The following is a 114,795-nucleotide window of genomic DNA, read 5'->3' on the forward strand; positions in this document are numbered from 1 at the left end:
TACATCCAAAGGCTCATCTCGCCCAGCGAGATGAGCCTTTTCCCGTCCCGTCCCACCCCACCCCACCCCACCGCCCTCTCTGCTGCACCCACCTCCGCCCCGGTTGATCATGAAGTTATTGCCCTCGCCCTCGGCGTGTCGTGGCAATAACTTCATGATCAACGAGGGCGGGTTTGGTTGGAGGGGGCAGGGGGTGGGGGTTAGAGGCCGGACAGGCGTTGGCCGGCTCTCACCACTGCCATGGCGTGGCGTTCGCCGGGGCGGCGGCCCAGGCGCTCGATCGGGCCGGAGATGCTGACCGAGGCGATGACCCGGCCGGTGCGGTCGCGGATCGGGGCGGAGACGCTCGCCACGCCGGCCTCCCGCTCGGCGACGCTCTGCGCCCAGCCGCGACGGCGTACCTCGGCAAGGGTGCGGCCGGTGAACTTGCTGCGCGGCAGCAGCGGCATGACCGCCTCCGGCGGCTCCCAGGCGAGCAGGATCTGGGCCGCTGAGCCTGCCGTCATCGGCAGCACCGAGCCAACCGGAACCGTGTCCCGTAGACCGCTGGCGCGTTCCGCCGCCGCCACGCAGATCCGCTCGTCGGCACGGCGCAGGTAGAGCTGCGCGCTCTCACCGGTGGCGTCGCGCAGCGCGGCCAGCAGCGGCTCTGCGGCGGTCAGCAGAACGTCCGGTGCGGCGTTCGCCAGCTCGCCCAGGCGGGGGCCGGGCCGCCATCTGCCCTGGGTGTCACGCACCAGCATTCGGTGGATCTCCAGGGCCTGGGCCAGGCGATGTGCTGTGGCCCGGGGCAGCTTGGTGCGTTCGACGAGTTCGGCCAGGCTGGCGCCGTCCACGCAGGCGGCCAGGATGACCACCGCCTTGTCGAGAACGCCGACACCGCTCATACTGTGTCCCACAAGCCGAAACTTACCTCCCAGAATTTAGGATGTCCAGATGGTGGGAGTCACTCCTGAGCCGAGGACCCTGGCCGAGAAGGTCTGGGACGCGCACGTCGTACGGTCCGCCGCTGGTGAGCCGGACCTGCTCTTCATCGACCTGCACCTGCTGCACGAGGTGACCAGCCCGCAGGCCTTCGACGGGCTGCGGCTCGCCGGGCGCCGGGTGCGTCGTACCGACCTGACCCTCGCGACCGAGGACCACAACACCCCGACCGGGTACGACGACCCGGCGTTCCGCCTCCGCCGTGGTGACCTGCTCACCATCGCGGACCCCACGTCGCGTACGCAGATCGAGACGTTGCGCCGCAACTGCGCCGAGTTCGGAGTACGGCTGCACCCGCTCGGCGACGACAACCAGGGCATCGTGCACGTGATCGGCCCGCAGCTCGGTGTCACCCAGCCGGGCATGACGATCGTCTGTGGCGATTCGCACACCGCCACCCACGGCGCCTTCGGAGCGCTCGCCTTCGGCATCGGCACCAGCGAGGTGGAGCACGTGCTGGCCACCCAGACGCTGCCGCAGAGCCGGCCGAAGACGATGGCCGTGAACGTCACCGGCCGGCTCGCGCCAGGCGTGACCGCCAAGGACCTGGTGCTCGCGCTGATCACGCAGGTCGGCACCGGTGGAGGTCGCGGGCACATCGTCGAGTACCGCGGCGAGGCGATTCGCGCCCTCTCCATGGAGGGGCGGATGACCATCGCCAACATGTCCATCGAGTGGGGCGCCAAGGCCGGCATGATCGCGCCGGACGAGACCACCTTCGCGTACCTCAAGGGTCGACCGAACGCGCCGCAGGGCGCGGACTGGGACGCGGCGGTGGCGTGGTGGCGGACGCTGCCCACCGACGAGGGCGCGAGCTTCGACGCCGAGGTGACCCTGGATGCCAGCCAGATCACCCCGTTCGTCACCTGGGGCACCAACCCGGGGCAGGGCGCGCCGCTGAGCGCGCCGGTGCCGGACCCGGAGGAGTTCGTCACCGACTCGGAGCGTGCCGCCGCACGCCGCGCCCTGGAGTACATGGACCTGCGTCCTGGCACCCCGCTTCGGGAGTTGCTGATCGACGTGGTGTTCGTGGGGTCCTGCACCAACGGTCGCCTGGAGGACCTGCGGGCCGCCGCCGACGTGCTGCGTGGCCACCGGGTCGCCGACGGCGTCCGGATGCTCGTGGTGCCCGGCTCCGCCGCGGTGCGCGAGGCCGCCGAGGCCGAGGGCCTGGACAAGGTCTTCGCCGACGCCGGGGCGGAGTGGCGGTTCGCCGGCTGCTCCATGTGTCTGGGGATGAACCCCGACACGCTGAAGCCGGGCGAGCGCTCCGCCTCCACCTCGAACCGCAACTTCGAGGGCCGTCAGGGCCGAGGCGGGCGCACCCACCTGGTCTCCCCGCCGGTGGCCGCCGCCACCGCCGTGGTCGGCCGGCTGGCCGCCCCCGCCGACCTGTAGAAGGGACCGACGAGATGGACAAGTTCACCACCCACACCGGCACCGCCGTGCCACTGCGCCGGTCCAACGTGGACACGGATCAGATCATCCCCGCCGTGTACCTCAAGCGGGTGACCCGGACGGGCTTCGCCGACGGGCTGTTCAGCGCCTGGCGGGAAGATCCGGCATTCGTGCTCAACGATGAAAACTATTCCGGAGCGTCGATCCTCATCGCCGGTCCGGAGTTCGGCACGGGGTCCTCCCGGGAACACGCCGTCTGGGCGCTACGGGACTGGGGCTTCCGTGCCGTGGTGGCCCCGCGCTTCGGTGACATCTTCCGCGGCAACGCCCTCAAGGAAGGTCTGTTGCCGGTCGAGTTGGAATTGAAAGCCGTCGAAGAGTTGTGGGACCTGGTCGAAGCGGATCCCACCACTCCGGTGACGGTCGACCTGACCGCACGCCAGATCCGGGCGGGGGACGCCAGCTGGTCGTTCCCGCTTGACGACTTCAGCCGTTGGCGCCTCCTGGAGGGCCTCGACGACATTGGACTCACCCTCCGCCACGCCGCCGACATCGACTCCTACGAGGCGCGCCGACTGCCCTTCCTGCCCTCCGTGGCATAGCCGTTAGGCCGCCCGCGCAGCGGATTTCACCCCCATCGGTCCATCCGGTGGGGGTGAATCCGTTACGACACAAGGGCTTTTTTCTACCGAATGTTTGTGTCCCGGCAGCACAGGGCATACCGTGCGCGCAGAATGGCTCGCGACGAGTCAGTTGCACAATCGGGAGGAAGTCGTGAACAAGGCCGAGCTCATCGAGGCGCTCGCCGTTCGCCTGGGGGACCGGAAGATGGCGACGGCCGCGCTCGACGCGGTCCTCACCGAGGTCCAGGCGGCGGTCACCAAGGGCGAGAAGGTGGCGATCACCGGATTCGGAGCATTCGAAAAGCGTGTGCGTGGCGCGCGAACAGCGCGCAACCCGCGTACCGGCGAGGCGGTGAAGGTCAAGAAGACGTCAGTCCCGACCTTCCGCCCCGGCGCCGGGTTCAAGGAAATGGTGGCCAGCGGCAAGGTGCCGAAGGCCGCGGCGGCGACGAAGAAGACCGCCACCAGCACCGCCACGGCCAAGGCGGCGGGCACGAAGGCGACCGGCACCAAGGCGGCTACCGCCAAGGCGGCGGGCACCAAGGCGACCACGGCGAAGGCGGCCAGCAAGAAGACCGCCCCGGCCAAGGCGAGCAAGACCGCCACGGCGACCAAGACGGTCGCCAGCAAGAAGACCGCCCCGGCCAAGGCGAGCAAGACCACCACGGCGACCAAGACGGCCGCCAGCAAGAAGACCACAGCGGCGAAGAAGACCACCGCCGCGACCCGGTCGACCGCGGCGAAGAAGACCACCGCGGCGGCGAGCAAGAGCACGGCGGCCAAGAAGGCGCCGGCGAAGAAGGCTCCGGCCAAGAAGGCGGCCAGCAAGCGCTGACCGACAGGTACCGCGAGGGCGTCCACCAGTGGGTGGGCGCCCTTTCGGTGTACCAGGACGACTTTTTCGGCGTACGGGGACCGTTGACCGGGTTGGCCCGCTCGCGCAGAATCGCCGTGCCGGCCATCCCTGGGCCGGCCCGTCGACGGGAAATGGGGCGCTGGTGCGCTACCGACAGCTCACCACCGGCACGCTCGCGCTGGGCGTGCTCCTCCTCATCGACGTGCTGCGGGTCTGGCTGCCCGGCATCATCACCATCTTCGGTCAGGCGGCGTCCACCCCGGCCGAGCTGATGGGGGCGTTCGCCCTCGGCTGGTTCGTGCTCGCGATGGGCGCACCCACCGTGGTCCGCCGGGTCGGAGCCCGCCCGGTCACTGTCGTCGCCGCCGTCGCGCTAGCCGTCGCCCGGCTCGCGCTCACCGCCGCTCCCGGCGGGCGTACGCAGCTCTGGTTGGCCACCGCCGGTCTGCTCGCCGGGTTGGTCTGGCTGGTCGGCGTCGCGGCCGACACCGACCGCCCGGTCCCGGGGCTGGCGTTGGGGTTCGCTGTCAACGCGGCCCTGCACGCGGTGCTGGACACCGTCGACCTGGTCTGGCGGGGTGACTGGGTGGCCTGGCTGCTCAGCGCCGTCGCGGTGGCCGTGTTCCTGGTCGGCACGGCGCAACCCGGCCGCGGCGGTGCGGGAAACGGCCCCGCTGAGGCCCCTGCCGGCCCCGCTGACGCCCCTGCCGGCCCTGGTGGTGGTCGGGCCTGGCTGCTGGCCGGGCCGGCGCTGCTGCTGGCCGGGATGGTGGCGCTCTCCCCGGCGCTGGCCCGAACCGGAATGTCGTACCTGGTCGCTGGAGACGGGGTGGCTCGTTCGCCACTGTTCGGCCTGGCGCCGGTGCCGGTGGCGGTCGCCGGGTTTCTCTGCGCCGCGTTGACAGGGCCGCCGCGTGGGTGGGGCCGGGCATACGGCCCGGTGGCGCTGCTCGGCGGAGCGGTGCTGTTCGCCCTCGACCGGGGCGACCTGCTCCTGCCGGCCATCCTCCTCGCCGCGGTCGGCCTCGGTGCCTGCCTCGCGCTGACCGACGACACCGGCCAGCCCGCCGCCGACACCGCGAGCGCCGGCACCAGCGCCGCCCGGCGGGGGTACGCGGTGGCCGCCGGGATGCTCGTCTTCGCACTGGGTGCGGTCGGTTACTACTCGGCCTACGACCTCGGCTACCCGAACGCGGCGGTGCCGGTGGTGGTGGCTGTGCTGATCGCCGCCGTGGCGTTCACCGCCCGCCCCGTCGTCGACCGGCTTCCCGGGCCGTTTCCGCCGCTCCGGGCCGCCGCCGTGGTCACCGCGCTGGCCCTGCTGGCACCGGTGCTCGCCGACGAGGTGCCGGTGGCCAGCAACCGGGACGGCCCACCGGAACGGTTGACAGTGGTGGCGTACAACATCCGGATGGGGTTCGGGCTGGACGGCCGGTTCGACCTGGCCGGTCTCGCCGAGGTGGTCGAGCGGCAACGGCCCGACGTGGTGCTGCTCAGCGAGGTGGACCGGGCGTGGCTGCTCAACGGCGGGCACGACACCCTGGACCTGCTGGCCGACCGGCTCGGTATGCCGTACGTCTTCGGGCCGGCCGCCGACCCGGTCTGGGGCGACGCGGTGCTCAGCCGTTGGCCGGTGGACGATCCGCGGACCCTGCCGCTGGCCGCCGTCGGCGCGCCCACCGGCGCGCAGGCCCTCGCCGTCACGCTCGATCTCAGCGACGGTGTCCGTACCGCCGTTGTCAGCACCCACCTGCAACCGCCGCCCGGCAAGGGCCCGGTGGTCCAGGCCCGCGCGGTCGCCGACTTCGCCACCCGGTACGCGGCCGGTCGGCCGTTGGTGGTGGCCGGTGACCTGAACACCGAACCGGGCGACGAGGCGTTCGTGGAGTTCACCAAGGCCGGCCTGGTCGACGCGTTGGCCGCTGCCCGACCACTGGCGACCAGCCCGGCGGACGACCCGCGCCAGCAGATCGACCACATCTTCGTCTCGCCCGGCCTGACCCCCGGCGATCCGGTCGCGCCGCGCAGCACCGCCAGCGACCACCTGCCGGTCGCGGTGACAGTGACCCTGCCGCCCCGCTGACGAAGGCCGGCCCTACAGGCGATCGGCGGCCAACAGCCGGTCGGCAGCGAAGGAGAGCAGCCAACCGCCGCCCTTCGGCGTGGTGAAGTCCTCATCGGTGCGGCCGGTCAGCCGCTCCAGGGCGCCCGGCAGGACCTTGCCCTGACTGCACACCGCCGACTGCCCACCGGTGCCGGCCAACTCCAACAGCCGGGCGGCGGTGTGCAGGATCTGCTCGTCGCCCTGCTGGCCGGGTTGCGGCTCGTCCAGGTCGCCACAGACCTCGATCGGCAGATCGAGCAACGCGGCGACCGGATCGAGTGTCTGCACGCACCGTCGCGGCGACGCCGACACCAGCCGGGCCGGCCGGATCAGGGCGATCAGCCCGGCCAGCGTGCTCGCCTGGGCCCACCCCTCGGCGTCCAGGGGTCGCCCGACGTCCGGGCCGGACCAGGTGGCCCGCTTACCGGCGTGCGCGTGCCGGACCAGCGCGACAGTCGCCGTCACCGACGGCAGCGCGGCGAACGCCGCCAACACCTCGGCGTCGTGCGGGTAGCTGACCAACCGGATCGCGTCGTCCACCGCGAGCCAGCGGATGTCGTCCACCTCGGTGTCGGGTTGGAAACCGCCGCTGGCCACCGCGAGCATCGACCAGTAGTCGACGAGCTTGGGTTGCCCCTCGCTGCGGTAGCGGACCGACGGCAGCCGCACCTGCGGCACGCCCCGCACGTCGGCCTCCTCGGCCACCTCACGCACGGCCGCGGCCAGCGCGTGCTCGCCCGGCTCCAGCTTGCCCTTCGGCAGCGTCCAGTCGCCGTAACGGGGACGGTGCACCACGCAGACGCGTACGCCGTCGTCGGTCGGCCGCCAGGCCACCCCGCCCGCTGCCCGGATGCCCGTCACGGCAGCCAACTGGTGCGCCGTCGCCGGGTGGCCCGGTGCCAGGCAGCCGGGAGGAGACCCCGCGTCCGGCGTACCGACTGGCGTTCCCGCTCGGCCAGCCGCCCGGCGGTGACAGCCAGCTCGTGGTCGCCCGGTCGCTCGGCGGCGATCTCCAACCAGGTGTCCGCCGCCACCGCCGCGTCCTGATGCTCGCCGAGCACGTCCTGCACCTGGGCGAGTGCGCGGGACAGCCGCCGTGCGCCCTTGCCGACAGTCGGGGCCACCGCGTTGACCGCGTACCGGGTCTGCTTGCCCTCCTTGCGGACGGCGTGCCAGCGGTCGTCCGGCGACTGCGCGTCGAGCCCGCCGACGCCGTCCGGCCCGGTCAACCGCCGCCAGGGGCGGGCCACCAGCGCGGGTAGCGCCTGCGCGGCGGGCGCTGCCGCCCCTCGGGTGAAACGGGGCGCGCGGGCGGCCAGCACCAGGGAGTCCACCAGGGCCAGGTAGCGCGCGGAGCGCAGCATCTCGTCGATGGCGGTGAGCGCCTGCCGCTGTCGTTCGGCGAGCACCTCGTCGAGCCGGTCCACAGCGCCCCGGTCGAGCGGGCTCAGCGGATCGGCGTCGGCGGTACGGCGCAGCCGCGCGCGCAGCACCTCGGCGTCGCGGGCCGCGCCGAGCACGTCGGCCAGCCAGCGCAGCTCGGCGCGCAGCGGGCGGGACCAGGTCTTTCGCAGCAACGGTTTGAAGGTGCGCAGGTCACTGCGCAGGCGTCGGCAGGCCACCCGCATCTGATGCACCGCGGTGTCGCCACCGGCTGCCGGGGCGCGCAGCCGGACCAGCGGGTCGTGCGCCAACAGCCGGCGGATCTCCTTGCGGAGCGACTCGGTCACCACGTCACCGGCGTTCGGCTCGGCGGTCAGCCCGGCCGGCGCGACCAGATCCGGATCGGCCTGCGCCGTCGCGCCCAGCGCCCGTACGTGCTTCGGCGTGAACGACCCGCCCTGCGCGCCGGCCTCCCGCAGCACCGCGCCGACCCGGTCGAGCAGCTCCCGGTCGCCGGCCTTCAGCTCCACCTCCACCTCGCGGAAGGTGTCGGTGGTGGTGCCGGAGTCGTCGAGCACCGTCACCCGGTCGTCCACCACCTCGGCGAGGACGGTGCCGGCCCGGTCACACACCTCGTACGCGTGCCGCACCGTGCGGACCACAGTCACCGGGGCCAGCGGCGCACCCCGGTGCAGGACGGTGACCAACTCCACCAGCTCCGGCGGCGGCTGTCCCTTCGCCCCGGGGCGGGAGATCTCGTGCCGGACGCCCGGGGTCCCGGTCGGCAGTTTCACCGTCCAGGGCAGCTCGTCACCCTTGCGGTGGCGCAGCGAGGCACCGGCCCGGGCCAGCCGCAGGTCGACGGTGTCGAGGTAGCGGGCGACAAGCGTCACCGGTGGCAGTGCCCGCACCCGGCCGCCGGCCGGGGCCGCGCCGGCCAGGTCCGGCAGCACGTAGGCGTCGTCCACCTCGTACTTCTGCTCCTCCTCGACCATCAGCTCAGCCTATGCGCTGCGCGGTCAGCTGGCCGTGCCACCGACGCGGCGCAGCAGCAGTTCCTGCAGATGGGCCCGGGCCGCGTTGTCATCGCCGGTACGCCGGGTCCAGGTCCCGTCGCCGGCCAGCTCGAACGCGTCCACTTCGGGGCTCATCGCGGCGGTGAGCACCTGGTCCAGCTCGGCGCGGGCGATCGGGTCGCTCACCTTCACCAGCGCTTCCACCCGCCGGTCCAGGTTGCGGTGCATGAGGTCGGCCGAGCCCATCCAGAACTCGGCCTCACCGTTGTTGCCGAACCGGAAGACCCGGGAGTGTTCCAGGAACCGGCCGAGGATCGAGCGGACCCGGATGTTCTCCGACAGCCCCGGCACCCCCGGGCGCAGCGTGCACATGCCCCGGATGAGCAGGTCGACGTGGACGCCGGCCTGGGAGGCGCGGTACAGCGCGTCGGTCACCCCCTCGTCGACCAGGGAGTTGACCTTGAACTGGACCAGGCCGGGCATCCCCAGGCGGACGTGCGATATCTCCCGCTCGATCCGCTCGATGAGGCCGCTGCGGATGCCCTGCGGGGCCACCAGCAACCGCCGGTACGCGGTCTGCCGGCTGTACCCGGTGAGCACGTTGAACAGGTCGGTGAGGTCGGCACCGATCTCCGGGTCGGCGGTGAGCATGCCGAAGTCCTCGTACAGTCGGGCCGTCTTGGGGTGGTAGTTGCCGGTGCCGATGTGGCAGTAGCGACGGATCTGGTTGCCCTCCTGCCGGACCACCAGCGCGGTCTTGCAGTGCGTCTTCAAGCCGACCAGGCCGTAGACGACGTGGCAGCCGGCGCGTTCCAGCGTGCGGGCCCAGCCGATGTTCGCCACCTCGTCGAAGCGGGCCTTCACCTCCACCAGCACCACCACCTGCTTGCCGGCGGCGGCCGCGTCGACGAGCGCGTCGACGATCGGCGAGTCGCCGCTGGTCCGGTAGAGGGTCTGCTTGATGGCCAGCACGTTCGGGTCGGCGGCGGCCTGCTCGATGAAGCGCTGCACGCTGGTGGCGAACGAGTGGTACGGGTGGTGCACCAGGATGTCACCGTCGCGCAGGGTGGAGAAGACGCTGCGCGGCACCTCGCCCTCGGCGAGCCGGGGATGGGTTGCCGGCACGAACGGCGGGTCCTTCAGGTCCGGCCGGTCCGCCTCGCCGTAGACCTGCCACAGCGCGGACAGGTCCAGCAGGCCGGGCACCCGGAGCACGTCCTGGTCGTCCATGTCCAGCTCGCGGACGAGCAGCTCCAACATGTGGTCGGAGATGGACGCGGCGACCTCCAGCCGGACCGGGGGACCGAACCGCCGTCGGGCCAGCTCCCGTTCCAGGGCCTGGAGCAGGTCCTCGTCGCGGTCCTCGTCGACCTCCACCTCGGCGTTGCGGGTGACCCGGAACAGGTGGCACTCGACCACCTGCATGCCGCTGAACAGCTGCCCCAGGTGCACCGAGATGAGGTCCTCCACCGGCAGCATCCGGACGCCCGGCTGGTCCCGGTCCACCCGGACGAAACGGGGGACGTTGTTGGGCACCTTCACCCGGGCGAACAGCTCCGAACCGCCGTCGGGGTCACGGACCGCCACCGCCAGGTTCAGCGACCGCCCCGAGATGTACGGGAACGGGTGCGCCGGGTCCACCGCGAGCGGGGTCAGCACCGGAAAGATGTGCTCCCGGAAGTAGGTGCGCAGCCGCTCCCGCTCGCCGTCGCCCAGCTCGCCCCAGCGCAGGATGCGGATGCCCTCGTCGGCCAGCTTGGGCAGCACGTCGTCGACGAAGCAGGCGGCGTGCCGGGCGCCCAGCGCGGCGGTCCGCTCGGCGATCAGCTCCAACTGCGTACGCAGGGGCAGCCGGTCTCCGCCGCGCACCGGCAGGCCGGCGGAGAGCCGCCGCTTCAGACCGGCGATGCGCACCATGTAGAACTCGTCGAGATTGCTGGCGAAGATGGCCAGGAACTTGGCCCGCTCCAGCAGCGGGGTGCGCTGGTCCTCGGCCAGGGTGAGCACCCGGGCGTTGAAGTCGAGCCAGGACAGCTCCCGGTTGAGGAACCGGTCCTCGGGCAGCGGCGGGGGCGCTGCGGCCTCGTCGTCGTCCTCAGGCGCGGCACGGGTCGGCAGGTCGTCGGGCAGGACCTGGTGGACGCCACCGGCGGCGGGGCCGTCCGCTTCGACCTTCGGGGCGGGGTCGATGACCTCGTCCAGCCCGGAGGAGGCGGCTCCGGGATCGTCGGCGAGCGTGTCGGCGCGGGCGGCACCGGCACGTTCGGCGCGGGACGGGCGGAAGCGCCCATCGGTGCCGCGCGTACGGGAGCCGTTGCGGAGGTCGGTGGCGGGCGGGCGGGCCGGTTGCTCGCGAGGGGTGCTCACCCGCTCATAATCACCCGATTACGGTAAACGCAAAATGAACTTGGGCTCGCCGGCTCAGATCATCGTCGGCAATGTCACCCGGACAACCTCGCCGTCGGGATCCGTGTCGATGCGGACCCGCTGCCCGAGCCGGAGAAGCCGCAGCCCGGAGGCGTCGAAGGCCCGGGCGGGAAAACGCATCTCGGTGCCGTCGTCGAGCAGCAGGACACCGCTGCGCGTCGCCGCGTCGTAGCTGGCCACCGTGCCCTGCATGCTGGCACCGTACACCGGGCGGTTCGGCCTGTGGCGCGGGCTCGGCCCACCGGGCGGCTCAGCCTGCGGCGCGGGCCGGGCGACCGGCGGCCACCAGCGCGGCGGTGCGCGGCCCCAGCCCGAGCCGGGCGGCGGCGGCCAGGTCCGCGGCGGTGTCCACGTCCCGGCGCAGGCTGGGCCAGTCGCCGTCGAGCGGCAGCGCCCCGCTCGCCGCGTGCGCTACCGCCGAGCCCACCCCGAAACGCGGATCCAGCGGCACACCCGGCCCCGCGGTGAGCAGCACCGTGCCACCGCCGGGCGCGTCCGGCAGGAACCGGCGTACCCCGGGTCGACCGTTCTGCGCCGCGAGCAGCGCGCCGGCCAACTCGGCCGGGCGCAGCGCCGGCACATCCGCGGTGATCCCGGCCACCCACCCGGCGGCGGCAGTGGCCGCCCCGTGCCGGAACGCGGCGTTCAGGCCGGCGTCCGGTTCGTCCGGCAGCACCCCCGCGCCGGCGGCCCGCGCCGCCGCCGCCACCCGGGCGTCGTCGGTCACCACCAGAGCCTCGGCGACCGCCGGGCAGGCCAGCACCGCGCGGAGCGTGTCGGCCGCCAGGGCCAGCGCCAACTCCTCATGCGGTACGCCGGGCAGCGCGCCCCGCAGCCGGCTCTTGGCCACGGCCAGCCGCTTCACCGGCACCACCACGGCCCACCTCGGCTGAGTCACGTCCGCAATCCTGCCAGCCGTACGGCGGGCCCCTCGCTGGCCGTACCGGGGGCGAGCAGGCATGATTTCCGCTGCGGGCGTCGCGGGCGGGATTTCGCGGCGGTTGGGGCGCGACGAGGAGGCACAGTGGCACGGCGGAGCCTGGGGTTCTGGCAACGGTTCGCCGTGTGGCTGGTGAAGCCGGTGATGACCGTCTGGACCCGGCGTACCTGGCGTGGTCAGGAACATCTCCACGGCGACGGCGGCGTGATCATCGTGGCGAACCACATCTCCCACGCCGACCCGTTGGTGTCCGCGCACTTCATCTACGACTCCGGGCGCTGGCCGCAGTACCTGGGCAAGGCCAGCGTGTTCCGGGTGCCGGTGGTCGGCTGGATCCTGCACCGGTGCCGGCAGATCCCGGTCGAGCGGGGCAGCGTGGACGCCGTCCGCTCGCTGGACGCACTGGTCGCCGCGCTCGACGAGGGCGGCGCGGTCGTGATCTACCCTGAGGGCACCACCACGCGACAGCCGGAGCTCTGGCCGATGAAGGCCAAGACCGGTGCGGCCCGCCTGGCCCTGGCCACCGGCGCCCCTGTCGTACCGGTGGTGATGTGGGGGCCGGAACGGATCTTCGACCCGCGGACGACCCGTGTCAGCCTGCGCCCCCGGATCCCGGTGACCGTTGCCGCCGGGGAGCCGATCGACCTGAGCCGGTGGGCGGACGCACAGCCGACCCGGGACACCCTCGAAGAGATGACGGACACCATCATGTTGCGGCTGCGGGACATGCTCGCCGAGATCCGTGGCGGTACCCCGCCGCCACTGTGGGAGCGACCGGCCCGACCGTCCGTCGGCCGCGAGCAGCGGGACGATGTGGCATGAGCGGTCACGTTGCGGTGCTCGGTGCCGGTTCCTGGGGCACTGCATTCGCCAAGATTCTTGCGGACGCGGGGCGGGACGTGACGGTGTGGGCCCGCCGGGCGCCCGTCGCCGAGAGCATCCGGACCGAGCGCCGTAATCCGGAGTACCTGCCCGACCTGCTGCTCCCGGCCCGTGTCACGGCCACCGCCGACGCCGCCGAGGCGATCACCGGGGCCGAGGTGGTGGTGTTGGCAGTGCCGTCGCAGACCCTGCGCGGCAACCTCGCCGAATGGGCCGGGCACCTGCACCCGGATTCCACCCTGGTGTCGCTGATGAAGGGCATCGAGCTGGGCACCACCAAGCGGATGAGCGAGGTCATCGTGGAGACCGCCGGGGTCGCCGCGGACCGGGTGGTCGTCGTGTCCGGCCCGAACCTGGCCCCGGAGATCGCCGCCGAGCAGCCCGCCGCGACAGTGGTCGCCGGGACGAACAGCGCCCGCGCCACGCTCGTCCAGTCGTCGATCCGGACGCCGTACCTGCGCCCCTACACGAACGACGACGTGATCGGCTGTGAGCTGGGCGGGGCGGTCAAGAACGTGATCGCCCTGTCGTACGGCATCGCCACCGCGATGGGCTTCGGCGACAACACCCGGGCCATGCTGATGACCCGTGGGCTGGCCGAGACGGCCCGACTGGGCGTGGCGCTCGGCGCGGACCCGATCACCTTCGCCGGCCTCGCCGGCATGGGCGACCTGGTCGCGTCCTGCTCGTCCCCGCTGGCCCGCAACCGCACCTTCGGCGAGCATCTGGGCCGGGGTGAGACGCTGGAGCAGGCCCAGACCGCCACCCGGCAGACCGCCGAGGGCGTGAAGAGTTGCCTGGCGATCCGCGACCTGGCCCGGGCGCACGGCGTGGAGATGCCGATCACCGAGCAGGTCGAGCGGATCTGCCACGAGGGGATGGACCCGCGGCTCGCCGTGGAGACCCTGATGAGCCGCACCGCCAAACCCGAGTCGTACGAGTGAGGAACCCGATGAGCGAGTGGGGGGACGGCACCCGCTGCGTACGCGCTGGCCTGCCCGAGCCGGCGCCGGGGGACCCGTTCCTCCCCGGGCCGGTCTTCGCCGCGCCGTACCACCTCGACCCGTTCGAGGGTCAGGGCACGTCACCGAACGGCTACGGCCGCCCCGACAACCCGACCCGCCGGCTGTTGGAGGTGGCGGTGGGCGAGCTGGAGGGCGGTGACTGCCGGGTCTTCGCGACCGGTCAGGCGGCCATCACCGGCCTGCTGCTCACCCTGCTTCGACCGGGGGACACGGTGGTGCTTCCCACCGACGGATACTTCCCGGTCCGGGCGTTCGCCACCGGCGTGCTGGAGGCGATCGGCGTCCGGGTGCTGTTCGCGCCGACCGTCGGGCCGTACCCGTCGTTCGAGGGTGTCCGGCTGGTGCTGGTGGAGACGCCCGCCAACCCGGGCCTCGACGTGGTCGACGTGGCGGCCCTGGCCGAGCGGGCGCACGCCGCCGGCGCGCTGCTCGCTGTGGACAACACCACCGCCACCCCGCTCGGACAGCGCCCGCTGGATCTCGGTGCCGACCTGGTGGTCGCCTCTGGGACGAAGGCGCTCACCGGCCACTCCGACCTGCTGCTGGGCTATCTGGCCGGCCGGTCCACCGAGCTGATCGACGCGGTGACGACCTGGCGTACCACCACGGGGGCGGTTCCGGGCGCGTTCGACGCCTGGCTGGCCCACCGGTCACTGGCCACTCTCGACCTGCGGTTGGCGCGGCAGAGCGCGAACGCCGCCGCGGTCGTCGACCTGCTCGCCAACCGGTCGGACGTGACCGGCCTGCGGTGGCCGGGGCGGCCGGACGACAGGGCGTACCCGGTGGCCTCGGCGCAGATGCGCCGGATACCGGGGGTCCTCTCGTTCGACCTGGGCGACGCCGACCGGGTGGGTCGATTCGTCGAGGCCGCCCGGCTGGTGGCGGCGGCGACCTCCTTCGGTGGCCTGCACACCACGGCGGACCGGCGGGCCCAGTGGGGCGACGACACCGCTCCCGGCTTCGTCCGGCTCTCCTGTGGCGCGGAGGACACCGCGGACCTGGTGGCGGACATCGCCGCCGCGCTCGATGTGGCCGGACCGGTTTGACGTCTCCTTCCCCCGCCGAGCGGGCCGCTCTCGTGAGTCGGTTGCGGGCCGCCGGTTGCGTCTACGCCGAGGACGAGGCCGAGTTGCTGCTGGCCGCCGCGCCCAGCCCGGCGGCGTTGGCCGACCTGACCGACCGTCGGGTGGCGGGCGAACCGTTGGAGTACCTGCTCGGCTGGGCGGAGTTCTGTGGCCTGCGGATAGCCGTCGACGAGGGCGTCTTCGTGCCCCGGGCCCGGACCGCGCTGCTGGTCGAGATGGCTGCCGAGTTGACCGGCGCGGCGCCGGCCGTGGTCGACCTGTGCTGCGGCTCCGGGGCCACCACCGTCGCGCTGGCGCACCGGCTCGCGCCGCGCTGGCTGGCCGCCGCCGACATCGACCCGGCGGCCGTGGCGTGTGCGCGTCGCAACGTCGCCGGGTTGGACGTCGAGGTGTACGAGGGTGACCTCTTCGCGCCGCTGCCCGAGCGGTGGCGGGGTCGGCTGGACCTGGTGGTCGCCAACGCCCCGTACGTGCCGACCGACGCGGTCGCGCTGATGCCGCCGGAGGCGCGGCTGCACGAGGCCCCGGTGGCGCTCGACGGCGGCCCGGACGGGCTCTCCGTGTTGCGCCGGGTGGGTGTCGACGCGGCCGGTTGGCTCGCCCCCGGCGGCCACCTGGTGGTGGAAGCCGGCACCACCCAGATCGAAGCCCTCTGCGACGCGTTCGGCGAAGCCGGCCTGATCCCCACCGTCCACCACGACGAGGACCTGGACGCCACCGCCCTGACCGCCCAACGCCCCGCCTGACCCGCACCCCCCCCGTTCCCCCCGTACCCCCCAGAACCCCTGACCCGACCCCCTGGCCCGCGTCGATCATGGAGTTGTGGTGCCTGGTCGGCTCCACTACGCGTTATTTGTCCCCCACCACAACTCCTTGATCGACCCGGGCGGGCTGTCCGGTTTCCGGTCGGGGTGGGGCTGGCGGGGCCGCCCGGGCATGGCGGGGGAGAGGGGTTGGCACTAGCCTCGGCTCACACTCATGACGGCGGGAGGCGGTTTCGGTGGGCAGCACAGGGGTGCCGGTGGTCGTCGGGCTGGACAACGGCGGCACCAGCAACAACGCCACAGTGCTGACGGTGGACGGCCGTTTCCTGGTGGACGGGCTGTTGGAGATCCCCAGCGAGGTGCGGGCCGGGCCGGAGGCGGCGATCGAGGCGTTGGCCCAGGCGTTGGACGGCGCCCTGGCGCAGACCGGCGTGCCGCGTGACCTGGTCCAGGCGGTCGGGCTGGACACTCCCGGCCCGGCCAGCGCCGACGGCGTCATCTCGTCGCGGGGCTCCACCAACTTCTCGCAGCCGGCCTGGCGAGGCTTCGACGTGCGAGGGGCGCTGGAGCGACGGCTCGGGCTGCCGGTGATCTATCACAACGACGGCAATGCGGCAGCGCTCTACGCCCACCACGTCTACTTCGGCGCCGACGCGATGAGCCGCTCGTCAGTGTCCGCGATCGTCGGCACCGGCCTGGGTGGCGGTGTGGTCGAGAGCGGTCGGGTGATCGCCGGTGCGGCCGGCATGGCGGGGGAGCTGGGGCACGTGCACATCCCGCTGAGCGGGTTGCTCGGCCCGGGTCAGCCGGAGCCCACCTGCGCCTGCGGTTTCACCGGAGATGTCGAGAGCATCGCCTCGCTGACCGGCATCGAACGCAACCTGCTGCCGTACTGGCTGACCCGGTACCCCGACCACCCGCTCGCCGCCGAGCCGGTGGCCCGGGCGGCAAAGCTGGTCCGGGGGTACGGCGAGCGCGAGGACGCCCTCGCACGGGACCTCTTCACCCAGCAGGCGATGGCGCTGGGGCGGCTGTTCACCGTCGCCGCGAACTTCAGCGACCCGCACGCGTACTTCGTCGGCGGCGGAGTGGTGGAGGCGGCACCGGAGTTCCGCGACTGGTTCCTGGCGACGGTCCGCGAGCACACGGTGCTCCGCGAGGAGCAGGCGGCGGTGGCCACCTTCGCCCTGGTGCCGGATCGGGACATGGCCGGTGCCCGAGGCGTCGCGATCGCCGCGCTGGAGGCGCTACGCGCCACCCCGGAGCCTCGCCCGCTGGTTGCCTGAGCCGGCGCGGGCCTCGGCCCGCACCGGCTCGGCACCGCTGGTCAGCGCTGCGGTGCCGCCTGGACGATGGCGGCCCAGGCGGCACCGCTGGTCAGCGCTGCGGTGCCGCCTGGACGATGGCGGCCCAGGCGGCACCGCTGGTCAGCGCTGCGGTGGTGCCTGGGCGAAGGCGGCCCAGGCGGCCGTTGGGAACAGCAGGGCCGGGCCGGCCGGGTCCTTGGAGTCGCGCACGGCAATGAGCCGCGGGATCGCGGCCACCTCCACGCAGGCACCTTCGTCGCCGCTGCGGCTGCTCTTGCGCCAGCGCGCCGCGGCCAAGGCCGCTGTGATCATCGGGGTCATCGGTCCTACCGTCCCTTCAGGACTGACAGGAGCATCTCGCGGCTGTCCGCCGGGCTGAGCGCCACGCTTCGGAGATGCTCCATGATCTTGGTGCAGGTACGCGTCTCGCCGGCGCGGTCGAGGATCATCTGACCCGCGACGGTCTCCACCGACGCGATGATCGGGTCCTCCGGGTCGGCGAACTCGAGGATGTGCAGGGAACCCCGGGTGCCCCGGTGGTAGCCGGCGGAGAGCGGGATCACCTGGACGCTGATGTTCGGCAACTCGGCCATCTTGACCAGGTGCCGTAATTGCCCGTTCATCACCGACTGGTCACCGACCGGCCGTAGCAGCGCGCCCTCGTCGATGATCGCGTCGAGGATGGGCGGCTGGTCGGCGGTGAGCCGCTGTTGTCGGTCGAGCCGGATCTTGACCCGCTGCTCCACCAGGTCGTCGCCGAGGGTGTGCGGCCCGCCGCGCATGACGCCACGGATGTAGTCAGCGGTCTGCAACAGGCCGGGCACCACCGAGGGTTCGAAGTTGGCGATGGCGGTCGCCTCGGCCTCCAGTGCGATGAAGTCGATGGTGCGCGGATCCAGCAGGTAGGAGTACGACACCCACCAGCCGGGCTTGCGGGCGTCCTTGGCGAGCTGCACCGCCGCGGCCACCTCCTCGGCACTGACCCCGTACGACGTGAGCAGGGCGCGCACGGTGGCGGGGCTGATCAGGGTCTGGGCGTTCTCGTAGCGGGAGAGGGTGCTGCGGGTGCTGTTGATCTCGTCCGCCGCGGTCTCCAGCGTCAGCCCGGCGGCTTCCCGGTGGTGGCGCAGGGCGATGCCGAGCCGGCGGGCGCGGGCGGTCTTGGGGGCCATGCATCGATGGTCGCATACATTTGCGGGAACGTCTGCATGAGAGAACGTCTATGGGAGTTGCATTCACGCCTATACACGTGTCAATCTGTTATGGCGTCCTCACCGCCGGTTGTCGTGGCGACGGTGGTGGTGAGCGACCGGAGGGGATGGGGCGCGCGGCGATCGGGTTTCTCCCCCGTACCCGATCGTCGCGTGCCGCCCCTCCACCCCCGGCCCGCCGGAAGGAGACGACGTGCGAACCCGCCCGGAGCCCCCCGCCGTACCCTCGGGCGGAGTGCGATGACCCGCTTCCTCGTGGTGCTCACCGACGTGCGCCCCGTCGAGGGCGTCAACCGCAACGAGCGGGTCGCGCCGGAACGGCGCCGGCAGGTCGTCGGGGCCAGCAGCCGGGAGGCCGCCGACCGCATCGCCGGAGCGTTCATGGCGCTGGGCATGGTGCGGGCCGGCCGGCAGCGGGTGAAGGTGATCGCGGTCGGCCGCCGGCACTCCCGGGACTGAACAAGCCCCGGGTCGGCGGTCCGTGACACTGCCACCGTCCGATTACGCACCGTATATCCTCTCCTGACTGTTTGCCGTGTCGTCCCGTGGCTCGCCGGGTATCGCCTCGCCTCGCGGCCACGCACAGTAAGGTCAACCGGGTGAGCGCCACCGGCGAGCACGACCAGCCGCAGTCGCGTACGAAGAGGTGACCGGAGTGACCACCCCAGGCAAGACCCGCGTGGCGATCGTCTTCGGCGGACGCAGCCCGGAGCACGGCATCTCCTGCGTCAGCGCCGGCAGCGTGTTCGGCGCACTCGACCCGGATGAGTTCGAGGTGGTGCCGGTGGGCATCACCCGGGCCGGCCAGTGGGTGCTGACCAACGGAGACCCCGCCCAGCTCGCGATCAACGCCCGTCAGCTGCCGGAGATCACCGCCGACTCGGGCGACGACATCGTGCTGCGCGCCGACCCCACCGGTAACGGACTGATGGTGCTCGACCCGACCGAGGGCCCCCGGGCGCTGGCCGACGTGGACGTGGTCTTCCCGGTCCTGCACGGCACCTACGGCGAGGACGGCACGATCCAGGGCATGCTGGAGATGGCCGGCATCCCCTACGTCGGGGCGAACGTGTTCGCCTCCGCGGCCGCCATGGACAAGGAGTTCACCAAGAAGCTCTGTGCCGTAGAGGGCATCCCGGTCGGCACGTACGCCGTGCTGCGCAACGGCATGACGCTCAGCGAGCAGGACAAGGAGCGCCTCGGCCTGCCGGTCTTCGTCAAGCCGTCCCGGGCCGGTTCGTCGTTCGGCGTCAGCAAGGTCACCGACTGGGCCGAGCTTGATGCGGCGGTCGCCGCCGCCCGGCAGTTCGACCCGAAGGTCATCATCGAGGCGGCGATCGTCGGCCGCGAGATCGAGTGCGGTGTGCTGGAGGGCGAGGCCGGTGGCACGCCCGAGGCGTCCGTGCTGGCCGAGGTGCGGGTCGTCGCCGACCACGACTTCTACGACTTCGAGGCGAAGTACCTCGACGACTCCTGCGAGTACGACATTCCGGCCAACCTGCCGGAGAAGGTGACCCGCCAGGTGCAGGAGTACGCGGTCCGCGCGTTCACCGCGCTGGACTGCGCCGGTCTCGCCCGGGCCGACTTCTTCGTCACTCCCGAGCTGGACGTCTACCTCAACGAGATCAACACGATGCCCGGCTTCACCCCGACGTCGATGTTCCCGCGGATGTGGGCGGCCTCCGGCCTGGAGTACCCGAAGCTGGTCAACAGGCTGATCCGTACCGCCCAGCGGCGCGGCGTCGGCCTGCACTGAGCCGTCCGAACCCCGCCCGCGCCGGCTGACCGGCGCGGGCGGAGTCGGTTCGGGTTCAGCGCTGGCAGCCGGACGGGATCGCGCCGCCGGAGGGCACGCTCGCCACGATCGTGCTGGAAATCGTCGGCAACCACTGCAACGGCTGCTCGTACGAGCGCGGGACGCGCACCGTGATCAGCGTCTCCCGGTCGACGGTGGAGAGGACCGCGGCGTCGGCCTGATCGGCCAGGTGCCAACAGACCCCGTTTACCGTCCAGACCTCGTCGGTGCTGGGAAAGGTCGGCTCGGTGCCGCCGCAGGCCACGGTGAGCGCGGGGTCGCCGTAGGCGGCGTTCTGCTCCGGGCCGGCGGTGACCGGCCGCTGGGCCAGGTCGCGGATGCTCGCCGGAAGCTGCGAGAGCAGGGCCCGGCAGACAGTGGCCGGGCGGGCGGCCAGCGCCGGGGCGGCCATCTCCACCGGGGTGGTGGACTGCACCCGGGCGGTGGTCGCGGAGGGCGTCGGCGCTGCGGCCGGCGCGTCCGGGCTGAGCTTGCTGAAGGCCAGCACGGCCACCAGCAGCGTGATCGGCAGCGCGATCACCGTGGCCAGCAGGGCCGCGCCACGCATGGTCCGATCACGGCCGGCCGGCGCGGCGGCGGCGGGATCGGTCGACTCGCGGTTACCGTCAGCCGGCTCGGACGTCCCGTCGGCCGCGTCGCGTGCCCCGCCGTCGTCCAGAGCCGAGGAGGAGGTCGTCATCTCGTCCACTTACAGCCGCACCACCGAACACGTGAGGGTGCGGGTGATGCCGGGCACCATCTGCACCTTGCTGACGATGAGTTTGCCGAGCTCGTCGACCGTGTTCGCCTCGGTGAGGACGACCACGTCGTACGGCCCGGTGACGGCGTCGACGCGTACCACGCCGGGGATGTCCGCGATGAGACCCGCCACGTCACGTGCGCGGCCGACCTCGGTCTGGATGAGGATGTACGCCTGTACCACGACTCGACCTCCGTCCGTCGCCGCCCGGGAGCGGCCCGAAGGGTGAAAGTACCTTACGGACCAGGTCTGATCCCTATCGGTGGTCAAGGAGCAGCGGTGAGCGAGCACGGCGGGGCCGGGCAGCACGGGCGGAACGCCCGCGGTGGCGTCGGGGTGTCCGGGATCGGGGAGTTCGGGTTGATCGGGCGAATCACCGCCCGGCTGTCGTACGGGCCGACGACCCTGCTCGGCCCGGGCGACGACGCGGCGGTGGTGGCCGCGCCGGACGGCCGGGTGGCGGCCTCCACCGACGTGCTGGTCGACGGGCGGCACTTCCGGCGGGACTGGTCTTCGGCCCGCGACGTCGGGCACCGGGCGGCAGCCGCCAACCTGGCGGACATCGCGGCGATGGGTGCCACGCCGACCGCCCTGCTGGTCGCTCTCTGCATGCCGGCGGACCTGGACACCGCCTGGGCGGAGGAGTTGGCCGACGGGCTATCCGCGGAGGCCGCGACGGTCGGCGCGAGCGTCGTCGGCGGGGACATGTCGGCCAGTCCCACCCTGACCGTCGCGGTCACCGCGCTGGGCGACCTGGCGGGCCGTCCGCCCGTGCTGCGCTCGGGCGCCCGACCGGGGGACGTGCTCGCTCTGGCCGGGCGCACCGGGTACGCGGCAGCCGGGCTGACAGTGCTGACCCGGGGCTTCCGTACGCCCCGGCTGTTGGTGGAGGCGTACCGGCGGCCGCAGGTGCCCTACCAGGCCGGCCCGCAAGCCGCCCAGCTCGGCGCCACCTCCATGATCGACGTGTCGGACGGGCTCCTCGCCGACCTCGGGCACGTCTCGGCGGCCAGCGGGGTGGCGATCGACGTGCGCCGCGACGGGTTCGAGGTGCCCCGGCAGATGGCCGACGCGGCGCAGGCGCTCGGCGTCGACCCGTACACCTGGATCCTCGCCGGTGGCGACGATCACGCGCTGGCCGCGACCTTCCCCCCGGCGGTGGCGTTGCCGCCGGGCTGGCGGCCGATCGGTCTGGTCACCGACGGTGCCGGCGTGACGGTCGACGGCGTCGCCTACGACGGCCCGGCTGGCTGGGACCACTTCCGGTGAGGCCCGCGCGCGGCCGTACCCTGGATACCGTGAGTGAGATCGAGATCCGGGCGGTGCGGTTCGACGCACCGGTGGCGCAGCACCTGATCCATGCCGCACTTGCCGACCTCGGTGCCCGTTACGGCGGCACCGGCGACGACACCCCGGTGGACGCGGCCGAGTTCGAGCCGCCCGACGGCGCGTTCCTGGTGGCCTACCTGGCCGGTGAGCCGGTCGGCTGCGGTGGCTGGCGCAGCCACGGCGCGGACAGTGCGGAGCTGAAGCGGATGTACACGGCTCCGGCGGCACGGGGGCAGGGGGTGGCCCGCGCGGTGCTGGCGGCCGTCGAGCGCTCCGCCCGCGAGCACTGTCGCAAGCGGGTGGTCCTGGAGTGCGGCGACAAGCAGCCCGAGGCGATCGCCATGTACGGCTCCGCCGGGTACGAACGGATCCCGAACTTCGGCTTCTACAAGGACGCGGAGGGCTGCGTCTCCTTCGGCCGTACCCTCTGACCCGCTCGCCGGGCCCGGACTGGGCGGTCTGCCGGGCCTCGGCGGGGCGGTGTGCGCGTCGTCCGCCCGGGAACACGACAGAGCCGGCGGACCCTCGGGGTCCGCCGGCTGAGCCGAACGAAAGGTGGGTGCTACCGCGTCAGGCGCGGGTGACCTTGCCGGCCTTGATGCACGAGGTGCAGACCTTCAACTTCTTGGTGTTGCCGCCACCGGCCGGGGTACGCACCGACTGGATGTTCGGGTTCCAGCGGCGGTTGGTCCGCCGGTGCGAGTGGGACACGTTGTGGCCGAAGCCCGGTCCCTTGCCACAGACGTCGCACACGCTAGCCACGGGATACTCCTGGGATTGATACGTTCATGAGGTCGCCGGCAGGTGCTGCCCGGGCAACCTGGTCAGGTTACCCGATGACTCGCCGACCCGGCCAACCGGCCCGGTCCGGCGCTCGCCCGTGCCCCGGCTCACGCCTGGTCGTGGGCCCGTCCGCCCTGCGGTGGGCCGGCCCGGCGGCAAGGGTACCGGAGGCGCTCGTCCCCGCTGCGGCCAGCGCCGCACGGGCCCCGCGAGAGACTGCGGCCCGCGCCGCCCGGGCCCCGGGAGGACACGCCGGACGAGTCCGACGGGTGTCGGTGCGCGCCAGTAGGCTTCTGCCCGTGCTGGACACCCTCGACGCCGCCGCGGTCCGCCGCTGGTGCGCGAGCGGGCTGGCCGCACTGAAGCGCCACCAGGGCGAGATCGACCAGCTCAACGTCTATCCGGTGCCCGACGGCGACACCGGCACCAACCTGGTGCTCACCCTCACCTCGGCGCAGCAGGCCCTCGCCATGGATCTGGACACTCTCCCGCACAGCGGGCCGACAGCGCACGGGCACGCGCTGCGGCTGATGGCCCAGGGCGCGCTGCTCGGCGCGCGGGGAAACTCCGGGGTGATCCTCTCGCAGATCCTGCGTGGTCTCGCCGACCACGTCGCCGGGGTGCCGGCGGTGCGTGGCCGGGAGTTCGCCGCCGCGCTGCGCTCCGGCACCACCGCCGCGTACACGGCGGTCTCCCGGCCGGTCGAGGGCACCCTGCTCACCGTGATCTCGGCCGCCGCCGTCGCGGCCGAAGGCGCGGACAGCGACGACCTGCCGGCGGTGGCCGGCGTCGCGGCCCGGGCGGCGGCCGAGGCGCTCGCCCGCACCCCGGAGCAGTTGCCGGCGTTGGCCCGCGCTGGTGTGGTCGACGCCGGTGGCCGGGGGCTCTGCGTGCTGCTCGACGCCCTGGTCGAGGTGCTGACCGGGGAGAGCGCCGCCCGGCCCGCACCGGCACCGCGCTCCGCCCGCCCGGCGGCCACCGTCGCCCGCGAGACCGGTTCGGACGAGTACGCGTACGAGGTGCAGTTCCTGCTCGACGCCAGCGCCGAGGCGGTCGACGGGTTGTGGCGGGCCCTCGACGCCCTGGGAGACTCGCTGGTCGTCGTCGGCGACGGGCGTGAGCCGGAAGGCACCTGGAACGTGCACGTGCACGTCAACGACGTGGGCGCGGCGGTGGAGGCGGGTGTCGCCGCCGGCCGCCCGTACCGCATCTCGGTCACCCGTTTCGCCGACCAGCCGGAGTCGCCCTCGGGCCCGGTGGTGGCCGGCCGGGCCGCGGTGGTGGTGGCCACCGGTGGCGGCATCGCCGACCTGTTCGCCGCGGAGGGCGCGACCGTCGTGCCGGGCAACCCGTCCACCGGTGAGTTGCTGGACGCCGTCCGCAGCACCGGCGCGGCCCGCGTCGTGGTGCTGCCCAACGACGCCAACACCGAGGCGGTGGCGAGCGCCGCCGCCCGTGAGGCCCATCGACACGGCATCAAGGTGAGCGTGGTGCCGACCCGCTCGCCGGTGCAGGCACTGGCGGCGCTCGCGGTCCGCGACGGTGACCGCCGTTTCGAGGACGACGTGATCGCAATGGCCGAGGCGGCTGGGGCCTGCCGGTACGCCGAGGTCTGCCATGCCAGCCGGGAGGCGCTGACCGTCGCCGGCCCGTGCCGCCCCGGTGACGTGCTGGCGCTGGTGGAGGGGGAGGTGCACCTGATCGGCACCGACCTCACCGACACCTGCGCGGCGGTGGTCGACCGGATGCTCGGTGGTGGCGGCGAGATGGTCACCCTGCTGGCCGGGGTGGACGCTCCGGCCGGGCTCACCGACGCCGTCCGCGCGCACGTCGCGCGACGCTGGCCGTTCGTCGAGGTGCACGCGTACCCGGGCGGCCAGCCGTTTTATCCGCTCCTGGTAGGGATCGAATGAGCAAACCAGCCACCGTGGACACTCCGCTGAAGAAGCTGGTCGGGGACAAGACAGCAAAGGCGCTGGCCTCGCACCTCGACCTGCACACCGCTGGTGACCTGGTCTACCACTTCCCCCGTCGCTACGACGAGCGCGGTGAACACACCGACATCCGCTCACTGGACGTCGGTGAGCAGGTCACCGTCATGGCCCAGGTGCAGCGCACCACTGTGCGCCCGATGCGTCAGCGACGGGGCAACCTGCTGGAGGTGACCGTCGGCGACGGCTCCGGCGGGGTGCTGACCTTGACCTTCTTCGGCAACCAGGCGTGGCGGGAGCGCGAGCTGCGCCCGGGCCGGTGGGGTCTGTTCGCCGGCAAGGTCACCGAGTTCCGCAGCAAACGGCAGCTCAACGGCCCGGAGTACGTCCTGCTCGGTGAGGGTGGCGACGGCGAGGCGGCGCTCAGCGACGACATCGAGGAGTTCGCCGGGGCGCTGATCCCGGTCTACCCGGCCGCCGCGGCCGTACCGACCTGGGTGATCGCGCGCTGCGTGCGCGTCGTACTGGACACGTTCACCCCGCCGGACGATCCACTGCCGAGCGCCGTGCGGGCCAGCCGCAAGCTGGTCGGGCTGGGCGTCGCGCTGACCGAGATCCACCGGCCGTCCAGCAAGGAGGCGCTGCACCAGGCGCGGCGGCGCCTCAAGTGGGACGAGGCTTTCGCCGTCCAGGTGACCCTGGTGCAGCGCAAGCACCGGGCTGCCGACTGGCCGGCCCGGCCCCGCCCGGCGCGCCCGGACGGGCTGTTGGAGGCCTTCGACGCCCGACTCCCGTACGAGCTGACGGCCGGTCAGCGGGAGGTCGGTGTGGAGATCGCTGCTGACCTGGCCACTCCGCACCCCATGCACCGCCTGTTGCAGGGCGAGGTGGGCTCGGGCAAGACGGTGGTGGCGCTACGGGCGATGCTCCAGGTTGTCGACGCGGGTGGGCAGGCCGCGCTGCTGGCGCCCACCGAGGTGCTGGCCGCCCAGCACCACCGCGGCATGCTCGACCTGCTCGGGCCGCTCGGGCGGGCCGGTGAGCTGGGCTCCGCCGAGCACGCCACCCGGGTCGAGCTGGTCACCGGCTCGCTCGGCGCGGCGGCCCGCCGCCGGGCGCTCGGCGAGGTGGCCAGCGGTGCCGCCGGCATCGTGCTCGGCACCCACGCCCTGCTCTACGAGGGGGTCGACTTCGCCGACCTCGGCCTGGTGGTGGTCGACGAGCAGCACCGCTTCGGCGTGGAGCAACGCGATGCCCTGCGTGCCAAGGCCGACCAGCCGCCGCACGTGCTGGTGATGACGGCCACCCCGATCCCGCGCACTGTGGCGATGACCGTCTACGGCGACCTTGAGGTCTCCACGCTCTCCCAGTTGCCCCGGGGGCGGTCGCCGATCGCCTCGCACGTGGTGCCGGCCGCCGAGAAGCCCGCCTACCTGGATCGGGCCTGGCGTCGGCTGCGCGAGGAGGTGGCCGCCGGCCACCAGGCGTACGTGGTGTGCCCGCGGATCGGTGACGGGCCGACCAGCGACGAGGAGCCGCCAGCCGAGGACGACAACGGCCGTCGGCCGCCGCTGGCGGTGACCGAGGTGGCCCCGCTGCTGGCCGAGGGGCCGTTGCTCGGCCTGCGGATCGGGGTCCTGCACGGTCGCCTGCCGGCCGACGAGAAGGACGCGGTGATGCGTTCCTTCGCGGCCGGTGACCTGGACGTGCTGGTGGCGACGACAGTGATCGAGGTCGGCGTGGACGTGCCGAACGCGACAGTGATGATCGTGCTGGACGCCGACCGGTTCGGTGTGTCCCAACTGCACCAGTTGCGGGGCCGGGTCGGCCGGGGTGCCGCCGCCGGGCTGTGCCTGCTGGTCAGCGAGGCGGCCGAGGGTTCGTCGGCGCGGGAACGGTTGGACGCTGTGGCGTCCACGAGCGACGGTTTCAAGCTCGCCGAACTGGACCTGGAGCAACGCCGCGAGGGCGACGTGCTGGGTGCCACCCAGTCCGGGCACCGCTCGCACCTGCGGTTGCTGTCCCTGCGGCGCGACGCCGACCTGATCCGCGACGCCCGCGCCGAGGCGATCACCCTGATCGAGGACGACCCGGAGCTGGCCCGCAGCCCGGCACTGGCCGCGTCGGTGGCCGCACTGGTGGACGAGGACCGCGCGGAGTACCTGGAGAAGGGCTGACCACGCGCCGGGCTGCGCCGGCTGATGATCGACTCGGCTTTCATGAAACCGGGGTATCCCGCCGACGGGGATACCCCAGGTTCAGTGATGTCGAGTCGATCACGCAGGCCACTACATGGCTGAGGGCGCGCCGACCGGGTGGTCGACGCGCCCTCAACTGTCAGAGCGGGTTGTCTCAGGCGGTGAAGCGAACCCGACGACGACGGGCCACCACGAACAGGGCGGCACCGGCGGCCAGCAGCACCACGGCGCCGGCGATGATTCCGCCAGTGGCGGCACCGGTCAGCGGCAGAGCCGGCTCGTCCTTACCGCCACCCTGACCCGGGGTGCAGTCGGCCGGCTTCTCCCAGGCGATCGGCTCGGTGTCGTCGAGGCCCTCGGCCGCCGGAGTGACGACGAGACCCTCGGTCGCGTCGAAGGAGACGGAACCGGTCTCGCCCGGCTTGACGACCAGCGTCTTCACCTCGCCCTTGTTCGGGGTCAGGGTGAGCGTGACGGTCTCACCGTCGGCGGGGTTCTCGATCGTGAAGGTCAGCTTGTCGCAGGTCGACTCGACCGAGCCCACCGGCTCCGCCGGAGCCGGGGTGGCAGTCGGGGTCGGGCTCTGGGTCGGAGGCTGGCTCGGCGACGGCGAGGTGGCAGTGGGGGTCGGGCTGGGGGTCGCCGACGGAGTGGCGGTCGGCGTCGGGCTGCTGGGCGACGGCGTGGCCTCTGCCGCGCAGGTGCCCTTCGGCTCGGCGGCCACGGTCCGCGACTCGCTCACGATCCGGTCGGCGCGCACCCAACGGGCCTCGACGGTCAGCTCGATCGTCGGCCGCTTCTGGTCGAAGCGGTGGGCCTGGGTGCCGGTGAGGAAACCCTCGCCCTTCGCCGGCAGAGTGGCGTCCTGCGCCAGGCCGCCGGTGAAGTCGGCCGGAACGGTCGACTTCAGCGTGGTGATCTTCGCGCTGATGTTCTCGCTGTTGCCGACCGTCCAGGTCACCTTGATCTGGCCGTCGGAGGTCAGGCAGTAGGTGCCGGAGGGCTCGGGGTGGTGGGCGCTCGCGGGGCTCGCGATGACGCCGACGCCGGCGAGGCCGATCAGCGCACCCGCGGCGATGGCCGCGACGCGCCGGAACGGAGACTTGGGAGGGTTCACGCCTGCTCCTGGTGAGGGGGGTACGGATCGCGTGGCGGAAGGCCGGGAGGCATCGTGACCGGGCAGTCACTGCTCACCGGGGCGTCGCGCGACGCGGTGGTGTTCCCGCGGCGAAAGCGGGGACAGGGGGAGACTGTACTGATGGGTGGTTAATGAGGGGAGTTCAGATCATTGCCATCCGGCAATGTAGTTGATTCGTGATCTTTGATATACCGAAGGTGTCGGTCCGATCACTGGGGACGGCCCGCGCCGCCCGGGCTCCACGATGGACGCCGTGCCGTCGGGGCTGCTCAGGTGCCCCCTGTCGTCGCTGGCCGGCCCGCTCCTCGGATCCGCGCCGTGCTGACCGGGTCCGCGCCGCATCGCGTAGCGTCGCGGGCATGAGCAGGAGGAAACGGTGACCCGGATCGTGGCTGGGACGCTCGGTGGTCGGCGTATCGCCGCGCCACCCGGCGCCGGCACCCGACCCACCTCGGACCGGGTTCGGGAGGCGCTGTTCAGTGCCGTCCAGGCCGCTGTCGATCTCGAAGGCGCCCGCTTCGCGGACCTGTACGCCGGCTCCGGCGCGGTCGGGCTGGAGGCGCTCTCCCGAGGTGCCCGGCACGTGTTGCTGGTCGAGTCCGACCCGCGGGCGGCCCGGGTGATCCGGGAGAACGTGACGGCCCTCCGTGCGGGTCCGGCGGCCCGTCTGGTCACCGGCAAGGTGGCGACGGTGCTGGCCGCCGGGCCGGACGACGGGCCGTACGACGTGGTCTTCGCCGATCCGCCGTACGCAGTGCCGGACGAGGAGATCACCGCGCTGTTGGCCGCGCTGGTCGACGGCGGTTGGCTGGCGCCCGACGCGTTGGTGGTGGTGGAGCGGTCCCGCCGCACCAGGGAGTTCGACTGGGTGGAGGGGATCACCGCCGAGCGCAGTCGCCGTTACGGCGAGACCACCCTTTGGTACGGTCGCCGATCATGAGACGTGCGGTGTGCCCCGGTTCGTTCGATCCGGTCACCAACGGACACCTCGACATCATCGGGCGGGCCAGTCGGCTCTTCGACGAGGTGATCGTCGGTGTGCTGGTGAATCAGTCGAAGAGTGGCCTGTTCACCGTCGAGGAGCGCATCGAGATGCTCCGCGAGGTGACCTCGTCGTACGGCAACGTGCGGGTCGAGTCGTTCCGAGGGCTGCTGGTGGACTTCTGCCGGGCGCAGCAGGCCAGTGTGCTGATCAAGGGCCTGCGGGCGGTCAGCGACTTCGACTACGAGTTGCAGATGGCCCAGATGAACATCGGTCTGGCCGGCGTCGAGACGCTTTTCATGCCGACCAACCCGCTCTACTCGTTCCTCTCGTCGAGCCTGGTGAAGGACGTGGCCAAGTGGGGTGGCGACATCTCCGCCCACGTCCCCGACCCGGTCCGCGAAGCCCTCCAGGCCCGCCTGGGCCCCCGCCACTGAACGGACCCTGACTCCCCTCCACCTTCGCGATCTTGCACTTGCGGTGCCCGCATCGCCTGTTTCGGCATGGTTTGACGTGACCGAAAGTGCAAGATCGGCGCGGTGGGAGCTGCGGGTGACTATGTCGCGACTCGCCGGGTTGGGGTGAGTGGGGCGGCGGTGGGGCCGGCACGACATGATTGGTGGCGCGGGGAACGGCCGTAGCCCGCATCATGGAGGTCGGCCGACGAACGACAGGAGTGAGGTAGCCGGTGGACCCGCTCGATCGCATCGAAGAACTGATCGCCATCCTGGAGCAGGCCCGCTCCGTCCCGATGTCGCGCAACAACTGCATGGTCGACCGGGGTGAGATGATCGCTGCCCTCGATGAGATGCGTGCCGATCTCCCCGCCGACCTGCGTCGCGCCGCCGCGCTCCTGGAGGAGCGGGACAAGATCATGGACGCCGGCAAGCGCGAGGCGGACCGGATCATCAGCGAGGGTGAGGCAGAACACGCCCGCCTGGTCTCGGTGAACGAGATCACCGTGTCGGCCGAGCACGAGGGCGCCCGGATCATCGGTGAGGCCCGCGCCGAGGCGCAACGCCTGCGTGAGGAGGTCGACGACTACGTCGACACCGCGCTGGCCAACTTCGAGCAGTTCCTCACCCGGGCGCTGGCCTCGATAGAGCGCGGCCGGGACAAGATGCACGCGCTGCGGGAGATCGGCACCTTCGCTGGGGATGAGGCGGAACGCCCGCTACCCTTCTGAGCGGCACCTCACCAGCCGACTTCTCAGGCGGGCGTCGCCCCCGGTTCGACGGTCGGGCGGTCGTCCAGGTAACCTTTTTTGTCGGCCTCTCACCGGCCGGAGTCTAACTATGCCCAAGCACTCGCCATCGACACTCAACCCCAGGGCGCCGCTGGTCCTCGACACGAGGGACCTGCCGCGTCGCCCTGGCGCGTTGCGTGAGGTCCAGCGGGTCGTGCCGGCACCGGCGGACCTCGGTGTGGAGTTGATCGGCGTGCCGGAGGGCGCGGACCTCGACCTCGATCTGAGGTTGCAGTCGGTGTCCGAGGGCGTGCTCGTCTCCGGGACCATCACCGGTCCCGTCCGGGGCGAGTGCGGCCGTTGCCTGCGCGAGATCAACGACTCGATGGGCGTGACGATCCAGGAGCTGTACGCGTACGAGGACAGCACCACGGACGCCACGACCGACGAGGACGAGGTGGGCCGGATGCAGGGCGATCTGATCGACCTGGAGCCGGCGCTGCGGGACGCGTTGGTGCTCACGCTGCCGACCAACCCGCTCTGCCGGGAGGACTGCCCAGGACTGTGCCCTGAATGCGGGGCGCACTGGGACGATCTGCCGGCCGACCACAGTCACCAGCAGATCGACCCGCGTTGGGCGGGCCTGTCGCAACTGACCGTTACAGAGGAGTAAGAACCGTGGCCGTCCCGAAGCGCAAGATGTCGCGCAGCAACACCCGGTCCCGCCGGGCGAACTGGAAGGCGACAGTGGTTGCGACCGTCGCGTGCCCGCAGTGCAAGTCCCCGAAGCTGCCGCACGCCGCCTGCTCCGTCTGCGGCACCTACAACGGCCGCCAGGTTCTCGAGGTCTGACCTGGACGCCGAGTGACGCCCCCGACCCCAGGTCGGGCGGCGCGCGCATCCTGGCATTCGCCCGGTGCCCCGGCTCCCTCCGACGCCGGCCGGCGCAGTCCGGCCGGCGTTCCGGTGGAGCCGGGCGCCGCGCGGATCGCCGTTGACCTCCTCGGCGGGGACGACGCTCCCGCCGTCGTGGTTGACGGCGCTCTGCGGGCCATGCGCGCCGACCCCGACCTGCATCTGCTTCTCGTCGGTCCGACCGAGGTCGCCGACGAGCTGATTGCTGCCCTCGATCCCGTGCAACGCGCCCGGATCACGGTGCGGCCCGTCCGCGATGTCGTCGGCATGGCCGACCATCCCAGCGCCGCCCGCTCCGAGAGCACCGTCCGGGCCGCGGTCACCGCCGTCCGGGACGGGACCGCCGACGCCCTGGTCTCCGCCGGCGCCACCGGCGCCACCGTCACCGCGGCCGTACTCGGCCTCGGCCGTTCGCCGGAGATCCGCCAACCCGCGCTGGCCGCGACCCTGCCCGCCGTGGCGGGGCCGGTCGTGTTGCTCGACGTCGGTGGCTCCCTGGAACCCCGCCCGGCCACCCTCGCCCGCCACGCCGTGCTCGGCGCCGCCTACGCGGCGGTGGCCCACTCGATCGCCGCGCCCCGGGTCGGACTGCTCTCGGTCGGCACCGAGGCCGGCAAGGGCGACCGGGTCCGCCGCGCCACCGACCCCCTGCTCGCCGTCGAACCGCTGCCCGGCGGGGCGCGCTACGTCGGCCTGGTCGAGGGGTACGACGTGGCCCTCGGCGCGCGCGCCGATGTGGTCGTCACCGACGGCTTCACCGGTAACGTGCTGCTCAAGGCCATTGAGGGCGCGTACGCGATGGCCGGCGGCCCACCTGCCCAGGGCGGCGCGCCCCGCGCGGCGGCCCTGCTGGGCGTCGCGGGGACGGTGGTCGTCTGTCACGGGTCCGCCCGCGCCGACGACGTCGCCTCCGGCATAGCTCTCGCCGCCCACCTGTGGCGGCGGCGCGCCACCGATCTGGTCACCGCGTTGCTCGACCGCGACGCCGCGACCGGTCGCACCGACCGCTCCACCGACACCGAGGTACGCACATGAGCAACGACAAGCGGCGGCGGGCGTCCGTCGGTCACCTGGAAGCCGCCTTCGGAGTGAGCCTGGAACCCGAGCTGCTCCAGCGCGCGTTGACCCACCGGTCGTACGCGTACGAGAACGGCGGGTTGCCGACCAACGAGCGGCTGGAGTTCCTGGGCGACTCGGTGCTCGGCGTGGTGATCACCACGGCGCTGTTCCACAACCACCCGGACCTGCCCGAGGGACAGCTGGCCAAGCTGCGGGCCAGCGTGGTCAACATGCGGGCGCTCGCCGACGTGGCCCGCGGTCTGGGCCCGGACGGCCTCGGCGCGTACCTGCTGCTCGGCAAGGGTGAGGAGACGACCGGTGGCCGGGACAAGGCGAGCATCCTCGCCGACACGCTGGAGGCGCTGCTCGGCGCGATCTACCTCCAGTACGGCCTGGACACCACGGGGATCGTCATCCACCGGCTCTTCGACCCGCTGATGGCCGAGTCGGCCGGTCGTGGGGCCGCACTGGACTGGAAGACCAGTCTCCAGGAGCTGACGGCCGCGCTCGGTCTCGGCGTACCGGAGTACCGGATCGAGGGCACCGGCCCGGACCACCTCAAGACGTTCACCGCCTGGGTGGTGGTTGCCGGCAACCGGTACGGCGGCGCGGAGGGGCGCAGCAAGAAGGAGGCCGAGCAGCGGGCCGCCGAGGCCGCCTGGCGGACGCTCGCCGAGCAGAACGGCCAGAACGGCGACGGCAGCCAGGGTGGTCAGAACGCCGACGGCGGCCAGCGTGGTCCGGTCGCCGACGATCGTCAGGACCAGCCGGCCTACCGGGACGACTCGGCCGACCGCGGCGAGCCGTTCGGGCCGCTGGAGAGCGCCGAGCGGGCGGCGGAAGCCGAGCAGGCCGACCACCTGGCGCAGGCGCTGCCGGCCGGGGGCGCCGACGGCCACGAGACGGGCCGCCCGCGTGCCTGAGCTGCCCGAGGTGGAGACCGTCCGGCAGGGGGTGGCCCAGTGGGTCGTCGGCCGCCGGATCGCCTCGGTCGAGGTTCGTCATCCGCGTGCGGTCCGCCGGCACGCTCCCGGCGACGTGCACTTCGCCGACGTGCTCGCCGGCCGGACGGTGCTCGACGCCCGCCGTCGCGGCAAGTACCTGTGGCTGCCACTGGACAGCGGTGACGCGATCGTCGGGCACCTCGGCATGTCGGGTCAGCTGCTGCTCCAGCCACCCGGCACGACGGACGAGACCCACCTTCGGGTCCGGTTCCGGTTCAGTGACGACGGCCCGGAGCTGCGCTTCGTCGACCAGCGCACGTTCGGCGGGCTCTCGGTGAGCGAGGGCGGCGCCGAGTTGCCCGACGAGATCGCGCACATCGCCCGCGACCCGATGGACCCGGAGTTCTCCGACGAGGCGTTCGTCGCGGCGCTGCGCCGCCGGCACACCGAGGTGAAGCGCGCGCTGCTCGACCAGACCCTGATCTCCGGGGTGGGCAACATCTACGCCGACGAGGCGCTCTGGCGCGCCAAGCTGCACGGCGGCCGACCGACCGACGCGTTGACCGGCCCGGCCGCGCAGCGTCTGCTCGGCCACGTCCGCGACGTGCTGGCCGAGGCGATCAGCGAGGGCGGCACCAGCTTCGACGCCCTCTACGTGAACGTCAACGGCGAGAGTGGCTACTTCGACCGGGCGCTCAACGCCTACGGCCGTGAGGGCGAGCCGTGCCGTCGGTGTGGCGCGCCGATCCGCCGCGAGGCGTTCATGAACCGGTCCTCGTACAGTTGCCCGCACTGTCAGCCACGGCCCCGGGGTGCCCTTCGGGGATGACCCGGAGCCGGCTCGGGGCGATGCCGGCGGGTCGCGGCCCGTCGCTCGGGGCAGGCCCCCGGTGTACGTCCGAATCGCGGGCCGATGTCCCGCGAACGCACCCCCGCGCCCGGTCCGCTGGTTCCAGGGTGAGCCCAGGTCGATCCCCGATGTGACCGCCTCGTCACGCACCTAGCGTCAGCACCGTTGACAGGGGGTTGAGGTGACAGGGGGACCCGAGATGGGCAGAAGACCGGTGACGGTGCGGCTGGCGCGGTGGAGCGCCGAGCACCCGTGGCGGGCGATCGCACTGTGGGCCGTGTTCGTGGCGGTGTGCTTCGTCGGCGGCAACGCCGCCGGACTCAACGAGGCCACCAGCGGTGACCAGGCGATCGGCGAGGCAGGGCGGGCCGGCCTGATCGTCGACGCCGCTAACTTCGACGACCCGGCCGTGGACAACGTCCTCATCACCTCCCGGGGTGGCGCGTTGGACCCGGCGGCGGCGAAGTCGGCGGCCGACGACGCGGCGGCCCGGCTGCGTACGGTCACCGGGGTTGCCGGGGTGGGCCAGCCGGTCACCGCGCGGGACGGCTCGGCGCTGCTGCTGCCGATCACCATGTCGGGTGACCCGGAGACGGCCTCGGAGCGGGTGCAGCCGTTGCGGGACGCCACCGCCTCCGTGCAGGCCGCGCACCCCGGGCTTCGCGTCGAGCAGGTCGGCGGACCGTCGATCGGTCAGGCCCTCGACGACACCCTGGGCAAGGACTTCAAGCGCGCCGAGCTGCTCAGCCTGCCGGTCACCCTGGCGATCCTGATCATCGCCTTCGGCGCGCTGATCGCGGCGAGCGTGCCGGTGCTGCTGGCCCTCTCCTCGGTCGCCGCCGCGATGGGTCTGTCCACTCTCGCCTCGCACCTGGTGCCGGCCACCGACACCACGGCACCGGTGATCCTGCTGATCGGCATGGCGGTCGGCGTCGACTACTCGCTGTTCTACATCCGTCGAGAGCGGGAGGAACGCGCCAAGGGTCGGTCCGGTCTGGACGCGGTGGAGATCGCCGCGGAGACCTCCGGGCACGCCGTCGTGGTCTCCGGCTTCGCGGTGATCATCTCGATGGCCGGGCTGCTGCTCGCCGGCGACGTGGTCTTCTCGTCCCTCGCCGTCGGCTCGATCCTCGTGGTGGCCGTCGCGGTGACCGGTTCACTGACGGTCCTGCCCGCCCTGCTGGCCCGGCTCGGCCGTTGGGTGGACCGGCCCCGGGTGCCGCTGCTCTGGCGACTGACCGCGCCGCGTACCGGCCGGCACGGCGAGCCCCGCGCGCCCCGGCTGTGGCCGGCGGTGCTCAGGCCCGCGCTGCGCGCGCCGGTGGCGACGCTCATCATCTCGGTCGGGCTGCTCCTCGCGCTGGCCGCGCCGGCGCTCGGCATGAAGCTGAAGTTCCCCGGCATGGAGGACCTGCCCCGCACGACTCCGGCAATGCAGGCGTACGACCGGCTCACCACCGCCTTCCCGAGCGCCGGCACCAATCACGTGGTGGCCGTCCGGGCGCCCGCCGACCAGGCCGATCGGGTACGCGCCGCCCTCACCGGCCTGTCCACCCGGGCGGCTGCCGATCCGCTGTTCGCCCCGGCCGAGGCGGACGGCCCGAAGATCGAGGTGTCGGCCGACCGGCGGGTCTCGGTGCTGGACGTCCCCACCCCGTACGCCAGTCGGGACGACCGTTCGGTGCAGTCGTTGGAGAAGCTGCGCGGGGACCTGGTCCCGGCCGAACTGCGGGGCATCCCCGGCATCGAGTACGCGGTGGGCGGGAGCGTCGCCGACAGCGAGGACTACGCCCAGCACGTCCGGGACAAGTTGCCGCTGGTGATGGGCTTCGTGCTGGTGCTGACCTTCCTGGTCATGACGTTCACCTTCCGGTCGGTGGTGATCGCGGCAAGCTCGATCGTGCTGAACCTGCTGTCCGCCGGTGCCGCGTACGGCCTGCTGGTGCTGATCTTCCAGGGCGAGTGGGCGCAGGGACTGCTCGGCTTCACCTCGATGGGCGCGATCGTGTCCTGGCTGCCGCTGTTCCTGTTCGTGGTGCTCTTCGGCCTCTCGATGGACTACCACGTCTTCGTGGTCAGTCGGATCCGCGAGGGCGTCCGGTCCGGCCTGCCCAACCGCGACGCCGTGTCGTACGGGATCACGTCGTCGGCCGGGGTGGTGACCAGTGCGGCGATCGTGATGGTCGGGGTCTTCTCGATCTTCGCGACGCTGAGCACGATCGACATGAAGCAGCTCGGCATCGGTCTGGCGGCGGCCATCCTGCTGGACGCCACCATCATCCGGGGCGTGGTGCTGCCTGCGTTGATGACCATGCTCGGCGACGCCAACTGGTGGGCCCCGCAATTCCTGCGCCCCCGCCCGTCACCCGCCCCCACCGACCCGCCGTCCTCCGCCCCAGAGCTGGTCCCAGTGCCCTAACCACCCGCCCCCGCGCCCCCTGCCCCGTCGCGCGCCGCCCCCGCCCTCCAGCCCGTCGATCTTGCAGTTTCTGTCGCGGCGAAGCGGGGCCATCCCGGCAAACCGGCAACCGAAAGTGCAAGATCGCGGGGCTGGGGGCGGGCCGGGGTGCGGGTGGGCCGGGGGGTTAGGGGAGGGGGCAGGGTTCGCGGGATGCGTCGAGGGTGCGGTCCTTTCGGATGGACGCGAAGCCGTAGCCGACGGTGGTGACACAGAAGTCGTCGGTCGAGCCGGTGTACTCGACGTGGAAGACCGGCTTGCCGGCGTCGCTGAACGGCAGCAGTTTGGCGCACTGGGCCAGCCGGACACACTCCTCGTTGACGGCGAAGTCGAAGTCCGGGGCCAGCGCGGCGAGCTGGGGCACGTCGTTGACCAGCCCCGGGGAGAGACTCAGCGAGCGGGCCAGCTCGGCCAGCCGGCGGTTGAACAGCAGTTGGTCGTCGAAGTCGAGCGCAAAGCCGGAGCGCGCCGCGTACCCGTCGGCGTCGAAGAGCGCCACCGCGCCGAAGCCCTTGCCCCGGCAGAGCCGGAACCGGTCGGTCAGCACCGGTCGGAGTGCGTCCCAGCTCCGGACGTCCAGCCACCGGCTCTCGGGTCGACGCCCGGCCGCACCCCGGACCACCTCGGGAAACCGGCTGGCGTCCGGGTCGTCGGAGCGGACCGAGCCCACGTTGACCTGGCAGATCAGCCGGCGGTCCCGGGAGCGCAGGTCGGCGGTCTGCGCGGCGGTGGTGGCCACCGGGTCGAGGAGGAAGACGTGGGCGTCCACCGCCGGGTCGAGCGGGCCGCTGAGCTGCCACTGCCACTGCCAGTGCCGGGCCTGCGCCGCTGGCCACGCGGTGGGCGCCCCGGGCGGGGTCAGCGCGGGCCGGCACCCGTACGCCGGCAAGACCAGCATCAGCGCGACGCTGGCGGACAGGACACGGCGCACTGGGCGTACGGCGACGCGTCGCCGCGGCCGGATCCGCATCGGCAGCTCCCGGGTCCCGGGCGGCCGGTCGCCGCCCGCACCGGTACGCGGCCCCCACGCTCCGGCCCGACGTACCTCACCGGGTCAACGAGCGCGGGGGCGGGAACGACGCGCGGTCAGCGCGGTGCCGCGAAGACCTGCGTCCAGTACGGCCCGTTGCTGTTGGCGATGCCGACGCCGATCTCGGTGAACGCGCAGTTCAGGATGTTGGCCTTGTGACCAGAGCTGTTCATCCACGCGTCCATCACCGCGGCCGGGGTCTGCTGGTTCCAGGCCACGTTCTCGCCGTACGTGCGCCAGGTGTAGCCGACCCGGTCCAGCCGGGTGCCGGCGTTGCTGCCGTCGCTGCCGGTGTGCGACATGTTCTTGTTGTCGGCCTGGTCCTGGCTGTGCCGCTGGGCGGCCGTCATCAGCTTGGTGTTGATGCTCAGCGCCTTGCAGCCGGCCTTGGCCCGCTCGGCGTTGACCAGGTCCACCACCTCGCGGGCCTGGGCGCTGACGGTGCCGCTGGAGCCGCTGGTGCCGGTGGAGCTGCCGGTGTTGCTCGGCGCGGTGCTGCGCTGGACGCTCCGGCGCGAAGCGGCGGTGCTCCGCGACGACGCTGGTGTGGGCTTGACGACCTTGGTCGGCGACGGGCTCGGAGAAGCCGGGCTGGGGATGGTCGACGGAGAGGGTGCGGCGAGGGTGTCCAGCGCCGGCTCTTCGGTGGGCGCGGCCGACGTCGCGAAGGAGTCGTCGACGGCCGTCGGCTGAGCGGCCCCGTCGTCACCGCCGGGCAGGGTGAGCGCGCCGACGCCGAAGCTCACCACGAGGGTGGCGGCCGCGGCGGCCCCTCCGATCATCAGTGGCCGGCGCCAGCGGCGTGGGGAGCGGTGCCGTCCCTCGCCGGGCCGGCTGGTCTCGGCGGTGCCGTGCCAGCCGTCGGTGGTCTCCGGGTCGGTGTCGGTGTGCCAGCCGCCGGGCACCTCGGCGCGTCGTCCGCCGGTGGTGTCCTGGGCCGGGCGGCTGTCGCCCCAACCGTGGGTCTCGCCGTCCGGCTGGTGGGCCCCCCAGGCGGCGGTGCGGGCGTCGGCCTCCTCGGCGGGGATCGCCGGGTCCGGTAGCCGGCCGTCGGTGGGCTGCTCCCGGTGCCACTCGTCGCCCGGCTGGCCGGGTTCGTCGCCAAAGAGATAGGCCGAGCGGGGCTCCGGGCGGTCGTGCAGCCAGGCCGGCTCGTCGGTCGGCCCTCCGGCGCGCCGGGGGGCGCCGTTGGGGTCCATCGGATCGGTCCAGCCGTACACGCCTATGCCTCCACGGGTCGGTTGCGGGCCGGGCTGACGCTACGGCGCGCCTACGAGCTGCGGCAACGTGGCTAAGAAAGAGTTAAGGGGAAGTGGGACACGAGGGTGCTGACTTCCGCGGATCCGGGCGTACAGTAAAGGTGTCCGGACAGAGAGTGTCCGTGCCTTGCGGCAGCCCCCCGGCAAGTGGACAGGTCGACGTGGAGATGATCTACGGCCTGCGAGAACTTGACGAAGGAGGGGTTTGCGGCTCAATATATAGGTGTCGCCAGTCGCGCCCGGTCATGCCCAGATACAGCCTGGAATGACAGCCGCGTACAAATGGGCGCGCGTTTGGCCGGCCTTTCCGGCAGCGCATATCAAGGAGTCAGCATGGCGAAGGCCCTCTACGGCCACGTAGGTGCAGCGCCCGACCGGCGTCTGCTCGACGAGGTCACCCGACTGCGTTCCAGGGTTCAGGCGCTGGAGTTCGAGATCACGCGTCTGCGTGCCGACAATGATCGGCTCGCGGCGGCTGCGGCGGAGGCGGACGATCTTCTCCGTCTGGCCGAGCCGGCGTTGACCTGATCTTCACGTCGCAAAAACTGAATCGCACCACCGCAAAAATGCGCGCCGACACCTCAGTGCCGGCGCGCAACACTGTCCGGCACCTTTTCGGCGCCGACGATTCATGATCTTGCAGCCGATCGTGCGGGAAGCGCGCCGCACAGTTACCGAAAAGCAAGTCGGCGGATAAGCCGATCATGAAAGGCGCTTGTCTTTCTCGCTGTCGACCGAACAACAGCGCGCCCACTGCCGACGCGACGCGGGGCGGGTCGCGTGCCGGCCCGCTCCCACCGCCGGGTTAGTCTGCGGGTTCACCCAGGTCCCCACAGCCGGCGACGGTACGGCGGCCACCGGACGAGGATCGAGTAGGTGTATCTCAAGAGCCTGACGGTGAAGGGGTTCAAGTCCTTCGCCTCCGCCACGACGTTGAAGCTGGAGCCCGGGATCACCTGTGTGGTGGGCCCGAACGGCTCGGGCAAGTCCAACGTCGTCGACGCCATCGCCTGGGTCCTCGGCGAGCAGGGCGCCAAGGCCCTCCGTGGCGGCAAGATGGAGGACGTCATCTTCGCCGGCACCTCCGGCCGGGCTCCGCTGGGTCGCGCCGAGGTCACCCTCACCATCGACAACACCGACGGCGCGCTGCCGATCGAGTACACCGAGGTCTCCATCACCCGCCGGATGTTCCGTTCCGGCGAGAGCGAGTACGAGATCAACGGCAACTCCTGCCGGTTGCTCGACATCCAGGAGCTGCTGTCCGACTCCGGCATCGGCCGGGAGATGCATATCATCGTCGGGCAGGGCCGCCTCGACGGCATGCTGCACGCCAAGCCGGAGGACCGCCGCGCGTTCATCGAGGAGGCGGCCGGCGTCCTCAAGCACCGCAAGCGCAAGGAAAAGGCGCTTCGCAAGCTCGACGCGATGCAGGTGAATCTCAATCGCCTGACCGATCTCACGGCGGAGCTTCGTCGTCAGCTCAAGCCACTGGGCCGGCAGGCCGAGGTGGCCCGGCGCGCCGCCGCCATCCAGGCCAACCTGCGCGACGCCCGGTTGCGGCTGCTCGCCGACGACCTGGCCACCCTGCGGACCACCCTGGACCGGGAGATCGCCGACGAGACCGCGCTGCGCGAGCGGCGCGAGCAGATCGAGGGTGAGCACACCGAGGTGCAGGGTCGGCTCGGCGAGTTGGAGGCCGCCCTCGCGGAGGACGCGCCGCTGCTCGCCGCCGCCCAGGACACCTGGTACAAGCTCTCCGCCCTCCAGGAACGCTTCCGCTCGATCGAGCAGTTGGCCCGGGAGCGACTGCGGCACCTCAGCGCCACCGGCGACGACGAGCGGCCCGGCCGCGACCCGGACCAGCTGGAAGCCGAGGCGGAACGCGTCCGCGAGCAGGAGGAGGAGCTGCGCGGCGCGCTCACTGACGACCAGATCCGACTGGCCGAGGCGGTCGAGCACCGCCAGGAGTTGGAGCGGCAGCTGGCCGCCGCCGAGCGCGAGCTGGTCGCCGCGGCCAAGGCCATCGCCGACCGGCGCGAGGGGATGGCCCGGCTCACCGGCCAGGTCAACTCCGCCCGGGCCCGGACCACCAGCGCCGGCGAGGAGATCGAACGCCTCGCGATCGCGCACGCCGACGCGCTGGGCCGCGCCGAGCAGGCGCAGGCCGACCTGGACGCGGTCGCCGCCCAGTCCACCGAGGCCGACCGGGACAACGCGGACCTGGACGCCCGGCACGCCGAGGCGGTCGCCGTGCAGGAACGGGCCCAGGCCACCGTCCGATCGCTGTCCGACGCCGAGCGGGCCGCGGAGAAGGACGCCGCCTCCTGGAAGGCCCGCGAGGAGGCGCTCGCCCTGGGGCTGCGGCGCAAGGACGGCGCCGGGGCGCTGCTCGCCCGCGCCGGAGACGTGCCCGGCCTGCTCGGCAGCCTCGCCGGGTTGCTCACCGTCGCGCCTGGTCACGAGGCCGCGCTGGCCGCCGCGCTCGGCGGCCTCGCCGACGCCGTCGCCGTCAGTGGGGTGGACGAGGCCGTCGAGGCGATGCGGCTGTTGAAGATTTCCGACGCCGGCCGGGCCGGACTGCTGGTCGGCAGCCCGGCGGGGCCCGGCATGACCGGCTCCGCCGACGCGCTGCGTCCGAAGTTGCCGGACGACGCCCGGTGGGCGCCCGACCTGGTGGAGTGCAGCGCCGAGCTGCGTCCGGCGGTGCACCGGGCCCTGCGGGACGTGGCGCTCGTCGACGATCTCGCCGCCGCCGCCGAGCTGGTCGCCAGCAACCCCGAGCTGCGGGCGGTCACCCCGGACGGTGACGTGGTCGGGGCGTACGCGGCGGCGGGCGGGTCGGCCAAGGCTCCCAGCTACATCGAGGTGCAGGCCGCAGTCGAGGAGGCCCGCGCGAACCGGGTCACCGCCGAACGCGCCGGCCTGGAGCTGCGTGATCAGTTGGTCGAGGCGCGCGCCGAGGTGGCGACCGCCAAGGAGGCTGTGCAGCACGCCGCCGCCGAGAAGCGGGAGGCGGAGAGCCACCGCAACGCCGCCGCTCGCCGGCTGGCCGAGCTGGGCGCGGCGGCCCGCTCCGCAAAGGCCGAGACCGACCGGCTCGGCGACTCCCGCTCCCGCGCCGAGGCCGCCCGGCAACGGGACCTCACCGCGCTCGCCGAGCTGGAGGAGCGGCTACGGCTGGCCGAGGAGACCCCGGTCGACGCCGAGCCCTCCACCGAGGAACGGGATCAACTGGCGGCCATGGTGCCGCAGGCCCGGCAGAACGAGATGGAGGTCCGGCTCGCCGTGCGTACCGCCGAGGAGCGGGTCTCCTCGATCGCCGGCCGGGCCGACTCGCTCGCGCGGCAGGCCACCGCGGAACGGGCTGCCCGGGAACGCGCGGCGGCCCGGCGGGCCGCCCGCGCCCGGGGTGCGGGCATCGCCCGGTCCGTCGCCGGTGGCGCCCGGGAGGCGCTGACCCGACTGACCACCTCCATCGCGACGGCGGAGGAGCACCGCGACGCGGTCGCCCTGGAGCGCGCCGCGCGGGAGGCAGAGCTTCAGGAGGTACGCGGTGCCGCCAAGCGGCTCGGCGCGGAGTTGGAGCGACTGACCAGCCAGGTTCACCGCGACGAGGTGGCCCGGGCGGAGCAGCGGCTGCGTATCGAGCAGTTGGAGGCGAAGGCCGCCGAGGATTTCGGGCTGGACGTGGAGACGCTGGTTGCCGAGTACGGTCCGACTCAGCCCGTTCCGCCGACCGCGGTGGACGTCGCGACGGCCGAACGTGACGGTCTGCCGGTGCCCGAGCCGGTGCGCTACGAGCGGCCGGTGCAGGAGAAGCGGGCCGCGAAGGCGGAACGGGAACTCGCCCTGCTCGGCAAGGTCAACCCACTCGCGCTGGAGGAGTTCGCCGCGCTGGAGGAGCGCTTCAAGTTCCTCTCCGAGCAGTTGGAGGACCTCAAGGCCACCCGTCGGGACCTGCTCACCGTGGTGAAGGACGTGGACGAGCGGATCCTGGAGGTCTTCGCCAGCGCCTTCGAGGACACCGCCCGGGAGTTCGAGCAGGTGTTCACAGTGCTCTTCCCCGGTGGCGAGGGACGGCTGATCCTCACCGAACCCGACGATCTGCTCACCACCGGCGTCGAGGTGGAGGCCCGCCCGCCGGGCAAGAAGATCAAGCGTCTGTCGCTGCTCTCCGGTGGCGAGCGGTCGCTGACCGCGGTGGCCATGTTGGTGGCGATCTTCCGCGCCCGGCCCAGCCCGTTCTACATCATGGACGAGGTGGAGGCGGCCCTGGACGACGTCAACCTGGGCCGGTTGATCACGTTGATGGCACAGTTGCGCGAGAAGAGTCAGCTGATCGTCATCACGCACCAGAAGCGGACGATGGAGATCGCCGACGCGCTCTACGGCGTGACCATGCGCAGTGGGGTCACCCAGGTGATCAGCCAACGGCTCAATCGGGCCGACGAGGACGACCAGCGGCACGGCCGCGGCGAGGAGAACGGGTAGTGGCTCGGGAACGCGCGACGGCGCTCCTGCTGGACTTCGACGGCGTACTGCGCCGGTGGGACCCGGCGGTGGCCGCCGTTGTCGAGCGGGAGTACGGCCTCTCCGAGGGGGTGCTCGGTGAGATCGCCATGCAGTGGGGGCGGCTCCAGCCGGTGCTCACCGGCCAGGTCAACCACGCTGAATGGATGGACAGCGTGGCGGACGCCCTGGCCGAATCGGTGGGCAGCCCGGAACGCGCCCGCGCCGCTGTGGAGCAGTGGCAGAGCTACCGCGGAGAGGTCGACCAGGAGGTGCTGGCGTTCGTTCGGGAGGTCCGTGCGGCGGGCGTCCGGGTCGGGCTGGGCACCAACGCCACCGACCTGCTCGACTCCGACCTGGCCGCGCTCGGCCTGGTCGGCGAGCTGGACGTGGTGGTCAACTCCTCGGTGATCGGCGTACACAAGCCCGCCCCGGAATACTTCAAGGCCGCCTGCGTGGCCCTGGCCACCCCGCCGGCCCGGGTTCTCTGCGTCGACGACGAGGACTGGGCCGTGCGGGGTGCCCGGTCCGCCGGGTTGTCGGCGCACCGCTGGGGCGGCCACGCGGACCTGCGCTACCTGCGGGCGGCCCTGGACTACTGAGCCGCGCCGCCTGTCAGTCGCCGGTGACGCCGTCGATGCGTTCCCGGATCAGGTCGGCGTGGCCGTTGTGCCGCGCATACTCCTCGATCATGTGCACGTACACCCAGCGCAGGCTGAAGGTGCGGTTCCCGTCGCTGCGGGTCAGCCTGAACGTGTCGTCCAGGGACCGCCCCTCGGTCGCCTCGCGGGCCGCTTCGACCTCGGCCCGGAAGGCGGCGAAGGCGGCCTCCGCGTCGGCGTTGGCCGCAGCATGGAAGTCGGCGTCGTTGTCGGTGGTGTAGTCAAAGAGGTCGGGCAGGTCCTGGCCGGCGAAGCGTTGGCGGAACCATGAGCGCTCCACATCGGTCATGTGCAGGACCAACCCGAGAAGGCTCAGGCCGGACGGCTCGACGCTTGCCGTGCGCAACTGCTCGGCGGTCAGGCCGGCACACTTGTGCAGCAAGGTGTCGCGGTGGTAATCGAGCCAGCCTTCCAGCATGGTGCGCTCATCAGCGACCAACGGCTCGTGGCTGCGGTCGATCTGTGGTGCTCTCCAAGTCGTCATCGGGTCATCCTGCGGCTCGGGTAAGACAGTCGCGAGCGGTTTTCAGGGCACCACGACGACCGGCCAGCGGCCGGCGCGGACCAGGCGGGTGGCGACCGAGCCGACCAGGCGGTGCCCGGCCTGCTCGGAGGCACCCACCACCACCATGTCGGCCTGGAACTCGTCCGCCGCCGCGCGCAGCTCGGCGTACGCGTCGCCGCGCCGGCACAGGAAGGTCACCGGAATGCCCCACTGCTCGGCCCCGCGCCGGCACTCCCGGCGCAGCTCGTCGGCCAGCTCGTCGTGCGTGCGTTGGACCGCGCCGGCGTCCATGCCGGGAACCAGGGCGGTCAGCCCGCTCGGTGAGCTGACGAAGACCACCACCAGCGCGGCGCTCTGCCGACGGGCCAGGCCGGCGGCGTAGGCACCGGCCCGCTCGGAGGTGCGGGTGCCGTCGACACCCGCCATGATCACCCGAGGGCCGTCCGTGCCGCGCTCGAAGGGCAGCGGTCGGGTCCGGGGGCCGTACTCCTCGCGGTCCGGTGCTCCCACGCCCATGGCTCTACCTCACCTCTGCTCGCCGGTACGGATCACGGGTGCGCCAGCGCCGGCGGTGACTGTCGATTCCCGCTCGACCTGCTCGGAAACCGGGTTGCCGTTGTGCTGGCGCAGCGGCACCTCCTTGATGAAGACCACAGCGATCAGCGCGATCAACGCGAACGGGGCGGCGGCGAGGAAGATGTCACCGGCACCGTGGCCGTACGCGCTCTCGACGACAGCCCGCAGCGGGCCGGGCAGGGTGTGCACGTCGGGCAGGGCACCGCCGCTGCCCGAGCTGGAGGCGGGGATGCCGAGCTGCGCCAGCCCGTCGGCGGTGTAGTCCTTGACCTTGTGGGCGAGCACCGCGCCGAGGGCGGAGACGCCGATCGCGCCACCCAGGCTGCGGAAGAACGCCACCACCGAGCTGGCCGCGCCGAGCTCGTGCGGGCCGACGGTGTTCTGCACGGCGAGGACCAGGTTCTGCATGGTCATCCCCAGGCCGACACCGATCAGCAGCATGTAGACGCTGAGCAGGGTGAAGCTGGTGTCGGCGCGCAGGGTGCCCATCAGCGCGAAGCCGATGGTGAGCAGCGCCGACCCGATCACGAGGTACCGCTTCCAGCGGCCGGTCTTGCTGATGACCCGCCCGATGACCGTGGAGGCGACCAGCAGGCCGAGGATCATCGGCAGGGTCATCAGGCCGGACATGGTCGGGCTCTGCCCACGGCTGATCTGGAAGTACTGGCCCAGGAAGATCGACGCGCCGAACATGCCCACACCGACCGCGATGCTGGCGATCACGGCGAGGGTGATGGTGCGGTTGCGGAACAGCCGCGGTGGGATCATCGGCTCGGCGGCCCGGGTCTCGACCCGGATCGCCAGCGCGCCGAGGATCAGGGCACCGACGACCATCGCGGCGGTCTGCCAGGACGCCCAGGCGAACTGGTCGCCGGCGAGCGAGACCCAGATCAGCAGCAGCGAGACGGCGGCGGTGATCAGGGTGGCGCCCCACCAGTCGATCTGCGCCTTCCGCTTGACCACGGGCAGGTGCAGGGTCTTCTGGAGCACGATCAGCGCGATGATGGCGAACGGCACGCCGACGTAGAAGCACCAGCGCCAGCCGAGCCAGGAGGTGTCCACGATCACGCCGCCGATCAACGGGCCGCCGATGGTGCCGACGGCCATCACCGCGCCGAGGTAGCCGCTGTAGCGGCCCCGCTCGCGGGGCGCGATCATCGTGGCCATGATCACCTGGGCCAGTGCGGTGAGGCCGCCGGCGCCGACGCCCTGGAGCACCCGGCAGGCGATCAGCTCACCGGTGCCCTGGGCGAGGCCGGCCAGCACCGAGCCCAGCACGTAGATCCCCAGCGCGAGCTGGACGAGTGTCTTCTTGTTGGTCAGATCGGCCATTTTGCCCCAGATTGGGGTGGTCGCGGTGGTCGCGAGCAGGGCCGAGGTCACCACCCAGGTGTACGCGGACTGGCCGCCGTGCAGTTCGGTGATGATCCGCGGCAGCGCGTTCGAGATGACCGTGGAGGAGAGGATCGCGACGAACAGACCCAGCAGCAGGCCGGAGAGTGCTTCCAGGATCTGCCGGTGGGTCATGTCGACGGCGGCCGCCCGCGTGGGGACTGTGGCCTGGCTCATCGTGTGTTGCCTCCGAGCGGAGTCGAGGTGGAACGGCGACGGACTGGTACGCGTGGGCCGCCTGAGAATTGCCTGAGGCAACCGTATGCCTTGGTTGCCTGAAGCAACAACTTGTCGGACCGGCTCGCTATTCCCCGTCGCGATGCCTACTGCCAGGAGTCGTTGAACCGGCCGAGCAGCCGGGCGAACTCCTCGACGTCCCGCTCCGGCCAACCGTCCAGGGCGCGCAGAAACTCGCCCAGTCGCGCCGAACGGGCAACGTCGAACCGGCGCTGCCCCTCCTCGGTCATGCTGATCTGCGCGGCCCGCCGATCACTCGGATCGGGGTCGCGGTGGATCAGGCCGAGGACCTCCAACGCGTTGATCTGCCGGCTCAGCGTGCCCTTGCCCACGCCCAGCCGCGCCGCCAACTCGGTCAACCGAATCGACCCGCTACGCCGCAACCACAGCAACAACCCGTAGGTGTTCGGCTCCAGATTCGGGTGCACCTCCCGGGCAATCTCCCAGGAGACCGCCCGCCCACGGCGCAACAGAGCGGTCAACTCGTGCTCGACCGCCCGGATCGGCTCCGGCAGGTGCTCGTCCACGGCGTAGAGACTACGGCGCGGCCGGCTCGCCGTCGCCGGAGAGTCGACGCCGCATCACCGGGCGTAGGTGCCCGTCCTTCGTGGTGCCCTCGATGACCACGTCCGCCCCGCGCCCCTGATGGGTCAGAGTGGCGACCGCGTTACCGAAGTACGGGCCGGCCAGCTTGCGCCAGCGCACCCCCGGCCGGCGTACGCCCGCCGAACGGGCCAGCGCCCGGGTGGCCCCGGCCGGACCCGGCGACCAGCCCAGTTTCATCAGCGGGCGAATGCCCGCCGGCACCTGGTTGTGGATCGGCGAACAGGTGAGCTGGTGCACCGGAGTGACCACCGCCGGGTCCGCGAACCGGGCCCGCGCCACGTACGAGTGGTGCACGTCACCGGAGAGCACGCTGATCGACGCCGGTGGGGCGTACGCCGGGCCGGCCCCGATCCGCGCGCCGGACTGCCGCGGCGTGCCGGTGCCGATCCTTGCGAACGTCTCCGCGAGCGCCTCGAAGGACCGCCGGAACGCCGCCCAGTGCTCCAGGTCCAGCGCACGCCGCAGTTTCTCCGCCCCGCGCGCCACCCACGGTCGGCGTGAGTCCGCCAGTTTCTCGTTCCACGCCTCGATGTGGTGGATGCCCTGCGGCAGCAGCCAGGGCAGCGAGGCGCCCACCACCAGGTGGTCGTAGACCCCGTGCGCCTGGTCGAGGAACCAGGCCCACTCGCCGGGCGGCAGCATCGCCCGGCTGTTGGGCTCGAGCACCCGGCTGCACCTGTTGTCCAGCATGACCAGCCGGGTCCGGCCCAGATCCAGCGCGAAGCTCCACTGATACTGCACCGCGCGCCAGCGCTCGGTGTCGTGCGCCAGGTCGGACTCCTGGTCGACCCGGTGGCCGAACTCACGCAGCACGCTGGTGGCGTCCTCGGCGGCGGCGACCTTCGCGAAGACCGGATCGGCGACGATCTCGTCTGGGGAGAGATTGCCCAGATGCTGGTAGACCCAGTACGAGGCGAGCCCACTGCCGATCCGCTCCGCCCACCACGGCTGCTCGCGTACGTCGGCCCGCCACGCCGCCGAGGTGTTCCAGTCGTCGATGATCTCGTGATCGTCGAAGATCATCACGCTGGGCACCGTGGAGAGCAGCCAGCGGATCTCCGGATCACGCCAGGACTCCAGATAGAGCTTGGTGTACTCGTCGAAGCTCACCACCTGGTCGGCCGGCGCGCCCTTCGGCCGCCGCCGCCGTCGACGCAGCAGCCGGCGCACAGTGGGCGAGGTGACGTCGGCGTAGACCTGGTCACCGAGCAGCACCAGCAGGTCGGGCAACGGGTTCGACTCCGGGTCCGCCATCAACCGCCGGGCGTACGCGTCCAGCGCGTCAGGTGGCAGCTTGCGGGTGGTGGCGTGCTGGGTGGTCTCCCGGCACGAGCCGAAGATCAAATTGACCGGCTGGTCCCGGTCGTCGGCAGCCCGGGTGCGGATCACGCTCGGCGGGAACCCGCTGCTCGGCACCGGCCAGACGAGCTCGTCGTCGACGAGCACCTCGTAGGTGGTCTCGCTGTCCGCGGTGAGCCCCTCCACGACCACGAGGGCGTAGTGGTGGTCGTACGCCGAGAAGGTGGGCGCGGTGCCGGTGGCGCCGTCGGCGGTACGGACGGTGACCACGGCGGGCCCGGCGGTCTCTACCCAGATGGTGGCCCGGGTGTCCACGACTCGCCGCAGGAGTGGGCCGATGAGGAGGTGTGCGGCGGACATGGCGCGAGCCTACCGCCGGATTCCGGACACCGGCTGCGGGCCGTGGCTGAGATGCTTGGCACCGCCCAGGGCGGTGGCTGAGATGCTGGGCATCGCCCAGGGGGGCGGTGGCTGAGACTCCGTGCACGGCTCGGGGTGCGGTGGCTGGGACGCCGCCGCCGGCATCTGACAGGATTCCGGCATGGCCGAATATCTCGTCCTCGCTCTGGTCCTGCTCGGTGTGCTGATCGCCGGCACAGTCGGGCTGGTCGTGCCGCGCCTGCGGCGACGACCCGAGCCCCCGCTGCCACGCACGGAGGTCGACACCAGGGCTGAGGAGGATCTCGCCGGCCCGCCGGTCGAGGCACCGGAGTCCGATCTGTCCACCGGCGTCCTGGTCGAGCCGCCGCCGGTGCTCGAACCGCAGGTCGAGGTGCCCGAGCCGACCGCCGGGCGGCTGGTCCGTCTCCGCTCGCGGCTGTCCCGCTCACAGAACGTGTTCGGCAAGAGCCTGCTCGGCCTGCTCGCCCGTGACCACCTCGACGAGGACGTCTGGGAGGAGATCGAGGACAGCCTGATCACCGCCGACGTCGGCGTCGACGCCACCCGCGACATCGTCGACCGGCTTCGCGAGCGCACCCGGGTGCTCGGCACCCGCTCGGCCTCCGAGTTGCGGGCACTGCTCGCCGCCGAGCTGGTCAACGCGCTCGACCCGAGCCTGGACCGCTCGCTGCGGACCGCCCCCAAGGACGGCGTGCCGGCGGTGGTCCTCGTCGTCGGCGTCAACGGCGCCGGCAAGACCACAACCTGCGGCAAGATCGCCCGGGTGCTGGTGGCCGACGGTCGCAGCGTGCTGCTCGGCGCTGCGGACACCTTCCGGGCCGCCGCGGCCGACCAACTGGAGACCTGGGGCTCGCGCGTCGGAGCGGAGACCGTGCGGGGGCCCGAGGCAGCCGACCCGGCCAGCGTCGCGTTCGACGCCGTCAAGCGCGGCATCGACACCGGCGTGGACACCGTGCTCATCGACACCGCCGGCCGTCTGCAAAACAAGATCGGCCTGATGGACGAGCTGGGCAAGGTCAAGCGCGTGGTGGAGAAGCAGGGCCCGATCGACGAGACACTGCTCATCCTGGACGCCACCACCGGGCAGAACGGCCTGGAGCAGGCCCGGGTCTTCACCGAGGTGGTCAACGTGACCGGCGTGGTGCTGACCAAGCTCGACGGCACCGCCAAGGGCGGCATCGTGATCGCCGTGCAACGCAAGCTCGGCATCCCCGTGAAGCTGGTCGGCCTGGGCGAAGGCAAGGACGACCTGGCCCCGTTCGACCCGGCGCAGTTCGTCGACGCGTTGCTGGGGACCGAGGCCACCGGCCGGGACGCGTAGTCTCGGGTGACCACTGACGATCGCGCGTACGCGGGCTGGCGTGACCCCGGCCATCCTTCGCAGCGCCTCGGGAGACCGTACGTGACTTCGCAGGAGATCCCGCTGCACGGCGGCAACGTGAGCACCGTTGTCCGTGTGGGTGACACGGTCCGGCGCAACGCCGGGCCGTGGACCCCGTCCGTGCACGCGCTGCTGCGCCACCTGGAGTACGTGGGGTTCACCGGAGCCCCCCGGGCCCTCGGGATGGACGAGCGCAACCGTGAGGTGCTGTCGTACCTGGAGGGGGAGTGCGGAGAATATCCGCTCGCCCCGCACTGGGTGACCGACGAGGCCCTGGTCACCGTCGCCACCATGCTGCGCATGTTCCACGACGCGCAGTACGGCTTCACTCCTCCGCAGGCGGCGGTCTGGCGCTCGTTCGGGCCCCCACCGCCGGACACCGAGGTGATCTGCCACCACGACGCCGCGCCGCACAACGTGATCTGGCGTCCGGACGGCACCCTCGGGCTGATCGACTTCGACCTCGCCTCGCCCGGAGCGCGGATCTACGACGTGGCGTACGCGGCCTGGACCTGGGTGCCGATCTTCGCGGACCGCGACTCGATCACGCTGGGCTGGACGAACCCGGACCGCCCTCGCCGCCTCCGGCTCTTCGCCGACGCGTACGGGCTGATCCCCCGGGACCGGCACCGGCTGATCCGGACCATCCGTAAACGGATCGTGGACCACGTCGAGGGGATCCGCCGGATGGCCGCCGCCGGTGAGCCGGCGTTCGTCCGGATCGTGCACAAGGGCCACCTGCGTCGACCGATGCGTGATCTGCGACTGCTCGACTACGAGCGGCACACCCTGGAGAACGCCCTCCGCTGAGCGCCGGTCCGGCGATGCTCGGCCGGGCGCGTCGCGCGCACCGGTCGATGCCGTTGACCGGTCAGCCATCGACGATCGCCGTCCGGTCGATCCACAATCGTCCATGCTGACGACTGTGCGGAGTTCGTGACACGTCCGAAACAACCCGTCACGAAACGGAAACCCGCACGGGACCCAAAGTGAAACAGGCGGCCGCGAAGCTTCCGCGCAACCGGCCTACGGGCGACGCTGCCCCGGAAAGCCGCGAAGGAGGACTTCACCTTTAGGAGGCCAGCGTGCCTGAAGCACCGACGATCGACGGCGCCAATACCACGTGGCTGCTGGTTTCGACCGCGCTCGTGCTGCTCATGACCCCCGGACTGGCGCTGTTCTACGGCGGCCTCAACCGGGCCAAGGGCGTACTCAACATGATGATGATGAGCTTCTCGGCTATCGGGCTCATCTCTATTCTGTGGTGGTTCTACGGATTCAGCGTCGCCTTCGGGACCGACGTGAACGGCTTCTGGGGCGACCCGGGCGCGTACCTCGGCACCAAGACCTTCCTCGCCGAAACCGACCTGTGGGGCGCCACGGCGGAGAACCCCAGCGGCATCGGGGTTCCGCTCTACGTGTTCATGGCCTTCCAGATGGTCTTCGCGGTGATCACCGTCGCGCTGATCAGTGGTGCCATCGCCGACCGGGCCAAGTTCGCCGGCTGGCTGCTGTTCGCCTTCGGCTGGGCCACCCTGGTCTACTTCCCGGTCGCCCACTGGGTGTGGGGCGGCGGCATCATCGGCGCTGACATCCACGCGTTGGACTTCGCCGGTGGCACCGCGGTGCACATCAACGCCGGTGCGGCGGCCCTGGCTGTTGCCCTGGTCCTCGGCAAGCGGCTCGGTTGGCCGCGGGAGGGCATGAAGCCGCACAACATCCCGCTGGTCGCGCTCGGTGCGGGTCTGCTGTGGTTCGGCTGGTTCGGGTTCAACGCCGGCTCCGAGCTGACCGTCGACTCGGTCGCCGGCCTCGCCTTCATCAACACCCAGCTCGCCACGGCGGCTGCGGTGCTCGGCTGGATCGCAGTCGAGTGGATCAAGGACCGGAAGCCGACCATGGTCGGTGCCTCGTCCGGCGCCGTCGCCGGCCTGGTCGCCATCACCCCGGCCTGCGGGTTCATCGCCCCCTGGGCGGCCGTCCTGCTCGGCGTCGTCGCCGGCGCGGTGTGCGCGCTCGCCATCAGCCTCAAGTACAAGCTCGGCTACGACGACTCGCTCGACGTGGTCGGCGTGCACTTCGTCGGTGGTTGGATCGGTTCGCTCTGGCTCGGTCTCTTCGCCACCAACTCGGTGAACGCGGCGATCAGCGACGTGGTGGGTGCCTCCGACGGCCTCTTCTACGGCGGCGGCGCGACCCAACTCGGGCGGCAGGCCCTCGCCGGCCTGATCGTCACCGTCTGGTCGTTCGGCATCGCCTGGGTGCTGGCCTTCGTCATCGAGAAGACGATCGGCTTCCGGGTCAAGGGTGAGGACGAGGTCGAGGGCATCGACATCGCCGAGCACGCCGAGAGCAGCTACGACCTGTCCCCAGCCGGTGGCGGCACGGGTGGCGCATTCGCGATGGCCGGCATCGGCACGCCCGGTGGCGGCACGACGAGTGGTGCCAAGCCGGAGGCGGAGCCCGCCGAGCCGGTCAGCGAAAAGGTCGCCGGTTAACGTTCCTGGGATGGAGGGGTTGGACATGAAGCTGGTGACCGCAGTCATCAAGCCGTACCAACTGGACGCGGTGAAGGAGGCCCTGCACGCCCTCGGGGTGGCCGGGCTGACCGTCAGCGAGGTTCAGGGCTACGGACGGCAGAAGGGGCACACCGAGGTCTACCGGGGTGCCGAGTACACGGTCGAGTTCCTGCCCAAGATCCGGGTCGAGGTGCTCACCGACGAGATCGACGTCGACAAGGTGGTGGACGCCATCGTCGGAGCGGCCCGCACGGGCAAGATCGGTGACGGCAAGGTCTGGGTCACCGGTGTCGAAGAGGTCGTCCGGGTACGTACCGGCGAACGCGGCCTCGACGCACTCTGACGCGGCCACAACTGACATGACCTCGTTGATCAAGAAGAACGCGTCAGGACCCGCCGATGACGGCGACGCGAACCTCTTGATCAACGAGGTCGTCGGCGTTCCCGGGGGGATCGGGGAAGCGGCCCGGCGGGGGCGGGCCGCGGCCTACGACTCGTTCCTGCGGGGGTTGCTGCCGCCGCGGGACGGGGTGGCACTGCTGGCCGTCGGGGGCCTGGGTCGGCGGCAGTGTGCTCCGTACAGCGACCTCGACCTGGTGCTGGTGCACGCCGGGGTGCCCGGCACGGACGAGTTGGCCGCCTCGGTCTGGTACCCGATCTGGGACGCGGGCCTGCGGCTCGACCATTCCGTACGCACCGTCGCCGAGGCGCTCTCGGTGGCCCAGGACGACGTCAAGGTGGCCCTCGGGCTGCTCGACGCCCGGTTGATCGTGGGGGACCAGGCGCTGGCCGACGCGCTGATCCGCACCGCCGCCGATCACTGGCGGCGTACCGCCGTCCGGCACCTTGCCGGCCTGCGCGAGGTCACCGAGGCCCGTTGGCAGGCCCACGGTGAGCTGGCGTTCCTGCTGGAGGGCGACCTCAAGGAGGCCGCCGGTGGTCTGCGCGACGTGGGGCTGCTGCGGGCGATCTCCGCCGCCGGCATCACCGACGCGCTGCGTCCTGCCGTACGCGCCGCTCACCTGCACCTGTTGGACACCCGCGACGCGCTGCACCAGCAGGTCGGCCGACGGGTCGACCGGCTGGTCGCCCAGGAGCGCGACGGAGTGGCCAACCTGCTCGGCCTGCGACAACTCCAGCCCGGCGCGTCCGACGCCGAGGGGCGGCCGGGAGCCGTGGTGCACGACGGCGATGTGCTGCTGCGTCGGGTCGCCGGTGACGCCCGCACGGTCAGCCACGCCCTGGACGACGCCTTCCGGGCCGCTGACCGGCTGCGCTCCGGCCGTTCCCGCGGCGGCAACGGCCGCCCGGCCCGCCGCCCGGTCGCCCGCGACGTGGTCGAACACGACGGCGAGCTGGTGCTCGCCCGCACGGCGATCGGGGCACGCCCCGACCCGAGCCTCTCGCTGCGGGTGGCCGCCGCGTCGGCCACGACCCGAATCCCCATCGCGCGGGCCACGTGCGAGTGGCTGGCGGCGTACTGTCCGCCCCTGCCGGCCCCCTGGCCGGCCGAGGCCCGGGCCGCGCTGATCACCCTGCTGGGCGCCGGTCCCGGCCTGGTGCCGGCCTGGGAGACCTGCGACCGGTACGGGCTGGTCGACGGCTGGCTGCCCGAGTGGACCCGGCTGCGCAGCCTGCCCCAGCACAACCCGGTGCACCGCTTCACCCTCGACCGGCACCTCGTGCAGACCGCGCACGAGGCCAGCCGGCACGCCCGCGAGGTGGAGCGCCCGGACCTGCTGCTCCTCGGCGCTCTCCTGCACGACATCGGCAAGGGACTCCCCGGTGACCACAGCACCGTCGGCGTGCCGGTTGCCCAGGCGGTTGCCACCAGGGTCGGTCTGCCCACCGCCGAGGTCGAGCTGATCGGCAAGCTGGTCCGGCTGCACCTGCTGCTGCCCGACGTGGCCACCCGCCGGGACCTGAGCGACCCGGTCACCATCGCCTCGGTGGCCGAGGCGGTCGGCGACACCGGCACCCTCGACGTGCTGCACGCGTTGGTCCGCGCCGACGCGGCGGCGACCGGGCCGGCGGCCTGGTCCGACTGGAAGGGCCGACTCGTCGCCGAGTTGGTCACCCGGGTCCGCACCGCGCTGGACACCGGCGTACTCCCCGAGCCACCCGCCCCGGACCCGGAGTTGCTGGCCGGGCCCCTGCCGGTCGTCCACCTGACCGGCGACCGGGTGTCGGTCGCGGCGGCCGACCGACGGGGTCTGCTCGCCACTGTGGCCGGCTGCCTGGCCCTGCACCGGCTGGAGGTGATCTCCGCGGACGCCTCCGCCGTCGACGGCCGGGCCCTGGTCGAGTGCCGGGTGCAGCCCCGCTACGGCCTTCCGCCGGACCCGGTCCCGCTCCGCGCCGACCTGCGCCGTGCGGTAGCCGGCGACGTGTCGGTCACCCAACGGCTGCGAAGTCGTGCGCTCGCCAGCCGTGGCGGCGGCGCGGCTCCACGAGTGGTCTGGCACCGCGAGGCGGCCACTGACGCCGTACTGCTGGAACTGCGCGCGGCCGACGCCGCCGGGCTGCTCTACCGAGTCACCTGCGCTCTCGACGAGGCCGGCGCCCTGGTACGCGCGGCCCGCATCTCCACCCTCGGCGCCGACGTGGTCGACGCCTTCTACCTGGTGGGCGGTTGGCCGGACGACGCCACCCGGGCCCGCCTGGAAGCCGCCGTCCTAGCCGCCGTCTAACCGCCCCACCCCGCCCTGCCCCGCCCTGCCCTCCCGCCCGGCCTTCCCACCCCGCCCCGCCCCGCACTCCCGCGTCGATCTTGCACTTTGTGTCCTCGCATACCACGCAAAAGCGGCGTAGTGACGACACAAAGTGCAAGATCGCGGAGGGCGGAGGGCGGAGGGCGGAGGGCGGAGGGCGGAGGGCGGAGGGCGGAGGGCGGAGGGCGGAGGGCGGAGGGCGCGGGTGGGGGTACGTCGGGGGGCGTAGGGGCGGTGCCGCTCGTGGACGCACGTCGAGCGGTGTCTGCGCGGGCAGAATGACGGCCATGCGGCGAGGCGGGCAGTGGCGGTGGCCGGAGGTGGCGGCGGATGCCGTGCTCGCCCTGGTGCTGCTCGGGTTCGGATTGCTCGCCACCGGCCTGGCCGGGGACAACCAGCCGGGGTCGAGGCCGGTGGACGCCGTGAGTCGGGTGCTGATCGCCGTCGCGGCGCTCGCCCTGCTGGTGCGGCGGCGTGCTCCGGTCGCCGCCCTCGCTGTGGTCACAGTGGCCACCTCGACGTACCTGCTGATCGGCTACCCGTACGGGCCGATCCTGGTCACGTTCCTCGTTGCGGTCTACACCGTGGCCGTGTGGCTGCCGGTGCGACCGGCGGCGCTCGCCACCGGCGGCGCGTTCGCTCTGTTGTTGGCGCACGTCTTCTTCGGGCGGGGGCCCGCGCCGGGTTGGACGGGAGTGCTGCCCGCGTCCGCCTGGGTGGTCGTACCGTTCGCGGTGGGGGTGGTGGTGCGGGTGAGCCGTGAGGCGACCGCGCGTACCCGTGCCGAAGAGGCCCGCAGCCGAGTTGAGCAGGCGCGACGGCAGGCCGACGAGGAGCGGCTGCGCATCGCGCAGGAGGTGCACGACGTGGTGGGGCACGGGCTGGCCGCGATCAGCATGCAGGCGGAGATCGCCCTGCACCTGCTGCCGAAGCGGCCGGAGCAGGCGGAGGTGGCCCTGACCGCGATCAGCCGGACCAGCCGCGAGGCGCTGGACGAGCTGCGGGTCACCCTGGGTGCGGTGCGGCGGGGCGCCGAGCGCGAGCCGGTACCCGGCCTGGCCCGGCTTCCAGCGCTGCGCGACCGGCTGGCCGGGGCGGGGCTCGCCGTCGAGGTACGCGTGGTCGGGGAGCCCAGGGAGGTGCCGGCCGCGGTCGACCTGGCCGCGTACCGGGTGGTGCAGGAGGCGTTGACAAACGTGTTGCGTCACGCGGGGGTGGCGAGCGCGGAGGTGACAGTGGACTACCGGGTCGACGAGGTGACAGTCGAGGTCACCGACCGGGGGGTAGGTGCCGCCCGCGCCGGGACGACTCCGGCCGACGGCGAGGGCGGCCACGGTCTGGCCGGGATGCGCGAGCGGGTCGCGGCGCTGGGCGGGCGGTTGACCACGGGGCCGCGCGCCGGGGGCGGGTTCCGGGTGTACGCCGGGCTGCCCGTGGAGCCGACCACGTGATCCGGGTGCTGATCGCCGACGACCAGGATCTGGTCCGGCTCGGGCTGCGTGCGCTGGTGGAGAGCGAGGACGACCTGGCGCTGGCCGGCGAGGCGTCCGACGGGCTGCGGGCGGTCGAGTTGGCTCGTCGGGAACGGCCGGACGTGGTGCTGATGGACATCCGGATGCCCGGCATCGACGGCATCGAGGCGACCCGCCGTATCGTCGCCGACCCCGACCTGACCGGCACGCGGGTGGTGGTGCTCACCACCTTCGAGCTGGACGAGTACGTCTTCGACGCGCTGCGGCACGGTGCGAGCGGGTTCCTCACCAAGGACACCAGACCGACTGAGCTGCTGCGCGCGATCCGGCTCGTCGCCGAGGGGGAGGCGCTGCTGTCGCCGTCGGTGACCCGTCGGGTGGTGCGGGAGTTCGCCACCCGGCCGTCCCGGGTGCTTCGTCCGCACCCGCGACTGGAGGCGCTGACCGATCGGGAGCGTCAGGTCGTCGGCCTGGTCGGTGAGGGCCTGAACAACGAGGAGATCGCCGCACGGTTGGTGGTCAGCCCGGCGACCGCGCGGACCCACGTCAGCCGGGCGATGGGCAAGCTGGGAGCCCGGGATCGGGCCCAGCTCGTCGTGTTCGCGTACCAGTCGGGGTTGGTGTCGGGGTGAGGCCCGGGCCGGGCGACAGCGGCCCTACGGCCGGGCGGTTACCCTAGCGGTGGCCGGACTCCGCAGTGCCGGCCGCGTTGTGCCCGCCGGAACACTGACAAACGGGATGTTCGCGTGTTTGACACCTTGAGTGACCGCCTGTCCGGGATCTTCACCAAGCTCCGCGGCAAGGGGCGGCTCACCGACGCCGACATCGACGCCACCGCGCGCGAGATCCGCCTCGCGCTGCTGGAGGCGGACGTCGCGCTGCCGGTGGTCAAGGGCTTCATCGCGGCCGTCAAGGAGCGGGCCCGCAGCTCCGAGGTCTCCCAGGCGCTGAACCCGGCCCAGCAGATCATCAAGATCGTTAATGAAGAGCTGATCACCGTGCTCGGCGGCGAGGGCCGGCGGCTCCAGTTCGCCAAGCAGCCGCCGACCGTGATCATGCTGGCCGGCCTCCAGGGTTCCGGTAAGACGACCCTCGCCGGCAAGCTGGCCCGCTGGCTGAAGGGGCAGGGGCACCAGCCGCTGCTCGTCGCCGCCGACCTCCAGCGCCCCAACGCCGTCGGGCAGCTCCAGGTGCTCGGTGGCCGGGCCGGTGTCGAGGTGTACGCCCCGGAGCCCGGCAACGGCACCGGTGACCCGGTGCAGGTGGCCCGCGCGTCGATCGAGCACGCGAAGCGCGCCGCCCGCGACATCGTCATCGTCGACACCGCCGGCCGCCTCGGCATCGACGCCGAGATGATGCAGCAGGCCGCCGACATCCGCGACGCCGTCTCGCCGGACGAGGTCATCTTCGTCATCGACGCGATGGTCGGTCAGGACGCAGTCCGCACCGCCGAGGCGTTCCGCGACGGCGTCGGCATCACCGGTGTGGTGCTCTCCAAGCTCGACGGCGACGCCCGTGGTGGTGCCGCGCTGTCGGTCCGCGAGGTCACCGGGCAGCCGATCCTGTTTGCCTCCACCGGTGAGAAGTTGGAGGACTTCGACGTCTTCCACCCCGACCGGATGGCCAGCCGGATCCTCGGCATGGGCGACGTCCTCACTCTGATCGAGCAGGCCGAGCAGGCCTTCGACTCCGATCAGAAGGAGAAGATGACCGCCAAGCTGATGGGCGGTGAGCAGTTCACCCTTGACGACTTCCTCGACCAGCTCATCGCGGTGCGGCGGATGGGCCCGATCGCCAACGTGCTGGCCATGATGCCGGGCATGGGGCAGATGAAGGACCAGCTCGCCGATCTGGACGACAGTCACTTCGACCGGGTCACCGCGATCATCAGGTCGATGACCCCGGGCGAGCGGACCAACCCGAAGATCATCAACGGTTCCCGCCGGGCGCGCATCGCCAACGGGTCGGGCGTCACCGTGATGGACGTCAACCAGCTGCTCAACCGCTTCGCCGACGCGCAGAAGATGATGAAGCAGATGGGCGGCATGATGGGCCTGCCCGGCGGTGGCCGCCGCAAGGCGACCAAGTCGCCGAAGAACAAGCGCAAGGGCACCAAGGGCGGCGGTCGTCCGCGTACCGGCGCCGGCGCCGGAATGCCCGCCGGTTTCCCGGGCGGCATGCCGCAGCTCCCGCCGGGGATGGACCCGAACGACCTCGCTGGCGGCCAGGGCCTGCCGCCCGGCTTCAAGCTTCCGAAGATCGACTTCAACAAGCTCGGCAAGGGCGGCGACAAGGGCCCGCGCTGACGTGTGTCGGTAACGGCGGGCGACTGATCCGACGTGGTGGTCATCCGCCGCAGGCACGCCGGCCGGTCGCCCGTCCCGGTGGAGGACTCCCTGCCCGCCCTGACCGCTCGGAAGAACGACCTGCTCGCCCCCGGCGGGGAGTGATCGGGTAGGACTGTGCGCATGGCTCTTCATGTGCGCGGCGTGCTGCTCCCCGACGACGAGGTCCGGGATCTCTGGCTGGTCGGCGACCGGGTGACCTTCAGCCCCGTACCCGATGCCCAGACCGTCGTCGACGGCGGCTTCGTGTTGCCGGGGCTGGTCGACGCGCACTGCCACATCGGCATCGCCCGAGGTGGCGCCCCGATCACCTCGCTCGACCAGGCCCGCGCGTTGGCCCACGTCGACCGGGACGCCGGGGTGCTGGCGATCCGGGACGCCGGCTCGCCGTACCCGTACCCCGAACTCGACGACGAGCCGGACCTGCCGCGACTGGCCCGCGCGGGCCAGCATGTCGCCCCGCCGAAGCGCTACCTGCGCGACATCGGCGTGGAGGTCGACGCGACCGAGGTGGCCGCCACTGTCGCCGCGCAGGCACGGGCCGGCAACGGCTGGGTCAAGCTGGTCGGCGACTGGATCGACCGTGGCGTCGGTGACCTGGCGCCGGCCTGGGACGCGGACACCCTCACCGCCGCCGTGCGGGCGGCGCACGACGCCGGGGTACGCGCCGCGGTGCACACCTTCTCCGAGTCGGCCGTCGAGATCATGGTGCGGGCCGGGGTGGACTCGGTGGAGCACGGCACCGGGCTCAGCCTCGACCTGATCGACGAGATGGCCCGCCAGGGCACCGCCCTGGTCCCCACGATGATCAACATTGCCACCTTCGGGGGCATCGCCGAGCAGGCGCGGAGCAAGTTTCCCGGGTACGCCGACCACATGCTCGCGTTGCGCGACGGCTTCCCCGAGGTGGTGCGTGCCGCGTACGAGGCGGGCGTACCCATCTACGTGGGCACCGACGCCGGTGGCGGCATCGATCACGGGCTCGCCGCCGAGGAGATGCTGCTGCTGCACGAACGGGCCGGCATGGCACCCGTCGACGTCCTCGCCGCCGCCTCCTGGGGCGCCCGCGCGTGGCTCGGCTTCGCCGGCCTGGTCGAAGGCGGCCTCGCCGACCTGACCGTCTACCCCGAAGACCCCCGCAGTGACCTGCGCGTCGTCCGCGCCCCGTCGCGCACCATCCTTCGCGGCCGCGTCATCCGCTGACCCCTCCGCGAGCGCCACACCGCCCGGGTCGAGCCGAGCCGGCCGAGCCGGCCGGGCCGAGCCGGCCGTGTCGCAAGATCGCGCTCGAACCAGGATGTAGTGGCCTCCGCGTTGGAGGATGCCACTACATCCATGATCGAGCGCGATCTTGGCGTTGGTAGCGAGATCAGGCGGGCCCCGAGGAGGAAGATCCCCGCAACATCGGGGATGTTGCTGCCTCTTGCTCACCTGAGGCCGCAACATCCGGGAAGTTGCGCGGGCGCGGGCGCGGGGCGCGAGGGCGGGGCGGGGGTGGGGTCAGGGGAGTGGGCGGGCGGCGGCGCTGAAGAGGCGTACGGCGAGGTCGGCGAGGGCCGTGGCGGTCTGCTCGATCGGTTCGCGGGGAAGCACGATGTGGCTGACCACCAGGCGGACGATGCTGTCGGCGGCGAAGGTCAGCGCGGCCTGGTCCGCTCCGGGCAGGTGGTCGCCGGCCCAGTCGATCAGGGCGCCGGACGCCTCGGTGAGCACCACTTCGGCCCGGGTGGTGAGGTAGGGCAGCAGTTCGTCCGAGCCGCCCCGGGCGCTGGTCACGATCGCCTTGATCAGCGGGTTTTCCGCTGCCGTGGTGAGGGTGTTTGCGATGGCCGCGTACGCGCCGGCCCGCACGTCGGTGTCGTGGGCGAGCAGAGCGGCCCGGACGGCGCCGACGAACCGGTCCACCTCGGCGCGGGCGAGCGCCTCGGCCAGCCCTGCCTTGCTGCCGAACTCGTTGTAGACGGTCTGTCGGCTCACCCCTGCGGTGTTCGCGACGGCACCCATCCGGACTCCGTCCCATCCGGTCGCGACGGTCAGCGCGCGGGCGGCGTCGACGATGCCGGTCCGTACCGGGGTGGGGTCCCTCTGCTCAATCATGGTGGTCGAAGTGTAGGCCGGCGTGTCGGCCGGACCGGTCGACGATCGAGCCGGGTCAGCTGCCGGTGTCGGGCCACCCGGCGCACCCGGTTCGCGGCCTGGCGTGCCGGGTCGGGGGCCTCGGGCCCGGGGGTGGGAGCCGCTCCCCGGGCGTGCGGATGGGGGAAGGACATGGCGGCGGGGGCCGACGATGCCGCGCCCGAGCGCACCGCCCTGACGAGCGGCGCATAGGATGTGCGGTCATGGCACGCGTGCTCACTCCCCGTGCGGAGGATTTTCCCCGCTGGTACCAGGACCTGATCGCCAAGGCGAAGCTGGCCGACAACGGCCCGGTTCGCGGCACCATGGTCATCCGACCGGCCGGCTACGCCATCTGGGAGCGTATGCAGGCTGAGATGGACGCTCGGATCAAGGCGGCGGGTGCGGAGAACGCGTACTTCCCGTTGTTCATCCCCGAGAGCTACCTCAAGCGTGAGGCGGAGCACGTCGAGGGCTTCTCGCCGGAGCTGGCGGTCGTCACCCACGGTGGTGGCAAGCCGCTGGCCGAGCCGGTGGTGGTGCGTCCGACCAGCGAGACGGTCATCGGCGAGTTCATGGCCAAGTGGATCGACTCGTACCGGGACCTGCCGCTGCTGCTCAACCAGTGGGCGAACGTGGTCCGGTGGGAGCTCCGTCCGCGGATCTTCCTGCGTACCAGCGAGTTCCTCTGGCAGGAGGGGCACACCGCGCACGCCACCCGTGAGGACGCCCGGGCGTACGCGCGGCGGATCCTGCACGAGGCGTACGAGGACCTGATGGTCAACGTGATCGGCATTCCGGTGGTGGTCGGTCTGAAGACGAAGCGTGAGCGCTTCGCCGGGGCGACGGCCACGTACACCTGCGAAGGCATGATGGGCGACGGCAAGGCGTTGCAGCTGGGCACCAGCCACGAGCTGGGCCAGAACTTCGCCAAGGCGTTCGACATCAGCTACTCCTCCAAGGAGGGCGGCCGGGAGCACGCCTGGACCACCTCCTGGGGCACGTCCACCCGGATGCTCGGTGGCCTGATCATGGCGCACGGCGACGACAACGGCTTGCGCGTGCCGCCGAGGCTCGCGCCGATCCAGGCGTACGTCATGATCGTCAAGGATGGCGACGGCGTCGGCGAGGCGGCGGCCAAGCTGCGCGACGGCCTGCGCGACGCCGGTGTCCGGGTCGCGCTCGACGACCGAACCGACACCCCGTTCGGCCGCCGGGCCGTCGACGCCGAGCTGCGTGGCTATCCGGTACGCGTCGAAGTGGGCCCCCGTGACCTGGCCGTGGGCAACGCGACGGTGGTACGTCGGACCGACGGTTCGAAGACCCCGACGCCGGTGGCGGACGTGGTCACCGCGGTGCTGGCCGCCCTGGAGACCGACCAGCAGGTGCTGCACGACCAGGCCCTCGCGCACCGCGAGTCGCGCACCGTCGAGGTGTCGACGCTGGCCGAGGCGATCGAGGCGGCGGCCACCGGCTGGGCCAAGGTGCCGTGGTCGGCGGTCGGCGTGGCCGGTGAGGCCGAGGCGAACGGTCAGGGCGTCACTGTGCGCTGCCTGCTGCGCGCCGACGGTTCGGTACCGGACTCGGAGGACGAGCCGGATCTGGTCGCCATCCTCGCCCGCGCCTACTGAGGTGCGGCCGGGCGACCCCGTCGACCGGTTCGAGCCGGGTCGGCTGATCATGCATCGGAACGTGCGGCACGGCCGGATCGGGTGGGTCCGGCCGGCCCGCGTGGTCAGCGACGATGATCGAGGGTTGCTGGTCTGGATCGCCCGGGACTCGCCGGTGGCCCACGAGGTGACCGAGGCCGGGCTCAACATGCGGGCCATGCCTTTCGCCCAGTGGATCTCGTCGACCTACCGGTTGGCGCACGGGCGTTGGAACGGCCCGCCGCTGTTGAAGTTCCTGCCCACGGGGGCGGCGCACTCCGTCTGGTGGTTCTCCGACGCACAGGGCCGGTTCGCCCACTGGTACGTCAACCTGGAGGAGCCCGGTGTCCGCTGGGACGACGGCCCAGTGGCCGGCGTCGACGTGGTGGACCAGGACCTGGACGTGGTGGTGTGGCCGGACCACAGCTGGGAGTGGAAAGGACGAGGGTGAGTTCGTCGAGCGGCTCGCCTTCGGCGCCGACTACTGGGTGACCGACGAGAAGGCGGTCCGCGCCGAGGGGGAGCGGGTGATCGCGCTCGCCGAGGTTGGCGAGTTCCCGTTCGACGGCACCTGGTGTGATTTCGCACCCCCGCCGGATTGGGGCATACCGGACAAACTGCCACCGGGATGGGATCGTCCGCCGGTGCGTTGAGCGGTGTCGAGGGCACCGGCAACGCGGTGTACGGGTCCGATGCGGAAGATCGGCATCGGATCTGGCAGAATAGGTCGCTGGTATCCGGCGCGCGTCCGGCGCCCTCTAACCCGGGCACGTCGCCAGTCCACCGAGTAGTCTCCGGCCCAACCCCACGGGTCCGGTCGGCGCTCACCCATGCACACCGCCCGCCTGGGCCGGTGAGATCGCAACAGGAGCGAAACAACTGTGGCCGTAAAGATCCGGCTCCTGCGGATGGGCAAGATCCGCAACCCGCAGTACCGCATCGTCATCGCCGACTCGCGCACCAAGCGTGACGGTCGGGCGATCGAGTTCGTCGGGGTTTACCAGCCCAAGGAAGACCCCTCGATCATCGAGGTCAAGTCGGAGCGGGTCCAGTACTGGCTGTCCGTCGGCGCTCAGCCGAGCGAGGCGGTGCAGCGTCTGCTGGAGCTGACCGGTGACTGGCAGAAGTACAAGGGCCTGCCGGCCCCGCCGCCGCTCCTGGTCGCCCCCGAGCGGGCCGACCGCAAGGCGGCGTACGAGGCTGAGGCGAAGGCCGCTGCCGGGCTCGCCCCGGAGACCCCGGCCAAGCCGGCCAAGAAGGCCGCCAAGGCTGCCGAGGCTCCGAAGACCGAGGCTCCGGCTGCCGAGGCGCCGAAGACCGAGGCTGAGGCTCCGGCCGCCGAGGCTCCGAAGGCCGAGGCGCCGGCCGCTGCCGACGCCGGTGAGCAGGCCTGACATGCCACTGCGTCCGGCGTTGGAGCACCTGGTCAAGGGCATCGTCGACCACCCGGACGACGTCCGGGTGCGGTTGGTCGATTCCCGTCGGGGTAAGCGGCTCGAAGTCCGCGTGCACCCCGAGGACCTCGGCACTGTGATCGGGCGGTCCGGCCGGACCGCCAAGGCGCTGCGCCAGGTGATCGGCTCCATCGGCGGGCGCGGGGTTCGCGTCGACATCGTCGACTCGTACTGATGCAGCTCGTCGTCGGCAGGATCGGCAAGCCGCACGGTGTCCGCGGTGAGGTCACCGTGGAGGTGCGGACCGACGAGCCCGAGGCACGGTTCGCCCCCGGCACAGTGCTGCGCACTGAGCCGGGGGCGACGCCCCCGCCAGCCAGCGATGAGCCCGGGGTGCCGTTCCGGGTTCCCGCGGAGCTGACCATCGAGGAAGCCCGCTTCCACCAGGGCCGTGTGCTGATCGCGTTCGAGGGCATCCCGGACCGCAACACCGCCGAGGCGCTGCGGGGGACGCTGCTCGTGGTGGACAGCGCCGACGTGACCCCACCGGACGACCCGGAGGAGTTCCACGACCACCAGTTGGTCGGGTTGGCCGTGGTGACCCCGGCCGGCGAACGCCTCGGCGAGGTCGCCCGCATCGACCACGCGCCCTCGTCCGACCTGCTGGTGCTGCGGCGCCCCGAGGGGCGTACCGCGTTGATCCCGTTCGTCCGGGCGATCGTTCCGGAGGTCGACCTGGCCGGCGGACGCGTGATCGTCGACCCGCCAGCCGGACTGCTCGACCTTTAGGACCAGCCCGCATGCGCGTCGACGTCGTGTCGATCTTTCCGGAGTACTTCGCCCCGCTGGACCTGTCGCTGATCGGACGGGCGCGGGCCAACAACGTACTCCAACTCGCCGTGCACGACCTGCGGACCTGGACCCACGACGTGCACCGCACCGTCGACGACACCCCCTACGGGGGCGGGCCGGGAATGGTGATGCGCCCCGAGCCGTGGGGTGAGGCACTGGACGCCCTCGCGCCGCTCGACGCCCCGCCGCCACGGCTGCTGGTGCCGTCGCCGGCCGGTGCCCCCTTCACCCAGGCCATGGCGTACGAGTTGGCGGCCGAGTCCCATCTGCTCTTCGCCTGCGGCCGCTACGAGGGGATCGACCAGCGGGTCCTGGCGCACGCCGCCACCCGGATGCCGGTCACCGAGGTCTCGCTCGGTGACTACGTGCTCTTCGGCGGCGAGGTCGCGGTCCTGGTGATGCTGGAAGCGGTCACCCGGCTGCTGCCCGGGGTGCTGGGCAACGCTGGCTCGTTGGACGAGGAGTCGCACGCGCACGGGCTGCTGGAGGCGCCGATCTACACCAAGCCGCCGAGTTGGCGTGGGCACGACGTGCCGGACGTGCTCCGCTCCGGTGACCACGGCAAGATCGCCCGCTGGCGGCGCGAGGAGGGTCTGCTGCGCACTGCCGCCCGCCGGCCGGATCTGCTGGCCGCGCTGCCGGCCGATCGGCTCGACAAACGGGACATCGCGGCCCTGGACCAGGCCGGATTTCAATCTCCACCGGGGGATGTGGCAAAGTAGGGGGGTTGCCGCATCCGTCCGCGCCCGCGGTCGGCTGCGAGGATCCCCGACCGGGGTCGGTCCGCCGATCACCACCCGGGAATCAGAATCACCCACCCGCGCACCGAGTGACGGTGCGCCGTGAGCCTTACGAGGACGCAGCGATGAACATCCTGGACGCCCTTGACGCCCAGTCGAAGCGGACCGACCTTCCCGACTTCCGGGCCGGTGACACCGTCAAGGTGCACGCCCGCGTCGTCGAGGGCAACCGGTCCCGTGTCCAGATCTTCCAGGGCGTCGTGATCCGCCGCCAGGGTGACGGTCTGCGCGAGACCTTCTCGGTCCGCAAGGTCAGCTTCGGTGTCGGCGTCGAGCGGACCTACCCGCTCAACGGCCCGGGCATCGACCGGATCGAGGTCGTGACCCGCGGTGCCGTGCGTCGCGCCAAGCTCTACTACCTGCGCGAGCTGCGCGGCAAGAAGGCCAAGATCAAGGAGAAGCGGGAGAAGCAGCCCAGCTGACTTCCCGCTCGCCACGCCGCCCGAGCTGCGCGTATGCCGTACCGACCAGAGCGCACTACGCTGGTCGGTACGGGCGCAGCGAGGCGGCGATCCCGCCCAGGTGGCGGGTAGTTGTCCACTACCGCCCGTGGGGCCTCGACGAGGCTCCCGGGCGGTGGTGTTTTCTGCGGACCGGGGAGTGGCGTGGTGCAGACGCTTGACGAGGACGGCACCGTCGATCCGTGGCGCCGACGGGCTCGCCGCACCCGCCGGCAGATGCCGCTCTGGCAGGAGTTGCCGCTGCTGCTGGTGGTCGCGTTCTGCCTCGCGGTGCTGATCCGCACCTTCCTGCTCCAGGCGTTCTTCATTCCGTCCGGCTCGATGGAGGACACCCTCCTCGTCGGTGACCGGGTGTTGGTCAACAAGGTCGTCTACGACGTTCGTGACCCGCTGCGCGGCGAGGTGGTGGTCTTCCGGGGCACCGACCGCTGGGCGCCGCAGGTCGACGAGCAGCCGAAGCCCGGCGTCGGCGGCCGGCTCGCCCGCACCGTCGGCGATCTGGTCGGGGTGAGCCGCCCCGGTGAGAAGGACTTCATCAAGCGGGTGATCGGTCTGCCCGGTGACCGGGTCAAGTGCTGCGACAGTCAGGGCCGGGTGACCGTCAACGGCGTCCCGCTCAACGAGTCGTACGTCCTGCGGGACTCACCCCTGGACCTGCCACCCAACCCGGCGGAGTGTCGCTCCCGGCGCTTCGACGAGATCGTCGTGCCACCCGGTCAGATCTTCGTGATGGGTGACCACCGTGAGGTCTCCCAGGACGCGCGTTGCCAGGGGCCGGTGCCGATCGACAACGTGGTCGGCCGAGCCTTCATGGTGGTCTGGCCGTCGTCGCGGTGGAGCGCGCTGTCGGTGCCGTCCACGTTCGAGGACGTCTCCGGGCCGGCCACGGCGTCCCCCGGTGCGACTCCGGCGCGACCGACTCCGCAGGGCGGTGTGCTGCTGATGCTTCCGTTGGCAGCCGCGCTGCGTGGTTCCCGCGCGTTCCGGACGGTGCCGTCCAGCCGGGCAACGTAGGCTCCTTTGCGTGATTGACGAGCAGACCGACAAGCCGCGCAGCTCCTTCTGGAAGGAGCTGCCGATCCTGCTGGGTGTGGCGATCCTGGTCGCGGTGCTGGTCCGCGCCTTCGTGCTGCAGACCTTCTTCATCCCCTCCCCGTCCATGGAAAACACTCTCAAGATCGATGACCGGGTGCTGGTCAACAAGCTGGTCTACGACTTCCGGTCACCGCACCGCGGCGAGGTGATCGTGTTCAAGGCACCGACCGCGTGGAGCGGCAACCCCGACGGTGAGGACTTCATCAAGCGGGTGATCGGCATCCCCGGTGACCACGTGGTCTGCTGCGACCCCGAGGAACGGCTGATGATCAACGGCAAGTCGCTGGACGAGCCGTACATCTTCTCCATGGACGGGATTCGCGACAAGGCCGCCGATCAGGAGTTCGACATCACCGTGCCGGAGGGCCGGCTGTGGGTGATGGGCGACCACCGCTCCGCCTCCGGCGACTCACTGGAGCACTGGCAGCAGTCCCAGCAGGACATCACCGAGGCCACCATCCCCGAGAAAGATGTGGTCGGGCGGGCGTTCACCGTCTTCTGGCCGGTCAACCGGGCCACCTGGCTGACGGTGCCCGACGGGTTCGACGGCATTCCCAAGCCGTAGGCCGACGGGGCGTGGGCGATCCGCCGTCGGTCTGGCAGGCTGGTGCGGTGACCGTCTACACCCCTCGACGCGCGGCTCGCGTGCTGCTCGTCGACGCGGCCGGCAGGGTCCTGCTGTTCGAGGGCTTCGACCCGGCCCGACCCGGGCACCGATACTGGTTCACTCCGGGCGGCGGGCTCGATCCGTTGGAGTCGCCGGCGGCGGGCGCGGCCCGGGAGTTGGCCGAGGAGACCGGCCTGCGGCTCGACCCGGCCCAGTTGGGCGAGCCGGTCTGGGCCGATGCGACCGAGTTTTCCTTCGACGGCACCTGGTACCGCCAGGAGCAGGATTTCTTCCTCTTCCGGGTGGACTCCTGGCAGGTGGACACCACCGGCTTCAACGACGTCGAGCGCCGCAGCATCGCCGACCACCGCTGGTGGATTCCGGACGAGCTGGTGGCCAGCGGTGACCGGTTCTACCCGCCCGAACTGCCCGCCCTGCTGACCCGGCTGGGGCAGTCGACCGCCGCCGGCCAGGGCGGAGCGTCGTGCTGACCCCGCCGCGCACCGTGGTGCGCCGCGAGGCCGGCCTGTACGCCCTGGAGCGGGCGTTGCAGCGGCGCGGCTTCCGGCACGTCGCCGGCGCCGACGAGGCGGGCCGGGGGGCGTGTGCCGGCCCGCTGGTCGCCGCCGCGGCGGTGCTGCCCGAGGGGCGGCGCGGCGAGATCGAGGGGCTGGCCGACTCGAAGCTGCTCACCCCGGCCAGCCGGGAACGGGTGTACGCGGAGGTGGTGGACCGCGCGCTCGCGTACGCCGTGGTGGTGATCCCGGCCGAGGAGGTCGACGCCCGGGGTCTGCACGTGTGCAACCTGGCCGCGATGCGCCGGGCGCTCGCCTCGCTCACCACCCGCCCGGAGTACGTGCTGACCGACGGGTTCGGCGTGGACGGCCTGGGCGTGCCCGGTCTGGCGGTGTGGAAGGGCGACCGGGTGGCCGCGTGTGTGGCGGCCGCCAGTGTGCTGGCCAAGGTCACCCGGGACCGGCTCATGGTGGAGTTGGACGGGGTGTTCCCGGCGTACGGCTTCGCCGAGCACAAGGGCTACATCACCCCGGAACACTCGGCCGCGCTGCGGGAGCACGGGCCGTGCCGGGAGCACCGGTTCTCGTACGTCAATGTCGCCGCGGTCTCCGGCCGCGACGGCCGGCCACCGCGCGCCCGACGGCCCGGCGGCCACGGCCCGGACGAGCCGATGGAGCGCTCGTGGGCGTCAGGGGGTACCGTCGGCGTGGCGTTGGGCGAGCAGCCTCGGCCTCAGACGCCGGTGGGGGAAGATGTGGCCATGGAAGGCGGAGTGCGATGAGCGCGGAAGATCTCGAGAAGTACGAGACCGAGATGGAGCTGCAGCTCTACCGGGAGTACCGCGACATTGTCCGCCAATTCTCCTACGTGGTGGAGACGGAGCGTCGGTTCTACCTGGCCAACCAGGTCGACCTGCACGTGCGTAACTCCGACGGCGAGGTCTACTTCGAGGTCGAGATGCACGACGCCTGGGTATGGGACATGTACCGTCCTGCCCGCTTTGTGAAGAACGTCCGGGTGATGACCTTCAAGGACGTCAACGTCGAGGAGCTCGAGAAGCCCGACATCTCACTACCCGCCGACTCTGGCTTCGGCGGCTGAGCGCACCCGAACCGCTGGGCCGTGCCACGGGCCCCCCACCCGTGGCCTGACACCCGCCGCCGATCACTCGGCCGGCACCACGACCTCGACCCGCTGCACCATGTTGTTGGCGAAGCCGCCACGGTTCCACTGTTGCTCGACCGGCTGGGTCCGCCCGGACGCGTCGGTCGCCCGCGCGCCAAGCACGTACCGGCCGGGGGTGGCGACCCACTCGTGCCGCCAGCGCCGCCAGGCGAAGTCCCCCGCGTCCCCCGCGTCCAGCTCGGCCTGCGCCCAACTCCGCCCGCCGTCGGTGGTCACCTCCACGGCGACCACCGGGGCGTGCCCCGACCAGGCCCGACCATCCAGCGTGCACGGGCCCTGTCGCAGCACCCGACGACGGGACATGAAGTCGGGGAAGCCGGGCGGACGGACCAGCGCCCGTGGCTCGATCCGGGTGACCGGCACGCCCGGGTCGTCCGCGTCGCGACGTACGCGGTAGGCCACCGCGTTCTGGTACCCCTCGAACGGCTCGGTCCGCAGCTCGATCGAGTGGAGCCACTTCACGTGGGCCATCCCGTACCAGCCCGGCACGATCAGCCGCAGCGGCGCGCCATGCTGCGGCAGCAGGGGAGCGCCGTTCATCTCGTACGCCAGCAGCACCTCGTCGCGCAGCGCGTCGACGACCGGAAGCGCCCGCTGGTAGTCCTGCTCGATCCCACGCTCCACACCGTGATCGGCGCCGGTGAAGACCACGTCCACCGCGTCCGGGTCGACGCCCGCCTCCCGCAGCAGCGGAGCGAGGGGGGTGCCGGTCCACTCCGCGTTGCCGACCGCCTCGACCAGCCAGGGCTGGCTGACCGGTCGAGGGTGCAGCAGGGCTCGCCCGTTGCCGGCGCACTCCAGGGTCACCTGCCGGGTGACGCGGGGCCGCTCGCGCAGGTCGGCGAGGGTGACAGTCAACTGACTGTCGACCGCGCCGCCGATGGTCAGTGTGTGCGTCTCCGGGTCGAGCTCCGGGATGTCGTAGTGGATCAGCAGGTAGTGCAACCCGGCCGGGGTGACGTCGTAGCGCAGCGCCTCCAACGGGATGCCGTGGTTGCGGGCCGCGAGTCGCAGCTCCTCGGCGCTGATCGTCTCGTCCGGCTCTGCGAGCCGGGACGGGCCGCTCACGTCGGCCACCGTGGGCCCGGTGAGGGACGACGTCCGGTCATCGAGAGTGGTCATGCGGCCTCCCCGGCACCGACGGCGGCACCCGCCGTACGCGGCCCAGCCTAGGCCCTGCGTGGCGGCCCGAGAACGACACCGGAGCTACGGCCGCGTGGGGGTGGTGAGTCGGTACCGGGTCGTCCGAGTGACCATTGAGGGTTGTGATGATTGCGGATGAGGAATTCTGGCGGCTCGTCGCGGTGCTGGGCGGCCGGCCCGAGGCGCACGACGACGGGCCGTACGAGCGGTTGACCGCCGTGCTGGCGGAAGAGCCGGTGGAGCGGATCATCGGCTTCGCGGAGACGCTCGCGTTCACGCTCTACCAACTGGACCGTCGGGTGCTCGCTCAGACCGTCCTTCCCGGCGGCGACCGTCTGTCCGATGACAGTTTCCTGTACGCCCGTTGCGCGGTGGTGGTGGCCGGACCGGCGGCGTTCGATGCCGTACTGGTCGATCCGGCGGCGTTCGCGCGCTTCACCACCGACGAGGCCGCCCACGCGGAATCGCTTCTTGACGTCCCGTCCAACGCCTACCAGAAGGCGACCGGGCAGGAGTGGGAGCACGTCGAGGAGTACGACTACGAGACCGGGTCCAACGAACAGTGGTGGTGACCTGGTCTGTCAGGCGTCGGCCCAACGTCCGGGCATAGCAGATCATCGAGGGCGTCGGGTGGTCGTCCACAGCGCCTCCGGTTGTCCACAGCCTCGTCGGCCGGGCTGGCGGACGACCCGGCGTCGGCCGGAGGCTGCCGTCATGCGACAGCCGTCCGTCCGTTCGATCCGCCGCACTGTGCTGCTCTGCGCCGCGCTCCCGCTCGCGCTGACCGTCCAGCTCTGCGGGCTGGCGGTGCTGGTGGCGGCGGTGCCCGGCCAACCCCCGACCCCGACCGTGCCGGTCGCGGCCCTGGGGGAGCCGATCGTCGCCCCGACGCCCGCCGGGCGGTTCCGGTGGCCGCTTGACGGGCCGCCTCGTCCCGTGCGCCGGTTCGACCCGCCGCCGCGACCGTGGCTGCCCGGCCATCGCGGCGTCGACCTGGCCGCTCCCGCCGCAGCGGTGGTGCGGAGCGCCGGGCCGGGCACCGTGCTCTTCGCCGGTCTGGTGGCCGGTCGACCGGTGGTCACCGTGGGGCACGCTGACGGGCTGCGGACCACCCACGAGCCGGTCCAACCCGGTGTACGCCCCGGCCAGCCGGTCACCGCCGGCGCGCCGCTGGGTGAGCTGCTGCCCGGGCATCCGGGGTGCCCGGCCGAGGCGTGCCTGCACTGGGGCCTGCGCCGGGGCGAGGAGTATCTCGACCCGCTGGCCCTGCTCGGCCTCGGCCCGGTGCGCCTGCTCCCGGTCGGCCCGGCCCGGGTGTCGGCTCCCGGCCGTCCGGAGCAGCGTCTGCTCCCCGATGCGATCCGTCAGCGCTGGGCGAGCAGTGCCGGCAGCCGTGCGGCCAGCCGTTCGTACTCGTCGGTGGTGTTGTAGACCTGGCCGGTGAGCCGCAGCCACCCCCGGCCGTTCCAGCTCATCACCGCCACCTCGGCGGCGAGCCGCTCACCGATCCGCGCCTGCAACGCCCGCGCCGCGTCGATCGTGGTGCCAGTGCCGGCCGGCAGCGGGATGAGGCGCAGAGCCACCCCCGGCCCGCCTGGGTCGGGCAGATCGGCGGGAGCCACCCCCAGGGCGTCCCCCACCACCCGCTGGCCGTACGCGGCGAGCGCCGCGTTGTGGGCCCGCACCCGGTCGACGCCGAGACTGCGCATCGTGAACAGGCCCGCCGGGGCGGCCAGCCAGGACGTGTAGTCGAGCGTGGCCTGCCACTCGAGCCGGGCCGGGAAACCCGACTCCTGCTCCCAGGACACCACCAGCGGCTCGATCCGGTCCCGCCACTGCGGTGCCACAGCCAGCAGGGCGGTCCCACGGGGTGCGAACGCCCACTTGTGCAGGTTGCCCACCCAGAAGTCCGCGCCGATGCCGGCCACCGAAATGGGCAGCATGCCCGGGGCGTGCGCGGCGTCCACCAGGACCGGCACGCCGTGTTCGCGGGCCACCCCGACGACGGCGGCGGTCGGAAAGAGCTTCGCGGTGGCCGAGGTGAGCTGGTCGACGACGAGCAACCGGGTCCGCCCTGGGCGCAGGCCGGCGCGGATGCTCTGCACGATCTGCTCGTCGGTGGCGGCCAGGGGGATCGGCAGGACTCGGCTGACCGCGCCGGTGCGGCGGCACTCGCGCTGGATCGCCAGGCTTACCGCCCCGTACTCGTGGTCGGTGCTCAGCACCTCGTCGCCGGCCTTGAGATCAATCGACTGGAGCACCACTGCGACGCCGGTGGTGGTGTTGCCCACCAGGGCGCTGCCGTCCGGGTCGGCGCCCAGGAACCCGGCGAGGTGCCGGCGGGTGTGCGCGATCCGGTCCACCAGCCCCTGGGTGAAGAAGCGCAGCGGGTTCGCCTCCATCTCGTCGCGCAGCCGCTGCTGGGCGCGCTGCACGTTGATCGGCACCGCGCCGAACGAGCCATGGTTGAGGTGGCTGACCGCCGGGTCCAGGGAGAAGAGCAGGCGGGCGCCCGGGATCGGCTCAGGAGGATTCGGGACGCTCACCTGATGATCGTAACCGCCACGCTTGCGCGCCTGCGGCCCTTGATCAGGGCGGGCGTGCGTGCTCTCCGGCCCTTGATCAGGCGCGCGGGTGCGCCTGCCGGTAGGCGGTACGCAGCCGCTCGACCGAGACGTGGGTGTAGATCTGCGTGCTCGCCAGCGACGAGTGGCCGAGCAGCTCCTGCACTGCGCGCAGGTCCGCGCCACCCTCCAGGAGGTGGGTGGCAGCGGAGTGGCGCAGGTCGTGCGGGCTGGTCGGGGGCAGCCCGGCGGCCTCGGCGTACGCACCGACGATCTGACGCGCGGTCGTCGGGTTGAGCCGACCACCCCGGGCACCCAGCAGCAGCGCGTCGCCGGAGCGGGCGCCCACCATCACCGGGCGGCCCCGGCGCAGCCAGTCGTCCAACGCCCGCTGGGCGGGCACCCCGTACGGCACCGAGCGCTCCCGCCCGCCCTTGCCGAACACCCGGATCACCCGTCGGCCGTGGTCGACGTCCCCGACGTCCAACCCGCAGGCCTCGCTGACCCGTACGCCGGTGGCGTAGAGCAGCTCCAACAGCACCCGGTCCCGGAGCGGAACCGCGTCGGCGGCGTCGCTCGGGCCCGACTCCGCTGGCGGGTTCGGGGGAGGTGCCTGCCGGGACGGCGCCTCGACCAGAGCGGCGGCCTGATCGGCGCGCAGCACGCTGGGCAGATCCCGGTGCGCGCGAGGGCTGGCCAGCGCGGCGCCCACGTCGGCGGGGAGCAGGCCGGCCCGGTGTGCCCAGGCGCTGAATGCCCGCGCTGACGCGGCCCGCCGGGCCAACGACGTGCGGGCCGCACCCGTGGTGCGCTGCCGCGCCAGCCAGCTGCGCAGCACCGACAGGTCCAGCTCGGCGAGGTCGACGCAGCCCATCCGGACGGCGTGGTCGAGCAGCGAGACCAGATCGGTGACGTACGCGCGGACGGTGTGCGCCGAGCGGTTACGAACCCGGGACAGGTGCTCGGCGAAGTCGTCGACAGCGTCGCGCAACGCTGGCGGGAGTGCCTGGTGCATGGCCCGGGTGCCCCGGTCCGGTCGGCTCATCGTGGCCGCGCCGACGTGCCGGCCGGTTCCTCGGCCCCGGCACCCTCACTGACGGCTGACACGGCACCAGCCTACGGCCGGTCCGGGGTCGCCACCGCACACGACGCTGCCGGCGTCCACCCCCGACTAGCGGCGGTTGTTCCTCTTGCTCAGCAACACGACCAGGCCGACAACGAGCACGGCGGTCACGACGAGACAGAAGAGCACGCTGATGTGCCACGGCTTGATTGCACCCATGAGCGGGCACGGTACCGGCAGCGTCGGCTGGTCGGGATCCCGACGGCGAGAGGCTGGCCGGGATCCCGACCGCGAGAGGGCGCGGGTATCCGGACGACCACGCCGGCCAGGTTGCGGTGACGCACCCCTTCAGGCGACAGGCCGACCGGACGTCTCCGCCGCCGCACGCTGCTGTCTGGCGGGTGCGGCGAGGGCGTAGCCGTCGTCACGCCGGACCACCATGGACAGTTCCTCCAGCAGCGACAGCTTGCGCAACGCGGTCCGTAGGTCGACGCCGGCGCGCGCGGAGAGCCGGTCCACGCCCATCGCGCCACGGCGGGGCAGCGCCTCCAGCAGCGACCGCGCGTCGTCGTCCAACGCGTCGGTGGCCCGCTGCGGTCCACGCGCCAGCGGGGCCAGGTCCGCACCGATCCGACCCACCTCCTCCAACACGTGCGCCACCCCGGTGACCAGCCGGACCTTGTCGGGGAACTCGCGCAGGAACTCGTGCGCGCCGACGGACATCGCCGAGGTCACCGGCCCCGGCACCACCATGGCCACCCGATTGGCGTGGACGGCTCGCCGCGCGGTCTGCGTCGCGCCACTGCGCGCCGACGCCTCCACCACGACGGTGCCCCGGGTGCCTGCGGCGATCACCCGGTTGCGGATCAGGAACCGGGGCCGCAGCGGCTCGGCACCGGGCGGCCACTCGCTGACCAGCAGCCCCGTCTCGGCGATCCGGTCGAAGAGCGCGGCGTTGCCCATCGGGTACGGACGGTCGAGCCCGCAGGCGAGCACCGCGACGGTCAGACCGCCAGCGGTGAGTGCGCCCCGGTGGGCGGCGGCGTCGATGCCGAACGCGCCACCGGACACTATTGTCCAGTCCCGCTCCGCCAAGCCGTACCCCAGCTCGGTCGCGACGTGCTGCCCGTATCCGGTGGCCGCCCGCGCCCCGACCACGGCCACCGAACGATCCAGAGCCTCGCCGAGCGGCCAGCTCCCGCGCACCCAGAAGCACAGCGGCGGGGCGGTCTCAGCGTCCACCCGGCGGCTGACGTCCGGCAGTCGCAACGCGGCCAGGCTGGCGACCTGAGCCGGCCACTCCTCGTCGTCCGGCGTGACCAGGCGGGCACCCAGTCGGTCCGCCCGCTTTAGGGCCTCCACGGCCACTGCCCGCGCGTCGCCCGCCGCCGAGCGTGCGGCGACAGTGGTGTGCAGCCAGCCGTCCGGACTGCCCCCGTCGAGCAGCAGTTCCAGGGTTTCCACCGGACCGTGCCGGTCGACCAGGTGATGCACAGCGCGCGTGCCCGGCTCCGCCAACCAGGTCAGGGCGACCCGGGCCAGCCGTCGTTCCTCCTCGGCGCTCATGCCGCCTCCCCCGTCCGTAGTTGAAGCGCCTCCCGGACGTCGTCCTGGTCAGGTCGGTCGCGGCCGTCGAGGTCGGCGATGGTCCAGGCCATCCGGACCACCCGGTCGAAGCCGCGCGCCGACAGCGAGCCGGAGTCGAGCCGGCCCCGCAGCTCCACTGTTACCCGGGCCGGCAGCCGCCACGGCGGTCGGCGCAGGTGCGGCCCTTCCACCTCGGCGTTGAGCCGTCGGCCGAGGTCTGCCCAGCGGCTGGCCGCCGCCTGCCGGGCCGCCGCCACCCGGGCAGCAACCGTCGCCGATGGCTCGACACCGCCGTCGGTCGCCATCAGTTCGGCCGCCCGCACCGGCATCAGCCGCACCTGGACGTCGATCCGGTCGAGCAGCGGCCCGGAGAGCCTTCCCAGGTAGCGGCGGCGAGCCAGCGGCGAACACTCGCAGTGCGCGTCGCCAGCCGGTTTCGCGCACGGACACGGGTTGGCAGCCAGCACCAGCTGGGTCCGGGCCGGATAGACGGTGCCACCCCCGCTGCGGCTCAGCTGGATGCGGCCGTGCTCCAGCGGCTGGCGCAGCGCCTCCAGCGCACCCTTGCTGAACTCGGGAGCCTCATCCAGGAAGAGCACCCCGCGATGCGCCAGCGACACCGCGCCGGGTCGGGCCAGCCCCGAGCCACCCCCGACCAACGACGGAATGGTCGCGGTGTGGTGCGGCGCCTGGAACGGCGGGCGACGCAGCAGCCGACCACCCGGCGGCAGCAGCCCGGCGACCGAGTGCAGCGCGGTGACCTCCAGCGCCGCGTCGTCGTCCAGTTCGGGCAGGATCGACGGCAGCCGTTCGGCGAGCATCGTCTTGCCGGCCCCCGGTGGGCCGAGCAGTGCCACGTGGTGCCCACCGGCCGCGGCGACCTCCAGGGCGCGCCGACCCAGCTGCTGCCCGGCGACGTCGGCGAGATCCGGCCCACCGCTCAGCGGCTCCGGGATGTCCGCCGGTGGTTCGATCAGCGGGGTCCCGTCCCGAACGAAGGCGACGAGCCGGTGCAGGTTGTCCACCGCTCGCACCCGTACGCCGGGGATGACGGCGGCCTCGGCGGCGTTGCCGACCGGGACGATCACCCGCGCGACGCCGGCCTGGGCTGCGGCGGCGACCATCGGGAGTACGCCGCGCACCGGCCGGACCGTCCCGTCGAGCCCCAACTCGCCGAGGACCACCACTCCCTCCAGCGGGAGCAGCGGCAACTCACCCGAGCCGCCCAGCAGCGCTGCGGCGATGGCCAGATCGAAGGCCGACCCGAACTTCGGCAGCGTGGCGGGCAGCAGGTTGAGGGTGATCCGCCGGTTGGGCCAGCGCTGGCCGGAGTTGACCACGGCGGCGCGGACCCGGTCGCGGGCCTCGTGCAGGGCGGTGTCCGGCAGCCCGGAGATCACCACCGCCGGCAGGCCGGCGGCCAGGTCGGCCTCCACCTCGACGAGGTGTCCGGTCACGCCGACCAATCCCACGCAGAGCACCTTGGCGTAGCTCACGGCACATCACCGATCCTCCGGGTAGGCATGTCAGAACGCGCCCTTGAGGTGGTCGACCTGCGCCGGACCGGCGTCGGGCAGCCGCACCGACAGCACGTCGAAGCGCACCTCCTCGGCGGTCGTGCCGGTCTCGGTCAGCCACCGCGCGGCGAGCCCTCGCAGCCGGCGGGCCTTGGCCGGTACGACCGCCTCGGCCGGGGTGCCGAAGCCCTCACCCCGGCGGGTCTTCACCTCGCAGAAGGCGAGCACGGGCCCGTCCCACGCGATGATGTCGATCTCCCCGGCCGGGCAGCGCCAGTTTCGGGCGATCGGGCGCAGCCCCGCCTCGGTCAGGTGCCGGGCCGCACACTGCTCGCCGTACGCGCCAACCGCCTGGTTCCGCTTCGTCATGGCCGGCACGGTGCCCGCCGGAGGGTGGTCGCCGCGACCCGGCAGCAGCCCACCTGTGGACAACAGGGGTGCTGTGGACAGTCGGACGATCATGCCCGCGCTGTGCTACGGAGCCACCCGTGTCTGCGCTGCCCCGACGATCGAGGGCCCGTTCGGCGGGGTTGAAATGGCGCGGGCGTGGCCGGTCGCATACGGTGCCTGACGTGGACGGACGACGGAGTTTCCCGGAAGATCAGGAGTCGCGCTGGTACCCCGACGAGCGGGGTCGCGGTTACGGCGAGTCGGATTGGCGTGGCGCGGGCGAACCGCGGTACCGGGACGGTGAGATCCCCGAGCCGCGTGGCGCTGAAGACGGCCGCTCCGTCGAGGACACCGGCGTCGGCCGCCGCCGCGAGCCGGACTCGGGACGCTTCGGCACCGTCGACGAGAGCCGCTTCGGTACGCCGGAGTCGGATTCGGGTCGCCTGAGCGCGGTGGACGTGGGCCGCTTCGGTACGCCCGAGCCGGACTCTTCTCGCTTTGGTGCCCTGGACGCTCAGACCGGTCGGTTCGGCGGGAGCGAGGCTGATTCGGGGCGTTTCGGCGCGGTCGACCCGTTGGGTGTGGCGCGGCCGGAGGCGGACGGTTACCGGGCCACCCGGTCGCGGCGGGCGGACCGGGACCCGTCGGAGACCTCCGGGGAGCTACCCGGACGTCGAGCCGCCCGAGAGACGACCACGGCGGGGTCCCCGGTGACCAGCGCAGTGCCGGAGACCACCCGCGACAGCACGTCGACAGCGCCGGCCGGCGTGCTCGCTGACCAGGCTCGTCCCGCTCCGCTCGGTGGGTACCCGATCATCGAGCCGACCCGGGGTGGCGTCGACACGCCGCACCCGCTGGAGATGCCGACCGGCCCGATGCCCGGGATCGGCCCGCGACCCGACCTGCCCGCAGGTGAGCCATCGGTGTATCCGCCGGCCGCCGACGGCGTCTATCGGACCAGACGACCGGTGCTGGCCGTACTCTTCGCCCTGTTGGTGTTGGTCTTCGAGGTCCCCGCGTTGCGGGTGCTGCTCGCTGGCGTGACCGGCGACCCGGTGGACGCCGGGAACGTGGTGGTGGGTATCGCCCTGGTTGCCGGACTGCCGATCCTCGCGACCGGGCTGTACGGGCTACGAACCGGAGGTCTGGCGCTCGCCGACAACGGTCGGGGCTGGCTGCGCCCACCGACGGCCTACCTGACCGTCGGCCTGGTGCTCTTCGTGGCCGCCGCGCTCGCCGCCGGCTGACCCGGCCCGCGTAACTCGCGCGAGAGAGCGGCGGGGCGGCGGAGCAGCACGCCACGCGCACCCCGGGGCGGCTGAACGGGTGAGGGGCGTACACTGGCCAACTGGCGACCGCCTCGTGCGGTCGACCTCGCGTGCCCTCTTCACGAATCGTCGTGGAGCGACGGCCTCCCTGGTCCCGATCTTGATCGGGTCCACCATGGGTCGGCGACCAGGCACCAGGACGCCCGGCCACCGGCCGGGCGTGACAACCAGGGACCTTGAGGAGTACCCCAACCATGGCCGTCGTGACCATGCGTCAGCTGCTGGAGAGCGGTGTCCACTTCGGGCACCAGACCCGGCGCTGGAACCCGAAGATGAAGCGCTTCATCATGACCGAGCGCAACGGCATCTACATCATCGACCTGCGCCAGACCCTCGAGTACATCGAGAAGGCGTACGAGTTCGTGCGTGGGACCGTCGCCGAGGGCGGCAGCATCCTGTTCGTCGGCACCAAGAAGCAGGCCCAGGAGGCGATTGCCGAGCAGGCGACCCGGGTCGGCCAGCCGTACGTCAACCACCGCTGGCTCGGTGGCATGCTGACCAACTTCCAGACCGTTTACAAGCGGCTCCAGCGGATGAAGGAGCTGGAGGGCCTGGGCGACCTCAGCGGCACCGCCGCCGGTTACACCAAGAAGGAGACCCTGCAGCTCTCCCGCGAGAAGATCAAGCTGACCCGCACCCTCGGTGGCCTGCGGGACATGCAGAAGCTTCCCGCCGCGGTGTGGATCGTCGACACCAAGAAGGAGCACATCGCCGTCGACGAGGCCCGCAAGCTGGGCATCCCGGTGATCGCGGTGCTGGACACCAACTGTGACCCGGACGAGGTCGACTTCCCGATCCCGGGTAACGACGACGCGATCCGCTCGGCGGAGCTGCTGACCAAGGTCGTCGCCGCCGCCGTCGCGGATGGTCTGATCGCGCGTTCCGGCCGTCGCCGGGGCAACGACGAGAAGCCCGAGGGTGTCGCAAGCGACGAGCCGCTGACCGAGTGGGAGCGCGAGCTGCTGGAGCCGAAGAAGGCCGACGAGGCCGCCCCGGCCGAGCAGCCCGCCGCTGCCGCCACCGAGCAGCCCGCCACCCCGGAGCAGCCCGCGCAGGCCGCCACCGAGCAGCCGGCGGCCGCCACCGCGGAGTGATCGCACCGTCGCTGCCCCGCCGTCCGTTTTCGCGGACGGCGGGCAGCGACGGTACGCCGGGCACTATCGGCCCGGATCCGGGTAACCGGCACCTCTGACCATCCACACGCCGTCTCAACATCGAAGAGAGAGCCATGTCCCAAATCACCGCCGCGGACGTCAAGAAGCTCCGCGACCTCACCGGCGCCGGCATGATGGACAGCAAGAAGGCGCTGACCGAGGCCGAGGGCGACTTCGACAAGGCCGTCGAGATCCTGCGCGTCAAGGGCGCCAAGGACGTCGGCAAGCGGGCCGGCCGTACGGCCGCGAACGGCCTGGTCGCCCACTCCGGCAAGGCGCTGCTCGAGCTCAACTGCGAGACCGACTTCGTCGCCAAGACCGAGTCGTTCATCGCGCTGGGCCAGCAGCTGGTCGAGCACGGTGAGCGCGCCGGCGTGAACTCCGCCGAGGAGCTGCTCGCCTCCGAGCTCGACGGCAAGGTCATCGCGGACCTGATCCAGGAGCAGTCCGCCAAGATCGGCGAGAAGCTGGTGCTCAACCGGTTCGCCCGGGTCGAGGGCACCACCGCCGTCTACCTGCACCGCAAGGCCCAGGACCTGCCTCCGGCCGTCGGCGTGCTGGTGTCGTACACCGGCAAGACCGACGAGGCCGGCGACGCCGACGCCCGTGGTGTGGCGATGCAGATCGCCGCGATGCGGCCGAAGTACCTCACCCGGGACGAGGTTCCGGCCGAGGTCGTCGAGTCCGAGCGGCGCATCGCCGAGCAGACCGCCCGCGAGGAGAACAAGCCCGAGGCGGCCCTGCCGAAGATCATCGAGGGTCGGGTCAACTCCTTCTTCAAGGACTTCGTCCTGATCGAGCAGTCGTCCGTCTCCGACAACAAGAAGTCGGTGAAGCAGCTGCTGGCCGAGGCCGGCATCGAGGTCACCCGCTTCGTGCGGTTCGAGGTCGGCCAGGCCTGAGCCGCCACCGGGCGCCACGCGCGCCCGTGGGCAGAAGACGTCAACGAGGAGGCCGCCGGTGTACGTGACAGGCACCGCGGCCTCCTCGTCACATAGGGTCGGCAGCGGCAGGTTCGCGGTACGCGCCGCACGGGGCGTGCGCGTGGGGAAGGGCGGGGCGGATGACGCAGGTTGTGAGTGACCGGACGCTGGAGCTGGACGATCCGACGGCACCGCCGCCGGGGCGCGCCCGCCGGGTGGTACTGAAGCTCTCCGGTGAGGTCTTCGGTGGCGGCGCGATCGGCGTCGACCCGGACGTCGTCCAGGCCATCGCCCGGCAGATCGCCACAGTGGTCCGCCGCGGCGTGCAGGTCTCCGTGGTGGTCGGCGGAGGCAACTTCTTCCGCGGCGCGGAGCTGCAGAAGCGTGGGATGGACCGGGCCCGCGCCGACTACATGGGCATGCTCGGCACGGTGATGAACTGCCTCGCGCTCCAGGACTTCCTGGAGAAGGAGGGCATCGAGACCCGGGTGCAGAGCGCCATCACGATGGCCCAGGTCGCCGAGCCGTACATCCCGCTGCGGGCCATCCGGCACCTGGAGAAGGGCCGCGTGGTCATCTTCGGCGCCGGCGCCGGGATGCCGTACTTCTCCACCGACACGGTGGCCGCCCAGCGGGCGCTGGAGATCCGGGCCGACGTGGTGCTGATGAGCAAGAACGGCGTGGACGGCGTCTACACCGCCGACCCGCGGATCGACCCCACCGCCAGTAAGCTCGACTCGATCACCTTCTCCGAGGTGCTGCGCCGCAACCTGCGGGTGGCCGACGCGGCGGCGTTCAGCCTCTGCATGGAGAACGGCCTGCCGATGCTGGTCTTTGGCGCGCAGGGTGACGACACCATCATCCGCGCGGTGGGTGGCGACAAGATCGGCACCCTGATCACCGCCTGAGTCCCGCCCCATCGGCGACGACGACAGCGGTCTGACGACTTTCAGCAGAGCCCACCACGAGCACAGAAGGAGGCGAGGAGACCGGTGATCGACGACACCCTCCTCGAGGCCGAGGAGAAGATGGAGCGTGCGGTTGAGCACGCCAAGGAGGAGTTCGGCGCCATCCGTACCGGTCGCGCCAACGCCGCCATGTTCTCCAAGGTCATCATCGACTACTACGGCACGCCCACGCCGCTGACGCAGATGGCGTCCATCGCGGTCCCCGAGCCGCGGATGGCCATCATCAAGCCGTACGACAACTCGCAGATCAATGCGATGGAGAAGGCGATCCGCGACTCGGACCTCGGGGTGAACCCGAACAACGAGGGCAACCAGCTGCGCATCCTGCTCCCGCAGATGACCGAGGAACGCCGCCGCGACATGATCAAGGTGGCTCGGCACAAGGGCGAGGAGGCCAAGGTGGCGATCCGCAACGTCCGCCGCCGTGGCAAGGAAGAGCTGGACCGGATCGTCAAGGACGGCGAGGCCGGCGAGGACGACGGCCGCCGCGCCGAGAAGGAACTCGACGACCTGACCCAGCGGTACGTGGCCAGCATCGACGACCTGGTGAAGCACAAGGAAACCGAGCTGCTCGAGGTGTGACCCATGCTCCGAGGCCCGTTCCCGACGTCGGGAACGGGCCTCGTTCCATTCCTGGGTCAGCAGGGGGATCCCGACGGTCCTGGTGCTCTCGGCGAACTGCTCGCCAGTGTCCAGCGCGCGGCACCAGCGGACCACGCAGGGTGGGTTCGCTCAGTAATCAATCGCGCACCGGACGAGTCGGATCGACGGCTGCGGATTGCCAGCTGTCTGCCGTACCGGATGGGTGTGCGTCGCTGGCCGGCGGGCCGGCGGCGCCGGGTGGCGTCGGTGGGCGTGCCTCGTCCGCCGTGCCGATCCGGCGTGTGCAGTAGGCTCGGCAGGATTCCCGGCCACCGGGTGGTGAACACCGGGGATCGACCGACCGTCGGGGCGGTCAATCGGAGGAACATCGCACGTGTAGGGGATGCTTGTGGTCTTGCGTCATGTGGTGGTTCTCGTGCCGCTTCGCGGTGCGTGATGTCCCACCCCGACCCCTACGGCAGCGAGCCTCGCGGCTGGGACCGGCCGGAGCGCCCGGTGGCGCTGCCCTGGCCGGACCAGGACCTGGAGGCCGGCCAGTGGAGCCGCCGTCCGGCCGCCGGCCCTGAGCTGTACGCCGATCCGCACGCCCGGCCGTCCGCCGAACCGTGGCCCGCGGACCCGTACGACGAGGGTGGCCGCCCGGTCCGCCCGGACGACCGTTTCGACGACCGGGACCGGCACGACCGTTTCGACGACCGCGACCGGCACGTCGACGACCGCAACCAGCCCGACCGGTACGACGACCGGGGCCGCGGTGAGCGCTACGGCGACCGCGCGCCCGCCGGTGCGGACGGTGCGCCTACCCGCGGCGGTCTCCCGCCTTTCGACGAGCCCGGCCGGTACGGTGGCCCGGGACCGTTCGACGGGCCGTTCCGTCATGACGACGACGCCGATTACCCGACCACGCAACTGGCGCCCATCGGGGCCGAGATCGGGCCGGATCCGGAGCCGGTTGTCGAGCCGGAGCCAACGACCGGTCGACGGTCGAAGGGGCGACGTCGGGCCAGCCTCGACCGACCGGCCACCCAGCAGGTGGGCACCGGGCGGGCGGGGCGCAACCTGCCCGCGGCGATCGGGGTCGGGCTCGGCCTCGGCGCGTTGATCGTGGTGCCGCTGGCCTTCTATCCGTTGGCCTTCCTGCCGGTGATCGCCGCCGCGGTCGCCATCGGCACCTGGGAGATGGCCCGCGCGGTACGACGCAGCGGCGCGCACCCTCCGCTGGTGCCACTGATCGCCGGCGGCGTGTTGACGGTGGGTCTGGCCTGGTACGCCGGCCCGGACGCGCTCAGCCTGGGGCTGCTGGTCACCGTGCTGGGCACCATGATCTGGCGGTTGGGTGACGGGCCCGCCGGTTTCCAGCGGGATCTCACGGCGGCCACCCTGATCGCCGTCTACGTGCCGTTCCTCGCCGGTTTCGCGGCGTTGCTGGCGGCGGCCCCCGACGATGGGCGACTGCGCATCCTGGCCACGCTGATCGGGGTGGTCCTCTCTGACACCGGTGGGTACGCGGCCGGGGTCTCCTTCGGCAAACACCCGATGGCCCCGTCGATCAGCCCGAAGAAGTCCTGGGAGGGCTTCGCCGGCTCGGTCACCGCGGCGGCCCTGGGTGGCGCGTTGCTGCTGTGGCTGATGTTCGAGGTGGCCCCCTGGTGGGGCGCGCTGTTCGGGGTGGCCGTCTCCTGCGCGGCGGTCCTCGGCGACCTGGCCGAGTCGATGATCAAGCGGGATCTCGGCGTGAAGGACATGAGCAACCTGCTGCCCGGCCACGGCGGTCTGATGGACCGGCTGGACTCGATCCTGTTCGCGGTGCCGACGGCCTACCTGCTGTTGGCGGTTTTCGTGCCGGTGGTGAGCTGAGGTATGAATCACGGCGTCCCGGTCATCCGGCTCCGGCGGTCGCGGCCCGTTCGACACCTCCGGACCGGCAGCCGCCGCCGACGGCGTGACACACTGGACCAGCCATGACGAGCCTGCCCTTGATCCCCGCCATCTCGGTCGCCCCCGCCGCGCGCCGGGCCTCCATGCCCCCTCAGCACCTCGCTGACCTGGACCTGGCCGGTCGCCAGGCGTTGGTCACCGGGCTGGGTGAGCCGGCCTTCCGCGCCAAGCAGGTCTCCAACCACTACTTCGGGCGGTTGGTCCGCGACCCGCAGGCGATGACCGATCTGCCCGCGGCGACCCGGGAGCGGCTGGCCGACCAGTTGCTGCCGACCTTGCTCAACCCGGTGCGCGAGCTGGCCTGTGATGACGGCGCGACCCGCAAGGCGCTCTGGCGGCTGCACGACGGCGCGCTGGTGGAGAGCGTGCTGATGGGTTACCCGGACCGGGTGACCGTCTGCATCTCCAGCCAGGCGGGCTGCGGCATGGCCTGTCCGTTCTGCGCGACCGGTCAGGCCGGGCTCACCCGCAACCTGTCGACGGCGGAGATCGTCGACCAGGCGGTCTACATGGCCGGGGTGGCGGCCTCCGGCGTCGTGGCGGGTTCCCCGCCGAGGCTGTCGCGCGTCGTCTTCATGGGCATGGGCGAGCCGCTGGCCAACTACAACCGGGTGATCGCGGCGATCCGTCGGCTGGTCAGCCCGGCTCCGGAGGGTCTCGGCCTGTCCCAGCGGCACATCACCGTTTCCACGGTTGGCCTGGTTCCGGCCATCCACCGACTGGCCAGCGAAGACCTCTCAGTGACCCTTGCGTTGTCGTTGCACGCGCCCGATGATGATCTGCGCGACGAACTCGTGCCGGTAAACCAGCGCTGGAAGGTAGCCGAGGTGCTGGACGCAGCGTGGGACTACGCCGCCCGGACGGGCCGCCGCGTGTCGATCGAGTACGCGATGATCAAGGACGTGAACGACCAGCCGTGGCGAGCCGACCTGCTCGGGCGGCTGCTGGCCGGCAAGTTGGCCCACGTGAACCTCATTCCGCTCAATCCGACGCCGGGCAGCCGCTGGGACGCGAGCCCGAAGCCGGTCGAGCGGGAGTTCGTCCGGCGGTTGCGCGACGCCGGGGTGTCCACCACAGTTCGGGACACCCGAGGTCGCGAGATCGACGGCGCGTGTGGCCAGCTTGCCGCTGCCGAAGACAACGACACCAACACCGACCGCGCCGGAGAGGCACCGGCGTGACCGGGCGTGGCGAACGAGACCAGGAGACATAGTGGCGAGTCAGGGTCAGCGTTTCCGGCGCAAGGCGCTCCGCCGGGGATACAAGGTCGACGAGGTGGATGCCTTCCTCGACCGGGTCGAGGCGACGCTCGACGGCCGACAGGTCGGTGCCCCGGTGGCCTCCCAGGAGGTTCATGACGTCGTCTTCCGGGTCCGCTTCAACGGCTACGACGAGTGGCAGGTCGACCTGCACCTGGACCGGGTCGAGCGGCAGCTGGCCGAGCTGGAGGAGCGCAACAGCGCCGGACGCGGCGGCGACCCCCGGATGGGTGACCGGATGGGCCCACCGGACCGGCTGGGTCCGCCGATGCGTGACGAGCGGGGCATGGTCCCGCAGCCGATGCCGCCCCGGCCGATGCCCGCGCAGCCCGGCCCGCCCTACGGCCGCTACGACGAGCCGACCGGTGCCTTCGCCGGTGGGTACGACGCCCCCCGCGGCGGTGGTTACGACGCGCCACGTGGCCCGGCCGGCCCACCGATGGGTCCCGGTGGCCAGATGGGCCCCGGCCCGATGGGTGGCCACGGCATGCCGCAGCGCGGCCTGCCCGCCGGTCCCAGCGGGTACGGCCCCCCGGACGACCAGCGCTCACCCGGTGGCTACGGCCCGGATGACCAGCGCGGCGGGTACGGCCAGGACGACCAGCGCGCGCCCGGCGGTTATCCGCCGCCGCCGGAGGAGCCGCGCTTCGACGGCTTCGAGGCCGGGCGGCACGGTCGCGCCGACATGACGGCTGAGATCCGGATGCCGGAGCGGGATCTGCGCGACATGCGCCGTGGTCCGGCCGGTCCGCCTCCGCTGCCGCAGCAGGGCATGGGTGGCCCGCCGATGGCCGGTCCGCCGGCGATGGCTGGTCCGCCCGCGGTGGCCGGTCCGCCGATGGGTGGTCCGCCGATGGCCGGTCCGCCCGGCAGCGACCTGTACCGGGTCGACCAGATCCGTCGCAGCTTCCAGGTGCGCCGGTTCGGCAGCGGGTACGACCCCGACCAGGTGGACCGGTTCTTCGACACCCTGCTCGGTGGCATGCAGCGCCGCAACCCGATGCCGGTCGACCCGAAGGACCTGGACACGCTCCGGTTCGGCCTGGTGCCGGGTGGCTACTTCGAGGCCGAGGTCGATGCCGCACTGAAGGACGTGCAGGACATTCTCTTCGGGCGCTGACCCCGACGCGATACGGACGAGGGCCCGTCCCCCAGGTGGGGGCGGGCCCTCGGCGTACGTCGGCCGGTCGTCCGGCGGTGGGTCGGGTCAGGAGCGCAGACCGCTGCGCCGCAACACGATGTCGCCGATCACGATGATCAGCAGCAGCGCGGCCAGGCCGATCAGCCAGATGTCCTCGACCCTGCCCTCGTGGTTGCCGCAGATCATCGCCAGCAGCGCCAGTGCGGACAGCACGGCGCCGATCTGCCCGGCCTTGCGGTGCCCGGGCTTGTGCTGGTCTGGCGACGTTACCGGCTCGCTTCCTGCCACTGTCGGTCCTTCCCTCGCGATCGGATCTTTGGTTAGTCTGGCACGCCTCGTACGCGGTGCGGTGGGGTGGGGGTTTCCTGGCCATCGGCCCTGCCCCACCCGGGCTGGATGGCACTACCGGCGTCGCGGGGCGGCGGTCAGACTCGCTCCGGTAGCGTTTGGCGTACACCTGATTGTCTGTTTGAGGGGGACTGTGCGGTGCGAGTGACCGGAACCGGGCACGCCAGCATGCGGATCGACACGGCTGCGGGCAGCATCCTGTGCGACCCGTGGGTCAACCCGGCCTACTTCGCGTCGTGGTTTCCGTTCCCCGACAATTCACTGCTGGACTGGGAGAGTCTGGGTCAGGTCGACTACCTGTACGTCTCCCACCTGCATCGGGACCACTTCGACGCGAAGCACCTGCGCGACTTCATCTCGAAGGACGCCACGGTCCTGCTCCCCGAGTTCCCCACCTCGGAGATGGAGGACGAGTTCCGGGCGCTGGGCTTCACCAAGTTCCTGAAGGCGCCCAACGAGCAGGTGGTGGAGCTGCCCGGCGGCCTGAAGATCATGATTCAGGCGTTGACCAGCCCGACCGACGGGCCGATCGGCGACTCCTCGCTCTGGGTCGAGTACGACGGGGTGCGGCTGCTCAACCAGAACGACGCCCGCCCCACCGACCTGAGCGTCTTCGCCGAGCTGGGGCACGTGCACGCGCACCTGCTCCAGTTCTCCGGTGCGATCTGGTACCCGATGGTCTACGAACTTCCGCAGGCGGCGAAGACCGCGTTCGGTAAGCAGAAGCGCGACCGGCAGTTCGACCGGACCTGGCGCTACATCGACGACCTGAAGGCCGACCACGTCTTCCCGATCGCCGGCCCGCCGTGCTTCCTGGACGACGCCCTGTGGCAGTTCAACGACATCCACGGCGACGAGGGCAACATCTTCCCCGACCAGTCCGTCTTCCTGTCGGAGTACGCAAAGGTCGGCGGCACCAACGGGATCGTGCTGCTGCCGGGCAGCGTCGCCGAGGTCACCACCGAGGGCGCGAGCACCACCCACCCCGTGCCGGTGCAGGAGTTCTTCGCGAACAAGGTCGCGCACCTGGAGGAGATGCGGGAGCGCAAGCGCCCGATCATCGAGGCGGAGAAGGCGTCCTGGCGGCACCCCGAGGTGGACGTGCTCGGCGAGATGAAGCGTCGGATCGAACCGCTGCTCGACGAGTCGATCTACCTGGCCAAGGGGGTCGGTGGCCCGGTCCGTTTCGACCTGGTGGGGTACGACGGCGAGAGTGTCGAGTCGATCGTGGTGGACTTCCCCGGCAAGGAGGTCCGGCCGTACGCGGACGAGAAGGTGCGCTACCGGTTCCGGACCGAGCGCTCGCTGATCGAGCACCTGCTCTTCATCGACGAGGTGGACTGGGTCAACTCGCTCTTCCTGTCCTGCCGGTTCTCGGCGGCCCGGATCGGCCAGTACAACGAGTTCGTCTACGCGTTCTTCAAGTGCCTCTCCGAGGAGCGGCTCCAGTACGCCGAGGGCTGGTACGACGAGCACGAGCGCAGCACCGACGCCGAGGACATCACGTTGGGCGACTGGGTGGTGCAGCGGCGGTGCCCGCACCTGAAGGCGGACCTGACCCGCTTCGGCATCGTCGACGGTGACCAGCTCACCTGCCAGTTGCACGGCTGGCGCTTCGACCTGCCCAGCGGCCGCTGCCTGACCAGCGTCGGGCACAAGGTGCGAGCCCACCGGGTGGACGCGGAAACCCCCGCCCCGGCCGGCGAAGCAGTGATCTGACCCCGGGCCCCACCCGCGCTCCCACCGCCCACCCCCGTTGATCATGAAGTTATTGCCAGCTGCTGCGGCGTGTCGCGGCAATAACTTCATGATCAACTGCCTGGCGGGGGTGGGACGCGGTCAGCGGCCGAGGTCGGTGAGGATGCGGCGGGCGGCGTTGTGGCCGGCCGCGCCGATGACGCTGCCGGCCGGGTGGCAGCCGGCGCTGCCGGCGTACACACCGTCGACGCCGGTGGCGTAGGGCATCCGGTCGGTGAACGAGACGGTGTTGTCGACGTGGTGGATGTGCCCGCCGGTGATGCCGAAGTGCTCCTCGATGCCGGGCGGCGGCAGCGGCACCGCGTCGGCGATCAGGTCGGCGGTGCCGGGGGCGTACCGCTCGACGATCCCGAGCAGCCGGTCGACGTAGCCGGGCAGCTCCGCGTCCCAGGTGGTGCCGGCCAACTCGTAGGGGACGGACTGGACGAAGAGCGCCGACGAGTGGTGCCCGGCGGCGTCGGAGAGCGACGGGTCGACAGTGGTGTGCAGGTACCACTCGATGGTGGGCTCCGCCGGCAGCAGCCCGGCCTGCACGTCCGCCCACATGGCGCGCAGCGCGGTCATCGGTGAGGCCTCCGCCCCGCCGACCAGCGACGCCGACCCTGGCAGCAGGTGGATGGTCGAGCCGAACGGGCTGGGCGTGCCGTCCGGCAGGCAGGAGAACCGCGGCAGCCCGGTGAGCGCCAGGTTGAGCTTGAGGGTGGTGCCGGGCCGACGGACCGCCGCCATCCGTTCGCCGAGCCGAGCCGGCAGCGCGCCGTCGGGCAACAGGTCCATCAGCCGGTACGGGTCACACGCGCCGAGCACCACCCGGGCGGCGACCTCCCGACCGTCGGCCAGCACCACTCCGCTCGCGGCGCCGCCGTCCATGGTCACCGCGCGGACCGGCGTACCGGTCAGGATTGTCGCTCCGGCGGCGCGCGCGGCCTCGGCGAAGGTCCTGGAGACGGTGCCCATCCCACCCTCCGCGATCATCCAGGTGCCGCCGGAGCCGGGCAGTCGGCACATGTTGTGCACGAGGAAGTTGTGGCCGGTGCCGGGGTCGTCCGGGCCGGCGTTGAGCCCGGACAGGCCGTCGGTGACCGCGTACATGCTGACCAGCAGCTCCGAGCGGAACTCGAACCGGGCCAGGTAGTCGGCGACCGAGCCCTGCACGAGGTCGACGAAGACCTGGCGCAGCGCCGGACGGACGTGCCGCTCGGCGGTCTCCTGGACGCTCAGCGGCTCGGCCAGCCAGGCCGGGGCGAGGTCTTCCCGCAGCGCGGCCAGCTCGGCCTGCATGGCGTCGTCGGCGGCCACGTCGGCGGGGGAGAAGAACTCGGCGAGCTGCGCCCGGGTGGCGGCGGTGTCACTGCCGAAGAGCAGGTACGGCGAGCCGAGGCCGCCCGGGGTGGGAAGGAAGTAGTGCGGGTCCCGGCGCAGCACCGGGATCCGTACGTCGAGCGTGGCGAGCAGCTCCGGGGGCATCAGCCCGAGCAGGTACGACCCCGTGGAGTGGCGCAGCCCCGGCACCTTCGGGAACGGGTTCTCGGTGCGGGTCGCGCCGCCGATCACGTCGGCTGCCTCCAGCACGAGGACGTCCAGGCCGGCCCGGGCCAGCAGGACAGCGGAGACCAGACCGTTGTGCCCGGCACCGATGATCACGACGTCGGCGCGGGCCGGAATCTCACTGCTCATGCCGCGGCAGCCTAGTCCGCCCCACCACCCCAGGTCACCCCTTCCACCCTCTTGCCTACCCCCACCCCGTCGTCCCGTTGATCATGAAGTTATTGCCGCGACACGCCGCGCCGAGTGGCAACAACTTCATGATCAACCAGGCCGGCCGAGTGGGGGAGGTGGAGGGTGGAGGTGGAGGGTGAAGGTGGAGCCTTGGGTGGGGGTGCTGGTGGCGCGCACTGTGCCGCCGTGGGCCTCGGTGAGCTTGCGCACGATGGCGAGACCCAGGCCGCTGCCTCCGGTCTGCCGGCTCCGGGACTTCTCGGCCCGCCAGAAGCGGTCGAAGACCTGGGGCAGGTCCTCGGCGCTGATACCGCTGCCGGTGTCGGTCACCGAGATGATGACCTCGGCGTCGGTCGCGCTGGCGCTGATCGTCACGTGCCCGCCCGACGGGGTGTGCCGTACCGCGTTGGCCACCAGGTTGCCGACTGCCTGGCGGAGTCGGACCGGGTCGGCGTCCACCTGCGGGTCGGCCTCAGTGCGTACCGTGATGGTGACGCCGACCCGGTCGGCCTGGGCCCGGTGCGCCTCCGCGACCTGGGCGAGCAGGTCGGTGAGGTAGACCTGTTCACGGTGCAGCCGCAGCGCGCCCGCGTCGGCCTCGGCCAGGTCCTGCAGGTCGGTGATCACATGTTGGAGCAGTGTCGCCTCCTCCAGCAGTGAGGAGAGCAGCCGGCGGTCGGGGGCCGCGACGCCGTCCTCGACCGCTTCGAGCCAACCCCGGATGTTGCTCACCGGCGTCCGCATCTCGTGGGCGATGTCGCTGACCATGGCCCGGCGTAGCTGCTCCAGCCGTTCCCGCCGTTCGGCCATGTCGTTGAAGGCCTCGGCCAGCCGGGCGATCTCGTCGCGGCCGGTCACCCGGACCCGGGCGGCGCCGTCGCCGTCGCGCATCCGTTGGGCGGCCCCGGTCAGCGCGTGCAGCGGACGCGTCAGCCGGATGCCGGCGAGGACGGTGAAGCCGATCGTCACCAGCAGGACGAGTCCGGCGACCGCGACGATGCGGGTCTGGTTGGCGGGGGAGAGGTCGAAGGTGGTCGAGGGACGACCGCCCGGGTCGGTGACGAAGAGGGTCGCGGCCGGGGCGACGTACGGGAGGAGTTGTTCGCGTCGACTGGTGCCGACGCAGGCGCTGACCGCCCGGTTGTGCTCCTGGTCGACGCCGGCCGCGCTGCGGGAGTCGGGTGCGCTGGCCGCCGGCTGCCTCGTCCAGGTCCAGTTCAGGTCCACCTGCACGGCGGGCAGGCGCCGCCGTGCCAGGCAGGTGTTCACCAGGGCGTTGAGCTGGGCGAGCGCCTTACCCTCGGTGGCCGTACGGGTCGCGAGTTCTTCCCTCAACTGAGCGCAGGCGGCACTGTCGGCGAGGTCGGTGCCGGGGGTGTCGAGGCGAGGGCGGCCGGTGGGTCCGTCCACGACGGTGGCGTCGATCTGCGCCCGGAGCCGCAGACACTGGGCCGCCCGGGCCGCCTTGTCGCGCAGCGCGGCGCGCTCCTCGGGTGGGAGCAGGTACGGCCCGGTGGTGCGCGGGTCGATGCGGCCGGTGCCGCCGTCGCCGCTGCCCCTCGGCAGGGTGGTGCCGCCGTCACCGCCGCCCGGCAGTGTGGTGCCGGGTGTCAGGGCGGTGTCGACGGCGAGCGCGTCGACGGTCGCTGACGACGTCGTCGGCAAGGGGCCCGCGCCGGGGGCCGAGTCCGCGATCAGGGCACCGGTCTCGGTGGTCAGGGCGATCCGCCGGCCGACGTCCTGGGCGAGCGGCCGAAGGGCCGCGTCGACTCCGTCCCAGGTCGGGTGGGTCGCCGCGTACGCGAGCACCGTGTCGTAGATGCGGGCGTCGTCGGCGAGCGCCTGCCCCTGCTCCTGCCGGATCGCTCCGGTGGTGGTGCGGACGGCCAGCCACGCGGTCGCCGCGATCGAGCCGATGGCGATGAGGACGGCCAGCGCCAGCAGTCGGAGCAGCAGGCTGCGGCGCAGCGGGACCTCACCCGACACGGGGTGACTCTTCGACGAGCTTGTATCCGATGCCGTACACGGTCACCAACCGGGCCGGCTTGCGCGGGTTCGGCTCGATCTTCCGGCGGAGGTTCATCACGTGCACGTCGACGGTCCGGTTGGTGATGTACCTGTCGAACCCGTGCAGGTAGCCCAGGAGCTGATCCCGGGTGAACGCCCGCGAGGGCTGGGCGGCCATCGCCTGGAGCAGCTGGAACTCACCGGGTGTGCAGTCGACGAGGCGTCCGTCGCTGCGTACCTCGTGGCGCACGGGGTCGACGTGCACGGCGCCGACCCGCAGCACCGGGTCCGCCGGCGTCCGTTGGCCCCGCCGCAGCAGGCTCCGGGCCCGGGCGACCAGTTCGCGGGGGCTGTACGGCTTCGTCATGTAGTCGTCGGCGCCCAGGTCGAGGCCGAGCAGCAGGTCGTCCTCGGTCGACCTCGCGGTCAGCATGAGCACCGGCAGGTCGGACTCCCGGCGCAGGATGCGACACACGTCCAGGCCGTCGACCTTCGGCATCATCACGTCGAGGACGAGCAGCGCCGGGGGCCGTTGACGGATCTGCTCCAGGGCGGCCCGCCCGTCGGCCACCACAGTCACCTCGTGCCCCTCGCGTTCCAGATACCGGCGCGCCAACTCCGCCTGCTTCTGGTCGTCCTCGGCTACCAGCACGTACGCACACACGGCAGCGACTGTACGTGGCCCGGGCCGGTTCCAGCAGGGCCGCTGAGCTGGGGCTATCGGATGACGACCGCTTCCTTACAGGTCTCTGACACCCGGGCGTGAAGCTGCACGCCATGACCAACTCAACCCATCGGGTCGCGGCCGGGTTCGCCGCGGTCGTCGTGCTCGCCGTCGCCCTCACCGGCTGCGGCGGCGGTGCGTCCAGCGCCCAGAAGGACACCGCCAGCGGCGACGTCGCGTCGCTCGTCACCCCGTCCGCCCCGGCGAGCGCCACCGCGGCCGGTGGTGCCACCAACGGTCGGCCGCAGCTACGCCTGGACATGACCGACGAGGAGGAGGAGCGGCTCTGGGGGACGTACAACATCTGCCTGCACGACAACGGCGTGAAGCTGAACGACGGCCGGTCACAACCCGGCCCGGTGGGGGACGGCACGGGCCTGTCGCTGGACCAGAGCGGGGAGCCGAAGGCGGCGTACGTGGCGTGCGCGAACAAGCTGCCGCTCCAGCCGCCGGAGTTGGACCCGGAGAAGAACCCGAACTACGTGAGTCAGTGGAACGACTACGTCCAGTGCCTGCGCGGGCGCGGGCTGAAGATCCACTCACTGCCGGACGGCTCCGGCTGGACCTACGACGACGGCGTCGCCAACCCGACCAACGGACTTGAGGGTCCCGCGATGGACAAGGTCGAGAGGGAATGCACGATGGAGATCTTCGGTGCCAAGAAGTAACCCGACCGACGATCCTGGCCGGCGGACGACCCGGCGTACCGCGATCGTGGTGGCGGCGGTGACCCTGGTGGTCGCCGTCGGTGCCGGCGTCGGTGCGCTGGCTCTGCGGCGCCACCCCGGCGGTGATGTCGCGAGCGCACCGCCGCCGCTCACCACGACGACAGTGACCCGGGCCGACCTGTCGGACAGCCGCTCGCTCAACGGCACGCTCGGCTTCGGCCCGGAGCGGTTGGTGAAGGGTGCCGGGGAGGGCGTTGTCACCCGGATGCCGAAGGTGGGCGACACGGCGGCCCGGGGTAAGCCGCTCTACTGGGTCAACGACAGACCGGTGCCGGTGCTGTTCGGCGGGACGCCGCTCTTTCGCACGCTCGAAAAGCCGGGTCTGGTGGGCAGCGACGTACGGATCGTGTCGGACAACCTGAAGGCGCTGGGCTACCACACCGGCTCGCAGCCGTCCCGGGCCACCGACGGCACGAAGATCGGCTCGGGTCAGGCCCTGCTCACCACGAGCCTCGTCGGCGCGATCAAGAAGTGGCAGCAGGCCCTCGGCCTGGACCCGACCGGGACGATCGGGGTCGGGCAGGTCGCGGTGCTGACCGGGCCGGCCCGAATCAGCGCGGTGAAGGCGCTGCCCGGTGACCCGGTCGCCGGTGAGTTGCTGGCCGTCACCGAGAAGGTCAAGCTGGTCACTGTGCCGGTCGGGGCCACCGACGTCGGCGCCATCACGGTGGGCGCCGCCGTGGTCGTCGCCCTGCCGGACAGCTCCGAGATCCCGGCAAAGGTCGCCTCGATCTCGCAGACGGTGCGCGGCGGGGGGTCGGACGGCGGCACCGGGCAGGGCAGCCCGCCCACCGTGGACGTCCTCGTCGCACCGACCCGGGCGGCGGACGTGGCCAAGCTGGACGCGGCCACGGTCCAGGTCCGCTTCACCACCGCCGTTCACAAGGGCGTACTCGCGGTGCCGGTCGGCGCGCTGGTGGCGCTCCGCGAGGGTGGGCATGCGCTGCAACTGCCCGACGGTGCGCTGGTGGCAGTGGAGACCGGGATGTTCGCCCGGGGCCTGGTCGAGGTCAGCGGCACCGGTGTGACCGAGGGCCTCGACGTGGTGACGGCATCGTGATCGCCGAAGCGGTGCTGAACGTCGAGGAGGTCAGCAGGACGTACCCCGGCGGGGTGACCGCACTGGATGACGTCTCACTGACCGTGCGTGCTGGCGAGATGCTCGCCATCGTCGGGCCGTCCGGGTCCGGCAAGTCCACGCTGCTGAACATCATGGGCACCCTCGACCTGCCGACCAGCGGTCGGGTACGCGTCGCCGGGCAGGAGGTCACCGCGCTGTCCGACCGTCGGCTCTCCGCGCTGCGGGGCCGCTGGCTCGGTTTCGTCTTCCAGCAGTTCCACCTCACCGACGGGCTGGATGCCGCCGAGAACGTCGCCACCGGCCTGCTCTACGCCGGGGTGCCCCGTCGTCGCCGTCGCCGCACCGCGATCGAGGCGTTGGCCCGGGTCGGCCTGGCGCACCGGCTGAACCACCTGCCGCAGCAGCTCTCCGGCGGGGAGCGGCAGCGCGTGGCGATAGCCCGGGCGCTCGTCAACGAGCCGGCGCTGGTGCTGGCCGACGAGCCGACCGGCGCCCTCGACACGGCGAACGGGGAGGCGGTTCTTGCCCTGCTCACCGACCTCAACGCGGAGGGCACCACCATCGCCGTGATCACCCACGACCGCGATCTCGCCGCCCGTACGCCTCGCCAGGTGGAGATCCGCGACGGCCGGATCGTCGCCGACACCGACACCGTCACCGGGAGCGGGGCGTGAGCGCGTCCCCGGGTGGCACCCGGTCGACCCGGCTCGCCCCGACCGACGTACTCCGGCTCGGTCTGCTCGGCCTGACCACCCGCCGGATGCGGGCGGTCCTCTCCGCCCTGGGCATCTCCATCGGCATCGCCACGCTGGTCGTCGTGGTGGGGATCCCCGCGTCCAGCCAGCGCGACCTGATGGAGCAGCTCTCCGCCCTCGGCACCAACCTGCTGCGGGCCGAACCCGTGCCCGATCAGAACCCGCCCGTCCTCCTGCCCGAGGACGCCGCCGCCATGGCGTCGCGGATCGGGCCGGTCCACGCGGCGAGCGCGGTCGCGAACACCCACACCGCCGTGCGCCGCAACGACCTGCTGGACCGGTACGACACGTCCGGGCTCACCGTGCTCGCGTCCCGGCCGGACCTGTTGGGGACCGTCAACGGCCGGGTCCGCAGCGGCCGGCCCCTCGACGACGCGTCGGCCCGGCTTCCGACCGCCGTCCTCGGCTACGTCGCGGCGAGCCGGCTCGGCTTCGCCACTGTGGACCCCCGGCAACCGCCCCAGGTGTTCATCGGCGAGCGCTGGTTCACGGTGATCGGCATCCTGGACCCGTTGCCGCTCTCCCCGGATCTCGACCGTTCGGTGCTGGTCGGGTGGGACGCCGCCAGGGCCATGCTCGGCTTCGACGGTCACCCCACCGTCGTCTACCTGCGGGCCAGGGAGGACGCGTTGGAGGACGTCCGTGCCGTGCTGCCGGCCACCCTCAACCCGCAGTTGCCCGGGCTGGTCCAGGTCAGCCGCCCCTCCGACGCGCTCGCCGCTAAACGGGCCACCGAGGACAGCTTCTCCGCGCTGTTCCTCGGGCTGGCGGCGGTGGCCCTGCTGGTCGGCGGCATCGGCGTGGCCAACACGATGGTCATCTCGGTGCTGGAACGCCGTCGGGAGATCGGCCTGCGCCGGGCGCTCGGCGCGAACCGCGGCCAGATCCGGGTGCAGTTCCTCACCGAGTCGGTGCTGCTCAGCGTGCTCGGCGGTGCCGCCGGGGCCGCCCTGGGGGTGCTCGCCACTGTCGGCTACGCCAGCTACCAGGGCTGGCCGCCCACCATCCCACTGCCCGCTGTGCTCGGCGGAGTGACCGCCGCCCTCCTGGTAGGCGTGGTGGCCGGCGTCTACCCGTCGATCCGAGCCGCCCGCCAAACTCCCACCGAAGCCCTGGCAACCCCCTGACGACCGGCCCCCGCTGCGGCGACCTCCTTGGTTGATCATGAAGTTATTGCCACTCGGCGCGACGTGTCGTGGCAATAACTTCATGATCAACGGGGCGGCGGGCCGGGGGAGTGGGTGGGGGTGGGGGTGGGGGTGCGGCGGGTGGTGCGCCAGTTTGAGAGGGCCAGGGTGGCGGAGTAGCCGGCCAGGACGATCACGTGGAACAGGTAGAGCCAGAGGAGGACGGCCACCCCGGCGCCGATGTCGTCGAAGCCGCCGAAGGGCACTCCCAGGTCCAGCGGGAGCGAGGCGAAGAGCACGAAGCCGTGCAGGAATCCGGAGAGGTTCGCCGCGGTGAACGACCCGACCCCGAGGGTGGAGAGCCAGTCCGGTGAGGCCGGCCCGACGACCCGGAACACCCACACCAGCACCGGCGTCAGCACCAGCCAGACCGCCAGGAACGACAGCACCACGCCGAGCACGCCGAGCCAACCGCCCTGGCGTACGAGGCGGGTGGTGAGCGGGAGCGCCAGCAGGATCGACAGCAGCAGCGCGGGGGCCGGCGCGAGCAGTGGCAGCAGCAGGAGTCGGCCCCGCCAGCCGACCAGGTGCTCGTCGGAGCGGGGCGCGGCCACCGAGACGAACGCCCGACGCAGGCCCTCGCCGTACAGCGAGGCGGGCAGCAGGGAGGCCAGCGCCAGCAGCGGAGTCAACCCCACCCCGGCGTCGACCAGCGCCTCCACCGCCCGGGGCGCGCCGATCGCGGTGGGCAGGGCCTCCACGGCGTACGAGGTGAGCCGGCGTACCCGGTCGGCCCCGGCCACCAGCGCGGTGAGCCAGATCGCCAGCAGGGCGACCGGCACCACGGCGATAGCCCCGTAGAAGGTGATCGCGGCGGCGTGCAGCGACAGGTCCCGTCCGCGCACCGGACGGAACGCCGCACTGGTGATCCGTTTCGTGCGCTGCCATCCGTTGCCCATCGGGTCCTCCTTCCCTGTCGTCGCGGCTGTCACTCCTTAAGATCGCCGGTCATGACTGTTCTCACCACCGAACGCCTGATCTTGCGCGATTGGACCGCCGATCCGGCCGATCTGGCCCGGATCTACGACATCTACTCCCGCCCGGAGATCAGCCGTTGGTTGGGAGTCGCGCCGGGCCTGCCGCTGACCGACCCGGCGCAGGCCGTCGAGCGGCTGCGGATCTGGCAGGAGCGGCACGCCGCCGACGGCGGCCGGTACGGCACCTGGGCGATCGAGGTACGGAAGACGGGTCAGGTGGTGGGCACGGTGCTGCTCAAGCCGTTGCCGGGGCGCGACGAGTCGCGCCGGAGCGACGACATCGAGGTGGGTTGGCATCTGCACCCGGACGCGTGGGGCCACGGCTTCGCCACCGAGGCGGCCCGCGCGGCGGTCGACCGGGAGTTCGCCGCCGGCTCCCGGGAGATCTACGCGGTCGTGGCGCCGGGCAACGAGCCGTCGATGGCTGTCGCTCGCAGGCTGGGCATGACCCATGTCGGCCAGCGCACCGACTGGTACGGCGGGGAGCTGCTGGAGACGTTCGTGCTGACCGCACCAGATGCTGATCGTTCCCGCACGACCTGACGCAAGATCCGCGCAACTTCGGGGAAGGTGTTGCCTCCGGTCGTCGGGAGGCAGCACCTTCCCCGAAATTATGGGCAGGTCGACCCTCAGGACAGACAAGTCAATCAATAGTCACGGCGGTCGAAGTGTTGACGCTCCCGTAGCACGTCAGTAACCTTTGGGCCAAAGTAACGCAAGATTTCGACAAAGGCGTGCACGGTTCTGTGCACGCACTCGGAAGATTCAACGGGCCTCCTGGGGAGGCCCGTTGATGGTCGTACCCCTCTGGTGTTTCCACGGCGGTCGGCGCCCCCGCGCCGCCCGCACCACCCGTCTCTCCTCGACACCGGCCCTCTCGCGTCGGCCGGCGCTGCACCGCCGCACCCCCACCCCCGTGGTCCAGCCACCGCGGCAACCGTCCCCCGACGACAAGGACAGTGATGAGACGAACGAATCTGTTCAGGATGGTGGCGGCCACGGCCGCCGCCGCGCTGATCGCGACGGCCGGGGCGACCGCCCTCGCGAACCCGGCCGCCGCGGCCCGCCCCACCGAGCCGGCCGCAGCAGCACCGAGCGCCTTCGCCCCGGCGGCCACCAACCTCGCCCAGGGCCGTCCCACCCAGGAGAGCGGCCACGCCGATGTCTACGACTCGTCCAAGGTCGTCGACGGCAACGCGGGCAGCTACTGGGAGAGCGTCAACAACGCCTTCCCCCAGTGGGTGCAGGTCGATCTCGGCTCGTCGCAGAGCGTCAACCAGGTAGTTCTGAAGCTGCCGACCTCCGGTTGGGGGACCCGGACGCAGACGCTGAGCGTGCGGGGCAGCACCAACGGTTCGTCCTTCACCGACCTGGTCGGGTCGCAGACGTACACCTTCAACCCGGCGAGCGGCAGCACCGCCACGATCAACTTCAGCTCGACCTCCACCCGCTACGTCCGGATCACCATCACCGCCAACAGCGGCTGGCCGGCCGGGCAGCTCGCCGAGCTGGAGGTGTACGGCAGCGGCGGCACCACCCCGGACACCACAGCACCGAGCGTTCCCGGCAACCTCTCGTACACCCAGTCAGGCACCACCATCAGCCTCAACTGGGTCGCGTCGACCGACAACGCGGGCGGCAGCGGCATCGCCGGCTATGACGTCTACCGCAACGGCGCGTTCCTCCAGTCCGTCGGCACCGTGACCACCTTCAACGACACCCAGCCGGCCACGGCGACAGTGTCCTACTACGTCCGGGCCCGTGACGGGGCCGGCAACCTGTCCGGCAACAGCAACACGGTGACCCGTACCGGCAGTGGTGACACCACCGCGCCGAGCGTTCCGGGGACGCTGTCGCAGAGCACGTCGGGCAGCACGATCACGCTCACCTGGGGAGCCTCCACCGACTCCGGTGGCAGCGGGCTCGCCGGCTACAACGTCTACCGCGGCGGCAGCCTGATCGCCACGTTGGGCACCGTCCTCACCTATCAGGACACCCAGCCGGCGACGGCGACAGTCTCCTACTACGTCCGGGCCCGCGACGGAGCCGGCAACCTCTCCGGCAACAGCAACACCGTCACCCGGACCGGCAGCAACCCGCCGGCCTGCACCAACGTGGCGCAGGGCAAGAGCATGACGGCGAGCGGCTCCACCTTCAGCTTCACCCCGGACAAGGCGAACGACGGGCAGCTCTCCACCTACTGGGAGGGCGCGGCGAGCTACCCGCAGAACCTGACAGTGGCGCTCGGCGCGAACCACTCCATCTCCGGCGTCACCGTGAAGCTCAACCCGGATTCGTCCTGGGGCACCCGTACCCAGACCATCCAGGTCCTCGGCCGCGACCAGGCCTCGTCCTCGTACACCAGCCTGGTGTCGGCGGCGGCCTACCAGTTCGCCCAGGGCAGCAACGTGGTGACCATCCCGGTCAGCGCGACCACAGCGGACGTGCAGTTGCGGTTCACCGGTAACACCGGTGCCCCGTCCGGCCAGGTCGCCGAGCTTGAGGTGTGCGGCACCCCGGCGCCCAACCCGGACCTGGTCGTCAGCTCGGTGACCTGGTCGCCCTCGTCGCCCAGCGAGGTCTCCCCGGTCACCCTCTCGGCGGTGGTGCAGAACATCGGCTCGGCGTCCGCCGGTGCGACGACAGTGAACTTCAGCCTGGCCGGCGCGGTCGTCGGCAGCGCCTCGGTGGGCGCGCTCGCCGCGGGCGCCTCGACCACTGTGTCGTCCAACGCCGGTACCCGGCCGATGGGCAGCTACGCCGTCTCGGCGGTGGTCGACCCGGCGAACACGATCGTCGAGCAGAACAACGGCAACAACAGCTTCACGGCGGCGTCGCCGCTGGTGGTGGCGCAGGCCCCGGGCCCGGACCTTCAGGTGCTCAGCATCGCCTCGAACCCGCCGAACCCGGCCGTCGGGGCGTCCGTCACCTTCACCGTGACGGTTCGCAACCGGGGCACCACCGCGACCGGCGCGACCACCGTCACCCGACTGGTGGCGGGCAGCACCACGCTCAACACCAACACCGCCTCGATCGCCGCCGGCGCGACGGTCACCGTGGCCGTCAGCGGCACCTGGACCGCCACCAGCGGCGGCGCCACCCTCACCGCCACCGCCGACGCCACGAACGTGGTCGCCGAGACCAACGAGACCAACAACGCGTTCAGCCAGTCGATAGTGGTCGGGCGTGGGGCAGCCGTCCCGTACGTCTCCTACGAGGCGGAGGCCGGTCGTTACCAGGGCACGCTGCTGGAGACCGACGCCCTGCGGACGTTCGGGCACACCAACTTCGCGAGCGAGTCGTCCGGTCGCAAGTCGGTACGGCTCACCAGCACCGGCCAGTTCGTCGAGTTCACCTCTGCCAACCAGGCCAACTCCATCGTCGTGCGCAACTCCATCCCGGACGCGCCCGGTGGCGGCGGCATCGAGGCGACCATCAGCCTCTACGTCAACGACGTCTTCTCCCGGAAGTTGACACTGTCGTCGAAGCACAGCTGGCTCTACGGCAACACCGACGGGCCGGAGGCGCTGACCAACACCCCGCAGGCCGACGCCCGGCGGCTCTTCGACGAGTCGAACGCGCTGCTGGCGCAGTCGTACCCGGCCGGCACCCGCTTCAAGTTGCAGCGCGACTCGGGTGACACCGCCTCCTTCTACGTCATCGACATGATCGACCTGGAGCAGGTGGCGGGGCCGGCGAGCCAGCCGGCCGGCTGCACCTCGATCACCTCGTACGGCGCGGTTGCGAACGACGGGCTCGACGACACCGCAGCCATCCAGCGGGCGGTGACCGACGACCAGAACGGTGTCATCAGCTGCGTCTGGATTCCCGCCGGGCAGTGGCGGCAGGAGCAGAAGATCCTGACCGACGACCCGCTGAACCGGGGCATGCACAACCAGGTCGGCATCAGCAACGTCACGATCCGGGGCGCCGGCATGTGGCACTCGCAGCTCTACACGCTGACCGAGCCGCAGAACGTGGTGGGCGGCATCAACCACCCGCACGAGGGCAACTTCGGCTTCGACATCGACAAGAACACCCAGATCTCCGACATCGCCATCTTCGGCTCGGGCCGGATCCGCGGCGGTGACGGCAACGCCGAGGGTGGCGTCGGTCTGAACGGTCGCTTCGGCGCCGGCACGAAGATCAGCAACGTCTGGATCGAGCACGCCAACGTGGGCGTCTGGGTGGGTCGCGACTACGACAACATCCCCGACCTGTGGGGGCCGGCCGACGGGCTGGACTTCAGCGGCATGCGGATCCGCAACACGTACGCCGACGGCATCAACTTCAGCAACGGCACGCGCAACTCGCGGGTGTTCAACTCGTCGTTCCGCACGACGGGCGACGACGCGCTCGCCGTCTGGGCCAACCCGTACGTCAAGGACCGCACCGTCGACATCGCGCACGACAACCACTTCGTCAACAACACCATCCAGCTGCCCTGGCGGGCGAACGGCATCGCCATCTACGGCGGCTACGACAACTCGGTCCAGAACAACCTGATCTACGACACCGCCAACTACCCGGGCATCATGCTGGCGACCGACCACGACCCGCTGCCGTTCTCCGGCACGACGCTGATCGCCAACAACGGGCTCTACCGCACCGGCGGCGCGTTCTGGAACGAGGACCAGGAGTTCGGTGCCATCACGATCTTCCCGGCCACCAGGGACATCGTCGGAGTCACCATCCGGGACACCGACATCCTCGACTCGACCTTCGACGGCATCCAGTTCAAGAACGGTGGCGGCAACATCCCGAACGTCGCCATCACCAACGTACGGATCGACAAGTCCAACAACGGTGCCGGCATCCTCGCGATGAGCGGCGCGCGCGGCAACGCCAACCTGACGAACGTGACAATCACCAACTCGGCCGACGGCAACATCGTCATCCAGCCGGGCTCGCAGTTCGTCATCACCGGCGGCTAGGTCGCCGCTTGATCAACACGGTTTCAGTGAAGTCGGGGTGTCCGCGGACTGCGGATGCCCCGACTTCCATGAAGCCGAGTCGATCGCTTCGTCATGTTCTCGGCGGTGAGCCGGCCCGTGCGATGATCAAGGCCGGCTCGCTGGCGGGAGGCTGACGAATCAGGATGGGTGTCGTGACGACCGGGCTCTGCCTCGCCGTACCCGCTCTGCTCGTGCTCTGGTTGTGGGGCCGACCCCTGCTCACCGGCCGCTGGAAGACTCCGGGCTGGTTCGCCGCGACGGCCGGGCTCTCGGTCGTCGCCACCGCTGTCACCTGGTTCGTCGGCGCGTTCTCGGGTTCCTCCATGAGCTCGGAGGAGTCCTGCCGACAGGCCGGCGTCACCTACGACAGTGCCTACCGCGCCGCGCACTGGCGTGAGTCGTCGCGATGGTTCCCGCTCCACGACCGATGCAACGCCACCTACGACCTGGTGCCCGCCTGGGTCAACCCGGCACTGGTGCTGCTGTCCCTGCTGGCCGTCCTCTGCGTCGGCGCAGCGGTCTGGCTGGCCGTCGTGCGACACCGGACCACGACGGGTCGGGTGCCGGCCCGCAGATCTTGGACACTTTCCGTTCGTCCATGACGGAAACTGTCCAAGATCTGCACGCGCCTCGCTGCGGTGCAGTCATCTCGGGCTGACGGACCCCGTGTGCGATGACGCGCTTCTGGGGCTGCGGTGGCTAGGCTGACCTGAGCAAAATGTCCCGCTGAGGGGGTGAGCCCGGATGGCCCAGGCAGCGTTCGCGCCGGAGCCGGCGCCGCAGCACGCCGAGCCGTCGTTCGACGTGCTGCGGTGGCACGACGAACCCTGGACTGCGCAGCTCGCCCTCGACCTGTTGCCGGAGACCAACGGCCCCAAGGTTGAGGTCTTGAGCGGAAGCGTGATCGTGACACCACATGCCGGGTATGACCATCAGGACGCGGAGCTGGGTCTGGCCTATCTCCTCAGGCAGGCGGCCCGTCGGGCGAAGCTGTGGCTCTATCTTGAGACGAACATCGTCTCTGGCGAAGATCTTTTCATCCCGGACATCGTCATTCTCGACGCGCCCGGCGGCGGTCGAACGACGATGAACATCAGGCACGCGGTGCTTCTCGGGGAGATCGTCTCGCCCGGAAATCGGCGCAAGGACATCATCGACCGTCCGCGTGAGTACGCCGCCGTCGGCGTGCCCTTTTTCCTTCGGGTCGACCTGCGTAATCGGGTGCCCACCATCGCCTTGTACGAGCTGACCGAGGGGGAGTACCGGCCGGTGGCGGCCGCTGCGGCGGGGAGCACCTTCGCGATGCGGGAGCCCTTCGAGTTCTCCATCGATCCGGCCGACCTCCTCGGCGAGGAGGCGCCGCCCGAGGAGGAGCCGGCGGAAGCGCCGGCGGAGGGGTAGGGCTGAGGCTCCCAGCGGGCGTGCAGCGGCGGTGGGGAAGAATGGCCGGGTGACTACCCCCCGCGACCTTGTTCTGCTCGGGTCCACCGGTTCGATCGGCACCCAGGCCATCGACATCGTCCGGCGCAACCCGGACCGGTTCCGGGTGGTCGCCGTGGGTGCCGGCGGCGGCAACGTCGAGCTGCTCGCCACGCAGGCCCTCGAACTGGGCGTCGAGGCGGTCGGGGTGGCGAAGGCGTCCGCCGCGCAGGATCTGCAACTCGCGTTCTACGCGGAGGCGAGCCGGCGTGGGTGGGCCACCGGTGACTTCAAGCTTCCCAAGATCGTGGCCGGGCCGGACGCCATGACCGAGCTGGCCCAGTGGCAGTGCGACATCGTGCTCAACGGGGTGGTCGGCTCGCTGGGCCTCGCTCCTACGCTGGCCGCGCTGCGCGGTGGTCGTACCCTCGCGCTTGCCAACAAGGAGTCGCTCGTGGCCGGCGGCCCGCTGGTCAAGGCCGCGGTGACGCGGCCGGGGCAGATCGTGCCGGTCGACTCGGAGCACTCGGCGCTGGCCCAGTGCCTGCGCTCCGGGACGCGGGGTGAGGTGCGGCGGCTGATCGTCACGGCCAGCGGCGGCCCGTTCCGGGGTCGGCGGCGTGACGAGTTGACGCAGGTCACACCCGAGCAGGCCCTCGCGCACCCGACCTGGAACATGGGGCCGGTCGTCACGATCAACTCGGCCACCATGGTCAACAAGGCCCTTGAGGTGATCGAGGCGCACGAGCTGTTCGACGTGCCCTACGCCGACATCACCGTGATGGTGCACCCGCAGTCGGTGATCCACTCGATGGTCGAGTTCGTCGACGGGTCGACGATCGCCCAGGCGAGCCCACCGGACATGCGACTGCCGATCGCCCTGGGCATGGGCTGGCCCGACCGGGTCCCCGAGGCGGCCACCGCCGTCGACTGGACGGCCGCGCACACCTGGGAGTTCGCGCCGCTCGACGACGACGCTTTCCCGGCCGTGGCCCTGGCCAAGGCCGCCGGGGAGGCCGGGCGCTGCCGGCCGGCGATCTACAACGCGGCGAACGAGGAGTGCGTGGCCGCGTTCGTGGCGGGCCGGCTGCCGTTCCTCGGCATCGTCGACACCCTCGAACGGGTGTTGGAGGAGGCTCCGGACTTCGACGAACCAGGTACCGTCGAGGACGTGCTCGCGGCCGAGTCGTGGGCGCGCGCGCACGCGCAGGAGATCATCGCGGGTTCGGTGGAAGGAGCTTGATGTCGTACCTGCTCGGGGTGGTCCTCTTCGCCCTGGCCATTCTCATCTCGGTGAGCCTGCACGAGGCGGGTCACCTGCTGACCGCCAAGGCGTTCGGGATGAAGGTCACCAAGTATTTCGTCGGTTTCGGGCCCACCATCTGGTCGTTCCGGCGAGGTGAGACGGAGTACGGCCTCAAGGGCATCCCCCTCGGCGGCTTCTGCAAGATCGTCGGGATGACGCCGCAGGACGACGACGTCGAGCCGGGCGACGAGTCCCGGGTGATGTGGCGCTACCCGGTCTGGAAGCGGACCATCGTGATGGCCGCCGGGTCGATCACCCACTTCGCGCTCGCTCTGGTCACCATCTGGATCCTGGCCGTCTCCGCCGGCCTGCCCAACCCCGACTTCCCGACCACCGACGCGCAGGCCCGCCAGGAGCCCGCCGTCATCCAGCTCAGCCAGTGCGTGGTCCCGGAGAACGCGGTGCGCGCCTGCACCTCGGCCGACGCGGCCAGCCCCGCCGCCCAGGCGCAGTTGAAGAACGGCGACCGGATCACCTCGATCAACGGCACCCCGGTCAACTCCTACGGCGACCTGCTCACCACGCTGCGCGGGCTCAAGCCGGGCGACACCGCGCAGATCGCGTACGTCCGCGACGGGCAGCCGGCCACCACCAGCACCGTGCTCGCGCAGACCCAGCGTCCGCCGCTGGACAACCCGACCGGTGCCGCCGCCCCGGTGGCCGCCCTCGGCGTCGGGCTCGTCCCCAGCACGCCCACCCGCGTGACGTACAGCCCGGTCGGGGCCTTCGGCGCCACCGCCGACTTCACCGGCGACCTGGCCGTCGGCACCGCCCAGGCGCTCCAGCGCCTCCCGCAGAAGGTCCCCGCCCTGTGGACCGCCCTCACCGGCGGCGAGCGCGACATCGACACCCCGATCAGCGTGGTCGGCGCCAGCCGACTCGGCGGCGAGGCGGTCGAGAACAACGCCTGGCTGGTCTTCTTCATGCTCTTCGTGTCGCTGAACTTCTTCATCGGCGTGTTCAACCTGCTGCCGCTGCTCCCGGTGGACGGCGGCCACATCGCCATCGCCTGGTTCGAACGGGCCCGATCCTGGGTGTACGCGAAGATCGGCCGGACCGACCCCGGCCGGGTGGACTACCTCAAACTGATGCCCTTCACGTACGCGGTGATCCTGATCGGTGGCGCGTTCACGCTGCTGACCATCGCCGCGGACGTCGTCAACCCCATCACGCTCTTCTCAAGGTGAGTGCCTGAAGTGACAGCTATCAGTCTCGGTATGCCCGCCGTGCCGCCCCCGCCGCTCGCTCCCCGTCGGGCCAGCCGCCAGATCATGGTCGGTTCGGTTCCGGTCGGCGGCGGTGCGCCGGTGTCCGTGCAGTCGATGACCACGACCCTCACCTCCGACATCAACGCGACCCTCCAGCAGATCGCCGAGCTGACCGCGTCCGGCTGCCAGATCGTCCGGGTGGCCGTGCCGTCCCAGGACGACGTCGAGGCGCTGCCCGCGATCGCCAAGAAGTCGCAGATCCCGGTGATCGCCGACATCCACTTCCAGCCCAAGTACGTCTTCGCGGCGATCGACGCCGGCTGCGCGGCGGTCCGGGTCAACCCCGGCAACATCCGGCAGTTCGACGACAAGGTCAAGGAGATCGCGCGTGCCGCCGGGGGCGCGGGGGTGCCGATCCGGATCGGCGTCAACGCCGGCTCGCTGGACAAGCGGCTGCTGAGCAAGTACGGCAAGGCCACCGCCGAGGCGCTCGTCGAGTCGGCGCTGTGGGAGTGCTCGCTGTTCGAGGAGCACGGTTTCCGCGACATCAAGATCTCGGTCAAGCACAACGACCCGGTCGTGATGATCCGGGCGTACCGGCAGCTCGCCGAGCAGTGCGACTACCCGCTGCACCTCGGCGTCACCGAGGCCGGGCCGGCGTTCCAGGGCACCATCAAGTCGGCGGTCGCCTTCGGAGCGCTGCTGGCCGAGGGGATCGGCGACACGATCCGGGTGTCGCTGTCCGCCCCGCCGGTGGAGGAGATCAAGGTCGGCAACCAGATCCTGGAATCCCTCGGTCTGCGCGAGCGGGGCCTGGAGATCGTCTCGTGCCCGTCCTGCGGGCGGGCCCAGGTGGACGTCTACAAGCTCGCCGAGGAGGTCACCGCCGGCCTGGAAGGGCTGCCGGTGCCGCTGCGGGTCGCCGTCATGGGCTGCGTGGTCAACGGTCCGGGTGAGGCCCGGGAAGCCGACCTCGGCGTCGCCTCCGGCAACGGCAAGGGCCAGATCTTCGTCAAGGGGCAGGTCGTCAAGACGGTGCCCGAGGCCCAGATCGTCGAGACCCTCATCGAGGAAGCGCTGCGGATCGCCGACGAGATGGGCGCCGAGCTTCCCGAGGAGCTGCGCGGGCTGGTCACCGGCCCGACCGTCACCGTGCACTGATTTTCCATGTGGAAACAGCGGCCGTTCCCCGTGCGGGGAACGGCCGCTGTGCGTTTGTGCTGATCGTGCGCTTGTGCGCTGTGGTGCTCGTAGCCGCGGTGCTGTAGCCGGGCGCTGTGGTGCGGCCTGGCGTCACTCGGATTCGGCGAGGATCGCGTACAGCTTGCGCCGGGTCTCGTCGAGCACCTGGGCGGCCCGCTCACGCTGGTCGTCGGTGCCGTTCATCATCACCTGGCGCAGAGCGTTCATCGCCTGTGTGCCGGAGTCGCGGATGTCTCGCCAGCTGCTCACCGTGCCCTGGGCGACGTCCGCCCACGGCGGGGTCTGGGCGGCTTCGGTCGCCTCTGCCTGACCGGCCTCGGTGACGGTGAACCGCTTCCGCCCACCACCGGACTCCTCGGTGCTGGCGACGATCACGCCCTCGTCCTCCAGGAGCTGGAGGGTGGGGTAGATCGAGCCGGGGCTTGGCCGCCACGCACCGCCGGTGCGGGAGTCGATCTCCTGGATCATCTCGTAGCCGTGCATTGGCCGCTCGGTGAGCAGGGCCAGCACGGAGGCTCGGACGTTGGGTCGTCGGCCCCGACCCCGACCACGGCCCCGGCCGCCCCAGGGGCCGCCGTGTCCGTGCTCGTGGCCATGACCGTGCGGACCGGGCGGGACCGGCGGGAAGCCGAACCCCCGCATCCGGGCCTCGTGCATCGGGTGGTGCTGTCGGTGGAACCTCATTGGGCTTTTCCTTCCTTAGGACTATCGCTGATGCATCAACGATATATCGGCAATGCATCGTCGACAACCACATCTAACAAACCGTACGTACGTCTTGTTAGGGTGTCGGTCATGCGCCTGCTTCCCCCGCCGGGTCCGGCCCGGGTCCTCACCCTCGGCACTCTGGTCAAGACCGTGGGGCGGGGCCTCTGGCTCGTCGCCAGCGCGCTCTTCCTCACCCGGTCGGTCGGCCTGTCGGCCACACAGGTCGGCATCGGGCTGACCATCTCGGCCCTGGTCGGTGTGTTGGCCAGCGCCCCGAGCGGCTACCTGGCCGACCGCGTCGGCCCACGCGGCGTGCAGGTCGGCGCGCTGTTCGTCGCCGGCACCCTGACCGTCGGCCTGGTCGCCGTCCGGTCGTTCCCCACGTTCGTCCTGGTGGGAGCCGCCACCGCGCTTGCCGACGCGGTCGAGCGAGGTGCCCGCGGCGCGTTGATCGCCGGAGCGATCCCGGCCGACCAGCGGGTCCGCACCCGCGCCTACCTGCGAGCCACCACCAACGTCGGGATCTCCGTCGGCGCCGTCCTCGGCGGCTTCGCCATCGCCGCCGACACCCGGACCGGGTACGTCGCGCTGATCCTGGCCTCGGCGGCGACATCCCTGGCGGCAGCGGTGGTCTTCCTTCGACTACCCGCCGTCGCCCCGGTCGCCGCCCCGACGCACGGCCCTCGGCTGGTCGCCCTGCGGGACCGCCCGTTCCTCGCCTTCACCCTGGTCGACGGGCTGATGTCGATGCACTTCAGCCTGCTCACCATCGCCCTGCCGCTGTGGATCGCCGGCCACACCCGGGCCCCGGCCTGGATGATCTCCGCGTTGACACTGGTCAACACCCTGGTGGTGGTGCTCCTTCAGGTACGCGCCGCGGGCACCGCCGCCACCCTGCCCGGAGCCGCCCGCGCCGCTCGTCGAGCGGGCGTGGCCATCGCCCTGGCCTGCGTACTCTTCGCCGCCAGCGGCGCGCTGCCCACCGCCGGGGCGGTGGGCCTGCTCGGCCTCGGGGCGCTCGCGCACGTCACCGGGGAACTGTGGCACTCCGCCGCCGGCTGGGGGATCTCCTTCGGGCTGGCGCCGGCGGACGCCCAGGGGCAGTACCAGGGGGCGTACGGCATGGGCTACGAACTGGGCAAGATGCTCGCACCGGTAGTGGTGACCACCCTGGCCCTCGGCTGGGGCGTACCCGGCTGGCTCGTACTCGGGGCCCTATTTCTCCTGCTCGGAGCCCTGGTGCCCCCGGTCGTCCGGTGGGCCGGGCGGACCCGGCCTCGGGTAACCGGTGCCGGCCTTGTCACTCGACCGGCGAAGCGGGGGGCTGATCTGGCAGGCTGATAGCCGTGCTGACGGTGCCGGTACGCCAACTGGGGGAATCGGAGCGCCGCGCGGTCGAGCGACTGCTCGACCATGACCCGTTCGCGGGCGCGCAGGTCGCCGAGCGCATCGCCGCGCGCGGACTCTCGTGGTGGCGGGCCGAGGGCAGGATCCTGGGGTACGGAGCCCGCCGCAACCTCGAATCACTCTGCTGGCTCGGCGGCAACCTCACGCCGGTGCTGGCCAGCGACGCCGCGGTGGCTGCCTTCGCCGACCTGCTCGCGGGCGAGGAGCGGCTCTGCTCCTCCATCGTCGGACGGGCCGATGCCGTCCTCGGGCTGTGGGACCGCCTCTCCGACACGTGGGGGCCAGCGCGAGACGTTCGCCCCAATCAGCCACTGCTGGTCACCGACACGCTGCCACCCGTACCGGCCGATCCGGAGGTACGCCAGGTTCGCTCCGGCGAGGTCGACCGGCTCTTCCCGGCGGCGGTGGCCATGTACACCGAAGAGGTTGGTGTCTCCCCGCTGGCCGAGGACGGCGGACGCAGCTACCGCCGACGGGTCAACGACCTGGTCCGGGCCGGTCGCGCGTACGCCCGCGTCGTGGACGGCAAGGTCGTGTTCAAGGCCGAGTTGGCAGTGGTCACGAAGCGGACGGCGCAGATCCAGGGCGTCTGGGTGGCACCGGAGTGGCGAGGCCGGGGGATCGCCACCGCCGCCATGGCAGCCGTGGTCCGCGACGCGCTGCTGCGGGTCGCCCCCACCGTCAGCCTGTACGTGAACGACTTCAACCTCCCGGCCCGCCGCGTCTACGAGCGCTGTGGCTTCCAGCCGATCGGTACCCTGGCCACCGTCCTCTTCTGACCGCTGCGGGTGAGCGTGGTGATGCATCCCCGCAGATCTTGGACACTTTCCGTTCTCGCCTAACGGAAAGTGTCCAAGATCTGCTGAGAGCCACCGAGCAGACGGCGCCAACCGATTCCGACGGCGCGACTGTGCGGCCACCGCCGTGCGCCTGCCGGACGGACACGCACATGCCGCTGGCCGGCACCCCGGGTTGCGGGTGCCGGCCAGCGGTCGGTGTCCTGGTGCTGTGGTGCTGCCGTGCGGTGGTGCGGGTCAGCTGTTCCAGTGCTGGGCGACGAGGTCGGTGGCCTGCTGCTCCCACTGGGCGTAGGCGTCCGGGTAGGCCGACACCTGCACCGTCTGCGCTGCGTCGGTCAGGGGCATGTCCTGCCACCCGTCGACCTGTTTCAGACCCTTGAGGAACGCGGTGGTGGAGTACTCGGGGTTGGTGATCTGCTCGGGTGTGCCCCAACCGCTGGTCGGGCGCTGCTGGAACAGGCCCAGCGAGTCGTGGTCATTCTTGTCGCCGAGGTGGCCGAGGTTCTCCAGCTTGGACTCCTGCAGGCTCGTCGCGATCGAGATGACCGCGGCCCGCTCGGGCAGACCAGCCTTCTTCGTGGCGGCGATGATCGCCTTGACGTTGGCGGTCTGCTCGTCGTTGAGGGCGATGTGGGACTGGTCGCCCTGCGGCTTCGGCGCCGCCGACTGGACGGCCACGGCGACGGGCTTGGCGTCGACCGGGTTGGCGTGGGCGGCGATCGGGCCGGCGAACACACCACCGGCGAACGCGAGACCAGCAACAGACAGCATGCTCTTACGAATGATCGTGTTCATGGGGGTAGCTCCTTCGGGGGTAGAACACCCACACCGTCAAAGGGGGAACGGCGGTGAGGGTGTGAGCACCTCGTCCGGCGCTGCACTTCTCAAAGGGGGAAAAGTCTGGGGGGTGACGCCTGGTCGGGCGTCGGAGTCGGCGACCTGCCGAGCGGGGGGCTCGTGGCGCCGGGTCTGTGTGTAACGACCGGGGGGCCGGGGTCATTCCGGGTTGGCCCACCTGCCGGCACCCTCGTCTAAGCGGTGCCCGTCGGTCGTGCGTGGGGACTGCAACGACCGGGGGAGGTTCTCATTCCGACCTGCGCGACCAGCCCTGGAAGGTCGGGCGGCGGGCCGTGGTACTGCGATCGTCAGACTATGTAACGACCCCGGCCCGGCCATGATTCCGGCCCACGGGTGCGCCCGGCCACGCCGCAGATCGCCCAGAAACCCACAAAACTCCATTGAACGCGTGGCTCACCGCGCAAATCGCCCTCACCAAGCGTGATCGACTCGGGTTCCGTGATGTCGCGCTGTCCCGGACGTCCGGATACCGCGACATCACAGAACCCGAGTCGATCTAGACCTCTGGGGCCGTCGCCGACCGCCTAGAAGTTCTCAAATCGGTCAAACGCCCACGGGGCGACCCTGCCCTGGTCGTTGGCGCAACTGACGGAAGCCCAGCTCAGAGGCGGGTAAATCGGTTGAGATGACGGGGTGCTGCCGGCAGGCTGAGGTCTCCGCCACCCACGTCCCGGAGGACTTTCCATGCGCCTGCTCCGTGATCTGTGGGGTACGTCGACCCGTCGTGTGACGATCGTGGCCGTCCTGATCGTTCTGGGTGCCGCGGGGCAGGCGGGCGCATCGGCCCTGGCCGGCGCGGTGCTGGTGCACCGTTCGGCTGGTTTCTTCGCCGTGCTGGCCGTGGCCCTGGTCGTTGTGGTCCTCAGCGACCTCGCGGTGAGTCTGCTGATGGCCGGTCTCACCGCCGACTGGTCCGCCGACGTGCGTCGCCGGCTGTGTCGCGTCGCTCTCGGGCAGGACCTGCCCACCCTGGAGACCACTCCGGTCGGCGAGTTGCTGGACCGCATCGACGGGGACGTCTATCAAGTGGCGTCGGCAATTCGTAACCAGGGCACCCGTCTCGCCCAGGGCCTCTGCGTCGGTCTGTTGTCGATGGTCGTGGCGCTGTTCGTGTGGTGGCCGGCGGGGATCGCGATGCTGCTGCTCACCGTGGTGCTCGCGGTCGGCCTGCGCCGGCCCACGGCGCGGATCGGCCCGGCCCGGATGGCCGAGGAGGAGGCGTGGTCCGACCTGGCGGCCGTGATGGAGGAGGCGGTGCACGGCCAGGACGACGTACGCACCAGCCTGGCGCGGCCGTACGTGCTGCGGTTGTACGCCCGGCGGGCCTCCGCCGTGCTCTCCCGTGGCCTGGTGGTCTGGGTGCTGTCCGCCCGGGTGGCGACGGTGGCCACCGCGACGATCCGGGCGGGCATCGGCGCGGTGGTGCTCGGCGGTGCCTGGGCGTTGGCCACCGGCCGGATCGACGCCGCCCGGCTCACCGCCATCTGGCTGCTCGCTCTGGCATTCGGGGCGACAGCGGAACACGTCAGCCGGATGGTGCCGGAGATCCAGGAGGCGCTCGGCGCGTGGGCGCGGGTGCAGTTGCTCTCCAAGGCCCGGCAGGAACCGGTCGGCGGGGCCAGCCCGAGCGAGGGTGACCTGCGCATTCGGGACCTGACATTCGCGTACGGGGAGAGTGCCCGGGGTGCCGCGCTGCGCGGGCTCAGCCTCACCTTCGCGCGTGGTCGCTCGTACGCGCTGATCGGGCGGACCGGCTCGGGCAAGTCGACGCTGGCGAAGGTGCTCACCCGGGCGGTCGACGTGCCGCCGGGCACTGTCTTCCTCGGCGGCACCGACCTGTGCGACCTCGACGTCGAGCAACTGCGCCGCTGGGTGGCGTTGGTGCCGCAGCGCACCGAGATCCTGGCCGGCACGCTCGCCGAGAACGTGGCGCTCTTCGACACTGAGTTGCTCGACGCGGCGGCTCGGGCGCTGGACGAGCTGGGCCTGGCGAGCTGGATCGCCGAGCTTCCGGACGGGTTGGCGACCCGGCTGGGGGAGGGCGGGCACGTGCTCTCCGCAGGTCAGGAACAGTTGGTGGCGTTCGCCCGGATTCTGGTCCGGGAGCCGCACGTGGTGATCCTCGACGAGGCCACCGCGCGGCTGGACCCGGTCACC

At 71.8% G+C, this 114,795-nt stretch carries 102 protein-coding genes and 4 pseudogenes (1 of these 106 cut by a window edge); 73 read left to right on the top strand and 33 right to left on the bottom strand.

The genetic code is table 11. The annotated features are described in order from the left end of the window. Window positions 1-200: 200 nt before the first annotated feature. A complete protein-coding gene (locus ACLQ3F_RS00620; protein WP_007456408.1) occupies window positions 201-887 on the bottom strand; it encodes an IclR family transcriptional regulator in 687 nt (228 codons plus the stop codon). A gap of 49 nt (window positions 888-936) precedes the next feature. Between ACLQ3F_RS00620 and leuC the strand changes: the two genes are divergently transcribed. From leuC to ACLQ3F_RS00640, 4 genes are all read left to right on the top strand, one after another. Then, window positions 937-2,382: a 3-isopropylmalate dehydratase large subunit gene (leuC, locus tag ACLQ3F_RS00625; protein ID WP_425845063.1), complete on the top strand. Its 1,446-nt coding sequence runs from the start codon at window positions 937-939 to the stop codon at window positions 2,380-2,382. A 14-nt stretch (window positions 2,383-2,396) separates the two neighbouring features. Further along, on the top strand, window positions 2,397-2,984 hold the full coding sequence (leuD, locus tag ACLQ3F_RS00630; protein ID WP_425845064.1) for a 3-isopropylmalate dehydratase small subunit: 588 nt from the start codon (window positions 2,397-2,399) through the stop codon (window positions 2,982-2,984). Window positions 2,985-3,156: 172 nt separating this feature from the next. Next, complete coding sequence (locus tag ACLQ3F_RS00635) at window positions 3,157-3,840, top strand: HU family DNA-binding protein (RefSeq protein WP_355005285.1); 684 nt, start codon at window positions 3,157-3,159, stop codon at window positions 3,838-3,840. A 163-nt stretch (window positions 3,841-4,003) separates the two neighbouring features. Next, window positions 4,004-5,944, top strand: coding sequence for an endonuclease/exonuclease/phosphatase family protein (locus tag ACLQ3F_RS00640; RefSeq protein WP_425845067.1), 1,941 nt, complete (start codon window positions 4,004-4,006; stop codon window positions 5,942-5,944). A 12-nt stretch (window positions 5,945-5,956) separates the two neighbouring features. Here ACLQ3F_RS00640 and ACLQ3F_RS00645 read toward each other — a convergent pair whose 3' ends face one another. Genes ACLQ3F_RS00645 through cofC form a run of 5 tightly spaced genes read right to left on the bottom strand, consistent with a single transcriptional unit; the run spans window position 5,957 to window position 11,689 of the window. Continuing rightward, window positions 5,957-6,835: an NUDIX hydrolase gene (locus ACLQ3F_RS00645; RefSeq protein ID WP_357198901.1), complete on the bottom strand. Its 879-nt coding sequence runs from the start codon at window positions 6,833-6,835 to the stop codon at window positions 5,957-5,959. Beyond that, entirely contained in the window at window positions 6,823-8,343 is a 1,521-nt protein-coding gene (locus tag ACLQ3F_RS00650) for a CHAD domain-containing protein (RefSeq protein ID WP_425845069.1), read from the bottom strand. Before ACLQ3F_RS00650 ends, ACLQ3F_RS00645 begins: the two co-directional genes overlap by 13 nt. 24 nt (window positions 8,344-8,367) lie before the next feature. Beyond that, window positions 8,368-10,731, bottom strand: a complete 2,364-nt coding sequence (locus tag ACLQ3F_RS00655; protein WP_425845072.1) for an RNA degradosome polyphosphate kinase — start codon at window positions 10,729-10,731, stop codon at window positions 8,368-8,370. Window positions 10,732-10,785: 54 nt separating this feature from the next. After that, window positions 10,786-10,983: a cold-shock protein gene (locus ACLQ3F_RS00660; RefSeq protein WP_030335323.1), complete on the bottom strand. Its 198-nt coding sequence runs from the start codon at window positions 10,981-10,983 to the stop codon at window positions 10,786-10,788. A gap of 58 nt (window positions 10,984-11,041) precedes the next feature. Continuing rightward, window positions 11,042-11,689 carry a 2-phospho-L-lactate guanylyltransferase gene (cofC, locus tag ACLQ3F_RS00665; protein ID WP_355005280.1) on the bottom strand — a complete coding sequence of 216 codons (648 nt, stop codon included), beginning with the start codon at window positions 11,687-11,689 and terminating at the stop codon, window positions 11,042-11,044. 126 nt (window positions 11,690-11,815) lie between these two features. Between cofC and ACLQ3F_RS00670 the strand changes: the two genes are divergently transcribed. From ACLQ3F_RS00670 to ACLQ3F_RS00690, 5 genes are all read left to right on the top strand, one after another. Next, on the top strand, window positions 11,816-12,553 hold the full coding sequence (locus ACLQ3F_RS00670) for a lysophospholipid acyltransferase family protein (RefSeq protein WP_425845075.1): 738 nt from the start codon (window positions 11,816-11,818) through the stop codon (window positions 12,551-12,553). After that, on the top strand, window positions 12,550-13,557 hold the full coding sequence (locus tag ACLQ3F_RS00675) for an NAD(P)H-dependent glycerol-3-phosphate dehydrogenase (RefSeq protein ID WP_425845077.1): 1,008 nt from the start codon (window positions 12,550-12,552) through the stop codon (window positions 13,555-13,557). The genes ACLQ3F_RS00670 and ACLQ3F_RS00675 overlap by 4 nt, the downstream gene beginning before the upstream one ends. Before the next feature lie 8 nt (window positions 13,558-13,565). Then, complete coding sequence (locus ACLQ3F_RS00680; protein WP_425845080.1) at window positions 13,566-14,684, top strand: cystathionine gamma-lyase; 1,119 nt, start codon at window positions 13,566-13,568, stop codon at window positions 14,682-14,684. A gap of 32 nt (window positions 14,685-14,716) precedes the next feature. Beyond that, a complete protein-coding gene (locus ACLQ3F_RS00685) occupies window positions 14,717-15,469 on the top strand; it encodes a putative protein N(5)-glutamine methyltransferase (RefSeq protein WP_425845083.1) in 753 nt (250 codons plus the stop codon). 254 nt (window positions 15,470-15,723) lie between these two features. Beyond that, complete coding sequence (locus tag ACLQ3F_RS00690) at window positions 15,724-16,773, top strand: ROK family protein (RefSeq protein WP_357198920.1); 1,050 nt, start codon at window positions 15,724-15,726, stop codon at window positions 16,771-16,773. A 141-nt stretch (window positions 16,774-16,914) separates the two neighbouring features. Here the strand turns inward: ACLQ3F_RS00690 and ACLQ3F_RS00695 are convergent, their stop codons facing one another. Then, window positions 16,915-17,115 carry a DUF397 domain-containing protein gene (locus ACLQ3F_RS00695; protein WP_355005274.1) on the bottom strand — a complete coding sequence of 67 codons (201 nt, stop codon included), beginning with the start codon at window positions 17,113-17,115 and terminating at the stop codon, window positions 16,915-16,917. 5 nt (window positions 17,116-17,120) lie between these two features. Then, window positions 17,121-17,966: a helix-turn-helix domain-containing protein gene (locus tag ACLQ3F_RS00700; RefSeq protein WP_091393087.1), complete on the bottom strand. Its 846-nt coding sequence runs from the start codon at window positions 17,964-17,966 to the stop codon at window positions 17,121-17,123. Window positions 17,967-18,245: 279 nt separating this feature from the next. Between ACLQ3F_RS00700 and ACLQ3F_RS00705 the strand changes: the two genes are divergently transcribed. Further along, window positions 18,246-18,464 carry a hypothetical protein gene (locus ACLQ3F_RS00705; RefSeq protein ID WP_030335309.1) on the top strand — a complete coding sequence of 73 codons (219 nt, stop codon included), beginning with the start codon at window positions 18,246-18,248 and terminating at the stop codon, window positions 18,462-18,464. A gap of 196 nt (window positions 18,465-18,660) precedes the next feature. Further along, window positions 18,661-19,761 carry a D-alanine--D-alanine ligase family protein gene (locus tag ACLQ3F_RS00710; RefSeq protein WP_091393084.1) on the top strand — a complete coding sequence of 367 codons (1,101 nt, stop codon included), beginning with the start codon at window positions 18,661-18,663 and terminating at the stop codon, window positions 19,759-19,761. Between the two features lie 55 nt (window positions 19,762-19,816). Here ACLQ3F_RS00710 and ACLQ3F_RS00715 read toward each other — a convergent pair whose 3' ends face one another. Both ACLQ3F_RS00715 and ACLQ3F_RS00720 read right to left on the bottom strand, forming a co-directional pair. Continuing rightward, window positions 19,817-20,500 carry a DUF3515 family protein gene (locus ACLQ3F_RS00715; protein WP_357198927.1) on the bottom strand — a complete coding sequence of 228 codons (684 nt, stop codon included), beginning with the start codon at window positions 20,498-20,500 and terminating at the stop codon, window positions 19,817-19,819. 9 nt (window positions 20,501-20,509) lie between these two features. Continuing rightward, window positions 20,510-20,743 (bottom strand): Lrp/AsnC ligand binding domain-containing protein, encoded by a 234-nt coding sequence (locus tag ACLQ3F_RS00720; RefSeq protein ID WP_030487446.1) that lies wholly within the window; start codon window positions 20,741-20,743, stop codon window positions 20,510-20,512. A gap of 96 nt (window positions 20,744-20,839) precedes the next feature. Between ACLQ3F_RS00720 and ACLQ3F_RS00725 the strand changes: the two genes are divergently transcribed. Both ACLQ3F_RS00725 and ACLQ3F_RS00730 read left to right on the top strand, forming a co-directional pair. Beyond that, a complete protein-coding gene (locus ACLQ3F_RS00725; protein WP_425845087.1) occupies window positions 20,840-21,829 on the top strand; it encodes a thiamine-phosphate kinase in 990 nt (329 codons plus the stop codon). A gap of 29 nt (window positions 21,830-21,858) precedes the next feature. Continuing rightward, the gene (locus ACLQ3F_RS00730) at window positions 21,859-22,320 is read left to right on the top strand and encodes a GNAT family N-acetyltransferase (protein ID WP_425845089.1); all 462 of its coding nucleotides are present in this window, start codon (window positions 21,859-21,861) and stop codon (window positions 22,318-22,320) included. A gap of 139 nt (window positions 22,321-22,459) precedes the next feature. On the opposite strand, the gene rpmB is transcribed toward ACLQ3F_RS00730, so the two are convergent. Next, entirely contained in the window at window positions 22,460-22,651 is a 192-nt protein-coding gene (rpmB, locus tag ACLQ3F_RS00735; RefSeq protein ID WP_011905179.1) for a 50S ribosomal protein L28, read from the bottom strand. 320 nt (window positions 22,652-22,971) lie between these two features. Here rpmB and ACLQ3F_RS00740 point away from each other — a divergent pair, with 320 nt between their 5' ends. Both ACLQ3F_RS00740 and recG read left to right on the top strand, forming a co-directional pair. Then, window positions 22,972-24,585, top strand: coding sequence for a DAK2 domain-containing protein (locus tag ACLQ3F_RS00740; RefSeq protein ID WP_425845092.1), 1,614 nt, complete (start codon window positions 22,972-22,974; stop codon window positions 24,583-24,585). Then, window positions 24,582-26,780: an ATP-dependent DNA helicase RecG gene (gene recG / locus ACLQ3F_RS00745; RefSeq protein ID WP_425845095.1), complete on the top strand. Its 2,199-nt coding sequence runs from the start codon at window positions 24,582-24,584 to the stop codon at window positions 26,778-26,780. Before ACLQ3F_RS00740 ends, recG begins: the two co-directional genes overlap by 4 nt. Window positions 26,781-26,955: 175 nt before the next feature. Here the strand turns inward: recG and ACLQ3F_RS00750 are convergent, their stop codons facing one another. After that, window positions 26,956-27,918: an LPXTG cell wall anchor domain-containing protein gene (locus tag ACLQ3F_RS00750; RefSeq protein WP_425845098.1), complete on the bottom strand. Its 963-nt coding sequence runs from the start codon at window positions 27,916-27,918 to the stop codon at window positions 26,956-26,958. A gap of 397 nt (window positions 27,919-28,315) precedes the next feature. Here ACLQ3F_RS00750 and rsmD point away from each other — a divergent pair, with 397 nt between their 5' ends. The 9 genes and pseudogenes from rsmD to ACLQ3F_RS00795 all read left to right on the top strand — a co-directional run bounded on the left by rsmD (window position 28,316) and on the right by ACLQ3F_RS00795 (window position 36,294). Further along, the gene (gene rsmD / locus ACLQ3F_RS00755; protein WP_425845100.1) at window positions 28,316-28,879 is read left to right on the top strand and encodes a 16S rRNA (guanine(966)-N(2))-methyltransferase RsmD; all 564 of its coding nucleotides are present in this window, start codon (window positions 28,316-28,318) and stop codon (window positions 28,877-28,879) included. Then, complete coding sequence (gene coaD, locus ACLQ3F_RS00760) at window positions 28,876-29,358, top strand: pantetheine-phosphate adenylyltransferase (RefSeq protein ID WP_357261432.1); 483 nt, start codon at window positions 28,876-28,878, stop codon at window positions 29,356-29,358. Before rsmD ends, coaD begins: the two co-directional genes overlap by 4 nt. A gap of 251 nt (window positions 29,359-29,609) precedes the next feature. Next, window positions 29,610-30,107 carry a hypothetical protein gene (locus ACLQ3F_RS00765; RefSeq protein WP_355005267.1) on the top strand — a complete coding sequence of 166 codons (498 nt, stop codon included), beginning with the start codon at window positions 29,610-29,612 and terminating at the stop codon, window positions 30,105-30,107. Between the two features lie 109 nt (window positions 30,108-30,216). Next, complete coding sequence (locus tag ACLQ3F_RS00770) at window positions 30,217-30,780, top strand: YceD family protein (protein WP_238684615.1); 564 nt, start codon at window positions 30,217-30,219, stop codon at window positions 30,778-30,780. 5 nt (window positions 30,781-30,785) lie between these two features. Beyond that, complete coding sequence (gene rpmF, locus ACLQ3F_RS00775) at window positions 30,786-30,959, top strand: 50S ribosomal protein L32 (protein ID WP_030335284.1); 174 nt, start codon at window positions 30,786-30,788, stop codon at window positions 30,957-30,959. Window positions 30,960-31,073: 114 nt separating this feature from the next. Continuing rightward, window positions 31,074-32,057 carry a phosphate acyltransferase gene (locus ACLQ3F_RS00780; RefSeq protein WP_357261438.1) on the top strand — a complete coding sequence of 328 codons (984 nt, stop codon included), beginning with the start codon at window positions 31,074-31,076 and terminating at the stop codon, window positions 32,055-32,057. Continuing rightward, window positions 32,054-32,794: pseudogene (gene rnc, locus ACLQ3F_RS00785) on the top strand (ribonuclease III); the annotation flags it as partial. The gene ACLQ3F_RS00780 and the pseudogene rnc, both read left to right, overlap by 4 nt. 202 nt (window positions 32,795-32,996) lie before the next feature. Further along, window positions 32,997-33,854, top strand: a complete 858-nt coding sequence (mutM, locus tag ACLQ3F_RS00790) for a bifunctional DNA-formamidopyrimidine glycosylase/DNA-(apurinic or apyrimidinic site) lyase (protein WP_357198951.1) — start codon at window positions 32,997-32,999, stop codon at window positions 33,852-33,854. 220 nt (window positions 33,855-34,074) lie between these two features. Then, entirely contained in the window at window positions 34,075-36,294 is a 2,220-nt protein-coding gene (locus tag ACLQ3F_RS00795) for an MMPL family transporter (RefSeq protein WP_425845103.1), read from the top strand. 166 nt (window positions 36,295-36,460) lie between these two features. On the opposite strand, the gene ACLQ3F_RS00800 is transcribed toward ACLQ3F_RS00795, so the two are convergent. Together ACLQ3F_RS00800 and ACLQ3F_RS00805 are read right to left on the bottom strand one after the other, a co-directional pair. After that, window positions 36,461-37,231, bottom strand: coding sequence for an endo alpha-1,4 polygalactosaminidase (locus ACLQ3F_RS00800; RefSeq protein WP_425845105.1), 771 nt, complete (start codon window positions 37,229-37,231; stop codon window positions 36,461-36,463). A gap of 188 nt (window positions 37,232-37,419) precedes the next feature. Beyond that, on the bottom strand, window positions 37,420-38,583 hold the full coding sequence (locus ACLQ3F_RS00805; RefSeq protein WP_357226013.1) for a CAP domain-containing protein: 1,164 nt from the start codon (window positions 38,581-38,583) through the stop codon (window positions 37,420-37,422). 372 nt (window positions 38,584-38,955) lie between these two features. On the opposite strand from ACLQ3F_RS00805, the gene ACLQ3F_RS00810 reads away from it, so the two are divergent. From ACLQ3F_RS00810 to ACLQ3F_RS00820, 3 genes are all read left to right on the top strand, one after another. Then, on the top strand, window positions 38,956-39,150 hold the full coding sequence (locus ACLQ3F_RS00810; RefSeq protein WP_030487463.1) for a hypothetical protein: 195 nt from the start codon (window positions 38,956-38,958) through the stop codon (window positions 39,148-39,150). A gap of 348 nt (window positions 39,151-39,498) precedes the next feature. Further along, window positions 39,499-43,113, top strand: coding sequence for a chromosome segregation protein SMC (gene smc / locus ACLQ3F_RS00815; RefSeq protein ID WP_357201550.1), 3,615 nt, complete (start codon window positions 39,499-39,501; stop codon window positions 43,111-43,113). Continuing rightward, window positions 43,113-43,733 (top strand): HAD family hydrolase, encoded by a 621-nt coding sequence (locus tag ACLQ3F_RS00820; protein ID WP_355005260.1) that lies wholly within the window; start codon window positions 43,113-43,115, stop codon window positions 43,731-43,733. The genes smc and ACLQ3F_RS00820 overlap by 1 nt, the downstream gene beginning before the upstream one ends. A 13-nt stretch (window positions 43,734-43,746) precedes the next feature. Here the strand turns inward: ACLQ3F_RS00820 and ACLQ3F_RS00825 are convergent, their stop codons facing one another. The 5 genes from ACLQ3F_RS00825 to ACLQ3F_RS00845 form a co-directional block, all read right to left on the bottom strand. Continuing rightward, window positions 43,747-44,277, bottom strand: a complete 531-nt coding sequence (locus ACLQ3F_RS00825; RefSeq protein ID WP_425845108.1) for a DinB family protein — start codon at window positions 44,275-44,277, stop codon at window positions 43,747-43,749. 42 nt (window positions 44,278-44,319) lie between these two features. Then, complete coding sequence (locus ACLQ3F_RS00830) at window positions 44,320-44,814, bottom strand: universal stress protein (RefSeq protein WP_357201559.1); 495 nt, start codon at window positions 44,812-44,814, stop codon at window positions 44,320-44,322. Window positions 44,815-44,823: 9 nt separating this feature from the next. Continuing rightward, the gene (locus tag ACLQ3F_RS00835) at window positions 44,824-46,443 is read right to left on the bottom strand and encodes an MDR family MFS transporter (protein ID WP_357201562.1); all 1,620 of its coding nucleotides are present in this window, start codon (window positions 46,441-46,443) and stop codon (window positions 44,824-44,826) included. Window positions 46,444-46,589: 146 nt separating this feature from the next. Continuing rightward, on the bottom strand, window positions 46,590-47,030 hold the full coding sequence (locus ACLQ3F_RS00840; protein WP_357201565.1) for a MarR family winged helix-turn-helix transcriptional regulator: 441 nt from the start codon (window positions 47,028-47,030) through the stop codon (window positions 46,590-46,592). Window positions 47,031-47,040: 10 nt separating this feature from the next. Further along, window positions 47,041-48,768 carry an alkaline phosphatase D family protein gene (locus ACLQ3F_RS00845; protein ID WP_425845111.1) on the bottom strand — a complete coding sequence of 576 codons (1,728 nt, stop codon included), beginning with the start codon at window positions 48,766-48,768 and terminating at the stop codon, window positions 47,041-47,043. 181 nt (window positions 48,769-48,949) lie between these two features. On the opposite strand from ACLQ3F_RS00845, the gene ftsY reads away from it, so the two are divergent. The 9 genes from ftsY to ACLQ3F_RS00890 all read left to right on the top strand — a co-directional run bounded on the left by ftsY (window position 48,950) and on the right by ACLQ3F_RS00890 (window position 60,441). Beyond that, window positions 48,950-50,131 (top strand): signal recognition particle-docking protein FtsY, encoded by a 1,182-nt coding sequence (gene ftsY / locus ACLQ3F_RS00850; RefSeq protein WP_355005254.1) that lies wholly within the window; start codon window positions 48,950-48,952, stop codon window positions 50,129-50,131. Between the two features lie 6 nt (window positions 50,132-50,137). After that, window positions 50,138-51,001, top strand: coding sequence for a phosphotransferase (locus ACLQ3F_RS00855; protein WP_425845113.1), 864 nt, complete (start codon window positions 50,138-50,140; stop codon window positions 50,999-51,001). 275 nt (window positions 51,002-51,276) lie between these two features. Then, complete coding sequence (locus ACLQ3F_RS00860; protein WP_355005252.1) at window positions 51,277-52,689, top strand: ammonium transporter; 1,413 nt, start codon at window positions 51,277-51,279, stop codon at window positions 52,687-52,689. Between the two features lie 25 nt (window positions 52,690-52,714). Next, window positions 52,715-53,053: a P-II family nitrogen regulator gene (locus ACLQ3F_RS00865; RefSeq protein WP_172862163.1), complete on the top strand. Its 339-nt coding sequence runs from the start codon at window positions 52,715-52,717 to the stop codon at window positions 53,051-53,053. Between the two features lie 16 nt (window positions 53,054-53,069). Further along, on the top strand, window positions 53,070-55,400 hold the full coding sequence (locus ACLQ3F_RS00870; protein WP_425845116.1) for a [protein-PII] uridylyltransferase: 2,331 nt from the start codon (window positions 53,070-53,072) through the stop codon (window positions 55,398-55,400). A gap of 308 nt (window positions 55,401-55,708) precedes the next feature. Continuing rightward, window positions 55,709-56,872 (top strand): sensor histidine kinase, encoded by a 1,164-nt coding sequence (locus tag ACLQ3F_RS00875; RefSeq protein ID WP_425845118.1) that lies wholly within the window; start codon window positions 55,709-55,711, stop codon window positions 56,870-56,872. Further along, window positions 56,869-57,525: a response regulator transcription factor gene (locus ACLQ3F_RS00880; RefSeq protein WP_357201579.1), complete on the top strand. Its 657-nt coding sequence runs from the start codon at window positions 56,869-56,871 to the stop codon at window positions 57,523-57,525. Before ACLQ3F_RS00875 ends, ACLQ3F_RS00880 begins: the two co-directional genes overlap by 4 nt. Window positions 57,526-57,639: 114 nt before the next feature. Then, window positions 57,640-59,199: a signal recognition particle protein gene (ffh, locus tag ACLQ3F_RS00885; protein ID WP_112581984.1), complete on the top strand. Its 1,560-nt coding sequence runs from the start codon at window positions 57,640-57,642 to the stop codon at window positions 59,197-59,199. A gap of 162 nt (window positions 59,200-59,361) precedes the next feature. Next, window positions 59,362-60,441, top strand: a complete 1,080-nt coding sequence (locus tag ACLQ3F_RS00890) for an amidohydrolase family protein (RefSeq protein ID WP_425845120.1) — start codon at window positions 59,362-59,364, stop codon at window positions 60,439-60,441. A gap of 297 nt (window positions 60,442-60,738) precedes the next feature. On the opposite strand, the gene ACLQ3F_RS00895 is transcribed toward ACLQ3F_RS00890, so the two are convergent. Next, a complete protein-coding gene (locus ACLQ3F_RS00895; protein WP_425845122.1) occupies window positions 60,739-61,335 on the bottom strand; it encodes a TetR family transcriptional regulator in 597 nt (198 codons plus the stop codon). A gap of 242 nt (window positions 61,336-61,577) precedes the next feature. Between ACLQ3F_RS00895 and proS the strand changes: the two genes are divergently transcribed. From proS to ACLQ3F_RS00955, 12 genes and pseudogenes are all read left to right on the top strand, one after another. After that, a complete protein-coding gene (gene proS / locus ACLQ3F_RS00900) occupies window positions 61,578-62,984 on the top strand; it encodes a proline--tRNA ligase (protein ID WP_357201588.1) in 1,407 nt (468 codons plus the stop codon). 49 nt (window positions 62,985-63,033) lie between these two features. Beyond that, window positions 63,034-63,655: pseudogene (locus tag ACLQ3F_RS00905) on the top strand (DUF402 domain-containing protein). Between the two features lie 228 nt (window positions 63,656-63,883). Continuing rightward, entirely contained in the window at window positions 63,884-64,396 is a 513-nt protein-coding gene (rpsP, locus tag ACLQ3F_RS00910; RefSeq protein WP_396793425.1) for a 30S ribosomal protein S16, read from the top strand. Further along, window positions 64,371-64,631 carry an RNA-binding protein gene (locus tag ACLQ3F_RS00915; RefSeq protein ID WP_186718042.1) on the top strand — a complete coding sequence of 87 codons (261 nt, stop codon included), beginning with the start codon at window positions 64,371-64,373 and terminating at the stop codon, window positions 64,629-64,631. The genes rpsP and ACLQ3F_RS00915 overlap by 26 nt, the downstream gene beginning before the upstream one ends. Next, on the top strand, window positions 64,631-65,185 hold the full coding sequence (rimM, locus tag ACLQ3F_RS00920; RefSeq protein ID WP_357190112.1) for a ribosome maturation factor RimM: 555 nt from the start codon (window positions 64,631-64,633) through the stop codon (window positions 65,183-65,185). The genes ACLQ3F_RS00915 and rimM overlap by 1 nt, the downstream gene beginning before the upstream one ends. Window positions 65,186-65,196: 11 nt before the next feature. After that, the gene (trmD, locus tag ACLQ3F_RS00925; protein WP_425845125.1) at window positions 65,197-65,970 is read left to right on the top strand and encodes a tRNA (guanosine(37)-N1)-methyltransferase TrmD; all 774 of its coding nucleotides are present in this window, start codon (window positions 65,197-65,199) and stop codon (window positions 65,968-65,970) included. Between the two features lie 143 nt (window positions 65,971-66,113). Beyond that, window positions 66,114-66,470 carry a 50S ribosomal protein L19 gene (gene rplS, locus ACLQ3F_RS00930; RefSeq protein ID WP_088991045.1) on the top strand — a complete coding sequence of 119 codons (357 nt, stop codon included), beginning with the start codon at window positions 66,114-66,116 and terminating at the stop codon, window positions 66,468-66,470. A gap of 183 nt (window positions 66,471-66,653) precedes the next feature. Then, complete coding sequence (lepB, locus tag ACLQ3F_RS00935; RefSeq protein ID WP_355005241.1) at window positions 66,654-67,523, top strand: signal peptidase I; 870 nt, start codon at window positions 66,654-66,656, stop codon at window positions 67,521-67,523. A gap of 10 nt (window positions 67,524-67,533) precedes the next feature. Continuing rightward, window positions 67,534-68,169: a signal peptidase I gene (gene lepB / locus ACLQ3F_RS00940; protein ID WP_425845128.1), complete on the top strand. Its 636-nt coding sequence runs from the start codon at window positions 67,534-67,536 to the stop codon at window positions 68,167-68,169. A gap of 47 nt (window positions 68,170-68,216) precedes the next feature. After that, a complete protein-coding gene (locus ACLQ3F_RS00945; protein ID WP_425845131.1) occupies window positions 68,217-68,702 on the top strand; it encodes an NUDIX hydrolase in 486 nt (161 codons plus the stop codon). Then, complete coding sequence (locus ACLQ3F_RS00950) at window positions 68,696-69,508, top strand: ribonuclease HII (RefSeq protein ID WP_357205579.1); 813 nt, start codon at window positions 68,696-68,698, stop codon at window positions 69,506-69,508. The genes ACLQ3F_RS00945 and ACLQ3F_RS00950 overlap by 7 nt, the downstream gene beginning before the upstream one ends. Next, window positions 69,505-69,828: a DUF2469 domain-containing protein gene (locus tag ACLQ3F_RS00955; protein ID WP_007075222.1), complete on the top strand. Its 324-nt coding sequence runs from the start codon at window positions 69,505-69,507 to the stop codon at window positions 69,826-69,828. The genes ACLQ3F_RS00950 and ACLQ3F_RS00955 overlap by 4 nt, the downstream gene beginning before the upstream one ends. 63 nt (window positions 69,829-69,891) lie before the next feature. On the opposite strand, the gene ACLQ3F_RS00960 is transcribed toward ACLQ3F_RS00955, so the two are convergent. Next, window positions 69,892-71,034: a sulfite oxidase gene (locus ACLQ3F_RS00960; protein ID WP_425845137.1), complete on the bottom strand. Its 1,143-nt coding sequence runs from the start codon at window positions 71,032-71,034 to the stop codon at window positions 69,892-69,894. 146 nt (window positions 71,035-71,180) lie between these two features. On the opposite strand from ACLQ3F_RS00960, the gene ACLQ3F_RS00965 reads away from it, so the two are divergent. Beyond that, window positions 71,181-71,627, top strand: coding sequence for a DUF4240 domain-containing protein (locus tag ACLQ3F_RS00965; protein WP_425846140.1), 447 nt, complete (start codon window positions 71,181-71,183; stop codon window positions 71,625-71,627). A gap of 142 nt (window positions 71,628-71,769) precedes the next feature. Beyond that, window positions 71,770-72,357: pseudogene (locus ACLQ3F_RS00970) on the top strand (murein hydrolase activator EnvC family protein); the annotation flags it as partial. Between the two features lie 62 nt (window positions 72,358-72,419). Here ACLQ3F_RS00970 and ACLQ3F_RS00975 read toward each other — a convergent pair. The 5 genes from ACLQ3F_RS00975 to ACLQ3F_RS00995 all read right to left on the bottom strand — a co-directional run bounded on the left by ACLQ3F_RS00975 (window position 72,420) and on the right by ACLQ3F_RS00995 (window position 78,155). Next, a complete protein-coding gene (locus ACLQ3F_RS00975; protein WP_425845139.1) occupies window positions 72,420-73,601 on the bottom strand; it encodes an aminotransferase class V-fold PLP-dependent enzyme in 1,182 nt (393 codons plus the stop codon). A 76-nt stretch (window positions 73,602-73,677) separates the two neighbouring features. Next, window positions 73,678-74,664, bottom strand: coding sequence for a tyrosine recombinase XerC (locus tag ACLQ3F_RS00980; RefSeq protein ID WP_425845142.1), 987 nt, complete (start codon window positions 74,662-74,664; stop codon window positions 73,678-73,680). A gap of 366 nt (window positions 74,665-75,030) precedes the next feature. Continuing rightward, complete coding sequence (dprA, locus tag ACLQ3F_RS00985; RefSeq protein WP_425845145.1) at window positions 75,031-76,248, bottom strand: DNA-processing protein DprA; 1,218 nt, start codon at window positions 76,246-76,248, stop codon at window positions 75,031-75,033. After that, a complete protein-coding gene (locus ACLQ3F_RS00990; RefSeq protein WP_425845148.1) occupies window positions 76,245-77,765 on the bottom strand; it encodes a YifB family Mg chelatase-like AAA ATPase in 1,521 nt (506 codons plus the stop codon). The genes dprA and ACLQ3F_RS00990 overlap by 4 nt, the downstream gene beginning before the upstream one ends. Window positions 77,766-77,795: 30 nt before the next feature. Next, window positions 77,796-78,155, bottom strand: a complete 360-nt coding sequence (locus tag ACLQ3F_RS00995; protein ID WP_355005226.1) for a YraN family protein — start codon at window positions 78,153-78,155, stop codon at window positions 77,796-77,798. A 166-nt stretch (window positions 78,156-78,321) separates the two neighbouring features. On the opposite strand from ACLQ3F_RS00995, the pseudogene ACLQ3F_RS01000 reads away from it, so the two are divergent. The 8 genes and pseudogenes from ACLQ3F_RS01000 to ACLQ3F_RS01035 all read left to right on the top strand — a co-directional run bounded on the left by ACLQ3F_RS01000 (window position 78,322) and on the right by ACLQ3F_RS01035 (window position 87,469). Then, a pseudogene (locus ACLQ3F_RS01000) lies at window positions 78,322-79,423 on the top strand (hypothetical protein). Between the two features lie 275 nt (window positions 79,424-79,698). Then, the gene (gene rpsB / locus ACLQ3F_RS01005; RefSeq protein WP_357205559.1) at window positions 79,699-80,598 is read left to right on the top strand and encodes a 30S ribosomal protein S2; all 900 of its coding nucleotides are present in this window, start codon (window positions 79,699-79,701) and stop codon (window positions 80,596-80,598) included. A gap of 134 nt (window positions 80,599-80,732) precedes the next feature. Then, window positions 80,733-81,560 (top strand): translation elongation factor Ts, encoded by an 828-nt coding sequence (tsf, locus tag ACLQ3F_RS01010; protein WP_091400300.1) that lies wholly within the window; start codon window positions 80,733-80,735, stop codon window positions 81,558-81,560. 161 nt (window positions 81,561-81,721) lie between these two features. Then, entirely contained in the window at window positions 81,722-82,489 is a 768-nt protein-coding gene (gene pyrH, locus ACLQ3F_RS01015; RefSeq protein ID WP_030335195.1) for a UMP kinase, read from the top strand. An 84-nt stretch (window positions 82,490-82,573) separates the two neighbouring features. Further along, window positions 82,574-83,131 carry a ribosome recycling factor gene (frr, locus tag ACLQ3F_RS01020; protein WP_088946658.1) on the top strand — a complete coding sequence of 186 codons (558 nt, stop codon included), beginning with the start codon at window positions 82,574-82,576 and terminating at the stop codon, window positions 83,129-83,131. A 456-nt stretch (window positions 83,132-83,587) separates the two neighbouring features. Then, a complete protein-coding gene (locus ACLQ3F_RS01025; RefSeq protein WP_425845151.1) occupies window positions 83,588-85,009 on the top strand; it encodes a phosphatidate cytidylyltransferase in 1,422 nt (473 codons plus the stop codon). Window positions 85,010-85,113: 104 nt separating this feature from the next. Further along, window positions 85,114-86,271, top strand: a complete 1,158-nt coding sequence (rlmN, locus tag ACLQ3F_RS01030) for a 23S rRNA (adenine(2503)-C(2))-methyltransferase RlmN (protein ID WP_091400305.1) — start codon at window positions 85,114-85,116, stop codon at window positions 86,269-86,271. 31 nt (window positions 86,272-86,302) lie between these two features. Then, a complete protein-coding gene (locus ACLQ3F_RS01035; RefSeq protein ID WP_425845153.1) occupies window positions 86,303-87,469 on the top strand; it encodes a DivIVA domain-containing protein in 1,167 nt (388 codons plus the stop codon). An 87-nt stretch (window positions 87,470-87,556) separates the two neighbouring features. On the opposite strand, the gene ACLQ3F_RS01040 is transcribed toward ACLQ3F_RS01035, so the two are convergent. Then, a complete protein-coding gene (locus ACLQ3F_RS01040; protein ID WP_036412111.1) occupies window positions 87,557-87,778 on the bottom strand; it encodes a DUF2631 domain-containing protein in 222 nt (73 codons plus the stop codon). A 198-nt stretch (window positions 87,779-87,976) separates the two neighbouring features. On the opposite strand from ACLQ3F_RS01040, the gene ACLQ3F_RS01045 reads away from it, so the two are divergent. Continuing rightward, on the top strand, window positions 87,977-89,557 hold the full coding sequence (locus ACLQ3F_RS01045) for a Rieske 2Fe-2S domain-containing protein (RefSeq protein WP_357200213.1): 1,581 nt from the start codon (window positions 87,977-87,979) through the stop codon (window positions 89,555-89,557). Window positions 89,558-89,677: 120 nt separating this feature from the next. Here the strand turns inward: ACLQ3F_RS01045 and ACLQ3F_RS01050 are convergent, their stop codons facing one another. From ACLQ3F_RS01050 to ACLQ3F_RS01060, 3 genes are all read right to left on the bottom strand, one after another. Then, window positions 89,678-91,273: a phytoene desaturase family protein gene (locus ACLQ3F_RS01050; RefSeq protein ID WP_425845157.1), complete on the bottom strand. Its 1,596-nt coding sequence runs from the start codon at window positions 91,271-91,273 to the stop codon at window positions 89,678-89,680. A 132-nt stretch (window positions 91,274-91,405) separates the two neighbouring features. Then, window positions 91,406-93,301 (bottom strand): HAMP domain-containing sensor histidine kinase, encoded by a 1,896-nt coding sequence (locus ACLQ3F_RS01055; RefSeq protein WP_425845160.1) that lies wholly within the window; start codon window positions 93,299-93,301, stop codon window positions 91,406-91,408. Then, complete coding sequence (locus ACLQ3F_RS01060; RefSeq protein ID WP_355005218.1) at window positions 93,291-93,986, bottom strand: response regulator transcription factor; 696 nt, start codon at window positions 93,984-93,986, stop codon at window positions 93,291-93,293. Before ACLQ3F_RS01060 ends, ACLQ3F_RS01055 begins: the two co-directional genes overlap by 11 nt. Window positions 93,987-94,099: 113 nt before the next feature. On the opposite strand from ACLQ3F_RS01060, the gene ACLQ3F_RS01065 reads away from it, so the two are divergent. From ACLQ3F_RS01065 to ACLQ3F_RS01080, 4 genes are read left to right on the top strand one after another with little or no spacing between them, the layout of a single operon-like run. Then, a complete protein-coding gene (locus tag ACLQ3F_RS01065) occupies window positions 94,100-94,714 on the top strand; it encodes a hypothetical protein (RefSeq protein ID WP_425845163.1) in 615 nt (204 codons plus the stop codon). Beyond that, on the top strand, window positions 94,701-95,834 hold the full coding sequence (locus ACLQ3F_RS01070; protein WP_425845165.1) for a hypothetical protein: 1,134 nt from the start codon (window positions 94,701-94,703) through the stop codon (window positions 95,832-95,834). The genes ACLQ3F_RS01065 and ACLQ3F_RS01070 overlap by 14 nt, the downstream gene beginning before the upstream one ends. Further along, window positions 95,834-96,529, top strand: a complete 696-nt coding sequence (locus ACLQ3F_RS01075) for an ABC transporter ATP-binding protein (RefSeq protein WP_425846142.1) — start codon at window positions 95,834-95,836, stop codon at window positions 96,527-96,529. Before ACLQ3F_RS01070 ends, ACLQ3F_RS01075 begins: the two co-directional genes overlap by 1 nt. Next, complete coding sequence (locus ACLQ3F_RS01080) at window positions 96,526-97,737, top strand: ABC transporter permease (protein WP_425845167.1); 1,212 nt, start codon at window positions 96,526-96,528, stop codon at window positions 97,735-97,737. Before ACLQ3F_RS01075 ends, ACLQ3F_RS01080 begins: the two co-directional genes overlap by 4 nt. Before the next feature lie 86 nt (window positions 97,738-97,823). Here ACLQ3F_RS01080 and ACLQ3F_RS01085 read toward each other — a convergent pair whose 3' ends face one another. Next, the gene (locus ACLQ3F_RS01085; protein ID WP_357200233.1) at window positions 97,824-98,696 is read right to left on the bottom strand and encodes a YhjD/YihY/BrkB family envelope integrity protein; all 873 of its coding nucleotides are present in this window, start codon (window positions 98,694-98,696) and stop codon (window positions 97,824-97,826) included. A gap of 51 nt (window positions 98,697-98,747) precedes the next feature. Between ACLQ3F_RS01085 and ACLQ3F_RS01090 the strand changes: the two genes are divergently transcribed. From ACLQ3F_RS01090 to ispG, 7 genes are all read left to right on the top strand, one after another. Beyond that, on the top strand, window positions 98,748-99,317 hold the full coding sequence (locus ACLQ3F_RS01090) for a GNAT family N-acetyltransferase (RefSeq protein ID WP_425845170.1): 570 nt from the start codon (window positions 98,748-98,750) through the stop codon (window positions 99,315-99,317). 419 nt (window positions 99,318-99,736) lie between these two features. After that, the gene (locus ACLQ3F_RS01095) at window positions 99,737-103,708 is read left to right on the top strand and encodes a CARDB domain-containing protein (RefSeq protein ID WP_425845172.1); all 3,972 of its coding nucleotides are present in this window, start codon (window positions 99,737-99,739) and stop codon (window positions 103,706-103,708) included. A 173-nt stretch (window positions 103,709-103,881) separates the two neighbouring features. Beyond that, window positions 103,882-104,331, top strand: coding sequence for a hypothetical protein (locus tag ACLQ3F_RS01100; RefSeq protein WP_425845174.1), 450 nt, complete (start codon window positions 103,882-103,884; stop codon window positions 104,329-104,331). Window positions 104,332-104,473: 142 nt separating this feature from the next. Continuing rightward, window positions 104,474-105,130 (top strand): Uma2 family endonuclease, encoded by a 657-nt coding sequence (locus tag ACLQ3F_RS01105; RefSeq protein WP_425845177.1) that lies wholly within the window; start codon window positions 104,474-104,476, stop codon window positions 105,128-105,130. A 49-nt stretch (window positions 105,131-105,179) separates the two neighbouring features. After that, window positions 105,180-106,391, top strand: a complete 1,212-nt coding sequence (dxr, locus tag ACLQ3F_RS01110; RefSeq protein WP_357200247.1) for a 1-deoxy-D-xylulose-5-phosphate reductoisomerase — start codon at window positions 105,180-105,182, stop codon at window positions 106,389-106,391. Next, window positions 106,391-107,641, top strand: a complete 1,251-nt coding sequence (locus tag ACLQ3F_RS01115) for a M50 family metallopeptidase (protein WP_357264118.1) — start codon at window positions 106,391-106,393, stop codon at window positions 107,639-107,641. The genes dxr and ACLQ3F_RS01115 overlap by 1 nt, the downstream gene beginning before the upstream one ends. A gap of 9 nt (window positions 107,642-107,650) precedes the next feature. Further along, window positions 107,651-108,823, top strand: coding sequence for a flavodoxin-dependent (E)-4-hydroxy-3-methylbut-2-enyl-diphosphate synthase (gene ispG, locus ACLQ3F_RS01120; protein WP_425845181.1), 1,173 nt, complete (start codon window positions 107,651-107,653; stop codon window positions 108,821-108,823). A 132-nt stretch (window positions 108,824-108,955) separates the two neighbouring features. Here ispG and ACLQ3F_RS01125 read toward each other — a convergent pair whose 3' ends face one another. Beyond that, entirely contained in the window at window positions 108,956-109,549 is a 594-nt protein-coding gene (locus ACLQ3F_RS01125; protein ID WP_425845183.1) for a PadR family transcriptional regulator, read from the bottom strand. A gap of 111 nt (window positions 109,550-109,660) precedes the next feature. Between ACLQ3F_RS01125 and ACLQ3F_RS01130 the strand changes: the two genes are divergently transcribed. Together ACLQ3F_RS01130 and ACLQ3F_RS01135 are read left to right on the top strand one after the other, a co-directional pair. Further along, entirely contained in the window at window positions 109,661-110,914 is a 1,254-nt protein-coding gene (locus ACLQ3F_RS01130; RefSeq protein ID WP_425845185.1) for an MFS transporter, read from the top strand. 5 nt (window positions 110,915-110,919) lie between these two features. Next, a complete protein-coding gene (locus ACLQ3F_RS01135; RefSeq protein WP_425845187.1) occupies window positions 110,920-111,759 on the top strand; it encodes a GNAT family N-acetyltransferase in 840 nt (279 codons plus the stop codon). Between the two features lie 255 nt (window positions 111,760-112,014). Here ACLQ3F_RS01135 and ACLQ3F_RS01140 read toward each other — a convergent pair whose 3' ends face one another. Then, window positions 112,015-112,575 (bottom strand): hypothetical protein, encoded by a 561-nt coding sequence (locus tag ACLQ3F_RS01140; RefSeq protein ID WP_425845189.1) that lies wholly within the window; start codon window positions 112,573-112,575, stop codon window positions 112,015-112,017. Between the two features lie 747 nt (window positions 112,576-113,322). Between ACLQ3F_RS01140 and ACLQ3F_RS01145 the strand changes: the two genes are divergently transcribed. After that, window positions 113,323-114,795, top strand: the 5' portion of a protein-coding gene (locus ACLQ3F_RS01145) for an ATP-binding cassette domain-containing protein (RefSeq protein WP_425845191.1). Its footprint extends 2,130 nt past the window's final position; the window shows 1,473 of its 3,603 coding nt (coding positions 1-1,473); its start codon is at window positions 113,323-113,325; its stop codon lies beyond the right edge, outside the window.

The sequence above is a fragment of the Micromonospora sp. DT15 genome, assembly GCF_049841475.1.
Lineage (GTDB): Bacteria > Actinomycetota > Actinomycetes > Mycobacteriales > Micromonosporaceae > Micromonospora.

Coding starts and splice junctions, on each gene's coding strand:
- ACLQ3F_RS01095 (WP_425845172.1), top strand. CDS start 99,737: ATGAGACGAACGAATCTGTTCAGGATGGTGGCGGCCACGGCCGCCGCC.
- ACLQ3F_RS00875 (WP_425845118.1), top strand. CDS start 55,709: ATGCGGCGAGGCGGGCAGTGGCGGTGGCCGGAGGTGGCGGCGGATGCC.
- ACLQ3F_RS00660 (WP_030335323.1), bottom strand. CDS start 10,983: ATGCAGGGCACGGTGGCCAGCTACGACGCGGCGACGCGCAGCGGTGTC.
- ACLQ3F_RS01050 (WP_425845157.1), bottom strand. CDS start 91,273: ATGAGCAGTGAGATTCCGGCCCGCGCCGACGTCGTGATCATCGGTGCC.
- ACLQ3F_RS00845 (WP_425845111.1), bottom strand. CDS start 48,768: ATGTCCGCCGCACACCTCCTCATCGGCCCACTCCTGCGGCGAGTCGTG.
- ACLQ3F_RS00865 (WP_172862163.1), top strand. CDS start 52,715: ATGAAGCTGGTGACCGCAGTCATCAAGCCGTACCAACTGGACGCGGTG.
- rimM (WP_357190112.1), top strand. CDS start 64,631: ATGCAGCTCGTCGTCGGCAGGATCGGCAAGCCGCACGGTGTCCGCGGT.
- ACLQ3F_RS00825 (WP_425845108.1), bottom strand. CDS start 44,277: ATGACGACTTGGAGAGCACCACAGATCGACCGCAGCCACGAGCCGTTG.
- ACLQ3F_RS01125 (WP_425845183.1), bottom strand. CDS start 109,549: ATGAGGTTCCACCGACAGCACCACCCGATGCACGAGGCCCGGATGCGG.
- ACLQ3F_RS00980 (WP_425845142.1), bottom strand. CDS start 74,664: ATGAGCCGACCGGACCGGGGCACCCGGGCCATGCACCAGGCACTCCCG.
- ACLQ3F_RS00870 (WP_425845116.1), top strand. CDS start 53,070: ATGACCTCGTTGATCAAGAAGAACGCGTCAGGACCCGCCGATGACGGC.
- ACLQ3F_RS00695 (WP_355005274.1), bottom strand. CDS start 17,115: ATGACCCCGATGATCACAGCGGCCTTGGCCGCGGCGCGCTGGCGCAAG.
- ACLQ3F_RS00675 (WP_425845077.1), top strand. CDS start 12,550: ATGAGCGGTCACGTTGCGGTGCTCGGTGCCGGTTCCTGGGGCACTGCA.
- ftsY (WP_355005254.1), top strand. CDS start 48,950: ATGGCCGAATATCTCGTCCTCGCTCTGGTCCTGCTCGGTGTGCTGATC.
- ACLQ3F_RS00895 (WP_425845122.1), bottom strand. CDS start 61,335: ATGATTGAGCAGAGGGACCCCACCCCGGTACGGACCGGCATCGTCGAC.
- rlmN (WP_091400305.1), top strand. CDS start 85,114: ATGACGAGCCTGCCCTTGATCCCCGCCATCTCGGTCGCCCCCGCCGCG.
- rpsB (WP_357205559.1), top strand. CDS start 79,699: ATGGCCGTCGTGACCATGCGTCAGCTGCTGGAGAGCGGTGTCCACTTC.
- ACLQ3F_RS00890 (WP_425845120.1), top strand. CDS start 59,362: ATGGCTCTTCATGTGCGCGGCGTGCTGCTCCCCGACGACGAGGTCCGG.
- ACLQ3F_RS00810 (WP_030487463.1), top strand. CDS start 38,956: ATGGCGAAGGCCCTCTACGGCCACGTAGGTGCAGCGCCCGACCGGCGT.
- ACLQ3F_RS00835 (WP_357201562.1), bottom strand. CDS start 46,443: ATGAGCCAGGCCACAGTCCCCACGCGGGCGGCCGCCGTCGACATGACC.
- ACLQ3F_RS00955 (WP_007075222.1), top strand. CDS start 69,505: ATGAGCGCGGAAGATCTCGAGAAGTACGAGACCGAGATGGAGCTGCAG.
- trmD (WP_425845125.1), top strand. CDS start 65,197: ATGCGCGTCGACGTCGTGTCGATCTTTCCGGAGTACTTCGCCCCGCTG.
- dprA (WP_425845145.1), bottom strand. CDS start 76,248: ATGAGCGCCGAGGAGGAACGACGGCTGGCCCGGGTCGCCCTGACCTGG.
- ACLQ3F_RS01085 (WP_357200233.1), bottom strand. CDS start 98,696: ATGGGCAACGGATGGCAGCGCACGAAACGGATCACCAGTGCGGCGTTC.
- ACLQ3F_RS00620 (WP_007456408.1), bottom strand. CDS start 887: ATGAGCGGTGTCGGCGTTCTCGACAAGGCGGTGGTCATCCTGGCCGCC.
- leuC (WP_425845063.1), top strand. CDS start 937: ATGGTGGGAGTCACTCCTGAGCCGAGGACCCTGGCCGAGAAGGTCTGG.
- ACLQ3F_RS01115 (WP_357264118.1), top strand. CDS start 106,391: ATGTCGTACCTGCTCGGGGTGGTCCTCTTCGCCCTGGCCATTCTCATC.
- ACLQ3F_RS01090 (WP_425845170.1), top strand. CDS start 98,748: ATGACTGTTCTCACCACCGAACGCCTGATCTTGCGCGATTGGACCGCC.
- ACLQ3F_RS00700 (WP_091393087.1), bottom strand. CDS start 17,966: ATGGCCCCCAAGACCGCCCGCGCCCGCCGGCTCGGCATCGCCCTGCGC.
- ACLQ3F_RS00965 (WP_425846140.1), top strand. CDS start 71,181: ATGATTGCGGATGAGGAATTCTGGCGGCTCGTCGCGGTGCTGGGCGGC.
- ACLQ3F_RS00830 (WP_357201559.1), bottom strand. CDS start 44,814: ATGGGCGTGGGAGCACCGGACCGCGAGGAGTACGGCCCCCGGACCCGA.
- pyrH (WP_030335195.1), top strand. CDS start 81,722: ATGACGCAGGTTGTGAGTGACCGGACGCTGGAGCTGGACGATCCGACG.
- ACLQ3F_RS00680 (WP_425845080.1), top strand. CDS start 13,566: ATGAGCGAGTGGGGGGACGGCACCCGCTGCGTACGCGCTGGCCTGCCC.
- ACLQ3F_RS01105 (WP_425845177.1), top strand. CDS start 104,474: ATGGCCCAGGCAGCGTTCGCGCCGGAGCCGGCGCCGCAGCACGCCGAG.
- ACLQ3F_RS01065 (WP_425845163.1), top strand. CDS start 94,100: ATGACCAACTCAACCCATCGGGTCGCGGCCGGGTTCGCCGCGGTCGTC.
- ACLQ3F_RS00770 (WP_238684615.1), top strand. CDS start 30,217: ATGCCCAAGCACTCGCCATCGACACTCAACCCCAGGGCGCCGCTGGTC.
- ACLQ3F_RS00715 (WP_357198927.1), bottom strand. CDS start 20,500: ATGACGACCTCCTCCTCGGCTCTGGACGACGGCGGGGCACGCGACGCG.
- rplS (WP_088991045.1), top strand. CDS start 66,114: ATGAACATCCTGGACGCCCTTGACGCCCAGTCGAAGCGGACCGACCTT.
- ACLQ3F_RS00705 (WP_030335309.1), top strand. CDS start 18,246: ATGACCCGCTTCCTCGTGGTGCTCACCGACGTGCGCCCCGTCGAGGGC.
- ACLQ3F_RS00795 (WP_425845103.1), top strand. CDS start 34,075: ATGGGCAGAAGACCGGTGACGGTGCGGCTGGCGCGGTGGAGCGCCGAG.
- proS (WP_357201588.1), top strand. CDS start 61,578: ATGGCACGCGTGCTCACTCCCCGTGCGGAGGATTTTCCCCGCTGGTAC.
- tsf (WP_091400300.1), top strand. CDS start 80,733: ATGTCCCAAATCACCGCCGCGGACGTCAAGAAGCTCCGCGACCTCACC.
- ACLQ3F_RS01025 (WP_425845151.1), top strand. CDS start 83,588: ATGTCCCACCCCGACCCCTACGGCAGCGAGCCTCGCGGCTGGGACCGG.
- ACLQ3F_RS00995 (WP_355005226.1), bottom strand. CDS start 78,155: ATGACGAAGCGGAACCAGGCGGTTGGCGCGTACGGCGAGCAGTGTGCG.
- leuD (WP_425845064.1), top strand. CDS start 2,397: ATGGACAAGTTCACCACCCACACCGGCACCGCCGTGCCACTGCGCCGG.
- ACLQ3F_RS00960 (WP_425845137.1), bottom strand. CDS start 71,034: ATGACCACTCTCGATGACCGGACGTCGTCCCTCACCGGGCCCACGGTG.
- coaD (WP_357261432.1), top strand. CDS start 28,876: ATGAGACGTGCGGTGTGCCCCGGTTCGTTCGATCCGGTCACCAACGGA.
- ACLQ3F_RS01140 (WP_425845189.1), bottom strand. CDS start 112,575: ATGAACACGATCATTCGTAAGAGCATGCTGTCTGTTGCTGGTCTCGCG.
- ACLQ3F_RS00650 (WP_425845069.1), bottom strand. CDS start 8,343: ATGGTCGAGGAGGAGCAGAAGTACGAGGTGGACGACGCCTACGTGCTG.
- recG (WP_425845095.1), top strand. CDS start 24,582: ATGAGCAAACCAGCCACCGTGGACACTCCGCTGAAGAAGCTGGTCGGG.
- ACLQ3F_RS01130 (WP_425845185.1), top strand. CDS start 109,661: ATGCGCCTGCTTCCCCCGCCGGGTCCGGCCCGGGTCCTCACCCTCGGC.
- ACLQ3F_RS00800 (WP_425845105.1), bottom strand. CDS start 37,231: ATGCTGGTCTTGCCGGCGTACGGGTGCCGGCCCGCGCTGACCCCGCCC.